Origin of the sequence: Robertmurraya mesotrionivorans (genome assembly GCF_050971805.1) — a bacterium.
Taxonomy (GTDB): Bacteria; Bacillota; Bacilli; order Bacillales; family Cytobacillaceae; genus Robertmurraya_A.
The window spans coordinates 1-115,343 of sequence record NZ_JBPCCH010000010.1 but is presented as its reverse complement, the minus strand read 5'-3'; the positions used below and the strand labels follow the sequence as shown (position 1 = coordinate 115,343).

The window sequence follows — 115,343 nt, the reverse complement described above, 5'->3', positions numbered from 1 at the left end:
AGAAGCTGTGGTCCAGTCATTAATTGGCCGAACCAAGGTTCTTTAAAGGCTGCCCCCTCAGTAGTGATTATTTCCTTTAATTTTGCTTCATCAAAGAATTCATAAAGAACCGAACTTCTATCCGTCATAATCTCTCCAAGCATCTGCTGTACTGCTTTTGTATACTTAGGATTATGTGTTTTCGGATACGGACTTTTCTTTCGATACAATACTTCCTCTGGGAGAATTCCCTCTAATGCTTTTCGTAGCAATCCTTTTTCACGATTTTGATAATTCTTCATCTCCCAAGGGATATTCCAGACATATTCAACTAGTCGATGATCTGCAAAAGGAACCCTTACTTCAAGACTTGCTCCCATACTCATTCGATCCTTGCGATCAAGTAAGGTGGTCATAAACCAAATCATATTCAGATAAAATAACTCTCGTCTTTTTGCTTCTTCCCTCGTCTCCCCCTCTAATACAGGAGTCTCTTGAACAGTCTTATTGAACTGTTGAAGCATGTAGTCCTTTAGCTGTAACTTTTCCCGCCATTCTGTTCGAAGCAAACCTTGTCTTTCTTCAATCGATCTCATCCACGGAAAACCTTCACGTGATAAGTCAGCTTCACGTCGGAACCAAGGATATCCGCCAAAAATCTCATCTGCACATTCCCCGGATAAACTAACAACAAAATCTTTTTTAATTTCACGGCAGAACCATAGAAGAGATGAATCTACATCAGCCATTCCTGGTAAATCTCTCACATGAACGGCTTCAATTAAATGTTCAGCAAGGAGCTCTTGAGAAATAATGCTATTGTGATGAGTGGTCTGAAATTCATCAGACATTTTTTGTATATAGATTCCATCCGAATTCGGCTGAAATTCATTCGCCTTAAAGAATTGGTCATTTCCTTCATAATCAATTGAATACGTATGAAGGCTCCCTTTTCCTTCTTTTTGATATTCCATCGCAGCAATGGCTGTAATGGCACTAGAATCTACTCCGCCTGATAAAAATGTACAGAGAGGAACATCTGAAACCAACTGGCGTTTAACCGCATCCGTAAATAGGAAGCGAACTTTATCAACGGTATCATTCAAGCTGTCCGTATGCTTTTCACTTTTTACATTCCAGTATCGCCAAATTTTTAATCCTTTGCTTTTGGAGAGAGTAAGTGCATGAGCAGGCCTTAGCTCTGATATCCCTTTAAATACCCCATTTCCTGGTGATCTTGAGGGACCTAGAGCAAAAACTTCTGCTAACCCTTCTCGGTCAATTTCTGTTTTCACTTCTGGATGAGCAAGAATCGCTTTTAATTCAGAGCCAAACATAATTCCTTTTTCTGTTGATAAATAAAAAAGCGGCTTAACGCCAAGTCGATCCCGTCCTATAAAAAGCTGTTCCTTCTTCTCATCCCAAATGGCGAAAGCAAATATGCCATTTAAATGTTCAACACAATTTTCTTCCCATTCTATATATGCAGTTAATAGAACTTCTGTATCAGAATGACCGTTAAAGGAATATCCTTTTACTAACAGTTCTTTTCGAATATCTTCGGTATTATATAGTTCACCATTATAACAAATCGTATATTTGTGATTATTTTTTGATTTTGACATTGGTTGTTTTCCACCCTCAGGGTCAACAACAATTAAGCGTTTATGTCCGAATCCTGCATGAATATCCGTCCATACATTTGTATCATCTGGACCGCGCTTTGCCAAGGTTTCAGCCATTTTCGTAATAGAGTCACGTTCTTTTCTCATATCTCTTTGGAAGTCAATCCAGCCTGTTATGCCACACATATTTTTTTCATCCTTTCAAAGTAGTGCGTTTGTTTGGTCAGTCCGAACATATACCCATACTATGCTGGGCGCGAAAAATGGTTAATTGTCCAATTTTTAAGTGCGGGCGTTTAAAATATAAACAAGATGTCTAGAAAGAATGAAGATAGATCTAAAAAACTTTTATACCCTTTAGCCTTTAACGGAGGTCTTATCATGAATAGACAGCAACGACTAAAACTTTTTGAGTATCAAACGAGAGCATTTATTGAAGGTACGGTAGAACATATAAACAACCAGTGGATCTTTTTCGATGAGGAAACAGATGAAGCCTCCATTTTGGATGATTTTTTACACCAAGAAATTGAGGTATTTCGATTCAATCGATGGAAAAAGGGAATTTTATTTGAGGATGGGAAAGTAACATTTGGAAGTGAAACTCTTCATTTAAAAAATCAAGATGTAGTTAGAATCCGCAAACACTTAATGTATTCCCTTGAACGGTTGCTAGAAGAGATTAACGATGATTCGTTTTATCAGTTTATTTCTCATTTAAATTCGCTTGGTTTTTCAATCTTTGATTGTATTTATTGCTACAATCATCTAACTTTTTTAAAGGATGCGGAAAGAAAAAGTGGTGTGAATTTTATTATCTTTGATAATCAAGAGGATATTTGTAATGTTCAACATCATTTCTGTTATTATAAAAAGCAAACCGACCGTTTTGAATTTACACTTAATGCTGGTAAGAGAACGGTGATTGAAAAATTTGTATAATAAAACCTGCTCCGAGAGTAAGGAGCAGGTTTTATTTAAAATAGTTGAAATCCAAGTGGTAAGCGAAGTCCTAATAAGATTACTAGAACAACCGCAACATAAAATTGTATCCAAAGCGACTTTGTTTCTTTTCCTTTTACCGTACGAACGAGAACCATCTCCATCGCTGCAATAACCCAAAGTCCAATTAAAACTTTAGCTATATACTCAACTGGCTGCATTGAGAATAACGTATGTACGAGCATTCCACCTGTTGCAAACACAATGATATACAAAACTCTCAAAATCATATGAACGATTTTCGCAGCCTTTGCTTTTCCACTCTTATGTAATGAGTTTGCTACAAAAAATAGGACTAGTGCAAGAACCCATGCGGTAATATGGGCATGTGTGTTAATGGACATAAATTAGCCTCCCTATTAAATATCGACTTTATCATACCACAACAGTGTTAAAAAAACTAAAAAGAACGTCTCTATTGAATTTCTTGATTCATCATTTGTTCACAAAGTTTTCAAATTTCCTCACTGACATTATTCGTTAGAGTTCCAATACCCTCAATCGTAATTTCAATTTGATCGCCTGGCTTTAGAAAGCGCGGTGGGTGAAATCCTTTTCCTACACCTGCTGGAGTCCCTGTAGCAATCACATCTCCTGGTTCAAGTGTCATCCCCAATGAAAGTGTCGAAATCATTTCTTCCACTGAAAAGATAAAGTGCTTTGTATTGGAGCTTTGGCGAATCTCTCCACTTACTTTCGTTTCAATATGTAATTGATTGGGATTTGAAAGGCTCTCTTTATAAACAAGAAATGGTCCCATCGGGCAACTGGTATCTAGGCTTTTTCCAAGAAAGAACTGCTTATGCTTTGCCTGAAGATCACGTGCTGTTATATCGTTTACAATCGTATAACCAAACACAAAGTCAAGGGCATCTTCTTTTTGTATATTCCTTCCCTTCTTTCCAATCACGATCGCTAACTCTCCTTCATAGTCTAACTGCTTCGTAATGGAAAGATGATTCTCAATTTGGTCATTTGGACCAATAATCGTAGTTGGAGCTTTTGTAAAAACCATCATATGCTCAGGAATGTCATCCTTACTTCCCATCTCAATCGCATGGTCCACGTAATTTTTCCCAACACACAAAATGTTTTTCGGAGGCTTTGTAATGGGCGAAAGCAAGGTAACCTCTTCTAATAGGAAATACTCCTCCTCGCTTGCTGCTTGGATTTTTTCATTTATCTCCTGAAGAAATTCATCTCCCTTTGCAATACATTCGACCATTGAATCCGTTTCGTTAACAGAAAGAACCTTTGTTTCTGTTGAATCTAAAACACCAATAAAAACTTTGTTTTCTCTTTTTCCGGTAAGAAGCTTCATAAGTTTTCTCCTTTTTTCATTAAGCTCTGCCATTTCCAGTACGAAACTGTTCTCCAAACCCACTCAAAGGGGCCTATATAAAAATACTTTATCCATATATGACTAAAAATTAATTGAAATAGAAATATCATTAAAGCTAGTACCGTTCCTTCGACAACTGATACTTGACCATACAGACCAAGACCGTAGGAATAAAATATCATCGTCGATACGATGGATTGAACTAAGTAATTTGTGAAACTAAGCTTCCCAACAGGTCCAAAGAATTTTAACACCTGTAAGCCTCGTTGATGATTCGTACCAATTGCGATTAGTAGAATGTATGATATAGATAAAAGAGGACCACCAAGCATATCTTGAGAATATTCTGTTGCCCAGTTTCTTGTTAACCAATAAGGAGCGCTCTTAATAAACAATCCAATGAGTAATGTTACCCCTACTGCTACTAGAAACGGTCTCTTTAATTCTTTTACTCTTCTTAACCAGTTCTCTTTCGCCGCTCCTCCCCCGATTAAAAACATCGGAAAGATTGAAAAGAGCATAAAGAATAGATTACCTGGATTATTGACTAAATACCAATCAATAAATCTTTGCTCCCGTACTTCCTCATAAGTACCATTTTGATAAGCTTTATACGACGCTAGAGAACTTGTCTCATCTGCAACCGTAAATTCCCCATTACCAGCAACCATTGAGGCTAAAATCATCATTACCGTAATGATCACATTAGGTACAAAATATAAAATCATCCCCAGTAACATAAGTACTTTTCCTCTAAGTCTGATAAAGAGTAGCAGGAGGACACCAAACACAGAGTAGGTAAAAAGAATATCTCCATGCCAAATATAGTTGGCATGTACCCAACCGATGAAGAACAAAAAAAGTAATCTCCTTATTGCTATGGCGGAAAATGTTCCACCCTTTGCAATGGTTCTCTCTCTTAAAATAACAAAACCATATCCAAAGAGAAAAGAGAATAAAGGATATATACTTCCTTGGATGAACAAATCAATCCACGAGTAAAACAAGCGGTCACTAGTTGTCGTCCATGTAACAAATGGGTCAATATAAAGGATTGGAGTATGAAAAGACAGCATGTTTACTAAGAAAATCCCCAATATGGATAAACCTCTCATTATATCAATGGAAACAATTCTCTCCTGATTATTCATTTCTTATATATATCCCTCCCAATTTCTACACTCCTCGAAACCTATTATACTTGAAACATTCCCAATAAACACCAAAACCGTTCCCTAAATGGGGAACGGCTACTACTTAATTAACAAATTTACCTGCTTTTCCATGAGACTCCCAATAATCATTTCTAAGATGCACTTTTTGAATCTTTCCTGATGCGGTTTTCGGTAATTCTTTAACAAAAGTAACACCGGTAACTGCTTTAAAATGAGCAAGCTTTTCACGAGAGAAAGAGATAAGATCCTTTTCTTCCACCGAATGACCAGATCTAACTACTACGAAAGCATGAGGTGTTTCTCCCCACTTCTCATGTGGAACAGCAATAACTGCTGCTTCTAATACACTCGGGTGCTCATAAAGTACTCCTTCAACTTCAATAGAAGAAATATTCTCCCCACCACTTATAATGATATCCTTTTTCCGATCAACAATATCAATATTTCCGTACGAGTCTACTGTTGCCATATCACCCGTATGAAGCCATCCATCCCTAATGGTCTCCATCGTAGCCTCTGGATTTTTCCAATACCCCTTCATGACGCCATTGCTTCGCGTGACCACTTCACCAATTTCCTTCCCGTTCTTTTCCACTTCCCGTCCCTTTTCATTAATAACACGCACTTCACATCCAATCATGCTCACCCCAGCCATAGCCTTCATACGGTATTGGTCCTTTAATGGAAGATCAGCCAGATGAGAACGAATAGTTGAGATTGTACTTAAAGGAGAGGATTCGGTCATTCCGTACACTTGAATAAACTCCCACCCGAGCTCTCTTTCGACCCTTGTCACAAATGCTGGAGGTGGAGCAGAGCCTGCTATGACCACCCTTACCTTATGATCAATTTGCGGGATGTTTTGCTCATAGAATTGAAGCAGGCTATTTAATACAGTTGGTGCCATATGCATGACGCTTACTTTATATTTTTCTATCGCCTTAAAAATAGCCTCTGGAGTAGCTTTTCGCAAGCATATTTGGGTAGATCCATTAGCTGTATAATAAAAAGGGGACCCCCAACCATTCACATGGAACATTGGGAGAATATGGAGCAGAACATCTTGATCACTTACCCGTAAATGGTGCATCGTCGTAAGAGCATGTATATAATTATTACGGTGTGTAAGCATCACTCCTTTTGGATGGCCTGTTGTACCACTTGTATATAACAAACTACAAACATCATCCTCATGTAGCTCAGCTCTAGGAAACGCTTTCTTTTCTTTGGTCGCTAACCATTCGTCGTACCCTATCTCTTGTGTCACCTCATTTTTGTAATGAACAATGATGGTCTCAACTGTGTCTAATTTTTCCTTAATAGGGAGAATTAGATCAAAAAGCTCTTGATCTACAAATAATACCTTTGATTCACTATGATTTAATATAAACATATAATCTTCTGGCTTTAACCGAATATTTAGTGGCACCATCACTCCACCCAACAAGAATACTCCATAAAAACCTTCTAGCATTTCAACACTGTTAGGAGCTAAATAGGCTACCCGATCACCTTTGTTCACTCCTAGTTCCTTTAATCCATGTGCTAACTGATTTACTCTTTCTCCCAATTGACCATATGTAAAGCTCCGATCTCCACAATATACTGCTTCTTTTTCACTATAAAGAGATACCGCACGGTCCAAAAACTGAGTTAACACCAAAGGTACATTCATTTCAACATCCCCTTTTGTCAAAATATTACTAATTATATAAATATTTTAACATAACACACACTAACATTGAAGAATTCTGTTATAGTACAAAACACATAATTCAACTTTTTTCATAAATAAATCACATCTAGTTTCTAGGCACATACAATGTAAGGAATCTTAAACAAAGGGTGTAGTGTATGCCAGCAATAGTCGGTGTAGCTCAAGTAATCTCGATTGGAAGTAGTTCCATTTTTCATATTGGAGATGTATATAAAATCATGCCTATTTCTACTGCCAAGACATACTCAGGGGCAGGTTCCTTTAATACAGGGGATGGGTTACGTGTTTATAACAAATTTAGTTCTACGAACACATATGACCATGACGGCATTGACCAAGGAAATATTTTAAATGCTTAATAAGCAGGTGATGATATGAATTTCTATATTCAACAAAATATATCTATTAATCTTCTACGTATTGATGCAATTACGAATTCATCCGTATTACAGATTGGCAGTGCTGGAGTTATTCGCCCAACCTCCCATCTATATAATACTGGAGGTTTCACAGGACCTGCACCTGAACCTATTCATCCCGGCGGCACAATCGTAACTACTCAGGATTCGGCTGAACTAACAGGAAGTGATACTGGATCGTATATAGATTCTCCAGCTGTTCCGTTATCCATTTCATAAAAGGAGGGAAGGTGTCAGTATGAATAATGAATTCTACGAATACTTAAGACAGCTTCACCAACTTGTTGAAAGCCAAGAACACCGGATTCGAGCTCTTGAACGAAGTGTATTACAAATGCAAAAAGAAATATCTCAACTCAAAGAAAGACCACCTGTTCATGTGGATCGAATTGAGTACAAATTTGATCAACTCAAGGTAGAATCCCTTGATGGTACTTTAAATATTGGACTAAATCCATCTGATCTACAAGGAATCGATGAGTTCTCTGTTCCAAATCAATCCATCAAGACTCCTTCCCCTCCAAAGCAAATGTTCCAAAGAACAATGGAACTCGAGGATATAGTATATGAATATATGGGGAATCATCTACCAGCTATATTTGAGAAAACCCAAGCAAAACTGCAAACAAATCTCGATGATTCGTACTATCACTTTATCGAGGAAGATATCAAAAAACAAATACCCAAAAGAGTAGAACATTATATACGCGAGTTTTCCGCAGGAGTTCGAGAAACCGAGGACCGTTCACGGTTAGAAAAAACGATAACTGACCAGTTTCACAAGGAAATGGAGCATGGAGTTGAGGCTTTTATTAAGAATTTACCGGAGAATGTGAAAGGGATGAAACAGGAATGATAAATTTTCAAGTATACAATCGGGATATACATGTGGGAGATATTCGAGTGGTCGGTGTATCGAGTTCTTCTATATTAATGGTAGGAGACGCGGAAACCATCCAACTAGCATCAGCGTTCGATACTCCTGCTGAATCTCTAATCATCGGCCCCTTTGTACCTTTAGCCGTGGAAGGTAGATAGCATGCTTCAACGATCAAGTTCTGTTAAACATATTCACATTACAAATGCAGCTCTATCATCCGTCATTCAACTTGGGGATTCAAAAATTATTAATGGTCTAAATAGAGCGATTGCTGTGCAACGGGAAAAGCAGTTGTTTATTGGTGATGAGGAGGATTTCTCAAAATATCCCATCTTTCAACGCCCCATTATTTTTCCTCAAGACAACGAAGAAGTGATGATAACTTCCTTTCATCAAAATCCGGTGATTCATGTGAATTGCATTAATGTGATTGCCTTTTCCTCCTCCTCAATTCTTCATGTTGGAAATACAGATTCAATCAATATGGAAGCAAGAATAAAGCATATTCGTCAGCTTTTACCAAGACATAATAGAAGCTGACTTCTTGAAAATATTATGCAAAGGATGTTTTTTGATGCCAGCTATTATCGGTCCTGTTCAAATTACAACGGTGAGTGGGGGAATTGTCCAATTTGGCGATGCACTCTACATCTCACCCAAAAGCAACGCTAAATCTGTCACTGGTGCTGGTGCTGTAAATACTGGCGGCATTATTATTACTAATAACGGATTGTCAGCTAGCAATGTGTTAGATACTAACTTAATTGACCAGCCAACATTAGGAAATAACTAGGTGGAACGCTGTTTCACCTAGTTATTTGCCTTCTCCCCATTTCCTTCCCTCCTAAAAAAATAGCCAGCAAGAGTAATGTCTCCTGCTGACTAACCATTTAGTCCATTTTCATGATATGTGCACCATCGAAGAAGAATAAATACGATTCATTTACTTTCTTCTTCCATATTTGCTCTAGTGCTCTTCTATATAACTCAATTTGCACTTTGTAACGATCTTCAAGAATCAATTTCGCTTCTTCATATCCACCCTTGTAACGATCATGAATTCCATCCGTTTTAAAATCAAGTAGGACAAGTCCCTTCTCATCTTCAAATACACAATCAATGATACCTTGAAGGAGAACGGTCTCCTCCTCTCCCTTCCAATCTGCATACACAACGCTAGCAGAAAGAGATAAACTGAAAGGAATTTCACGTAAGACCGTGTTTGCATTTAGTAATCTAACACCGAGCTCCGATTCAAGAAATTGTACCACCTGGTCAACATCTATTACCTCGAGCTGCTCAAGCGTTAACAGTTCACGTTGAACCATTTCATTCAATTGGCTCGTAATACTATCAAAGGTGATTGGTTTATTTAAATCAATCTGCTGCATCACCGCATGCATAGCCGTTCCTCGCTCTGCTGGTGTTAAGGATTTTTCCTGCATAAAACGTGGACGATTAATTAGTGGTTTCCTGAATTTTTTTTGCAATTCTATTCCACTTTCTTCATCCTGCAATTCTCTTTGCCTTTTCACTTCAGAGACAGACTGCTTGGAACGATGAGTGGAAGGTGCGAAGTATTCATACTTGAACTCTAATTGTGAAAGCACCTGTTCGTTCCGTTCTGATTTAACCGGAAGTTCTTTTCCCTCTATTACAAGCTCTAATAAATGATCCTTTTCTTCTAAAACCGTTTCCTTCATAGAAGCCAACTGTACTCCATCGATTACTTCTATCTTCCAGCACGATGAATGGTTCGAAATCTCTTCTGGGACTAGGTGTCCGATTTCCTTTCCATTTCGCAACTCCTGACAATCTTGATGTCTAATTAAGGATGGCCCAATCCAGTCTAGGTAGCCCTTCGCTGATTGACGGTCGTACTCTTTTAGCATCCATTCCGAATGGGTTGAGAACTGCTCCCAATCCTCAAGTTTCTTTTCTACATTCTTTACGGTTCCTAGTAAATATAAGTACTCTTTTGCGCGGGTTAATGCAACATACAAAACACGCATTTCTTCGGCCAGCATCTCAAGTTTCTTTTTGCGTTTAAAAGCAAGCTGGGGCAACGATGGATAAGATATTCTCTTTTTAGGGTCGACATACTTTGCAGAAAAGCCGAGTTCCTTGTCCAGCATATAGGATTTCCTGATATCCATCATATTGAACTGACGGCCCAATCCAGCCACAAACACGACTGGAAATTCTAATCCTTTGCTGCTGTGAATCGTCATGATTCGAACAACATCTTCACTTTCCCCGAGTGCGCGAGCAGCACCTAGGTCGTCCCCACGTTCTCTCATGCGCTCGATAAATCGAAGAAATCGGAACAACCCACGGAACGATGTTTCCTCATATTGTCGAGCACGGTCATACAGAGCACGTAAATTCGCTTGCCTCTGCTTCCCGCCTGGCAAACCGCCCACAAAGTCAAAGAATCCCGTTTCGCGAAATAACTGCCAAAGTAACTCTGATAAAGCACCTTGTCTAGCAGACGTCCGCCATTTTGATAAATTATCCATAAAAGGAACGATTTTCTCATGCGCCTCTTCATTCATTTCCGTTGGCGCTTTTCTATAAAAGGAACTTAGAGCTTCGTAAAAAGAACCTCTTCGATCCTCCATGCGAATTCGCGCAAGGTCTTCTTCTGTTAATCCCACAATCGGAGAACGAAGAACAGAAGCAAGTGGGATATCCTGATATGGGTTATCAATGACATGTAACAAAGACATCATAATAACGACTTCTGTTGCTTCAAAATAACCTGTTGATAGGTTCGCATAAACCGGAATTCCCTGATCTTTTAACTCCTCCATAATCTGCGGAGCCCACGTCATAGATCGAAGCAAAATGACAATATCTTTATATGAAGCCGGCTTAGAGCTTTTTGTTTTAGGATTGTAAACAGGCTTTCGCCCTTGAATCAGATCGTTTATTTTACTCGCAATAAGCTTAGCTTCAAGCTGAGATTGTGCCAGTTCTTCTTCATCAAAGGAGTCACCTTGGATCTCATTATCTCCTTCTTCACTCGAAATTTCCTCTTTACCATCATTATTAATAATCAACAACTCAACTGGAACAGGTTCCTCTGGGTAGGACGCACCAGTAATTAACTCAGCCGCTTCATCATAGTTGATTTCTCCGACTAATACACCCATGATCTGCTTGAATAGATAGTTGGTTCCATGAAGAACTTCCTTTCGGCTCCGGAAATTCCGAGCTAAATCAATTCGAAGCCCAGATTCTTCACCGTGTGAGGTAAATCGGTTATATTTACCCAAAAATAAATTCGGTTCTGCTAAGCGGAAGCGATAAATCGATTGCTTTACATCTCCCACCATAAACAAATTCCCTGTATTCTCTTCGTCTTTAGTTACTAAATTTAAAATCGCTTCCTGTACCATATTCGTGTCTTGGTATTCATCCACAAGAACTTCTTTAAACTGACGGCGATAGGACATTGCTTCCTCAGAAGGTTTGAAATCATGTTCCGTACTTTCTTCTGGATCTGATAAAATCTGGAGACAATAATGCTCTAAATCAGCAAAGTCGACGAGTCCTTTTTCCCTCTTTATAAAATCGAATCGTATAGAAAATTCCTCGACAAGTCTAACCAATGTTTGAATATACGACTTCATTTGTTTCATATCATGAATGAAACTTTGCGGTTTTCTCGAAAAAAGCTCAGCTTGTAAGGCTTGAACCATTTTCTTTCCTTTGTCTCGAAGTTTTTGAGATTTTTCTAGTAGAACCTCATCATACTCCGTTTTTTTACATGGTTTAAGCTTTGAAAAAGATTCACTTAGCAATGTGTTATATAACTCATCCCACGAGTGGTTACTAGCTTCAAGTAGTCGGTCAATTATTCTTATATCATCAGTAAAAGTTTCCGCTCGAGGACTTGGTCCTTCTGGAAGCTTCGTTATTTCAAGAGCTGCTTCAAATAAGCCCCTTGCTCCTTGAAGCTGGAGTTGAATATCGAAAAGAAGTGTCTGATAAAAGGGCAATGATTCGATCATTGTTTGTTCATCTACATCATACATATCAATAATTGATTGTAGATAGCTCTTGGGCGATGGATTTGAACGTGCAAAATCATAAAGCTCCCGGATAATCACCTGAAGGGCCGCATCACTCCGGTCATTTGAAAACATATCAACTAAATCAAAAAATTCAGTATTAGCTTCCTTCCCGTACTCTTCTTCGAATAAAGTATCTAAAACCTCATCTCTTAGAAGCTGTGCTTCCGTTTCGTCAGCGATTCTAAAACCGGGATCAACTTCAATTTTATAATAAAACTTCCGAATCACCTCTAAGCAAAAGGAATGAAGAGTTGATATGCTCGCCTTATTTAGTAAACTTAGTTGCTTTCGAAGATGTCTCGATGTGGGATTTTCATCAATCGCCTTCTCAAGTGCCTCTCCCATACGGTGCTTCATTTCTGCCGCGGAAGCATTTGTGAAGGTAACGACTAGCATCTCATCGACGTCCATCGGATGATCTTCCGAAACAATTTTCTTGATCATTCTCTCAACAAGAACGGCCGTTTTTCCTGACCCTGCTGCGGCAGCAACCAATATATCTTGTCCGTTCGCAACAATTGCTTTCCACTGGTCATCTGTCCAAGTCACATCACTCGGCTTCGGTGGAAGTTTCATGCTCGCCATTTTCAACACTCTCCTTTCGCATTTTTTCTATTACATTCTCCTTATCTTCAACCTTCAGCATCCTATATTTATTATCCTGTAATGACTCATCGAATTGACAAACAGACTTGAAAGAACAAAAAGTACAAGGTGTTTTCTCCTTCATTTTATAAGGAGAGATTTGAACGGCACCGTCGACTATACTATTTCCCGTTTTCACGTACATACCTCTAACATACGACCGCAACTGATTAAATTCTTCCTTACTAGCCACTTTTGATCTTTTCGTTAGCGACCCGTCTTTTTTAATTCCTGCAGAGATAATCGTCGATTCACCAGACTCCAATGTTTGATCCATGAGTTTGATCACATTTTCTTCGCCTAACAATAAACCATTCATCTTAAATTTTTTGAAAAGCTCTGCTTCAATCTCATCCAACGTAAGCATTTTGCTCGTACTTATCATCGGATTATGCACATGGAAGTACACAACACCTGCTGGGCTAGCCTTAGTACCAATCAAAGATTCAGAGTTTGAAATAATGATATCTAAATACGTAAGCATTTGCAGGGCCAAACCATAATAAATTTCGTTTACATTTACGTCTTTTGCACTGGATTTATAGTCGAGTATTCGCAGGAACACTTCACCGTTATGAGCGGCTTTGTCTACTCGGTCAATACGACCCACTAGCTCCATCTTTGTTCCATTTTTCAAGGTAAATGGTGCAGGCTTTATTTGTTCCATTGGTCCAAATGGTAATTCAAGCCCTACCGGTGCAAACCCACTTGCCTTCGCATGGTCACGTAAAATAAGCGAAGCCCGTTGAATAATTTGTTCTAGCTTTCGTTTAATATAATGGTGGCGATTCGAGCTTAATAGAATTTCATTTTGTAGTTTTGGTGCAAGTAAATCCACTGCTTGTTTTGCCAAATTTTCCATTTCATCCTTTGACACATCAGACCATGACAACTTGCTCGCCACAATTGTTTCGGTAATATATTTTAATGCCGCGTGAAAGAGCTCTCCAATATCCGGTGCTTCCAGCTTAAATACTTGTCGTTCTCTAAGCTTTAACCCATGCTGGGAGAAATGTGAAAAAGGGCAGCTATGGAACATTTCCATTCGGCTGACACTCGATTGGATTTCTTCTCCATACAAATCCTTGCTTGTCTCCTCGGACAGCTTAGATGTTCGATTTTCATAGGTTAAGCTGGAAAGTACTTTCCTTACATCCCTTTGAAAATGCGGTTTTGACTGGTAATAGTTATACACATCCCACCATAAGTCGTAGATAGGGTAATTTCTTTTCTTTAGCTGAAGCTGTGAAGTTAAATAAGCAAGAGCCGTATTTTCATGTGCAACAAATTTTAATTGTTCCAATTCACCAAGCTCCGAAGGCTCAGTCATGAACGATAGAGCTTCACCATCTGGGAACATATCAACCATTCTCTTAATATATGGTGAGGCTATTAATGCCTTTCCTTCAGAATTTGCTAGTGGATAAGAAACATACAATCGCTCAGACGGAGTGGTGAAAGCCTTGTAGGCGATAAACTCCTCATCCAATAAACGGGTTTTACTGCTCGCGGAAATCTTTAAACCATTTAGTAATAACTGCTCCCGGTCCTCATCGGCAAATATTCCATCCTCCGAAAATTTAGCAGGTAGAACCCCTTCTGTTATTCCAATAATAAAAGCTACTTTCACATCGGTTAGACGGGATTTTTCCAAATCTGCACCCAGCACTTGGTCCATTGCCGGGGGCACTAAAGAGAACTGCAGTGCTTCTAATCCTGCATCCAAAACATTTGAAAACTGCTTTGGAGAAACTTTTTCATCCCCTAACATTTCAACAAACTGATCCAAAAGCTCAATCACACCGTTCCATGCTTGATCATGCTCTCTTGCTTTTGTTAATTCTCCCTTTTCCTCTTCAGCAATTTTCCATCGCTCAAGCTTTGCAGGGATTTCTAATTCCTCCAGATAAAGAAAGAGTGCCTCCGCTAATTTGCTGCCATTCTCAGCTTTTTTCAATCTTCTTGATAAGCGAAGGATCGGTGCTGAGATCATCAGTCGAAGCTCGTTTAACATTTGTTCGAGGTCTTTTTCCTTATTCGTTTGGGCAACCGATTCTAATTCAAGTCCTCTCATTCGGCGATATACCCAACGATCACGTCTTGTCCACTTATCGCCTTGAATTCCAAACGCGAGGACAAAATTTTCAAGCTGGTCCATTTGCTCTCGCATTTTATTGGAATCGACATGAAGCGGATAAAGTAGCTCTGTTTTCACCGCTCGAAATACAGGTTCATACCGCCAGTATCCGTTGATCACTTCAAGCGTGGAGCGAATAAGTTCGATAACAGGATGATGAAGCATCGTACGTTTTTGATCCACAAAGAAAGGAATTTCGTAATCATCGAAGACCGTTTCAATTAAATCCTTGTATTCATGACCATTTCTCATCATAATGGCAATGTCTTTGTATCTATAATTATTTGTTCGAACGAGTGATAGAATTTCGCGTGCAATTCCTTCAATTTCCGCTCGACGATTAACTGCTTGTCCAATCGTAACAGCAGTTTCCCCTTTAAATACAGTTGTAGGACGCGTATCAAAAAATGTTTCCAAATGCTTGAGTGATGGATGCTGCCATCTCTTTTGCTCAGATAAAATGGTTTCTCTTATTTCTAATTTTTCTACTCTAGCAATCTCATAAAGACTTTGGCAAGTCTCAGCATTCATACGGAATAAATGCAATTCATCTGGATATTTTTCATTGTACGGCTCATCTAAAGTAAGAGTGATCGTTACTTTTTTACAATGCTTCATGAGCTGACTTATGATGAAATACTCTTGTGGTGTAAAACTATAAAATCCGTCAATATATATTTCTGCATCCTTAAGATAATGAGATAACGGAATTTTTTCAGCTAATAGTTTGAAATAATCCTCAGAGTCCACGTAAGAACCAAAAAGGGCATCTTCAAAATGTTTATAAATCAACTCTAAATCATGTAATTTATCACGAAGGACTTTATTCATTTGCTCAGATTGCTGCTGAATGAGCAACTCCTCTGGTCTGACTAAATATCTTTTAAATTCAACCAGCATTTGTTCGAGCTGCTGGATAAACCCATTTTTGTCAGCTGATAGATTAAAGAGCTTTAATTCTGCTTTTCTCTCCTCAACAATCTTACGAATCAACATATTAATACCAACACTATTTAAATGGTACCTAGTATTCCCACCAGTTTCCTGCAAGACTCGCCATGCTAGTCTTGAAAAACTAAAAACCTGAGTTCGAATCATTCCCCCAAGCCCAGGTGTTGTAATTAATTTATATTCAGAAGAAAATGTCATTTGGTCAGGTACTAAGTAAACAATTGGATCTCCCACTGGACGTTGCAGCATTTCTTCTCTTATCTCATCTAAACAAAATTGCGTTTTTCCAGTTCCAGATCTCCCGATAACTAAGTGTACTGCCATAAGAAAACCTCCCTCGTACGTTCCTTCTCTATCCTATTATCTTACCATAGGTACTCCTGAAAATAGGGTAATAACCTATTATCCGTGAAACGCTTTTTCTTTCCATTTTTAAAATTGAAATTAAGAAATGAAATAGGCCAACCGATATGGTTGACCTTTTATATCTTGGTTGTCACGCCTTGCGATCAAGTTACGCCAACCATGGATACCTATTTTTTTAGAAGACGATAGATAAAATGAGCAACTCCATGTTCATGATTTTCAAGAGTTACCTCATGTGCTTTTTCTTTTACTGCATCATCAGCATTTCCCATGGCAGCACTTCTTCCTACCATCGTTAACATGGATATATCATTGTAATTATCTCCCACTGCTGCCATTTTTAGAAGTGGAATTTGTATGATTTCTCCTAATTTTTCTAAAGCCTTTCCTTTTGAGGAGTTTTCATGTATAAATTCAAAATTATGTTTACCCGACGAAACAATATTCAATCCTTTTAATCCTCGGAAGTTTTCTTTTCCTCTATTTAATTTTTCATCATGAAAGGAAAAGGCAAGAATATTATAAATATCTGCATCGTTACTAATGATGTCTTGATAGGAGGGGACAAATTCAAATCCCGTTTGACTGTACTGAGTCGCTAATGCCCGCTGTATATCTTCTTCTTTGACAGAAGGATTTTCCGTTCTCAGTTTTTCTGCTTCCATTGCTAGTAGTTCTCTCCCATGCTGTGGTGTAAGCAATGAATTGTCGGCAAACACTTCATAATAGAAGCCTTCATCCTCTAGCCATTTCAAGATTGGTTCTGCTGCATCTTTATCAATGGGAACCGAGTGAACTTTCTCACCGTTCGGATGATGAATGGTTGATCCATTCGCTGAAATGATCCATGGAGTAATGGGAAAGTTATATTCATTAAGTATGTTTTTGACATCATGATAAGAACGTCCTGTTGCAATTACGACCATTACTCCTTGATTATGGGCAAAAGTCAACGCCTCCATGTTTTCAGCACTGATGGTATTTTCGTGGCTCAACAATGTACCATCTAAGTCAATTGCGATTAGATTAGTCATTTTCTTCTTCCTCCCCCTCGCCAGCTATGACTAACTCAACACCTTTCTCTTGTAAGAGTTGCATAAAGTCACCACTAGGCATACGATCTGTGATTAGTACATCTATATCTGTAAAACTTCCAAATTGAAAGAAACCATTGACTCCAAATTTTGTATGATCTGCTAATACAATCACTTGTCTAGCCTGCTGCATCATTTTTTTCTTTAACATTCCATCCTCTTCATGAGCACTTGTCAATCCCATTTCGGATATACCCACTGCTCCAATAAAAGCTTTATCAACAGAATACTGTGCCAATTTCTCAATTGCCTGCGATCCAAACAAATAACGATGCTTTTTGTGAAGCTCTCCTCCAACAAGATGAATGGAGATGAGTGGATGCTTTGATAAAATTTCTGCAGAGTTAATGGAATTGGTAATAATCGTACATTCCATATTTTCTACATGCTCGGCACATGCTTGAACTGTAGTCGAAGCATCTAAAATGATGGCATCTCCTGTTTTTAGGAATGTTGCGGCTTTTCCCCCAATCACCTGCTTTTCACTAGAAACCACCTTTAAGCGATGGTTATAGTCCATAACCATCTGATGTTCGGTTGGAAGCAATGCCCCTCCCCTCGTCCGGATAATTCGCCCTTCCTCTTCAAGGCGAACCAAGTCTCTTCTAGCGGTATCTCTTGAAACCTCTAATTCTGAACAAATTTCTTCAACAGTAATTCGTTTATGTTCTTTTAAATAACTAAGAATAGCTACTAAACGTTCTTCTTGATACATGGTTTTTTCATCTCTCATTAATTATTTATAAGTAATTATAAGTAATTACACGAATTTTTTCAATAAATTTAAGTATTTTTAATTACAATTAAGTAGTTAGGCAGTTTTTATATTTTTATCGACTGGTATTTTATTCCTACTTTGAACACCACTCATTTTTCACATACTATTCATAAAGAAACATGGATAGGAGATACTGCATGAAGAGCATCGTAAGTAATGATGAACGTATCTATTATGAAGATATCGGTGAAGGAATTCCTATTATTTTCCTTCATCCTCCAGGCATGGGAAGGAAAGTTTTTTACGAGCAAAAAGCTTTATCCAAGCATTTCCGCATTATTTTGCCTGATTTACCTGGACATGGGGACAGCTCATACAATGTGGAAAGAGAAGTGTCCGTTGAACGATTTGGCGAGGATATCATTGAGTTTATGAATCAGTTAAATATTACAGCGGCTGTTATTTTTGGTTATTCCTCTGGTGGAGCAATTGCTCAATATTTGGCTATACATCATCCAAGCAGAGTCCATACTCTCATCTTATCCGGTGGTTATCCTATTGTTGATCATTGGATGATAAAAAATGAGCATCGTTTAGGAGTATTTGCTGCAACAAAAGGTAAAAAGTTTTTAGCTAACGTTCTTGCCATTTCCCATACAAAGGATCGACAATTTCGAAAAGTTTTATCAGAGCATATGTACAAAGCAAACCATCATGTCTGGGCAAAATACTATTATGACGTTATGCATTTTAACTGCAAAGATGATTTAGCAAAAATCACTGCACCTGTTCTGCTAATGTACGGAAGCAGATCCGATTCGTTTAATACGTACATTAAAACGTATAAAAAAGTACTGGCTGATGTCGAGATCTTTGTTATAAAAGGAGAATCGCACCAGTTGCCAACCAGACAGCCTAGTTATGTTAATCAGATTATTACGGGGTATTTGTTGAATAGGCAGTAGGTGAGGAATGGGAAGGAGGTTGGCTGGCGGTTCTATTTGACCGTTCATGGGGAATTACCGTCCTAGTGGGCAATTAGAACTCTTCTATTTGACCGTTCATGGGGAATTACCGTCCTAGCGGGCAATTAGAACTGTTCTATTTGACCGTTCATGGGTAGTTGTCGTCCTAGCGGGCAGTTAGGGGCAACCTCGCTTCCCATCCAAGCACAGTTTCCCCAACTACCGGCACTGATCACACCCCTCACACAAAAAAGGAGAAAATCTCTATAAGAGATTCCTCCTCACCATCAAGCTTTAATCTTTTCACCGATCAATCTCAATTGTTGTTTGTCTATTTTTCCTACATGTGTTTTTGGGAGTTCGGATACGAAGAAGATATATTTTGGTATTTTATAAGAGCCCAAATTTCCTTTGCAGTAGTCATAGATGTTCTCTTTTGCCATTGTAGAATCCTTTTTTAAATAAAGGCTGTTACTACCTCTCCCCATTTAGGATCGGGTAACCCTACAACTGCGACTTCTTCTACCTCACTTAAGGAAGAAATCCAGTGCTCTATCTCTAGCGGATATACATTTTCTCCACCTGTGATGATAATATCTTTTTTCCGGCCAACAATATAATAATATCCTTCCTCGTCAACTCTTCCTAAATCCCCTGTATACAACCATTCACCCTTTTTTGCTTGGTCCGTTGCCTCTATGTTGTTCCAATAGTGGGAAAATGTGTGTTTACCAACGATCACAATCTCACCGACTTCTCCCTCCGACACTTCCTTTCCATCCTGACCCAACAGCTTCACATCGTTAAATAACTTTGGTTTTCCCACTGACCCCTTTTTCCTTCTTGCTTCTAATGGATGAATATAAAAGTTATTTGGTCCCGCCTCCGTTAAACCGTATCCTTCTTTAAAAAATAAATTCTTTTTTTGAAATGGCTCGTAAAGTTCTAACGGACACGGTGCACCACCAGATAAAAAAGTTTTCATACTTGGAAAATGGCTCGCTTGGAACTCTGGGGTTTGAACCATTAAGTGATACATCGTGGGGACAAACAGAGCAATCGTACAGCAGTATTCATTTAAAAACAAAACAGCTTCAACAGGATCAAAGTCTGAAGCAAGAACCACCTTTCCCCCTGCCATAAGGATGGGAATTGCCAGAGCATTAAGGCCACCTGTATGAAACAACGGTAGATAGTTTAAAGTGATATCTTCACTCGTTAATCCCCAGCTAGCCACTGTATTTATGCTATTCCAGAGAATGGACTTATGAGTTAAAACTACACCCTTAGGTTTGCCTGTTGTGCCACCAGTATAAATAATCGCCAACGGATCACTACCTTTTACTTCCTCTGACCAGTCAATGAATTCTTTCTTATTAAAAATACTACAATCTATCGTCATGCTCTTATTTTGTATGGGGGGTTAGTTCTCTTATGCAGTTAGTGTATTTACCATGAAACAGGATGACTTTAGGCGAGCAATCCTCGAGTATATATTCTATTTCACGTGAAGTAAGCCTCCAATTGATTGGTACGAATATGGCACCTAGTTTGCTGCATGCGAACAGGAGCTCAAAATACATTACACTATTCGGAGCAAGAAGTGCCACTCGATCTCCTTTTTGAATGCCTTTCGCTTTTAACCAACAGGCTAGTTTTCTACCATTTGATACTAATTCTCCATATGTTAACGAATAGTTGCCTTCTGCTTCTACAAGCGCGATCCTGTCTGGTGTTAATCTTGCCCGATTCTCAAGCCAGTCAACTTCCCACCTCACCATAAATCTCTCCCTCTATTATGATGATTTTATTTTAATGAGAAGAAGTTACACGGAAAAGATCGCAAAAAAACTAGCCCATATATTTGGACTAGCCCCTTAGTTACATCATGATTCCCCCATCAACATGCAGCACTGTTCCATTCACATAGTTTGATTCATCCGATGCTAAGAATAGGTAAGCATTCGCAATATCTTCCGGATTTCCCAGTCGACCAAGTGGGACCATTATCTTCATTTGCTCTAATACTTTTTCCGGTACTTTGGCTGTCATTCCTGTAGCGATAAAGCCTGGGGCCACTGCGTTTACATTGATTCCTTTACGTCCAAGCTCCTTGGCCCATGTTTTTGTCATACCAACCACGCCTGCTTTGGTGGCAGCATAATTGGTTTGACCAACATTGCCGTATACTCCAGAGACAGATGACGTGTTAATGATTCTCCCTTTTCCGTTAGAAACTAAAATAGGAAGCACTGCTTGTGTACAATGAAATACCCCAGTTAAATTTACATCAAGCACTTGCTGAAAATCTTCAATCGCTAGCTTCGACAGCATCGCATCACGAGTAATTCCAGCATTATTTACTAGAATATCAATTCCGCCAAAACGACCAACTACTCCCTCCACCATTGCATTTACACTATCACGATCAGCCACATTTACTTGAAAAAAAGCCACTTGATACCCCTGTGCCTTTAATTCTTCTGTCTTTGTTTCTCCTAAGCTGGTATTGTAATCCGCTAAAGCCACCTTTGCTCCTTCTTTCGCAAACAAACTCGCTGCGGCAAAGCCAATTCCATTTGCTGCCCCCGTAATGATTGCTACTTTCCCTTGTAATCTCATACTTTTCCTCCTCAGTTTAAAAACTCTATTATTTTGGCACCGCTTTCATTTTATTCGTGAGCTTTGCCCACCGAATTAGCCCTTCCTTTACTGTAGGGGGAAGTAGTTTTGTTTGTATAACAGGGGCAAACCTTTTCATCTTCATCCCTCCTTTTTGTTGATTATCGGTCCTTTATTTTGATCTTTTCCGGTTCACTTACTCTCGTTTCAACACGGTTGAGACGGGCCTCAATCCTTTTTCCTATAAACCAAAGCAATATAATAACAAAACCAACGATCGCTGTTCGAACGGGTTGAGTAATCAATGAATGTATATCGTAGCCAACAAAGCTAATCGTAAAGATCATCACCATTTTCCCGGTCAAAACAGCTAGCATATATTGAGCAATACTTATTTTAGATAGACCAGCTACAATGTTCACAACAGCTGATGGTGTAAAAGGAAAGCATAAAAGTAAAAACAGTGGTCCAAATCCATGGTTCTCCACCCAAACCATGAGTTTTTGTACTTGGGGATGCTTTTTTAAAAAGTTTAATATTCTCTTTTGACCAAACTTCCTAACTAAGAGAAAAACAATTAATGCTCCACCAGATGCACCTATCCAAGAAAATAAAAATCCAAACCATAATCCAAATGCACTTGCATTTGCCATCACAAAAAGGAAAAGTGGTAAAAACGGAAGGAACGCTTCTAGTAATGGAAGTAATATTCCCGGTAGTGGACCAAAGGAACGGTATTTTTCTATTAAGTCCATAATATTTTCAAGAGTAAACCAAGCTTTGATTAATTCTACATCCATTACTTAATCTCCTCACGTAAATAAGCTGCATATTATTCTAACATGGTCCTTTTTTTCATATTGTACACCTCCTAATTGAAAAAGAGAACGAATTCGTCCATTTTATGACAAATATACCCACAGGACTCGTTTCCCGTGGGTACTTACTAGATTATTGAATATACTCTTTAAACCATCCAAGAATATGGTTTAGTCTCTCGATTCGTAAATTAGGCTTCCCTCTTCTTGATAACTCATGATTCGATTCAGGGAAACGCACGAATTTTGTTTCTTTTTTTCGATGCTTTAACGCAATGTATAACTGCTCAGCCTGCTCGATTGGACAACGATAATCCTTTTCACTATGCAGAATAAGGAGAGGTGTTTCTATGCTTTTTACATAGGCGAGTGGGGAATGCTTCCACAATGTATCTAAGTCCTCAAGCTCCGCTTTTATTTGCCATGCGTTAAAATAATACCCAATATCACTTACTCCGTAAAAGCTAATCCAGTTCGAAATGGAGCGCTGAGTAACTGCCGCCTTAAATCGGTCCGTGTGTCCAACAATCCAGTTTGTCATAAAGCCGCCATAGCTTCCGCCAGTAACCCCTAATTTATTTTCATCTATAAAGTCAAACTTTTTCAATGTATAATCGACTGCATCCATTAAATCTGCATAATCTCTTCCACCATAATCTCCACGGACTGCATCAACAAATGACTGTCCGTACCCGTGACTGCCTCTTGGATTAATAAATAAAACAGCATACCCAGCAGCAGCTAACATTTGAAATTCATGAAAATACGTATTGGCATACATGGCGTGAGGTCCACCGTGTATTTCTAAAATACAAGGATACTTTTCACCCTCATTAAATGTAGCCGGCTTCATGATCCAACCATGTAACTGCCAGTCATCGGTGGATGTAAATTCAATTTCTTCCACTTCAGCGAGGACGACCTCCTCAAGAAATTCTTTATTTACATTTGTCAGTTGCTTAAGCTCTCCCGTTGGTACATCCAGTAGGTAAAGATCTCCTGGCTCCGTTGGTTTACTGATTGCAACGACTGCTCGATTCACTTGTCCACCCGTAGTTGCATCGTATACATGCTGCTTATCAAGCAATGCTGGATACAGCTCGCCTTCTACCGAACCGTAGTATAGAACTGTATTTCCATGATCAGTTGCCAAGAAATAAAAACTCGTACTGTTTTCTCCCCAAAGCAGGCCTGGAGTGACTACCCCTTGATGAAAATCCCCGATTGCAAAGTCTCCGACAAGCAAGTCTGTTCCTTCCGTTAAGCAAGATAATGTTTCTCCCTCAACATCATAAATCCAAAGCTTGGTCAAAGTCGCATTCTCAAATTCTCTTTCGTGACCAAACAGTCCGATATATTTTCCATCCGGAGAAAAGCTTGCACTGCCAAAATAACCTGTCCCTTCTGTTACTTTTCTTAGCTCTTTTGTTTTTATATCTAATAAAAAGAAGTCACTTATGAACGAAAAATCTGTATCTTCGCTTAGATCAGCTGATACTGCAAGTGTATTCCCATCTAGTGACCAGCTTTGTAAATGGATATCCGTATCGCCCGAAGTAATCAGCTGTACTTCTCCAGTTTCGACGTTCACGATAGCAATCTGTTTTACTTTCTCATCTAGGAATCCGGCTGCATCCGATTTATACTTCATCTTCTCTACTACTAATGGTTTTAGCAGTTTTGGATTTTCCTCACTTTTCTCTTCTTTCTCACTAAGCTCTTCCCCTGGTTTTAACCCGGTAGTAAAAGCGATTTGTTTTCCATCAGGTGACCAAACCAGATCGCTAACCCCATTAGCGATGTTTGTAAGCTGCCTTGCTTCCCCACCCTTTTTATGCAGTATGTATATTTGTCCCTTTCCGCTTCTCGTTGAAACGAACGCTACCTTCTCTCCACATGGTGACCATCTTGGAGAAAAATTTCGCTCCGTACCAAAAGTCCATTGAACAGGTTCCGATTTCTCCTCTACATTCATGTAATAAATATTGGAGACATACTCATTTTTCTTTTCATCGATTGACGTTTGAATATACACAAGGTCTTGTCCATTGCTAGCTAGCTGCGGGTCTGCTACTGATTTTAGTAGATATAAATCTTCTGCCACTAACGTTCTTTTATTCACCCATATCATCTCCTTCATATTTACTTATGTATTTCGATAACAGAAATATGATTCCTTCTAAAAAACTTATTTTTTCTTTTTTCTTTTCGCAAACTAACGCACAACAACATTCCAATAAATCGTTAAAGGTAGCATCTTGCCTTTCCCTCTTGAATCGTATAAAATGAAAGAGAACAAATGTTCCTATTTTAGTCTGAAAGGTTCGATAAATATGACTAGAATTCCACCGGAAGAAAGAAATATGATTGAGCAGGCCATCTACTTACCAATGGTACTTACCGTTCTAAATCGTGACATTCAAAGTGTTAACACAAGTACGATTAAGTTAAAGGAACCATATCTTCATTTAATTGAAGAAACCATGAAAGTCGTCCAAAAGGAGCTTAGTGAGATTAAGCGCTATATGAGTAAAAATAAAATGAAAGTATACCAGTCCAATCACGACGAAGCATTTACAATGTTCACCTTTCTTTATAAAGGATACGAAGAGCATCATAATTATTTTAATCCAAGAATTCGAAACAAAGTCCAAGAACTGCTTGAGTATTATTTATATAAGCGACAAAATAACAAAACAGAAGCATAGAGCTGCTCCTGTTCATGTTAACTTAATGGCCGTAATTTCCATAATCCAGTTGGTTTTCTGACGCCCTCATCTTTTTCCCAAAATTCACATACATGGTCCTTGTATCCTCTAGACGCTTTCCTAACTTGGATCGTACTAGCAAGGTTCTTGAGATTTGGTTGTGAAAAGAGTTGTAGGAAATTGGAATATTCATGACTTCCTTGTTCGTGAACATGACCGTCGTCTCACTCTTATCACCCTTTTTATAATCGACGATATGCTCATGAGCAAGCCAAATACATTCCGAATTATCGGGGGAAGTGGTTGGAAAAAAATAGATGAAATTTGTAGGGGAAACAGGAATGGGGACCTTATGTGTAATTCCAGTTAGCTGTCTTACTCCGTCCTTTCTACCTTCATAACTTGATCCAAAAAACTGACAGCTTTTTTTTATGATTTCAATGGGCTTAAAAGGGGAAAGGCAGGTATCTTCTGTTTCATATACCTTTGAATATGTTTTGCACCCATACGTAGTAGGCATAATCACCATCGTAAATGGGTTAATTTCGTACTCCTCTACCAGATTTCTTTGATGCTGCATTCTCATTCTTTCATCTCCTTATCACAATTTTGATTCACCTCCTATCATATCAGCTTGAATAAAAACAATATTAGATTTTGTAAAAAATTCGGAATTAGTTCACAATTGAAACTCAAACTTTCTAAATTTTTTAAAAATTCTGTTGATATTTTCTATATTGTTAAATATAATATGAAAAAGACATCAGAGGTGATTTCAATGAAAGAAAAATCTTATACAGAGCTAATGAAATCCAGTGCCATGAATCGTAAAAAAGCGAAGGAATCATTTGTGTTAGATTTGTACGTTGAGATGCTGCTGTCAGAATCATTGTTAAAAGTGGAAAAAGAAAAACTAACAAAACGAATTGATCAAGCCATTGACGAAAGAAACAGACAAGAGTTTTTTAAGCTATCAAATGAATACAAGCTGTTGACGAAACGATTTGGAACATAATAAAAAAATGGGGCTCCTTATAAAGGGCCCCATTTTCTTATTGCTGATTTCTTTGCTCAAGTTCATATTCTTCAATTCTTGTAATACGCTCAAGCATGGTTGGATGACCATAACGGAAGATTTTTACAAGTAGAGGTGGATTTACCTGACTAAGCCCCGCTTTCGTAAGCTCCTGGAATGTTCCAATCGCTGCCTCAGAATTCTGTGTCATTTCAATTGCATAGTGATCTGCACGCATCTCTTGGTATCGTGACACCGTATTTGAAAATGGACTTGATACATACATCAGCAGCGATAACAGCAAAAGAAACAGTGGGAGCGATCCAATATCGTTAACCGCAGAAATTTTTAATGCCTCTCCCCATCTGCTCACAATCACTCTCATTAACCTCGAGATGATAAAAAGTCCTAGCAAGGAGAACACCAAATACCCAGCAATTCCAATATACAAATGCTTTTCCACATAATGTGCCATTTCATGAGCCATGATAAATAGAATTTGGTCTTCGGTTAATCGATTAAGAGTCGTATCCCATAAAACAATTCTAGAATTAGATCCAATCCCTGTTACATACGCATTGAGGGCATTCGTCTTTTCTGCCATATTCACTTCGAATACATGCTCCGCAGGAATTCCAGCTGAGTCCGCTATATCAAGGATTTTAGACTCAAGCTCCTTATTTTTAAGAGGATAGAAATCATTGTACAATGGATCAATCACTACTGGCTGTAAAAACATCATAAATAAAGTGAACGGTATGGAAATTAACCACGCATAAAACCACCACTTCTTACCGCTCTTTCTCATCAGCCAATACAGAACAGTCACAATGAGAAACAAAGTACCATAATTAATCCAAAAATCGATCAACTCATCCTTCATCCAAGACGAAAAGGATTGGGTTGAAATATTGTATTTCTTTGAGAGTGAATAGCTAACATAGCTTAATGGAGTCGTAGCTATAAAGGCAGCTACCGACAACCAAATTAAATAAATTGCCTGCTGGAGAATCCGATATTTAGCCGATTGTTCCGACCATCGCTTAAACGCCTTAGATAGACCAAACAATAGAATAAGCAAATAAAATAACCATTCAATTGGGGTCGAGATAAAAAACAAGAAGTTGCGAATTTTCGAGTATTCTTCTGTTAACATTAACTCTCTTTCATTTAAAAAAGTAGCAGGATCTGCCTTCGTTCCCTGGTATTCAAAAGGCAAGCTTGATTGAGAAAAATAAAATAAATACCAGTAAAAAAAGAGTACATATAAACAAAAGGCAAGCACACCGTACAAGCCAATTTTCTTAGCCAAAAAATATCTCCCCTTTCCACCTTGTCCAATCCTTTTGTACTTATTTTAGTTATAAAAATAGGATTTAGAACCAGTAATTACTATATCCCAAAAGATATTAAAAAAACTGTTCCTCCAGGAGAAACAGCTTAGAAAAAATAAGAATACACCGTAAGTACCGTGATTGAGCCAATAACGACTATTATTACATTAGCACCGAGAAAAGCAGCGATAAACGCGGCTGCAGCCCCAAGAACGCCATACCAAAGATCATCTTGAATAAATAATATGCCAGGGAATATTAGTGCCCCAAGCGTTGCATATGGTACATTTTTCAGAATTCCTTGCAAAAATGAGGGTAATTCTTTTCCTTTAAAAAGGACGAACGGAAGCATCCTTGGAATATAAGTGACTAATCCCATTCCGATAATCATCCATAGAATCTCACTTTTCATGTACCTGCTCTCCCTCCCGCCCCCTTAGAGTTTGAACAACTTCCACTATAATAGCTGATAGCAAAGTGGAAGCGACAATGGACCAGCCAGTAGAAATGACTTCTGTCATCGTAAATATCGTATTAAAACTCGCGGCTATTACCGCTAAAAAGACCACCTTCACGCTCTTTTTCATCGAAGGAACCAAAAGTCCGATAAACATCGCATAAAGAGCAACCGACATACTTTCTTGAAGAGTCTGTGGTAGAGAAGCACCAATAATATGGCCTAAACCCGAATTAATTACCCAGCTCGAATATGAAACGGTAATGACTCCAAACAGAAATCCAGTCGAAACCTTTCCATCTTTTAATGCGGCAACAGAAAACGTCTCGTCTGTTATTCCAAATGAATAGAGCATTTTAAGTGAAGTCCCTTCCTTTTCAACTTTTTCATTCAAGGAAGCTGACATGAGAAAATGTCTGATGTTTACAATAAATGTTGTTAATACAATCTCAAATACTCCTGTACCAAGCGTGAGCAAGCTAAGTGAAATATATTGAGAAGCACCAGCGAATACAATGATACTCATTAGTACGGTTTCAGTAACAGTAAGTCCTGTTGTTTTTGCTAGCAATCCAAATGTTAACGCAATCGGAAAATAGCCAATGCCAATCGACAACCCTGCTTGTATTCCCTTTCGAAACTCACTGTTACTTCTAACAGAAACTACTTCTTCCAAAAAAATTCACCACCATGTTGTCTATCCTCTACGAATCTAACAAAATACATAAAACTGGAAACTCAATATCGAATATTATACCTGGACAGATAATATCCAGCAAGAGACACAAAAAAAGAAAACACACAGAGAGTCTCTCTGATGTGTTCTCTATACAAGTACCGAACGGTCACTACTCATTTTAGAACCACGAATACGCTGGAATTCCTCTAGAAGCTTTTCGACAGTTAGCTTTGATTTTTCCTCTTCATTTGCTTCAAAAATGATTTGCCCACTATCCATCATAATCAGTCGGTTACCAAGATCAAGTGCCTGTTGCATATTATGGGTGACCATTAAAGTAGTTAAATTCGTTTCATTCACGATATCTCTAGTTAAGTTTGTAATAAGCTCCGCTCGTGATGGATCAAGAGCAGCTGTATGCTCATCTAAAAGAAGGATTTTTGGATCAGTAAAGGTTGCCATCAATAAGGATAATGCTTGGCGCTCCCCTCCTGATAAAAGTCCAACCTTCGCCTGAAGACGATTTTCAAGTCCAAGATGAAGTGACTCTAATTTTTCGATAAAAAACTCACGGCGTTTTTTGGTTACTCCTCTGCTCAACCCTCGTGAGGATGCTCTTGAGTAGGCGATTGCTAAATTTTCTTCTATCGTCATAGAAGGAGCTGTTCCTGCCATTGGATCCTGAAACACCCGACCAATGAGACGGGAACGTTTATGCTCTTTCATTGTAGTAACATCCTGGCCATCTACCTTCACCTGACCAATATCAGGAAACATTTTCCCAGAGATAAGGTTCATAAGAGTTGATTTCCCAGCTCCGTTACTTCCAATCACAGTGACAAAGTCTCCCTTATTCAAAGACAAATTGACATGATTAATGGCAATCTTTTCATCCGGTGTGCCTTCATTGAACACTTTATAAATCTGATTTAGCTGCAGCAAGCTGTTCACCACTCTTCTCTAAGGAGTTATTTTCTCTTAATGCTGATTCAAGCAGGCGTTTTTTCTTACGTTGTCTTTCTTTTTGCTGATTAACCAGCTTAGGAACAACAAGGGCAGAAACAACAATAATCGCAGTAATTAACTTCATATCTCCCGTTTCTAAAAACTCTACTCGTAACGCCAACGTAACAATAATTCGATACACGATCGCACCACCGATTACAGCGAAGGTCGCACGAACAATATTTTTCGCCCCAAAGATTGCTTCCCCGATAATTACCGATGCCAAACCAATGATAATCATACCAATACCCATTCCAACATCACTAAATCCATTGTACTGAGCAATCAGTGCCCCAGCAAAGGCAACGAGGGCATTTGATAGACCTAAACCGATTACCTTTAACGTATCTGTGTTAGCAGAAAAGCTTCGAATCATCGTTTCATTGTCACCTGTCGCGCGCAACGCAAGGCCGATATCTGTCTTTAAAAAGGCATCGATCAATCCTTTAATAATAAATGCAAGGATGATCATAAAAAGCAAAATTCCCCATGTTTTTGGAGTATAGTCAGCTAACCCTATGGAAGCAAACAACGAGCCGATTGTCTGATCAATATTTAAATTCGTCCAAAAATCCGAAATCTTTGTAATAACCGTTTCCTCTGATAAAAGTGGAACGTTCGATTTCCCCATAATTCGTAGGTTGATCGAATAAAGAGCAATCATCATTAATATCCCAGACAATAAGGGATTGATTCCTCCTTTGGTGTGAAGAAGCCCCGTCATGCAACCGGCAATAAACCCTGCGACAAGTGCCGCTATGGTTGCGATAAAAGGATTGGTACCTGACACAATTAATATAGCAGCAACTGATGCTCCGGTTACAAAGCTACCATCCACCGTTAAATCGGGGAAGTCTAGTATTCTAAAAGACAAGTACACGCCAAGCGCCATAAGGGCGTAAATGGCACCTGCCTCCACTGATGAAAAAATCGCTGTAAACATAGATGCTTCTCCTTTCTTACATACGGAAGGGCTTCAAGGAATAAATCCAGAAGCCCAAACCAATATTCATTAGTCTACAAGTTCCGCAAGTTCTTTCCATTCATCCTTTATTTCAATACCCATTTCCTTTGCAGCTGTTTGGTTGATTAATAGCTTTAGGTTTTGTGGATACTGAACAGGTAAGTCTGATGCCTTCTTTTCACCTTTTAGGATTTGTGCAGCCATAACTCCTGCTTCATAACCGATATCACCGTAGTCAAAGCCAAATCCTGCAAAACCACCGCGTTTTACTGAATCTAGCTCTCCTACAAACAACGGTAAATCTTCATCATTAGCTACTTGAATAACAGACTCTAAAGCTGAAACAACTGTGTTATCAGTAATGATATAGAACATATCAGCCTTACCGATTAATGATTCAGCTGCTTGCTTTACTTCAGAAGAAGTAGAAACCGTAGCTTCAGCAAGCTTCAAGTCTGTCCCTTTTATCGCTTCCTTCACAAGATCAATTTGGGCAACTGAATTTTGTTCACCTGAATTATAAATAACTCCAACCGTACTACCACTAAAGTTCTCGTTCATAAAATTAACCATATTCGGAATCGCATCTGGATGTGTATCTGTTGTACCTGTAATATTTTCTCCTGGCTGATCCATAGCCGTTACAAGAGCAGCACCTACAGGATCAGTAACAGATGTAAACACAATTGGAATTTCCTTCGTTGCGTTTAACGCACTCAATGCACTTGGTGTTGAGTTAGCAAAAATCAGGTCCACTTTATCACCAACAAAGTTGTTAGCAATCGATTGGTTATTATTTTGGTCTCCTTGTGCAATTTGCACATCATATTCCACTTCAAGCCCTTCCTCTTCAAGCGCTTTTTGGAAGCCTTCAAGAGCAGCATCTAACGACGGATGCTCCACAATCTGAGTTACACCGACTTTAAGTGTCTTTACTTCTGAGTCTCCGTTTGCATTATCTGTTTCTGAGCTGCCACAGCCACTTAAGAATAATGCTCCTGCAACCGAAATGGCAGCGAGTGATTTCATTTTTCTTAGCATAATATTTCCCCCTCTTACTCTCTCTCTATCACTTTTTTACTTTTATGCTTTTATGCACTAAAATATCTACCTATAATTATATAAGGAGCCGTTCTTTTCTACAAGTCTTTTTTATAAATTTTCTAAATATTTATTATACTACAAAAAAGAACCAATCGATTCCGACTGGTCCTTTTATCTACTTTCCCTGAAAATTCGGTTTTCTCTTTTCACTAAAGGCTTGTAACGCTTCTTTACGATCCTCAGTTGGTATCGTTACCTCATAAGCTTTCCTTTCAATTTTTAATGCCGTATTCAAATCTACACACATCCCTTGACGAACAGCAAATTTCGCTTGCTGAAGGGCAACAGGTGCATTAGCCAGCATTTCCTTAGCCAGCTCTAAGGACTCATTCATAAGAGCATCCGATTCAGTTACTTTGTTCACGAGCCCTAATTGTTCTGCTTGTTCAGCTGTTATTTTTCTAGCAGTTAAAATAAGCTCCAATGCTTTTGTTTCACCTATTAAACGTGGCAAACGCTGTGTACCACCTGCACCAGGTATGATTCCAAGACTCGTTTCGGTCAACCCCATTTTAGTGCCTTTTACCGCAAGACGGAAATCACAAGCTAGAGCCAGCTCCATTCCACCACCAAATGCGTATCCATTAATTGCTGCTATCGTTGGTTGAGGAAGCTCACTTATTTCTGAAAATACTTCTCCGATTTTGTGTACATTTCTCATCACATCATCTGAAGAGAGATGTTTCCGTTCTTTTAAATCAGCACCTACACTAAAGGCTTTATCACCTGAACCGGTGATTAGGACAGCACGCACTTCCCGGTCATGACGAACTTTTTGCACAATTTCCTGAAGTTGCTGCAAGGAATCATAATTGAAAGCGTTCATGACATCCGGACGATGCAAGGTAACAAAACCGATGAAGTCCTTTTTTTCAAAAAGAATAAGGCTCACAGATCATTCCTCCTTCAATCAAAAAGCAGACATATTTCAGCCTGTTTTTTTTCTAATCCTATGCTTGAATGATTTGTTGTTTTAACGCTCTTCGTAAAATTTTCCCGGTTGTATTCTTTGGAAGCTCTTCAAGAAAATCTACAGAACTAGGAATCTTGTATTTTGCTAACCGCTCACGACAATAAGCAAGAACGTCCTCTTCTGTTAGCTCTGTATTCTTTGTTACAATATAGCTTTTCACCGCTTCCCCTTGTTCCGGATCAGGAACTCCAAGCACTGCCACCTCGATAATATCTGGATGACTATAAAGCACTTCCTCTACTTCTCTCGGATACACATTGTAGCCACCGACAAGAATAAGATCCTTTTTCCGGTCAACAATATAAAAATAACCTTCCTCATCCTTTCTAGCTAAATCACCGGTGTATAACCAACCATTACGAATGGCCGCCTGTGTTTCCTCGGGCATTTTATAATATCCCTTCATCACATTCGGACCGGAAACGATAAGCTCCCCAACCTGCCCGACAGGAACCTCTTCTCCTAACTCATTCACAATCTTGTTTTCCACATGAATAATGGACTGACCAATCGAACCTGCCTTTCGTGGACGATCGAGCGGATTAAAGCAAGTAACCGGTGAAGCTTCTGAAAGCCCGTACCCTTCAGAAATAAGCACGTTGAACTTCCTCTCAAAGTTTTCCAGCAAGGAAACCGGCATCGAGGCACCACCGGAAATACATAATCGTAATGATTGTAAGTCCTTTGGATCTCCTGCTTCGTATTGGTAAAGGAAGTTATACATTGTAGGTACACCAGCAAAAACAGTCGGTTGATATTTTTTTGATAAGCGGAAAATTTCAGCCGGACTAAATTTTGGATCAATTAAAATGGTTGCCCCACTCAATAAAGGTGCATTGAGCGCCACCGTTAAGCAAAACACATGAAACATTGGAAGAGTGGTAATGACACGGTCATCCTCGTTCATTTTCAGATAATCGCCTGTATCTTTTGCATTGCTGTATAAATTTTTGTGTGTGAGCATGGCACCCTTTGGCTTTCCAGTTGTACCTGATGTGTACAAAATCACTGCCATATCATCTTCATTAAGCTCAGGTCCCTGATAACTTAAGTCACCGGATGCGAGTATGCTTGTAAATGTATGTAGCTTATCTCCAACCGTTAAGTTGTTATTATTGAGCCCCCGTTCCTTACCTTGAGGTGTTTCACAGATGATATAATTTTCAACCTCAGGCAGTAAATGATGCATTTTTTCTGCAAGTGGAAGTAATAGATCCAGTGCAACAACTGTTTTAACATCCCCATTTTTAATAATATAGCCAATTTCATCCGGAGTATAAATCGGATTGACCGGAATCACTGTAGCCCCTAATCGCAGTGCTCCGTACAAACTAACAACAAAATATGGTGAATTCCCCAAAAGTAACGCAATATGATCCCCTTTTTTGACCCCAAGTGACTCTAGCCCTGACGCAAACTTCGTAATTGCCCCATCCAATTCAGCATACGTGCTAGCCTCGTCATTAAAATAATACGCTGTTTTTTGAGGCAATGCTTTTGCCGTCTCGTGTAACTGAGCAGATAAATTCATCGCTCCATCCCCTTTATTTGGTTGTTTTGGTTTGTTCGTATGGTGGTCTGAGTTGTTGTGTTTGTTGTGTGATTTGTTCATGAATTTGTTCAAGTACTCTTTATGAATGAGTGTTCATTCATAAAGAGTGATAAACCCCTACTTCCATTATATTGGTTGCTAATTAGGCTTACAAGTGTAAACGCATACATTTATGAATTTTTAGACAAATCATTTGAGAAGATATACACTGAAAAGGAAAGGATGTGGAAGATGTTACTTAAACCGAGAAAAGAGTCAGAAAACCTATTGTTATATCGCAGTTTATTTTTACGTATGAGCCTATGTGAAAAAGATGTAACGCATTACCAACATCTTGAAAAAGGCTACGCTGGCGAATTGTTGTTTGATCGATATGTTAGTACATTGACGAATGAGTTTCTACTGTTAAATGACGTTCTGCTTGATTTCGGTAATAACCTTTTTCAAATGGATTCCCTAGCAATTTTTCAAGAATCCGTTTTGTTGTTTGAGATAAAAAATTTTGAAGGGGATTTCTGTGTTAGAGGAGATCGTTGGTATACTTTATCAGATAAGGAAATTAAAAACCCCCTGGAACAGTTGCAAAGAAGCGAATCCTTGCTGCGACGCTTTTTACAGGAACATGGCTGTATGCTTCCTATCGAACCATTTTTAGTGTTTGTAAACCCTGAGTTCACCCTCTATCAAGCCCCCATGAAAACACCAATTATCCACCCTACTCAAATCCAGCGTCTACTAAGAAAACTTGCCAACAAACCCACCAAAGCCACTCATCTACATGAGAAAATAGCAAATAAACTTCTCTCTCATCATTTGACGACATCTCCTATAAAAAGAAAACCTGATTATTCTTATGAGATGCTGCAAAAGGGAATTTATTGTTCCCACTGCTATACATTTTTCAAAGAAGCTACAGAAACGAGATTAGTCTGTGCATGCGGAACAATTGAAAGTACTGACGATGCAATCGTTAGAATCGTTCATGAGTTTATGCTGCTGTTTCCGGATCGGTTAGTAACAACGAATGCTATTTATGAGTGGTGCGGGGGTGTGGTGAAGTCGAAGAAGACTGTGAGGCGGGTGTTGTCATCCCACTTTGTATTAAAGGGCCATAGTAGAAGAGCACATTTTGTTCTAAAAAGTTAAATTGTAAAAAATTCAGTTCCATAAAGCCTTTATTGATGAATTTGAAACTACACTTATGCTTTGCTTACTGCTTTAGGATTTACCCGTACTCATGGGAACCTAACTCCTACTTTTATTACAGCTACGCTCTTTTTTCTTTGTTCACGGGAACCTAACTCACACTTTGGTTACCCCTACGCTCTTTTTTCCGTACTCATGGGAACCTTACTCCATTTTGATTACCGCTAAGCTCTTTTTTCTATGCGCACGAGAACCTTACTCACACTTTGATTACCGTTACGCTCTTTTTTCTTTGCTCACGGGAACCTTACTCACACTTTGATTACCGTTACGCTCTTTTTTCTTTGCTCACGGGAACCTAACTCACACTTTGGTTACCCCTACGCTCTTTTTTCTTTGCTCACGGGAACCTAACTCACACTTTGGTTACCCCTACGCTCTTTTTTCTTTGCTCACGGGAACCTAACTCACACTTTGGTTACCCCTACGCTCTTTTTTCTTTGCTCACGGGAACCTAACTCACACTTTGGTTACCCCTACGCTCTTTTTTCTTTGCTCACGGGAACCTAACTCACACTTTGGTTACCCCTACGCTCTTTTTTCCGTACTCATGGGAACCTAACTCCATTTTGATTACCGCTAAGCTCTTTTTTCTCGGCTCATGGAACCTAATTCCTACTTTGATTACCGCTACGCTCTTTTTTCCATACTCACGGGGACCTAACTCCATTTTGGTTCCCACTTAGCTCATTTTTAAGCTTCTAGGATAACCTAACTACCATTTTTCCCAAATTTTCACCCCGTATGCTCGCCCGCATCTTTCACCATAATAGACACGTACGGTATTTAGCTGTACAAATCCGAAAGTGGGGGTTGAGACGGATGATAACACAACAACAGCAAAACAATATGCAAACTGCTTCTACAAATAATATGATGGCTTCACCGAATATGGCAAGAACAGTGAATCACGGGGCACATGAGATTCTTGATGTGCATGAGGTGATTTCGGGAACTCTTGGTACGATTGATCAGTATTTAATGTTCGAACAACAGATTAAGGATCCAGAGTTAAAGGATATTGTCGTTCGACAACGTCAATTTATTACGGATCAATATAATGTGTTGGTCGAGTGTTTTAAAACTGGACAAGATCCAAGTCACCCAACTTCTAGCTATATGATGAAGCAATCCAATGATGTTGTTTATGGTATGAAATCCTCCCAACCGACTAAACCGAAACAATCTGCAGCTGAAATTGATGATAAGTGTTTATCTTCTCTCATGCTTGGCTGCATGAAGTCATCTGCACAAACGATGACGATGGCTGCTGGTGAAGCAACGAATCCGATTGTTCGACGCGTGCTTCAGGATAGTATCCCTAACTATTTGGAAATGGCGTACGAAATCTTCTTATATCAAAACAAAAAGGAATATTATCAAGTTCCTCAGCTAAAAGAAGAAGATACACAACAGCTGCTTAATTCGTTCGCTACAGGTGGTACACAAGGTACGCAAGGCATGCAAAATATGCAAGGCATGCAGAGCAATCAGCAAAACCGCATCCTTCAATAACACACAAAAGGGGCTCCATCCCACGGAGCCCCTCACCTACATACTATTTCTCATAACCACCAGGATTGTTCTGATGCCAGTTCCATGCTGTTTCAATTATTGTTTCTAACTGGTTATACTTTGGCTTCCAGCCTAATGTTTGCTGGGCTTTTTCAGATGATGCAATTAATACAGCTGGATCTCCCGCTCGACGTGGACTAACTATAGCTGGAATTTCATGCTTTGTAACTGTTCTTGCTGTTTCGATTACCTCTTTTACAGAAAAGCCTCGTCCATTTCCTAAGTTGAACACATCACTTACTTCATTTTTACGCAAATATTCTAAAGCTAACCAGTGAGCGTTAGCAAGGTCCATGACATGAATATAATCGCGGATACATGTTCCGTCCTCAGTCGGATAATCGTCACCATAGATACCAATATGCTCTCTCTGCCCTAATGCTACCTGCAAAATAATAGGGATCAAATGAGTTTCAGGTGTGTGGTCCTCTCCAATAATTCCCTCCGGGTGAGCGCCAGCTGCATTAAAATAGCGCAGTGAAATCGACTTTAAGCCGTAAGCCCCATCACACCAACGGAACAGCTTTTCCATAGCAAGCTTTGTTTCTCCATATGGATTCGTTGGAGACGTTTCTGACTCCTCTGAAATCGGAACCTCTTTCGGTTCCCCATATGTTGCGGCTGTTGATGAAAATACAATTTTCTTCACATTATGCTCCACCATAACAGAGACTAATGAGTGTGAAGCAATAAGATTATTTTCGTAATACATGAGCGGCTTCTCTACACTTTCTCCTACTAGAGAACTCGCCGCAAAATGAATCACCGCTTCAATGGAGTGCTTTGATAATACATCACTTAATGCTTTCGAATCGCGTAAATCCACTTGATAGTAAGTTGCCCCCTTTACCGCTGGGAGATGACCGGTTTGTAAATTGTCTACAACCACTACTTCTTCTCCATGATTCAAAAGCTCTACCACTGTGTGGCTCCCAATATAGCCGGCTCCACCTGTTACTAAAATTGCCATTCATAGTCCCCCAACATGTTAATAAATTAATTGTAAGAAATCTTCTTTTGTCACATTACCAAAATAATGTTTAATATTTACATCGTCCAACGCTAATTGTATCACAGCTTTATCGTAACGAATTCCCGTTAGTTTTTCTTCTATATCGGTGACATCTCCAACTCCAAAGAAATCACCATAAATTTTGCAGCTTTCAATAACCCCTTTATTCACTTCTAACCTGACATCAATATGTCCCACTGGGAAACGGTGCGAATGCTGGAGGTTAAACTTCGGAGATCTCCCGTAATTCCAATCCCAATTTTGATAGCGTTCTTTTGAAAGCTCGTGTATATTCTTCCAGTCTTCTTCTGTTAACATATACTCATTTACATTCTCTGTACCACCAAAGATCTTCTCAAGAAGCAAGGAACGAAACTCTTCCATTGAAACCTTTTCTGTTAAAAATTCCGAAATATTGGCGACTCGGCTTCGAATCGACTTGATTCCTTTTGACTCAATTTTATCCTTACGCACCTTTAATGCTGATACAACATGGTCGATTTCTGAATCAAGCATAAGCGTTCCATGACTGAACATTCGTCCCTTTGTGGAAAACTGTGCATTCCCAGAAATTTTTCTACCTTCAACCACAATGTCGTTTCTCCCACTTAATTCCGCCTGTACTCCTAGCTCACGCAAAGCTTCAACGACCGGATCCGTAAACTTTTTAAAATTATGAAAGCTTTCTCCATCGTCCTTGGTAATAAAGCTAAAATTTAAATTTCCTAAGTCATGATAAACAGCTCCACCACCTGAAAGCCTACGGACTACATGAATCCCGTTTTCCTCTACGTAATCCGTATTTATTTCTTCAATCGTATTTTGATTTTTGCCAATGATAATGGATGGTTCATTTATGTAGAAAAGTAGATACGTTTCATCTATGTTTAAATTTTTCAAGCAATATTCTTCAATCGCTAAATTTACTCTTGGATCTGTGATCCCTTTATTATCAATAAATAACATACTTCTCTCTCCTTATAATTCAATCACTTGTCCGGTGTGGGCCAAGCCTGTTGGGCCATTATAATGTTGCTTTGCTTCGTCAACTAATTGCTCTAGATCTCCATAGTGAGGAAGATGCGTTAACACGAGCTGCTTAACATTTGCTCTAGCTGCAAGCTTTCCAGCATCAATGCTGTTCATATGCCCTGCTCCACTTCCGTCCTGATTTCCATAGAAATTACATTCACACAAAAGAACGTCCGCTCCCTCACTAAATGAAACAAACTCCTCAATAAACGAAGTATCTGCTGTGTATACAAGCGCGTTGCCATCAGCCTCAAATCTCATCGCATAGCAAGGAACCGGATGCTTTGTTAATAAAAATCGAATAGTAAATGGACCTACTTTCAATTCAGCATTGGCATCATATGCAATCCCTTTTGTTATGGTTTTGTACGTTAACTTAGAAAATTCATGGGCATCCGCTTCATGGGCATAAATCGGTAATGTATTCATCTGACCCCCTAAAAACCCTTGAATCAATCGAGCATGCTGCAAGGCACCAATGTCTGCGATATGATCGGCATGATAATGAGATAATACAACCGCATCTAGTTCTTCAGGCTGGTAATAATTTTGTAACTTAGACAAAACCGCGCTTCCACAATCTATCAATAATTGAAAACCGTTATGTTCTAACACATAACCTGAGCTAGCTTCATTTGCTTTGGGATAACCACCCCAAAAACCTATCGTTGTGAGCTTCATTGAACGATTCCCTCCGCTTTTTATTATATCTATCGTTTATTATAGCTTTTTTATTTATTTATGAAAAATAGGTAAAACAACGATTGACACACTTTAACTGTTATAATACAATTTAATTAATAATTAATCTGTTTCAAACACCATAATAGGGGGAACTTATATGTTTGAGAGCATTGTTGAATTTTTCAGAAACTTACCACCAAAGGAATGTGTACAATGTGGGAATAAAATTGAAGAACAACATGAATGTTATGGCAATAAGTGCGAGCATTGCATGGATGTAACAAACATATAGATTCGTAGTTTACAATAAAGGCCCCAGTCAGCTGACTGGGGCTATTTTTTATTCTGCCATTACATGGAACTGGCGCTTATGCATTTTTGAAAAATAAAGAATGGTACCAACCGCACATACAACAGCGAACGACAATAGGATATATGCGTTATGCCACATAAATGAGTAATCACCACTTGAAATAACCGCTTTAAATCCTTGAACCGAATAAGTCATTGGCAATAATGAATTAAACGGCTGTAATGCGCTTGGAATAAGCTCTAATGGAAATGTTCCTGCACTTGTTGTTAATTGCAAAATGAGAATGATAATGGCGACAAAACGACCTGGATCTCCAAGTGTTGTGACCAATAATTGAATTAATGCCACAAACGTGATACTAGTGATGATGGTGAAGAGATAAAAGTAAACGGTACTTTCAACCTGTAATCCTAGACCTAGTAGTAACACGGTGGCTGCTACGATCCCCTGTAATACACCAACTACACCAATAATTGAAAATTTGCTTATGAACCAGTTCATTCCACTCTTAGGAATAGATGCTGGCTCCTTTAAAGGAAACACAATTGAGAGAAGTAAAGCACCTACGAACAATCCTAATGACAGGAAGTATGGAGCGAACCCTGTACCGTAGTTTGATACTTCATTCACTTTCTTTTCCTTCACTTCGACTGGCTGTGCCATCATATCAAATGTTTTATTCGTAGCATCAACGCTGGATGCTTTGTCTGCTCCTTCAGCTAGCTTAGTTGACAGTTCATTGCTACCGTCTAGTAGCTTATTGTTTCCATCGACAATTTTATCGCTACCTTCTTCTAACAGACTTGCACTTGACGCAATGGTTTTTGATGCCTCCGATAGCTCTGTAACCCCGGAAACTAACCCATTTGTACCCTCGCTAATTTTTTGGGCACCATTTGAGGCTTCAGAAAGCTTTTGTTGAAATAATTCCATGCCAGACTCGAACGTTGTTTGTCCCGCAGAAAGTTCTGAAGATCCTGTTACTAAAGCATTCGTACCTTCTTCTAATTGATGTAATCCACCTTGAAGTTCTTTTTGTCCTTCTAGTAAGGATCCCATGCCATTTTCAAGATTGCTTGCACCCGCGGACAAAAGAGCAGATTTTTCTGCGAGTATTTGGGTGTTTGAATCTAAAGAGGCGAGTGTTTGTTCAAGAACCGCTCTCTCCTGGCCTTCAGGCATTTGTGAGATCACGGCTTGTAAGGATTGAGTGAGCGCCTTTACGCCACCATTAACCGCCTCGGCACCCTTTTGCCATTCAGCAAGTGAGGTTTCAAGTGTTGCCGCCCCTTTCATTAACTCACTTGTTCCACCGATTAACGCCGGAACCTTATCATTCACCGTTTCTAATCCTGTGTTTACATTTGTAATTCCTTCATTTAAACTTCCTAGTCCCGATTGAATTCTCTTGGAGGCTGTAACAAGCTCGGTTTGGCCATTGGTTAATTGTCCTAAACCTGTTGATAAATCGGACGCACCTTTATTAAGGGCAATTGTCCCATTTGTGGCACTTATCATTCCTTCCGAAAACTTCTCTGTTCCAGTTGAAAATTGGGTCAGCTTTTCATGAAAGTTTGAAGTCCCTGCCAAAAGATCAGATGTTCCAGTGCTCAAATCATTTGCACCTTCACTTGCTTTCGTCATTCCATCCGCAAGTTCTCCTACTTTGTCAAACATACTTTCCGCATATGTTTCTGTTACTTTTGCTGAAAGAGACGCTTTAATCTTTTCAATTGCAGTACCGCCGATTTGTGCAGCTAAGAAGTTATAGCCTTCATTTGGTATATACGTAAGTGAAAGCTTCTCTGGGTTTTCATCTAAAAGTGTCGTCGCATTTTCAGAAAAATTATCAGGTATCTCGACGATCATATAATATTTTTGGTTTTCTAGGTCATCGTTTGCCACTGTACGATCAACAAACTCAAAATGAAAATCTTGACTTTCTTTTAACTTGGCGACTAAGTCATCACCTAGATGAAGTTCTTTTCCTTCATAAGTTGCACCATCATCTTCATTTACAATCGCTACTGGAAGGTCCTTCAAGTGATCATATGGATCCCAAAATGCCCATAAAAACATCCCACTATATAAAATAGGAATAAAAAGTACGGCGATAAGTGGGATCAATAGTTTCCGATTTCGAAACACCGCTGCGATCTCTTCTTTTAGAAGATTATTTTTCAATTGTTATTCTCCCCTTTATCAACATATTGACTAAAATGTTCATTTGGTCATTTTTTAACAAAAAAGAAGGGCTTATTTGGCTAAACCCTTAAATATATATTGTTCGAATAGCTTGGCTATCTCGTCTTTTTCAAGTGGTGGATTACTTTTTTCCCAATCGAAAATTAAAGCAATATAAAGCTTTAACATAACAAACGCTGTTACCTTTGGGTCACAAGATTGTATACTTCCTGTTTCAATGGCTTTGGCGACTCGTTCTTCAATATTTCTCAATATATTATTTTCCATCCTATTAATCACATCTACTACTGCAGGTGTACCAATTTCTCTTGCTTCCTGAAAAAGCTTAATTGAAAGCTGGTGGCTCATCCGAAATTCGAGGATTTGATACAATGCTTGATGCAGCTTTTCATGAAATGGTAAATCGCCTAAAAATGCCTCATCTGCTGTTACTTTTAACTCCTTAATCAAGCTAGATATAATCTCATCAAACAGCTCTTCCTTGTTTTTAAAAAAGGTATAGATCGTTCCTTTACCAACATTTGCAATTTTGGCCACTTGGTCTATGGTCGTAGCTTTATAGCCAAACTGTGAAAAAGACTTTGTCGCAGCCTCAACAATTAGCTTTTTTCGATCAATCCCCATATCTTCACCTCAATAACTGACCAAATGAACAAAATGGTCATTTTGTATAACCAGTAATTTAACACCTTATAGAGTTTATGTCAATAGTGAAAAAGAGACTCCTGGTTAAGAGTCCCTTTAAAAATTTTATTAAAGAAATTGTAATACCTTTTTTACTGCTGCCTCACCTTGATCAATACAATCAGGAATCCCTAAGCCTTCAAAAGAAGCTCCTGCTAAAAATACACCCGGCAATTCTTGAGCAACATGCTCATTGACCGTTTGAATTCTTTGTTTATGTCCAACAGTGTATTGAGGCATTGAGTCCTTCCACCTTGAAACAACAACAAAATCAGGATCCATCGTGATATTCATGGTCTTATTCAAGTCTTCTAGGACAATTCTAGTTAACTCATCATCAGATAAATCTACTATCGCCTCATCGCCAGGACGACCAACATAACAACGAAGCAGAACACTACCTTCTGGGCATGCATGTGGCCATTTTTTATGTGTCCACGTACAGGCAGTTATCGAATAATCGCTATTTCGTGACACGACAAATCCGGTCCCATTGATATCCTTTTCTACTGCTTCTTTTGGAAAAGCCAATGCAACGGTTGCCACTGAAGTCGATGGCATATATTCAAAAGAATCGAAGAAATCATACTGCTGAAACATCGCATGTGTCACATGATGTGGTACGGCTGAGACAATAGCATCAGCGGCAAGTTTGTCTCCATTGTTTAACTCAAGCTTGTAACCTTTGTCCACCTTTTTTATTCGATCAACACGGATTCCCTTCAACACCGACCCAGCCTCAAGTTTTACTTCAATTCCGTCCACTAAAGACTGCAATCCGGAAGTCAGTGTTAAGAAAATACCTTTACTCTTTGTTTCAGGCGATTTTTTCGGAGCTTGGGGTGTTGCTTTTTTCATTCCAAGAACTAAACTGCCATATTTTTGTTCTACCTGATAAAATTGTGGAAAGGTTGCCATGAGGCTCATTTGGTCAATATCCCCTGCGTAGATACCCGAAAGAAGTGGCTCAATTAAGTTTTCAACCACTTCATCTCCTAGTCTTCTTCTAAAGAAGGTACCTAATGATTGATCGTCAACTGGATTTGACTTTGGTAGTACAAAATCAGCAGCGGCTCTTAACTTTCCTTGAATAGAAAATAATCCAGTCGTAACAAATGGGGCCAGTTGTGTTGGGATACCCATAACAGAACCACCTGGCATCGGATGCAGCCTCTCTTGAACCAATACATACGATTTCCCAGCTGTATTGTTCACAAGCTTTGACTCCATTCCTGCTTCTTTTACAAGACGTGTCGCACTTTGCTTTCTCTCTAGGTAGGAGTCTGGACCTCTTTCAATGACAAAACCGTCACGAACAACAGTCTGTATTTTTCCACCTAGACGATGCGTTGCTTCAACAAGGCATACGTCAATCGGTAAGCCCTTTTCACGAGCTTCCTTTTGTAAGTAGTAAGCAGCTGTTATACCTGTTATGCCTCCCCCAATTATGACAACCTTCTTTTTTTCTTCCAACACGGTTAATCGCCTTCTTTTCTAAAAGTTGTTTACGTTATCTCATGTTTAACTTGTCCAGTACAACCGTTGCCATCGCATCAATAAATAATGGTTGTGAATTCGGCATTTCTGGTCGGTAATACGACACACCTAATTCTTCCGTAATAATCTTACACTCATAATCATTATCATAGAGAACCTCTAAATGGTCTGCTACAAAGCCAACTGGTGTGTATACGAATGCTTTATAACCATTCTTTTCGTATAACTCTCTCGTTAAATCCTGAACATCAGGTCCCAGCCATGGCTCTGGTGTATTCCCAGCACTTTGCCAGCCAACTGCATAGTTTTTTACACCGGCACTCTCAGCAATGTAATCAGCTGTTTTTTGAAGCTGATCCGGATATGGATCCCCCGATTGAAGGATTTTCTCAGGTAAGCTGTGCGCAGAAACAATTAAAACCGAATGATTCTTTTCTTCTACTGGCATAGAATCAAAAGTTGCCTTTACTTTCTCAGACCAATACTGAATAAACTTCGGCTCATCAAACCAGCTTTCAACTGATGTAATTTTAAGATTTCCAAGCTTCTCTGCTTCCTCATGAGCTCGTCCGTTGTATGATTTTACGCTAAAGGTAGAGAAATGCGGCGCAAGCACGATACTCACTGCTTCTTGAATGCCATCTTCATACATTTGTTTCACAGCATCTTCAACGAACGGTTCGATATGCTTTAAACCTAAGTAAAGCTTAAATTCCACTTGATCCTGAACTCTATTTAAATGCTCCTGTAATTTCTCTCCTTGTTCTTGCGTTATTTTTGCAAGTGGAGAAATACCACCGATTGCTTCATAGCGATTTTTTAAATCCTCTAGCATTTCAGGAGATGGCTTACGGCCATGGCGAATATGCGTATAATAACGTTCAATATCCTCCTCCTTGTAAGGAGTTCCATAGGCCATTACTAAAAGCCCCATTACTTTCTTTGTCATAATATCCCTCACATCCTGTTTATTCACGATTTTTCAGCAATTTTTCACTCATTCATTTATTTTGCCAAAAAAAACGTGAAAGTGCTAGTAATAATACTTAAAATATAATAATTATTATTACTTAAGAATTATTAACGCTTGTTTGCTGCTGTATATTCATGAACAAAAGTTGTTAGTCGCTTTAATGTTTCAGGATTAACGGAAGGAAACACACCATGTCCTAAGTTAAAAATATGCCCTGGATGTGCAAGTCCTTGATCAAGGATCGCTTTTGCACGCTCCTCTATTACTTCCCATGGAGCCAATAAAATAGCCGGATCTAAGTTTCCTTGAACCGTTTTATGTACTCCCATTTGGCGTGCTTCTTCAATTTGTAGACGCCAATCTAACCCAACAACATCTAGAGGAAGATCATTCCACTCTAGTGCCAAATGGCTTGCACCGACACCAAACATAATTAATGGGACGTTTTCTTCTCTAAGTGCACTAAAAATTTGGTTCATCACAGGCTTAATAAAATAGCGATAGTCCTGAACATTTAAGGCACCGACCCAAGAATCAAAGATCTGAATGGCACGTGCGCCAGCTTTTATTTGTGATTTCACATATGTAATAGTCATCTCTGCCAATTTATCCATTAGCGCAAACCATGCCTTTGGTTCTGAGTACATAAATGATTTGGTTTTATTATAGTTTTTTGATGGTCCACCTTCGATCATATAGCTAGCAAGTGTAAAAGGTGCACCAGCAAATCCGATGAGGGGCACGTTAAGTTGTTCCTCAGTTAGAAGCTTAATCGTATCCAGCACATATGGAACATCCTCTTCTGGATGAATCTCGCCTAATTTCTCTACATCAGCTAACGATTTTATAGGATTTGAAATGACCGGCCCGATTCCTGATTTTATTTCTACATCTACTCCAATAGCAGGTAGCGGCGACATAATATCTTTATATAAAATGGCTGCATCGACATCGTATTGCTCCACTGGAAGTCTTGTTACATAAGCACAAAGCTCAGGCTGATGAGTGATTTCAAATAAAGAATATTTTTCTTTAATTTCACGATATTCAGGTTGTGACCTTCCTGCCTGTCTCATATACCAAACAGGGGTATAATCTGTTTGTTCTCCTCTTGCTGCCTTTAAAAATGTTTCATTAATTTGTCTTACCATTATGTTGACCCCTTTCAAAAAAACAAGCTATCTCCCATTTTAATATACTTTACTCATAATTTAAAAATACTGCGCTTACATACACATCTTCTAATATAGCTTTTTCTACTATAGATGTATAGATAACCGCCTCATCTGTCAAAAAATCTTCTTTTTTTATAAAATGGTTTTTCTTTTATAACAAGTTAAAAATAGGATTAGCTAGCTCTTCTCGTTATAATAAGTCTATACATTGTAAGGGGTGAAAGAGTATGAATATCTTTATGACGAATGGGACGTATGAGTTTATGCACTCACTAAAGGAAAAGCATTTTCAGGAAAAGATGCTGCTTATGCAGGATAATGAAACAACACTTCTCATCCATGAAACAGATGGCAGTACAGTCTTCGCCTCCCCAAGGAAGTATGAAGCGATTGATCAATCAGGGGAATTGGCAAATGGAGCTTTTTTTGTGTTTAACAATATTCCTGTTAGCGAAGAAGGTAGGCCTGTGTTCGAGTATCGCTTCAAAAATCGGGCTAGGCTCATTGAACAGGAACCTGGATTTGCAGCAATTCGAGTGCTACGTCCCCTTTCTAACGATACATACATCATTTTGACTGCATGGAAAGAAGAAAAAGACTTTATAAATTGGCAGGAGTCTAAGGCTTATGAAAAGGCTCATGAGAAAAGAAGAACCGAGAAGGGGATTGATCAACAGCAACCACAAATCTTCGCTAGACCTTCGTTTGTGACAAAATACCACCTTGTCCTAGAGAAGGAGTAAGGAAAAGCCGGGAATGCTATCCATCCCGGCCCTCTTTTAATTTCATTAGTCCATTTCGATTTGCATATACCGCCGCCTGAGTTCGATCAGCCACTTGTAATTTACTCAAAATATTGCTCACATGAGTTTTCACCGTCTTCACACCGATGTATAGCTCATTACTAATTTCCTGATTCGTTTTTCCATCACCGATGCATATTAATACTTCCATCTCTCTATCAGTGAGCTCATCATGGGGTTTCTTTTCCTTTACTCTCAAACGACTCATCATCCGATTGGCTACTTTCGGTTCGATCACTGATTCACCTCGAGCAGCTTTCCTAATCGCTTGAACGATTTCATCAGCAGTTGCTGTTTTTAGCATATAGCTAAATACCCCAGCCTCAATCGCTGGAAATACTTGTTCATCATCATAAAAGCTAGTTATGATAATAATTTTACAATTGGGGTTAAAGGATAAAATTTCCTTGGTTGCATCAATTCCTGTGCCATCTTCCATAAGTAAATCCATCAGAACAACATCAGGTTTTTTATCAGCAACTAATATCACTGCATCTTTTCCACAATTGGCTTCTCCTACAATCTTGATATCTGGTTCTGTCTGTAAATATGAAATAATTCCTTTTCGTACAACTTCATGGTCATCAACGACAGCTAGTTTAATCATACAGTCCCCCTCCCTGTCACAGGTATTCTAATATCAATATATGTACCTTCCTTCTTTTTGGAGCGAATCGTAAAAATGCCACCGATCTCTTCACATCGTTCTCTCATTGTTTTCATTCCATAAGACGTCATACGAACAACCTCTGGGTCGAAGCCTTTTCCGTTATCCCCTATAAACAAATAAATATACGATTCTTTTTCTGTTAATGTAATGGTTATTTTTGTAGCTTCTGCATGTTTTAAAATATTGGACAGTGCTTCTTGAATAATTCGAAACAAATGCTCTTCCGTTGCTTTTGAAACACAATCAAGCTCATCAATGCTCGCTTGAAATTCAATTCCTGTTTTCCCTTTTAGCTCTTGAATTAACTTAATTACACCATCGCATAGGCTATCATCTTTTAACTGAACAGGTCGAAGATGAAGTAATAATGCTCTCATTTCACCTTGTGCTTTAACTGCAATGTCTGATATCTGTTCTAATTGTTCCTTCGCTTTTAACGGGTTATTGTCAAATGTCCGGATGGTAGCTGAGCTCATCATACTGAGCGCAAACAGCTGCTGACTAACCACATCATGAAGATCTCTTGCCAATCGTTGTCGCTCTTCCATGACCGCTGCAGCATGTGCAGTCTGTGCGAGTGCAGTCTTTTCATCAGCTAATCTTCTCGTGGAATATACTTGTTCCTGAATGTATTCAGCCAAATGATTTAATTCTTCTGTGATAAGGCCAATTTCATCCTTCTCGAATTCTGGTATTCTCTCAGAAAACTTCCCACTTCTTAGCGTAGAAATAAATAAGTAGATATCTGACAATCTTCCTTTAATTAAATAACTACCCTTTATCCCAAAGTACCCCCCAATAAGCAAAAGAATCAAAAAAACATAGAGGGTAAGCCAAAAGGTTGTATATATGGATAAGCTAGATGATTGCACATTAAATACATAGATTTGTAATCCCAGAAAGAAACAAAGAGAACTAATGAATGCCATCATAATAAAACTTTGTAAAAACCAGAAACGAATACCGACTCTCTTCTTCATAAGCTTCACCTATACCTTATCAATACGAACGGATCCAATTTTTAACTCAATCGATATCTTTAACTTTCGAACAGCTTCCTCGTAGCCTGGTGATTGATACGTTAACCCACGATTGATTGCATCGGTTTCCTTATCAAAGATACGAATATCTCCTACCTTTATATAAGATTGGACAAAAACAGGGACATCTTCTGGTATGATCATCTTGACATCTCCAATCCATCCTTGAACGATAATCGGAGTTTCTTTTTCCGGAATGTATGCTTGGCTAAAATCAATGAAATAGTCTCCAATTGTGTTATAGAGCTCCATCGGTTCTACTGACCAATTGGCTTGTTTGAAACTAACATCACCAATCGAAAAGCCTCTAGCTCTTTTTCTCTTTTTCTTCCCTTTTTCATCAATCGTTTTAAACGCATCTTTAGGCATATCCTCATTAAAATGAAACTTAATTTTATTTTTTCTAGTCAGTATGCTAACAGCAATATAAATAATCATATATGGCCAAAGCTTCCAAAACTCCCAAAATCCAAAATCTAATTTTTCAAACCGATCAAATATTAATATAGAAGAAAAAAGAAATAAGAATAAAGAAAAAAACAAATTTCCCCTTTCAACTAAGGCTTTTACACAGAGAATCGTCGCAATGACAAATAGCAGAAATGGATAAGAAACGACAAATAACTCTGTTATTTCCATGGAAATGACACCTATATTAACAAGGAGGAGCACACCTCCCACAAGTAAGAGCATTATTGCAAACAGCACTTGGTTTATAGTTTGATATCTCAAATCATTCGCCCACTTTCAATCAATAGCTTAATAATTCGATATTTTTCTATATTCTCCTTCATTCATTTTACCTCTTCTTTTGAAAACTTGAACCAAACTCTAGTTGTTCTTTTTCTCCGTCTAGAGACGGAAAGATTTTCTTTTCCCTCTCACATCTTTGCCCATTTTACATATTCTGTAGCAACCAACCATATTAGGGCAAAAGCCTAAAAAGGCATATCCCTCTTATAGGAGAAAGGAGTTTGTTCGATGGGTATTGAGTTAACAGCATTACATTGGATTTACCTTTCCTTTATCATTTTAATTATAGGCTTTATGGTCATGAGAAGAGATACTTCACTTGTATGTATTACGGGAATTTTTTTAATAGCGATTACCGCTACCGGTTCACTTAGCGCTTCTATTAGTGATATATTTTCTAGTTTTATATATGCTATTACTGAGCTGCTCCCAACTATTCTAGTCATTTCTATTATCGTAGCTATGAGTAGAAGTTTAACTACAACCGGTATTAATGATGTGATGATTTCTCCTTTTGCTAAAATCATACGTACACCAGCACTCGCATACTGGACGATCGGTATTTTGATGATGGTTATTTCTTGGTTTTTTTGGCCGTCTCCTGCCGTTGCACTCCTAGGTGCCGTATTACTACCTGTCGCAATCCGAGTCGGTTTACCTGCATTAGGTGTGGCAATGGCTATGAACTTATTTGGTCACGGAATTGCGCTATCTGGTGATTTTATTATTCAAGCTGCACCAAAATTAACTGCCGATGCTGCTGGATTACCAGTTAGTGAGGTCATTAGTGCTAGTGTTCCTCTTGTTATCGTCATGGGCGTTGTTACCACCATAACTGCTTTCTTCTTTTTAAAAAGAGATATGAAACTCGGCAAGCTAACCACAACTTCTTATATTCAATCTAAGTCTTCGAATGATAGTACAGAGAAAAACTTATTATCTCTTAAACAGAAAAGGTTTTTCTCGCTGCTAATCCCCGTTTTGTTTTTATTAGATGTTGTCGCTATGTTCTTACTCGATTTACAAGGTGGGGACGCAACGGCATTAGTTGGAGGAACATCGATCGTTATCCTCATACTAATCACAATCGTTGGGCATAAAAACAAAGGACTGGAAAAAACAACGAGCTATTTAATAGAAGGATTTCAATTTGGGTTTAAAGTCTTTGGGCCTGTTATTCCGATTGCCGCCTTCTTCTATCTTGGCGATGCTGGCTTTTCAGTCATCATTGGAGAATATTTACCGGAAGCATCACAAGGAATCGTCAATGACCTTAGTGTCTCCTTAGCTGGTATTGTTCCGTTAAGCAATGAGATTGCAGCGGTAACTCTTACAACAGTCGGAGCTATTACAGGGTTAGATGGGTCAGGTTTTTCAGGCATTTCACTGGCCGGTTCTGTTGCCAACCTGTTTGCTGAGGGAATTGGTGCAGGTGCTGCTACATTAACGGCTCTCGGCCAAATTTCGGCCATATGGGTTGGTGGTGGAACATTAGTTCCTTGGGCTCTTATTCCTGCTGCTGCCATTTGTAATGTCGATCCGTTTGAATTAGCCCGACGAAACCTGCTTCCTGTTTGTATTGGTCTCGTCGTTACCACGATTGTAGCCATCTTTTTAATATAGAAAAAAACCATCGTCAGATTCCTTTCTGACGATGGTTTTTCACTTCAGCAGCCCTACCAATTCTAATCCGTACGCAATGCCATCTTCATCCACATGCTTTGTTACGTATTTAGCAGCACTCTTCGCTTTTTCGTGTGCATTTCCCATAGCTACACTATTCTTAACAAATGAAAGCATCTCAATATCATTTAATCCATCTCCAAATGCATACACATGCTCAGGTGCAATGCCAAAATGATTCATAGCCGCTTGAATTCCTACCGCTTTTGATCCTCCAGCAGGTAACACATCAACCGCATATTCATGCCAGCGGATAAAATCTAATTGAGGAAATGCTGATTTATAATCCACTTGATCTTCATCTCTATATATTAAAAAGGATTGATATATTTCTCGTTCTCGGTGGTATAGAGGATCAAATCCAACCTTGCCACTAACATTTAAAGAACCAACAGCTTCTTCTAACAATGTATGCGATTCTACATTTCCTTTCATATCCTCGTGATCAAGATACACGATCGGGTGTTGATTTTTAGTTGAATAATTTGTAAGCTCATCTAAAACGGAGAGGTTGATTGGATTTTTGTATATCACTTGTCCATTTAATACAACATACTGACCATTAAAGCTTACATAATTATCTATTTCTAACTCTTTACGAATCTCGGTTATATTAAAAGGAGATCTCCCTGTCGCAATAGCAACCTCATGACCTTGATCCTTTAACTGCTGAATAGATTCCTTTGCCGATTGTGGTAATTTTTTTTCTTCATTATATAGTGTTCCATCAATATCAAAAAAGACCATTTTTTTGGACATGTAACTTCTCTCCCAATTAGAAACCCCATCCAAAAATTGAATGGGGCTCCTCGATTTTATTCAGCAAGTCCTTCTTTAGCTAATACATCAGTAAGACCTTTTAACGCTTCCTCTTCATCTGCACCCTCAGTTGTAATTGTAATTGATGCTCCTTTAGGAATTCCTAAAGACATTACACCCATAATGGACTTGAGGTTAACTTCTTTTTCCTTGTAAGCTAGCTTCACATCTGAGTTGTATTTACTTGCCGTGCTTACAAGAAGTGTCGCTGGTCTTGCGTGAATACCTGTTTCATCAATTACTGTAAAAGTTTTCTTTGCCATAATTAAAACCTCCTAATATGCTTATAGCTTCTCACCGTTTGACTCAATCACGGATTTGTACCATTCAAAGCTTTTTTTCTTGATCCGACGAAGGTCGTGTTCACCTTCTTCATGTTGATTCACATAAACGAATCCGTAACGTTTTTGGAATCCATTCAACCAGCTTAAAAGATCGGTAAATGACCATACGCAATATCCAAGCATCTCAACACCATCCGAAATGGCTTCCTGAATGGCTACTAGATGTGTTCGAATATAATCAATACGATAACCATCGTTTACCACATCATTTGCTTCAAGCTTATCATACTCCCCTAACCCGTTTTCACTGATTAAGATTGGCAGGCCGTATCTGCTTTGTATGCGACGAAGTCCAATTCGAAGTCCAACCGGATCTATATTCCAATCCCAGTTTGTTCTTTCTAAATTGTCATTCTTGACCGTTTTAAATACACCTGGAATTCCTCTGTCTTTCGTTGTTCCTTTTTTCCCAGATGTATTAAAATGACCCTCTGTTACTCCATCAAGCGGGTTTTCTTCGTATGTGGTTGTTTGGTAATAGTTTACACCCATGAAATCAGGTTTTCCAGCTTTTAATAATTCAAAATCGCCTTCTTCTACTTGAGGAGCCAATCCGTTCTTTTCTAGATAGTTCCAAGTTGCCTCCGGATATTTCCCCCACGCGTATACATCCATCCACCAATGGCTCGTAAATTCCTCTGCATTTTCGGCTGCTAAAATATCTGTTGGTTTTGATGTGGCAGCATAGGCAGGCGAATAAGCAAAGCTAGGACCGATTTTCCCATCTGGAACATATTTACGGAACTCTTTAATAACGCTTGCATTTGCTAAATTAGCATGGTGATTGACTTGGTAAAAGAGCTTATCATCCTTAACTCCTGGTGGATGAGCTGCCCACTGATATCCAAGCATCGTAAAAATATTTTGTTCATTTAAACTCACCCAATACTTAACACGATCACCAAATCGCTTGAATAAAATGGTACTGTAATTAGTAAAGTCTTCTATAATCTTTCTTGATTCCCAACCACCATATTCATCTTGTAACGCTTGAGGCAGATCCCAATGATATAGCGTAAGAACAGGTTCAATATTATGCTTTACGAGCTCATCTATAAGATTATCGTAAAACTCTAGACCTTTCTCATTAACTTCCCCTTTTCCTTGTGGAAGAATTCTTGTCCAAGCTACAGAAAAACGATATGCCTTCATTCCCATTTCTGCCATTAACTGCACATCTTCTTTATATCGATGGTAATGATCGACTGCTACATCTCCAGTTGTCCCTTTAAATGTTTTTCCTGGTATGCGAACGAATAAATCCCAGTTTGATGGTCCTTTTCCATCCTCATTCCATGCACCTTCTACTTGATAAGCTGCAGAAGCTGCCCCCCAGAGGAATTTTTCTGGAAACGGCTTTAATTGCTTATGTATCATTTCTATCTCTCCTTCACTTTTTCCCTTATTCCAAAAGTAATGAATATGGTCCTGATGCTTTCACACCAGAACCAATTCTTTGTTATTATGCTTCTTTCTCCAGCAATTACTGTACCAAGTTGTTAGCTAGAAACTTTCTCTAACTTAATCGTTTCGTACAGATCCACAAATTCTGTTGCTAAATCCTTTAGTGTGATTGCATTCATTAAGTGATCTTGCGCATGAACCATTAATAGAGAAATTTCTACCTTTTCTCCTCTAATTTCGCCTTGAATTAATGAAGTTTGAACATGATGTGCCTCGTTCAAAGCATCTGCTGCTTCTTGTAGTTTTGCTCGAGCTTCTGTGAAATCCCCTTGCTTCGCAGCCGCAATGGCTTCCATTGATGAGCTCTTTCCATTTCCACCATGTAAAATAATCTGAAATACTGTTTCTTCCATTGTTGCCATTGTAAGTCCCTCCGTATAAAAAGCATTCTCACATAAACTCCATGTGAGAATACTCCTTCTAATTTTGTTTAACGTTTAATTAGCTCACTTTTGATGAATTATTTACTCCGCCTTCTTCTTGTTGCTTCAACTTATCCCACATTCTAAAGAACGGGAAGTAGATAACTAATGCGATGACGATGTTAACAGCCTGCATGATTGCTCCTGAAATTTTACCTCCAGTTGCTAGGTATCCACCGATAATTGGCGGCGTTGTCCATGGAATCGCGATACCTGCTGGCTTCGCAACTAAACCTAACTTCATTGAGTAGTACGTAACAATGATTAAAACAACCGGTGTTAAGAAGAATGGTACAATTAGTAGTGGATTCATTACGATTGGTGTACCGAAAATGATTGGTTCATTGATCATGAATGTTCCAGGACCAGCCGATAACTTACCAAGCGCCTTCATTTGTTGGCTTCGTGCCCAGAAAAGCATGAGCATTGCAAGTCCAAATGTAGCACCTGTACCACCGATATTGATGAATATTTCAAAGAATTGTGCTGTGAAAATGTTAGGTAATTCCTCACCTGCACGAAATGCAATTTGGTTTTCTTCTGTTGCCATTAGCCAGACTGGGTTTAGAACCCCTCCAACAATGTTTGTCCCGTGAAGTCCTGCTGACCAAAGCATCATAATGAGCATATAGGCAAAAATAGATCCGATTAAGCTTCCACCTAATAATCCAAGTGGTTTACCAAGTACTAATTGAACCACATCATGTATACTGTTGATTCCAAAGTATTCAATCACTAATCGAATAAGGAAGATAGTAGTAATAACGATAAAACCAGGAACAAGTGCAACAAACGATTTACTTACTGCCGGTGGAACGCTATCTGGCATTTTAATAACAATATTTTTCTTAAGAATAAGGTTATACACTTCTGTTGAGAATAAAGCGATTAAGATCGCTACGAAAAGTCCTTTACTTCCCATTAATGCGACAGGAATTGCTCCTCCAACTGCGATTGCTTCCGTTGCTCCGTCTGGAGTAAACGGTACATTGAATGGTGTAGCTAGTAAGAACGCACACAGTGAGATAACCCCTGCTGTAATCGCATCGATGCCATACCGCTCAGCTAGACGATACGCAATACCGAATGCGGCAATTAGCCCCATCATGTTAAACGTTGCATCCGTAGGATACATCAGTTTTGCTAACCATTGATCTCCGAACACGCTTGCCATGAAATCAGCATAACCCGGGATCGGCAGGAAACCTAAGATTAGGAATACAGAACCGATAATAATCATTGGCATCGCTAGGATAATTCCATCCTTTAAGGCACCTAAGTGTCTTTGCGCGGCTAGTTTCCCAGCAAAAGGCATAAACTTTGATTCAAGGAAACCTAAAAACTTATTCATCACGTTTCATTCCCTTCTCTAAACAGCGATATTTAGTTTTTTAGTGCAACAGCTGTTTTTAACACTTCTGCCCCATTACACATTCCGTAGTGGATTGGGTTAATAGAATCAACCGGGATATTCTTTTCTTTTCCTAGTTGTTGCATTTGAGGTAATAGATAACGTACTTGTGGTCCAAGAAGCAGTACATCCGCTTGATCGATATTCGCTTTTACTTGGTCTGCACTTACTGCCCAAATTTTTGACTCAAGGCCTTGTTCCTTTGCAGCCGCTTCCATTTTTGTTACTAGTAAACTTGTAGACATACCTGCCGCACAGCATAATAAGATGTTCATCATAAATTCCTCCTAATATTCTGAGTTACTCTCTTAACAATTGAGAGCGTATAATTGAATGATTGAATTATATCAAGAAGTCTTGCTTTGTTATTGTTTCGCTTTGTTGTCTCTTCTTGATGTCTTTATTGTAATTGTAAAACGCTTTCACTTACATCTATCGTTTTTCCGTTTCTCAAAGGAAATGGCTATTGAAGAAAATGAACGGTTTTGACAAAAAAAAACAGGGGACTCTCTCCCTGTTTTTCACTTTATTTATTTTTTAATAGTTTTGCATATTTTAAAACTTCAACACCATTACAAGTTCCATAATGAACAGTGTTGATTACATCTACTGGAATTCCTTTTTCTTCTCCAAGCTTTTTAAGTTCAGGAAGTAAATGACGAACTTGTGGGCCTAGTAGGATAACGTCTGCGTCTTTAATATGTTTATAAACAACGTCCCCGGGTACTGCCCAGATTTTATTGTTTTCACCCTGATCCATTGAAGTTTGATTCATTTTTCTTACTAGTAAGCTTGTTGACATTCCAGCTGCACAGCATAATAAAATATTCATTACAAATCCTCCTTTACTAACACGTGAAAGTATCCGCTTACAATCAGGTTCCTCTATTAAAAGAAAAGACACCACCTTCTACAGCTTTAAGAAGGTGTCTTTAAATTCATGGTAGGACTTTGCCTTTATTAATTGTTGTACCAACTCACGATCATCAATCACTTTACCCAGCATATCGTACATTCTTTGTAAATCTCCACTACTATCCTTTTCAACACTAAGCAAACAAACAAATTGTACAAGTTTATCGTCCCACTCTATCGGCTTTTGTAATGTACAAATTGACCAAAATGTCTCGTCTGTTAATGGATTTAATGGATGTGGAATAGCAACAAAATTTCCAAAGGAGGTGGAAGAAAGAGATTCTCTCTCCTTCACTGATTCAATGAAAACATCATCTATCAAACCCATTTCTTTCAAATTCGAAAACATATAAGATAACACTTCTTCTTTTGTTAAAAGTGCTTGTTGTAAGAAAACTAGTTCTTCCCTCGTATACTCAAGGGTTGTCGTTTGCTCTGACACAGCCGACCTAATTTTATTTAAATCTTGATCACCTAAAAATGTGTTCACATGGATGACAGGAATGGACATTTTCTGCTGAATAGGTACTGTACTAATAATGAAATCAATATCATGTAGATCCATCTGCTGAAGCTTATAAAATTCGGTTGTATCGACAATATCAAGCTTTGGTCCAAAGGTTGACTGAAGCTTATAGTAAAGCAATCTCGCACTACCTACTCCTGATGCACATACAATTAAGCATCTTTTCGGACCATGGTGGATTTGCTTCCGCTCCATGGCTACTCCTATATGGAGGGCTAGGTAGCCAATTTCATTCTCATCTATATCTATGCTAAGCTGTTTTTTCAACTCTTTACCAGCAATGAGCCCTGCTTGGAACGCTACTGGATAATTGGCCTTGATTTCATCAATCATTGGATTTCTCAAGTTCATTCCATAACGGTAACGATTGATTGCTGGCTTAATATGTAGACACATTTGCTCAAAGAGTTCTTTATCTTCGCTAATTCCTAATGACAGCTTTTCATCGATTTTTGCAAGAATGTCAGATACTAACTGAGCAATTTTTTTATCAATCACTTTCTCCACTTGCTCACCAGGTGATTTTTCAATCATTTTCGTACCTAAAAGATGAATGGCTATATAGGCGATCTCATTTTGTGGAAAATCAACCATGAGGGTTTCACTTAGGTTTTTTACAATTTTTTCTGCAACAGAATATTCTTTTTGCCCAATGATTTCATTTAACTCATCTGAATACAATAAAACATGATTCCCTTCACGGATACGCTTACAAGCTATTGCTACATGGATAATCAAATTATTTAATCCCACATCAGAAAGGGTAATATGATGTTCCCTAATAAGCGCTAATATAACGTTTCGAATCACTAGAATTTCTTCCTTGGTTAGGATATTCAGTTGTTCATTAACAATATCAAGTTCGTCCCTTTTTTTATTAAAAATATAATCCGACATACAAAAGCGGACCTTGACTTCATCACCTTTAATCCTTAAACCATAATTAGGTTTCTTTTCTAAACTTAATCCATACCGTGAGAGGATTTTCTTAATATCCTTTACGTCATTTAAGATCGTTGAGCGACTAACAAATATTTCATCAGCTAAATGATCAAGCTTTACAAATTTATTCGTTAGAAGTAGCCTCGTAATAATATACCTTATCCGTTCTTCAGGTGAGTCGGGTCTACCAACGCTCGTTTCAGCCGTATCTTGAAACACTTCATTTATAAAGGTGATGAACTGTTGATTGCTATTTACGACTAGTTCATATCCCGTTCCTCTTACTGATTTAATATCTGCACCGTTCTTTTCAAGGATTGCCTGAAGGTCTTTCATATCATTACGAATGGTTCTTGATGTTACTTTAATAACACTGGCTAAATACTCGCTCGTAATAGGCACCTTCGCTCCCATTAGTTCTCCGAGTATCATCGTGAGACGAGAAATAATCATTTCGAACCTACTCCCCTGGAATCTATTTCTTTCTAAATATGTTTGGTTTCGTTCTACGGACTTTTCTGAAAAGTTAACATTTCTCTCTATTTCTTGTCAAGTTGATAATTAAAATAAGACTTCCTTCTTGATTTTCAATGACTGTAAGAATAGGATAACATTGTATATTAATTTATTGGAGGGAATGCCTTGAGTAGCGCTGATAAAGTAATTGGATATGTAGGTACGTACACAAAAGGTGATAGTGAAGGGATTTATCGCTTTGTTTTAGACACCAAAGCTGGAAAAATTGAAGAGGTTGAACTTGCAGGTAAGGTAGAAAACCCTACCTATGTTTCTATTACAGGAGATAACAAGTTTCTTTATTCCGTTTCAAAAAACGGTGATCTTGGTGGGGTAACTTCTTTTTCGATTGAAGAAGGTACGGGAAAGCTTCAAAAAATTAATGATCAAGGGTCGGCTGGTTCTCCTCCTTGTCATTTAGAAATAAACCCTAGCAATACGGCACTATTCACCGCGAACTACCATAAAGGAACGGTTGAAGTGCATAAAGTAAACCCAGAAACGGGTGAAATCCAACCTGCTTCTTCAAGCGTTACCCACACTGGAAGCGGTCCAGATCCTAGACAAGAGAAGGCTCATACTCACTACTCTGGCCTAACTCCTGATGGAAAATACGTGGTGGCAGTTGAACTTGGAATTGATAAAATCTTTACATATGAACTGAAAGAAGATCAATTATCCCTAGTTTATGAACTTTCTGTGAAACCTGGAAGTGGCCCAAGACATATTGTGTTTCATCCAACAAAACCACTCGCTTATGTGATGACAGAATTTAGTGGAGAAGTACTCGTCCTTCAATACGATTCAACTAACGGTAGCTTAAAACAAATTCAAGCCATTTCTACACTTCCTTCAAGTTTTACCGAAAACAACCAAGGAAGCGCGATTCACATCAGCTCCGATGGGCGTTATGTGTACGCTGGAAATCGAGGACATAATAGTATTGCAAGCTTTGTTGCCGACGAAAATGGCTCCCTTTCATTTTTAGAACATACACCAACAGAAGGTGATTGGCCACGTGACTTTGCACTAGACCCTACAGAATCGTATATTGTTGCATCTAATCAAGAGTCAGGCAACCTTGTCCTTTTTGCTAGAGACAAGGAGTCAGGAAAGTTAAGTCTCCTTCAATCCGACATTACAGTACCTTATGCAGTTTGCGTTAAGTTTTTATCTATTTAACGAACGAAAGACTACCTTCAGGTAGTCTTTCGTTTTTTCATATCAAAGATAACCATTTTTTAGTGAAAAAGATGTTATAATTATCTGAAATTAGTAAAAGGAGTGGGGATTAATTTGCTTACGACACTGTTTACAAAGCTAGAAGATTATTATCCTGAAATGGTTGATATCCGAAGATACTTGCATCAGCATCCAGAGCTTTCTTTTCAGGAAGTGAACACAGCTAACTTTATCGCATCTTATTATGAAAAACTCGGTGTGGAAGTACAAAGAGGTGTCGGTGGCAATGGGGTAGTAGCAAAGATACAAGGAAACTATCCTGGAAAAACAATTGCCTTACGTGCAGACTTTGATGCACTTCCTATTCAGGATGAAAAGGATGTTCCGTACAAATCAACTGTTCCTGGTGTTATGCATGCTTGTGGGCACGATGGTCATACTGCGTCCCTACTTGTCCTAGCTAAAGTACTCCATGAATTGAAAGATGGACTTCACGGTACATATATTATGATTCATCAACATGCAGAAGAGTATGCTCCTGGAGGCGCGGCGTCCATGATTGAAGCGGGTTGCCTTAAAGGAGTAGATGCTATTTTTGGTACGCATTTATGGGCAAGCGAGCCTACAGGGAAAATTCAATACCGAACAGGACCTATTATGGCAGCAGCAGATCGATTTGTAATTACCATCCAAGGTAAGGGAGGACATGGAGCACAGCCACATAAAACAAAGGATTCCATTGTTGTTGGTGCCCAACTCGTATCCAATTTACAACAAATCGTAAGCAGACGTGTCAGCCCAGTAGAGTCCGCTGTCGTAACCGTTGGATCCTTTGTCGCAGAAAATGCCTTCAACGTAATTGCAGATAAAGCAAAATTAATCGGAACCGTCCGCACATTTAACGAAGACCTTCGTGATTTTATTGCAGACGAAATCGAGCGCATTGTGAAAGGTACCTGCATTGCCTCTGATTGCTCGTATTCCTATGAGTATGTAAAAGGATATCCGGCTGTTGTTAACCATAAAGAGGAAACTGAGTATCTTGTTCAACTTGCAAATGATATGGAAGACATCAAAGTAGTGGAAGAAGCAGAGCTGCAAATGGGTGGAGAGGATTTCGCTTATTATCTACAGCATGTGAAAGGAACCTTCTTCTTTACTGGAGCGAAGCCTGTTGGTGTGGAAGTAGCTTACCCGCATCATCACCCGAAATTTGACATTGATGAACAAGCCCTACTTGTAGCTGCTAAAACGCTCGGGTCAGCTGCCATTAACTATAAATAATGCTTATCGGCCCCTACTACTCAGGCAGTGGGGGCCATTTTAAGTAAACGAAGTCGATAACAGTTCATTGCCACTTCTCCTAAAGAGTCTAGAAGATTATAGTTCGCATATGCTCCTACGACGGCTCCAATTCCAGGGACAAGCTGAAGCATTTTTATAAAGTCAATATGATCTCGGTACTCTTGTTGAAAAGATTGCCAGTCCACATCCTCATAATCTTGTTTTCTTTCCTCCCAATTTTCAATTACCTCAAATGTTTCCAGTCTTTTTTCATCACTTGAGAAGGCTAGTGAGAACACATGTAAAATAAATATTCGTTCCTCAAGCTTTTCGGGATTAAAACCGTATATCGTAGCCGTTTCACTTAAGTACTTCATTTTAATGGACAATAGTAGCGGAAAGTCAGCTAAACCTAAAAAAATTCCTCCCGCTCCTGTACCCGCCCCTTCTAATGTAGCTGTTTTTCGGTAAAAGGAAAGTTTTTCAGCAGCCATTTTATCTTTTTCCATTAAAGATGAACCTGCCCGATTTTCTTTTTTTGTAGTGACATACGACCCTACTAGTAGAGCTTTAACCATTTGTTTAATACTATCAGTAATGATTTGATGCGCCTTAGCAGGGATCAACTCGTTTATTTTCCCTTGTGCTTTTTTAGATACACGCTGAAGGAAAGGTGATTTTTTTAATAATTTCCGTTTCCATAAAACGATTTCATGATAAATCTTTAATTCGTATTCATTCATTAAAATTCCCCCCTCCTTTCCTTTATACGTTTGAACAAGACACTTTGTTTCAAAAAAAGAAGAAGGCTGTCGCCTTCTTCAACTTAATGCTGCTTATTCGGAAGCCTTTTCTCTGGGTGATTATTTCCACTCTTCTTATTTTTTAGTTCCTTTTTTTTATCTTCTGCCAGTTTTTCAACAAATTGACTTGTATTTTCCATCATGACTCCCCTTTCTTTTCTGGGTAGTCATAGTGTAACCAGCTTTGTAAAAATTACGTCAGCTTTTTATGACTATACTGATATACGAACAAATAACTGAATGCAATCCCTGTGAGCAATGCAAGAGCACTGATAACCAAGTCACCCTTCAAGACGATTGGTATGGATAGTAACAAGGATTGAATGCTTAATAAGACAAAAAGAAGCTTCTGAAATGATATTTTTTTCGTTATTTCTTTTACTGGATATAATTGTATCCATAGCTTATTTTGATGGTGATTCCATAATGGAAGCAATTGAAAGCCTGTTAAGTAAATAAACAAGACAACGAAAAGTATTTGTCCATATCCAAAAGTGACAAAATATAGGACAAGTCCTCCAATAACGGTTAGACGTATCCACAAGCCTAGATAATCTCCACCTCGGATAAAAGTTTGAAGAAATAAATGTAAAAATGTAGCATCCTGTTGATATGGCAAACTTGAGGTAATCCAATCCAGCCACCTGCGTCTCTTTACCTCATCCTTTAATTTCGGAACATCTGTAAACAAATTGGCTAAGCGATAAAATGACATCATTCTTCTTTCTTCCAGCTGAATAAGACGCTCCCATTTTAATCCCTTTTTCTTTGTTTGATTATAGTATGTAAAGACAAGAAGAAGTAATAAAAAAGCGACAACCCCAATTAACCAAATAGCTGCTTGCTTAAACAAAAGATATAAAAATACTCCGTTCACCACAAATCGAATAACCGTATCTAGTCTTTGAGTGGACTCCTCCACATAATATTGTACTCTCCATCTAATATACAGATTTAACAGTTTTAACCCAGCTAGTACGACAAGAAACGGAAGGAAATGTTGAAAACCACTTCCTGTTACTTGAGCGTATATTGGCATTAGGACACCTAGAAAAAGTACTAATAAATATAAGCCGATAAAAAAACTCAAAAGAATGCTGCGATTAAAATATGATTCAAGTCTCTCCTCAAGGGCAAGAAGAAATACTTTATCCGGATCAACTACAAAAGTAAAAATGGGACTAATGGTAACCACTAGGGATAAAATGATTGCCATTAACAGGGCAACGGGAAAATCGCCTGATAATGTCATTACCCATTCTTGATAGTAGAAAGCAGCAGTTCCTAATAAAAAAACAAGGACAATGACGATATGCCCGTTAAAAATGTATCGAGAATAACGACCAATTTCTTTACTTGCTGTTCCGAGTCGCTCCCTCCACAGCTTATGTGCATCAAACATAGTCTTCTTCCTTTGTGAGTTGAATATAAAGATCATCAAGTGTAGCATCCTGCATAGAAAATTGCTCCCTTAATTCTGCTAACGTGCCCTTCGCACGAACCTTACCTTCATGAAGAATAACAAACCGATCACAATATCTTTCCGCCGTTGCAAGTATGTGGGTAGACATTAATATCCCTGCACCGCTTTCCTTCATCTTCTTCATAAGATCTAACAAAGATTGAATTCCAAGGGGATCTAGTCCTACAAAGGGTTCATCCACAATGTAAAGGGAGGGCTGTACTAAAAAAGCACACATAATCATCACCTTTTGTTTCATTCCTTTTGAGAAATGGGCAGGAAACCATTTTAGCCTCTTACTCATTCGAAATTCCTTCAACAGGGTTTCTTTTCTCTCCTGAAAGGTCTTTTCGTCTAAACCGTATGCCATAGCTGTTAAACGTAAATGCTCATCTAATGTTAACTCATCATAAAGAATTGGTGTTTCTGGTACAAACGTAAATTCTCTTCTATATTCCTCTTTGTTTGTATGTATCGCTTTTCCATTAATCGTAATTTCACCCGATTGTGGCTCCATCAAGCCAATAATATGTTTAATGGTTGTGCTTTTGCCTGCCCCGTTAAGTCCAATTAGACCAACAATTTCATTCGCTTTCACATCAAAAGAAATGTCTTTTAAAACAGGGTTTCTAGTATATCCACCGGTTATATTTGAAAGCTGCAAAAGTGTCATTTATCTTCCTCCATTAGTTGTTAGCACCATTTTAACAAAATGTCATCCTAAAAAATAGAAATAGGCATTTTAAAAAAAAATCATTCTTTTTTGTATAGAACCTCTTAATGCGGGCATGATAATATTCGAAGGGGAACAACAGTAGATGTTCAATCATCGAAATGAGGTGTCAGTGGGCGATAATAATCAATCACGATACGTTTAACGTTCCTATATGCTTTGATCTAACCACATTTTTATAAATGAGGTGTTCGCAAAAGACCAATCTGCTATGCTTTATAAGTTGTAAAACATATAAAGATAAGGGGATGGTTCGCTTGAACAAAGGATCGAAATCTCTATAGACAAATCATTTTTAAATGAGGTGTTTATCAAAGAGAATTTATTGCTATAGAACGATTAAAAAGCTTTCCCCTTCAAGAACGGGCGGGATTCCTTGCGAATCCTGCCCTCTTATTTGTTTAAATAATATGGTAAAATATACATATATATGAATTGGAGGGACAAATAATGAGCGATTGTATTTTTTGCAAAATTGTGAATGGAGATATTCCCGCAGCGAAAGTATTTGAAAATGACCATGTGGTAGCGTTTTTAGATATTAGCCAAGTAACAAAGGGGCATACATTGATCATTCCAAAGGTACATAAGGAAAATCTATACGAATTGACTCCCGAGATTTCTAGCGAATTATTCAAAGTGGCTCCGAAAATTGCCAATGCCATTAAAGATGCGTATCACCCAGTTGGTCTAAATCTTGTTAATAATAATGGTGAAAAAGCTGGACAATCAGTGTTCCACTTCCATATGCATCTAATTCCTCGATACGGTGAAGGAGATGGATTTGGAGCAGTTTGGAAGTCAAATCAAAGCAACTACACGCCAGACGATCTTCGTAAAATCGCGGATTCTATCAGCAGCGTATTGTAAGACTGTTCTTTTAGGACAGTCTTTTTTCTATTCCTTTTTAAAATTTTCATAATGTTCAAATTCTCATCTTTACATAGTACGATTTTCTGTTAGGATAAATATATCTTTTTTCTTTGCTGCTTTAAACCGTAAACATCTAATTGGAGGTATGTATTGTATGAATCGTGCACTAAATTTTAATGCAGGACCAGCTGCTCTTCCAGCGGAGGTTCTAATCGAAGCTCAAAAGCATTTGCTTAATTTTAACGGTACCGGCATGTCGGTAATGGAGTTAAGCCATAGAAGTAAGCCCTATGAGGAGGTTCACGATGGTGCCATCTCGAAGCTTAGAAAGCTGATGAACATTCCTGACGATTATGAAGTCCTTTTCTTACAAGGTGGTGCTAGCACTCAGTTTTCTATGATCCCGATGAACTTACTCCAGGAAGGTAAAACAGCTTCCTACATCCTTTCTGGTGCTTGGTCTGAAAAAGCGTTAAAGGAAGCAAAAAAAGTTGGACAAACGAGCATTCTCGCTTCAAGTAAAGATAGCAATTATAACTCTATTCCAGAGTTTGCGCTCTCAGATCTTTCACCTGAAACTGCCTACCTTCATATTACTAGTAACAACACGATTTTCGGTACGCAATGGCAAAGCTTCCCAGATTCACCTGTTCCTTTAATTGCAGATATGTCTAGTGATATTTTAAGCAAAAATTTACAAGTTGAAAAATTTGATTTGATTTATGCTGGAGCACAGAAAAATCTAGGACCATCAGGAGTTACTGTTGTTATTATGAAGAAAAGCTTGTTAGAACGCTCTACAGATGCGTTACCAACCATGCTTAATTACAAAACTTATGCAGAGAACAATTCCTTATATAACACACCTCCTACAATCGCTATTTATTTATTGAAGCTTGTACTTGATTGGGTTGAAAATCAAGGCGGTGTGACAGCAATTGAAAAAATAAACGATCAAAAGGCTAAGCTTCTATACGATGCCATCGATGAGAGTGAAGGTTTTTATAACGGGCATGCCACACCTAATAGCCGTTCAAAGATGAATGTGACTTTCACTTTACAAAGTGAAGAAGCAACAAAAGCTTTCCTTCAACAGGCAAAAGAAGAAGGCTTTGTTGGATTAAATGGTCACCGTTCAGTCGGTGGTTGCCGTGCATCCATTTATAATGCTGTTCCTCTTGAGAATGTTGAGAAGCTAGCTGAGTTCATGAAGAAATTTTCGCAAAAATAAATACCATAATAGTCAACTTTTTTAATAATTAGTAGTGTGATATAATAAGAGCAAGTTTTTTCGCTATAGGCAAAGAGTGCACTATAGGAGGAACGAAAATGAGAGTAGAACAGACGAGGAGAGATGAGAAATGAATACGAAAAATCTTGTTGCACTATCATTACTAGTGGGTATGGGTGCGGTATTACATGCAGTTGTTCCACCAATTCTTTTTGGAATGAAGCCTGACATGATGTTAACGATGATGTTTTTAGGAATTATGCTATTCCCAGAAAAGAAAAATGTGCTGCTTGTTTCATTAGTTACAGGCATTATTTCTGGCTTAACTACGAGCTTTCCTGGAGGACTATTCCCGAATATTATCGATAAGCCAATCACTGCTTTTGTTTTCTTTGGTCTATTTCTAGCTCTTAAGAAATTTAGAAACAATATGATCAGTGTTGGCGTATTAACTGCTGTTGGTACAGTTGTGTCCGGACTTGTATTCTTAGGTGCAGCTAGTGTAATTGCTGGGTTACCAGGCCCATTTGCAGCATTATTTGCTGGTGTGGTCTTACCTGCTACTGTGGTTAACACAATTGCTATGATTGTGCTTTACCCAATTGCCTATGTAATTGTTAAAAGAACAAAACTTAACCAGCAAGTTATTTCTGGTTAATAGAAAAGAACCCTTCAAGGGTTCTTTTCTATTTTATGCTGGATAAAAGAATGGCAGCTAACAAAAGGACGATCCCAGTCCCTAAAAATGCGCTTGCTCTTTTTTTCAACAGCTTTTTTGGAGGATAAAAACCCGGTTTCATTAGGGATAAGATATAGAAAACTGCGGCTACAAAACAAATAATGCTTATTAGAAATAATAAGCTAACCACTCATACCACCTTCTTGTTCGTGAAATATTTATATATATGCTTGGATAAGAGAATCTATGTGAGACAACATGTTTACCCATGATGAATCATGTTAATATAAGTCCTATAAACGTTTATTTAGGGGTGAGTTTATGAATGCAAAGAAAGTCTTTCTTGGAATGGTAGTTGGAGGAATTGCTAGTGGTGTTGCTACATTACTAACAACTCCTCGATCTGGCGAAACACTTTGGAAAAATTTAGTACGTTCTGAAGAGGAATGGAGACAAAATCTGACCACTCTAAGCACTTCTATACGAGATGTGAGCAATGAGATCGCTTCAGTTACTAAAGAAGGGAAAGTTGTCCTTTCAAGCTTGATTAAGGATATAAAAATTAGTGTACAAGCCTGGAAGGAGTCTACGGCCGACAACCAAAATGCGATAAAAATGGAGCTTGATTCAATTCAAGAAGCGTTAAGAAAACTTGAAAATGATTTACAAAAAAAATAGTCACTATTGAAACAAAAGCTTTTGTTGGTCCTTTTTTTCAAAAGAAAAGAAGGATTTCTTTCATTTGAGAAGAAATATTCAACTTAATCATTTACGTTTGTTGCCATTAATCCAATAATTCTGTCGGTATCATTCTTAATTGGAAATAAATTTTTATCTAATTTCTAAAAATTTTGTAAATTACATCTTTATTAATTTTTGTTTTATTGGCATAATGAAAATAATAGACAAAAAAAAAAGTGGGTGACTAATAGGGATGACGGGAAAAGATTATACGATGAAAGAAGCAATGCTATTTAGTCAGAGAATTGCGCAACTAAGCAAAGCTCTCTGGAAAGCCATTGAAAAGGATTGGCAGCAGTGGATTAAGCCACATGATCTGAACATTAATGAACATCATATTTTATGGATTGCTTACCATCTAAATGGTGCATCCATCTCTGATGTGGCGAAATTTGGGGTCATGCATGTTTCAACAGCTTTTAACTTTTCAAAGAAACTAGAGGAGCGAGGACTTTTACAATTCTCTAAAAAGGAAAATGATAAGCGAAACACGTATGTGCAAATTACGGAAAAAGGAGAAAGCATACTTCTAGACTTAATGGAACATTATGAGCCATCAGGAAATGCAGCTTTCTCAGGTGCTTTGCCATTAAAGGAACTATACGGCAAGTTTCCAGATATCATTGAGGTAATGGCCATTGTCCGAAATATTTATGGGGACGACTTTATGGAGATTTTCGAAACATCATTTAGAAACATTGAACAGGATTTTGAAGAAAAAGAAGGAAAGCTTACAAAGAAAAAATCATCGTCTGAGTATGTATAATCATAAGTACCTTTTAAGCTCATCCATTAGTGGTAGAAACAGTCTTTGAAGGATACACGCATGAATTACTTCTTCTACTTGTAAGCGTGGGTGTAATTCTTCTTTAAACTTTTTAAAAAGCGGATGAAAATAGACAAACCCTTCCGCTTTCTGTTCTTCCAATTCTATGCTCATTCGTTCACAATTCGTACAAAATACCTGTACGTCACTTTCAGATAAACCTCTTTCAATTACTAACATATCAAATTTTGCTTTATTGCTACCAATCATCTTTAAAAGCAAGGATTGATGGTACTCTAAGCGCTTTATTCTCTCTAATAATTCCTTGTCAAACATCCCTCTACCTCTTTTCTATTCTTCATAAATTCTATTGTATAAAATGTAAAATGATATGACAAAAAATTTATCGAAAATTGTTTGCTGTTTTCCTATTGATTTTTTCATCTGTTCATCGTAAAGTATCTAAAGTAAGTGGAACATATGAAGCTTACAAAATACTTATATCTCCATTTGGAGGCTGATTCGCTTGAATTGCTGGAAAACAATAAACTTTACGAGACAATATGGATCGCAGCGACTTTTTATACTGTCTGCCTTAACTATGTTATTTACTTTTATTCTACTTTATATTCCGGCAACATACTTATTTGTTGCAACAACCTTTTATGACAATCATTTTATTTATTTTATTTTAGCATTATTTTTACTGTATCCAGCTCATAAACTTCTACATTTTTTACCAATTGCTCATTTGAATGAGAAGGTCAGAAAAAATGTAGATATAAAATTTGGTTTTTTACCAACAATCAAAATTCAAATTACAGAACCTATTAAAAAGTATCAGTTTTTAATCGCTCTACTATCGCCATTTGTCATTATTAATTCAGTATTGTTGGCAGCTTGCTTCATATTTCCGCATTACGCACACTATTTTACGATTTTAATAGCTTACCATATTGGAATGTCTGTTTCTGATCTTATTTGCGGGAAAGATGTAATTAGCGCTCCTAAGAATGCATTTATTGAAGAAAACGAAGATGGTTATGAAATTTTAATTATCAATAAGGAAGGGACATCTTACTGATGTCCTCTTTCTCTAATAGTTGCTAAATCAATTTTTCTTTTAACTTAAAAATTGATTATGATACAATACAAGAAAACACCTTCCCATAGGAGGGATTTATCGATGATTTATCTTTTTATAGTACTTTCCGTTTTCATTTTATTCCAAATTAACAAACTTACAAACTCTCTCTGCTTACAGAAAGAGATTCCTGAAGAAAGACAGCCACAAATTTTCAGGACAATTAATATATTAATAACGATCCTTCTAATATCTTCCTATGTAGAAATCCTATTTACATAGAACAATAAGGAGCGGTGGACATTCATCCACCGCTCTTTTTTCTTTAATCATTTATTCGCTTATAGCCAAGCAGCACCAACGATGATTAAAAGGATGAACAATACTACAATTAGCGCGAAACCTCCACCATATGAGTGACCCATTCTAACACCTCCTCTCAAGGAAAGTTAATATATCCTATTCAAGTACAGCTACATCCGTTAAAAGGATTCGTGTTATTTCATATGGAGCTTAACAATAAGCTGCCCCCACAATAATCAATAAGATGAATAATACAACAAGTAGCGCAAAGCCATTGTATCCCATCATTAAAACCTCCCTTTCTCTCTAATTTTAATGGTGGCATTCCAATAAACTTGAAGGATGCCCGATTTTTTTGTTGAACTAATTGCTAGTTCCCTTTATATTATGTAACCCATTCCATAATGGGATGGGCTATTTACTTATTTTTGAAGATTTACCATTGTGGAACAGATATTTTTTTTTGCTCTTCCCATAAGGTATGGTATAGTAATGTTTGTGACCGAATGATACGAAATAATTTTGTAGGAGTGTTCAAGATGAAAAAATGGATGTTATCCCTATCAGTCATTGCTGGCATCGTTACGTTAACTGCCTGTAACAATGCCAATGATTCTGCATCGGTTGTAGAAACGTCTGCAGGGGATATTACGAAGGACGAGCTTTACGAGGCAATGAAAGAAAAATACGGAGAAGCTACTTTACGTGAGCTTGTTTATGAAAAAGTTCTTTCTGACAACTATGAAGTAAGCGATGAAGAGTTAGATGAAAAAATTGCCGAATTAAAAGAGCAACTAGGGGACAATTTTGAAGTTGCTTTAGCTCAATATGGATACGATAGCGAAGATGATCTTCGTGAAACGTTTAGAATTGGTATGCTACAAGAAAAAGCTGCTGTGAAGGATATTGAGGCTACAGAAGAAGAAATGAAGGAATACTACGAAAACTATAAGCCACAAATCAAAGCTCGTCACATTTTAGTTGAAGATGAAGCAAAAGCAAAAGAAGTAAAAGGCAAGCTTGATGCTGGAGAAAAATTTGAAGATGTAGCAAAAGAATTCTCAACAGATACAGCTTCTGCAGCAAACGGTGGAGACCTTGGCTGGTTTGGAGCTGGACAAATGGTTGCTGAGTTTGAAGAGGCTGCCTATGCACTTGAAGTCAACAAAATCAGTGATCCTGTAAAAACAGAACATGGCTACCATATTATCCAGGTAACTGAGAAGAAAGAAAAGCAATCATATGAAGATATGAAAGCTGAAATTGAACATCAAGTAAAAGTGTCCAAGCTAGACGAAGCATCGATTACTGAAGCAATGGAACGTGAACTTAAGGATGCAAAAGTAGAAATCAAAGATAAAGATTTAGAAAAAGCATTGGACAGTGAAGAAACAACAACACAAGGCTAATAGTAGCCTTCTAAGTAAAAAGGGTTCCAGAGTATCTGGAACCTTTTTTATTGAGCTGAGCGGCCTTCTCTGGCTCTCTCAACCCTCTTCATATAAATTTCTCCTTCTCGTTCGATACTTTGCATTTCTTCCTCTCTCTCTTTCCTCCCAGTACGAAGTGCCATCATTGCACTTATAAAAATACCAGCAACTACAAAGTAAACCCAAATCGGTATCATAGAACGTCCTCCTTTTTCTTTAATGGTTGTCCAAGTCTTTATAAACCATATGAGATAAAAAACAAAAAAATGCCCATTAAGAGCATTTTTCGCAAGGTATTATTTATGAAAAGTTGGCTTATAAAATGACCTTTGCTCTAGAGGGAAAATTCTTTCGGTAAACTCACCAGGTTTCACTCTCTCTAATGCACGGTCTAGCATATTCATTTTTGCATCTAAATTATCAATATAATGAAGTATTTCTGCTTCTTTAATTAATGGTGGTTTTGGACTCCCCCACTCAGCCTTCCCATGATGGCTCAATACAAGATGCTGGAGGATAACGACTTCTTCACCAGCAATATGAAGCTCATCTGCCGCTTTACCAATTTCGTTCACCATAATAGAGATATGACCTAAAAGATTTCCTTCGACGGTATATGAAGTCGAAATCGGTCCAGATAGTTCCGTTACTTTACCTAGGTCATGAAGAATGATTCCAGCGTATAATAAATCTTTATCCAAGCTAGGGTATAGCTCAGCTATTGCCTTAGCTAAGTCAAGCATACTAACTACATGGTAAGCTAGTCCTGAAACAAACTCATGGTGGTTCTTTGTTGCAGCTGGATACTCCAAAAACTCATTTAAATGTTTCTTTAATAAATGCCTTGTAATTCTCTGGATATTAGGGTTTTTCATTTCAAAAATATATTGTGTAATTTTACTAGACATTTCATCCTTACTAACAGGTGCTGTTTCCAGGAAGTCAGCTAACTTCACAGAATCTGTGGGAGCTGCAGGCCGGATTTGTCTTAGCTTTAATTGATTACGTCCACGGTAGTTCTGTATTTCCCCAACGATTCTCACGATTTTTTGTGCTGCATATATTTTCTCATCTTCATCAGATGCATCCCAAAGTTTCGCTTCTATTTCACCACTTTGATCTTGGAAAATAATCGTTAAAAAGGGCTTACCATTACTAGCGATCCCTTTTACAGAATTTTTTATTAGTAGAAACTGTTCTATAGCTTCTCCTACTTCATAATCAAGGATACCTTTTGACATCAAATACGCCCCTTTCTATGATTCTAGTATAGCATATTTAATCAGCATAGAAGTCAATATTCATAGACGGTGATTATGGTAATTCTTTCGGCTGTAAAAGAAATCCCGTCCTCACTTCAACTGAGGAACGGGATTTTCTTCGAGACGGATGATATGGCTATTTTGTAAATCCTTCAATAAATGACGGTGGCAAGTGAAGAATAAAACTTGGTTATTTGTTATTTCCTTTAATAATTGAAGAACACGGCTCGTTCGAACGTGATCAAAGTTGACAAAGCTATCATCAATCATAATAGGGAAGGGTCTTTTTTTATAAATGGTCGTCACAAGGGCAAGTCTTATCGCAACATACACCTGCTCCATTGTCGCTTGACTTAGTTCATTAGCTTCGAATACGGAATAATCTTTGCGATGAATATGAAACCCACTTTCATTTTCCTTCGGAACGATGCGCTGATAGTAGCCATCCGTTAAAAATGATAAGTATTCCTCGGCTTTTCCTAAAACGGCCGGCAGCTTTTCTTCATTAAATACCCTCATGGTTTTGTTCAATAGCTCTTTAGCTAGAGCAATGCGTGCCCAGTCTTTTGCCTCATCCTCTAGCTCAGCTTTCAATTGCGTATACTTATGAAGGAGTTCTGAATATTTTCCTCCTTCTTCTAGAATTGAAATTTGATGATTTGTTTCAGAAAGAGTCTTTAGAGCTTCCTCACGTCTTTTATGATTATCCTCAATGTCCGCACTCTTTTCTTTTATTACTTGTTCAATATCAGTAATCTTAATCAATTTTCCGATTACTTCCTTTGTTAATGATGAAAAAGCGATTTGCTTTTGAAGTTCTTCTACTTTATTTCTTTCCTCAGTTTGTTTGTCCATTTCAAGCCCTGCACTACGGTACTCTTCTTCATTTTTTACTTCAGCTAAAACAAATAGTTCTTTCATTTCAGTAACAAACTGTTTCAGCTCACTTTTGACCCTCTCCAGCTCATCTGTACTTTCTTCGAGTTTCTCGTTTTTTCCACTGAATATTATATACTTTTGCTTTTCTTCTCTTAATCGATTTCTTAGTTCCATTGCAAGTTGTGGCACTGGTATATGTTTCTCAATAAATAACCTTCCGAGCTCTTCGATACGATTTGAAATCCTTTGAATAGCGTCCATCTTTTTATCTATTTGTAATTGAAGGGCGTTCTGCTCATGGATTATGCGTTTGATACGTTCTAAGAGGTCAAATGCGTCTATTAAATATGACTTTGTGACTTCTTCTGATAAACATAGTTTTTGGGCAATTGATTTCAGTTCTGATTCCATTCCTGCAGACTCAGTTTCCCATTTTTCAAACTCTGAAATAATTCGTTCATAATGGTTATTTTGTTGCTCCCATTTAACGTGAAGGATTTTGAACTCTTCCGCTTTTTGTTTCTCCTTTTCCAACCGACCGCTATTCTCGTGAAATTTCTCAGTATTTAATGCTTGAATTTGTACATCTAGTTCTTTTTTCTTTTTTATTAATTCTTCTAACTGCGTTCGAACATTTTTCTTTGTTTTCTTCGTTTTCGTAAAAAGTGAAGAAAACAACACAATAAGAAAAAGACTGATACTAAAAAGAATTAATAAAGATTCTGATTTTAGAAGACCAAACACACCAAGGAATATACATACAAATGTAAATGTAAGTAATTGAAAGGAGCGATTCCTCGATTCCTTGTTTGCCTCCTCTTCATATCCCATTAACATATCGATTGTTTGTTTCACTTGTAACAGCTCACTTTTTAAGCTAGATGGACTTGAGTGCTTTACCTTTTCCTCAAGCTCACGAAATTCCTTCTCCGAAAGTAACTCACTCTTACAAGATGCTATTCTTTTCTCGAGTAACTCTAAGTCCAACTTTTCTTGCTCAAATAACGCATCAAGTTCTTCCTTTTTTTCATTGAGCTTCCATTGTTTTTTCTGCGCTACGTTCACACGTTCCTTCATAAACATACTCGTATCAATATTCAAGAGTGTATCATTGTTTAGAGGAATATGTAATTTGCTTAGGCACTCTCTTTTCTGCCCCTGTAGATGTTCAAGCTGAATGCGCAAACTTTTTTCTTCCTCACTGAGTGTTTCAAGTAAAGGAAGTCTGTCCAATGCTTCTTGAATGTCTACTTCCTTTTCTAGAAGTTCGAGATTGGGTTGAGAATTTCTTATCTCCTCATTTAGCTCTAGAATTTTCCTATCTAGCCTTTCTTTTTGGGCTTCCAACGGCTTCATCCATTGAATGATTTGATCTAGTCTTTTTATTCCATCTACAGGAAACTTAATAGGAGGTTTTTCCTTTATTTTCTCTTTTACATATTCAAACTCTTTTACAACTGGTTCAAGCTTTTTCCATTCATGTAGCTGGTGTAGCTCTTGCATTAAGTCTTCTTCTATTCGAGCTAGTTGGGAGATTTCCTCCACTAGCTCATTGCGTTGCCGTACCAACTGCCAATAGCCTTCATTTTTATTTTCTGAACTCTTTAACTGACTATAAACTTCTTTTAGCTTTTTTAATTTTTCATTAATAACAGGTTTTTTTCCACTTGGTTTAAACCTTTCATCCAACTCTTTCTGAAGGGTCGAGTTTATCGACACCAAACGGTCTGTACCGACAGCACCCGTAGAAAATAAAAACCTGCCCAAATCCTCTTTTTTCAGTTGATGGATATTTTGAAGCCCCTGCAGATTAAATGAAAAGATAGATTGGTAAAGAGATTTATCCATTCGGGATAAAAGCTCTTTAAGGAGATCCTCTCCCCCCCTTGTACCATCTTCTAAAGTAACGGTAACATCACCTGTGGCTTTACCTTTCGTTCGTTCAATAACGATGCATTCTTTATCACTTGTTTCAAGAAGGAGCTTCCCTCCATACCTTATTCCTGATTTCGGCTCATACCTCTGCTCTGCCTGGACTTTTGTTGGAAACCCAAACAACATACTATGAATAAAGGACATGATCGTTGATTTGCCCGCTTCGTTTTCTCCATAAAAAACGGAAAAGGAATTTAGATTAGAAATCGTAACATTTTCTAATTTACCATAACCATAAATTTGTATTTCTTTAATTATCATGTCTTTCACCTCCTACTCCTTTAACAATTGTTCCACTAGAAAACTCTCCGCATATCGTATCATTTCTTTTTTTTCCTCTTCGGTTAACGGGTTCAAAAATTTTCTTGCTTGCGGATGCTGATATAGTAAGTGTAAACCACTTTCAAGTTCCCCTGGTTCCTCTGATAGGCGAAATAACTCCCCATAGAAATCCGTTTGGTTTGCCAATGTCTCCCTATCCCAGATGCATTGTTCTTCAGCAATAACAGCATATGGCCAAACAAAGGAAGCTTCTTCTCTTTCATCTTCTTGAAGGGCTTCCAATAAATCATTTAAAATGTCTCTTTCATTTGGATTATTTTCCTTTAAAAGCTTGGTTAGATGGAGTTTAAGCAGAATTCCTATCTTATTTTCCCTCTCAGCATCAATCACGCTTTTACAAGTTAAGTAAAGTTGTTCAAACCCATTTACTTCACTTACATTGATCTCCTTTTCTATCCACACACAATCTGAGGTAGGAAAGAACTCAAAACTCTTCTTCCCTTCCTCTAACACAATCAGATAACCTCCTTTTATCCCTGTTTCCTTTCTATTTCGCCCTTGCGTATTGCCCGGATAAATGACTGGAGGATCTTGTGAGAGGATCATGCGCTTATGAATATGTCCAAGTGCCCAATAATCAAAATCCTTGTCTTGTAATTCCTTTAATGAAAAAGGGGCATAATTTCCATGATCATGGTTTCCTTCCATGTTTCCATGTAAAATCCCAATATGAAAATCTGCATCTCCCTCTTTCTGATAATCAACTATTTTTCTTTCAAAAACATGCCGGCTAGGGTAACTAAAACCGTATAAGTGAATATGGCTCCCACTTGCCGTTTTATATAATTTTCTTTCAACATCTGTGGAAAAGATATGTACATTCTCAGGCATATCAAGATGAGCCCAACTCCCATCTAGGTGATCATGGTTTCCATGAATAGCAAATACAGGTATTCCATGGGTTTGAAGCCGCTTCATTTCATTACGAAGTCTTGTTTGGGCTTTAATACTTCTATCCTCACTATCAAATAGGTCGCCAGCTAAAATAACAAAATCGACCTTTTCCTCAATCGCCATATTCACGATTCTTTCAAGTGCGACAAATGTACTTTCCTTTAGGCGTGAGAAAATGGATGGAGGCAAAGACTTCAGACCCACCATCGGACTATCTAAATGCAAATCAGCAGCATGAATAAATTTTACTCGCTTCATAATGGTTCCTCATTTGGTTTTCTATTTTTCTATATTTTAGCATCTTAAAAATACGAATGCACGTTCTTATACTAAATGAAAAAAAACAAGCTTCAAAATCGAAGCTTGCTTATTCATTTTTTGTTAGTTGGAGGGCTTTTTTAATGTCTTTAAAAGAAGTTGATCGTCCATACATTAATACGCCACCTCTATATACTCTTGCGCCGAAGATTGCTAGAAGAATAATAGTGACGATAAGAATCGCAATCGCTAGAATTGGCTCCCAAATTGGTAACGATAACATACCAACCCTCATAAACATTAGCATTGGAGCAAAGAACGGTATATATGACGAGATAGTGATGAAAGGTGTTTCTGGTTGACTTAATCCAAACATAGCAATCATAAAACCAGCAACAATCAACATCGTCATTGGTGTAATCATCTGCTGAATGTCTTCAATTCTACTAACAAGTGACCCTAGAAAGGCAGCAAGAGTTGAATAAAGGAAATATCCCAAAATAAAGAATACAACGGCATATACAATGGTGGCTAACGGTATATCTCCAAAACCAAAGAAGCTAAAAAATCCCCCTTGCATCGTATCAAGATTTTGCTTAATGGAAGCATAACCTACACCAAGTAAAACAGCCATTTGTGTAATACTTAACAAACCGATACCAAGAATCTTAGCAAACATCTGCTTAATTGGGGATACACTTGAAATAAGTATCTCCATAACACGAGAAGATTTTTCCGTCGCAACCTCCATTGCAATCATGTTTGCATATAGAATCACAGAGAAATAGATGACAAATAAAAGTACATAAACAAGGCCTCTAGCTTGGTTTAGTTCTTCCTCTGTTTTTGCGTTTTTTTCTAAGGCTAGTTGTTCGAAGTCAACAGGCTCATACAGTTTAGCTAGCTCCTCTGATGAGAGTTCCATCTGTGTGGCGGCTAACTGTGTTTTCAATTGCTGAAGGCTATTTTTTACCTCATTTGCAATGGTTGTATCAGCAATAGTCATTGCATGATAGGTTGCTTCAGGTAAGTTCACGTTGTTCAAACGTACAAGAAGTAGTCCATCATATTCACCTTCTCTAATCGCATCCTTTGCTGCTTTCTCGTCCCCGGTAAATTCGATTAGTTTAATATCTTTATTGACTGCTTCAACTTGCTGCTTTAATGGAGAAAAAAGTGCTCCACTCTCATCAACAACTGCAATTTCCTCTCCTGATTCTCCTTTATTAAAATACTCCATCACGTTTGAGAGATTCGTAAGACCTAAAATAAGCAATAAAGTAACAGCTGTTGTAATAATAAATGATTTCGATTTCACTTTACTCATGTAAGTATGAGCCAGGATGATCCAAAACTTATTCATACGAGGCACCTACCTTCTCGATAAAAATATCATTTAAACTCGGCTCCTCAAGGGCAAACTTTCGTATAAACCCATAAGGTACAATTTCCTTAAGTATGTTTGCCGCTACTTCTTCCCCCGTTATTTGAAGATGAATTCCTTCTGCGGTCTTTTTATGCTTTATTACTCCAGGAAATTCTTTTAAAAAGTCGAGTGAAAAATCAGCATGAATCACGACATTTTTCTTACCAAAGCTTTTCTTTATATCCCTAAGAGAGCCATGTACAACAGGGCTTCCTTTATGCATGATACATAAATGTTCACACATCTCTTCTACATGCTCCATTCGGTGACTTGAAAAGACAATCGTTGTTCCATTTTTCTTTAAGTCCAGTACGGCCTCTTTTAACAGCTCGACATTTACAGGGTCAAGTCCACTAAAAGGTTCATCAAGAATAAGCAATTCTGGCTTGTGTAGAACGGCTGCGATAAACTGAATTTTTTGCTGATTTCCCTTAGAAAGCTCTTCCACCTTTTTGTTTGCATATTCAGGAACTTTAAATCGTTCGAGCCAATTTTCTAATTCCTTTTGTGCCTCTCCCTTTTCCATTCCTCTTAGCCTTGCCAAGTACACAATTTGTTCCTTTACCTTTAGTTTAGGATACAGTCCACGTTCTTCTGGTAAGTAGCCAATATATCTGCTCGTTGAATAATTAATGGGTTTTCCGTTCCATGTGATTTGTCCGTCACTACTATCCATTAAGCCTAAGACCATCCGAAAAGTCGTTGTCTTCCCTGCTCCATTTGCCCCAAGAAAACCAAACATCTCTCTCTCTGGTATGGTTATAGAAAGATTGTTCACTGCCGTAAACGTTCCAAAACGTTTCGTGATATTTTCGATTTTTAACACCATGTCCTTCCCTCCTCTTCCATAAGGTAGTACGTACGAAAATGGAAAAGGTTACATTTTTTTGTATTTCTATTTTGCAAGAACCTCCTTATCTATGTAAAAATAAAACTAAGTATAATTAAAAGGGGGAAAAGGGATGAAGGTCTACAAATTAACTTGCTTTGAAGCTACTGGAGAAAAAATTATTGACGAAGCTATCGAGGCGAAGAATGATATGGCCGCAAAAGATAAGGCTGAGGTTCTCTTAAAAGAAAAGGAGCTAAACAAAAAAACATATCGTCTCGTATCCCCTGATGGAAATCTAATCCTTTTTAAAGCCTAAGAAACTCAGCCAGTAACTATTGGCTGAGTTTCTCTTTACTTCCCTTTAAACTGAGGTTTTCGTTTTTCTACAAAGGCACGGATTCCTTCTTTGTGGTCTTCCGTTTGTCTCATTTTATGCTGTGCATATTTCTCAAGCTCAAGAATTTTTAATAATTGTGGACGGTTCTTTTCAACCAATATTTTCTTTGTTTTAATCATAGCTTGAACTGGTTTCTTTAAATACTCCTCCAGCTTATGATTTAATGCATCCAAATAATTGGGAGTTACCTGATGAATGAGGCCTTTTTGTAATGCCTCATTTGCAGTCATTACTTTTCCTTCCCAAATTAGCTGTTTTGCTTGATCCTCACCCAACTTTTTCTCAAGGAAGAAGTGAGCTCCGCCATCAGGTACGAGACCAATTCCAATAAAATTCATGGCAAGCTTGCTTTTTTCATCAGCTAGAATATAGTCTGTCGCTAAAGCTATACTTAGACCTAGACCAGCAGCAGAACCTGATACAGCACTAATAGTTAGCTTTGGTAACGAATAAAGAGTCATGACCAATTCGCTAATGCTGTCCATCACATTAAAGAAATCGCTTTCATTTGTTTCCTGTAACATCATTTTTATATCGCCACCTGAAGAAAAGGCACGTTCGTTTCCAGTTAAAACCACAACATCAATATCATCTGTAATACTTATTTCCTTTAATTTTGTCGTCAATCCTTTGATTAGCTCAATATTTAGTGAATTTAAGCTTTCTGGTCGATTCAATTGTATCGTTGCCACTCGGCCATTCACATTTACTAACACTATATTGGACTCAGTATTCGTTTTCATCCTTCTCCCCTCCCAATGACTTCTCTTCTATTATTATATCGGTATTCCATCGGATAAAAAACTAATTATTTTAAATTATTCCAAAAATCGGTATAGTTAAGAAGGAAAGGAGTGTTCTTCTTGAAATCAATCTACTCATATAATCAATTTTTTATTACAACTAACAAAGATCTTTTAAATCTCGATGTAATTGAACAATTTATCTGTCACGAATCCTATTGGGGAAAGGGAATGACTCGCGATTTAGTAGTAAAATCAATAGAGAACTCTAATGTATGTTTTGGACTGTTTGATGGTAATCCACAAGAAAACTCTTCAGCCAAGCAAATTGGCTTTGCTCGTGTAATAACTGATTTTGTTAGATTTGCTTATTTAGCAGATGTGTTTGTGATAAAAGAATACCGTGGCCAGGGATTAAGCAAATGGTTAATCGAGACGATTGTTAGTGAGCCAACGTTAAAGGGAGCTGCCTTTCATTTAACCACCAGGGATGCACACAGCCTGTATGAAAAATTCGGATTTCGTCCAATCGATCAACCAGAAAACCGAATGCTGCGACCGTTAAATATAGAACAAATATACGAAGCATACAAAAAAGCCACGGATAACTAAATATCCGTGGCTTTTTGTCAATTTTTTGATATGTATAGTAGGAAGAAAGGCTGATTTCCGCTCCAGGCGCTTGCTTTCCGGGGGGCATTCGCCGAGCCTCCTCGTCGCGAGCTCCTGCGGGGTCTCGCCTGTAATGCTAATCCCCAGGAGTCAAGCGCCTTCCGCTCCAATCAACTAGTATACTTTAATAATTAATAGTCGTCAGGAACCAATTGATCGATATCCAGCATTTTCATGGACGGTCGCTTAGTAGTTTAATACTAAGTTCATCGATTGCTTATTAATAGATTGGAGCGGAGGGTGGCGACTCCTGCGGGAAAAGCGGCTCGGCCCCGCCCGCGGAAAGCGCCACCCGCAGCGCAAATCAAACCAAACTGTTTTTACTATCTTCTAAAATTAAGTACTTTCCTTACTTTATAGAGGAGCCTGGGGTTGAGAATAAGCTAGTGAGTATTTCCAGTTTATCATTTGTATATTTCTCATATGAGTCATTGTATGTCTTTGGGTCTTTAGGATTTGAAAATTGCGTAATCTTTCCTGTTGAAGGATCAATAAATTTACTTGCAGCGCCACAGCCTAAACCAATGATCGTCTGCTGTTCTTCCATAATCATAATATTATAAATGCTCTCTTGATTAGGAAGCGCGTATCCTACATTCTCCAGATTTCCTAGAATATTCTTTTGGCGATACAAGTAATAAGGGGCATAATTATGTTCTTTCGTCCAGTTTTCGGCAAGCCCCATCATTTCTTCGATTTCACTTCTTTCCGCAACCTTGTATTTTTCTTTGTTTTTCGTCATCTCGGAAGCACGTTTAAAGGAAAGGGTATGAACGGTTAACGATTCTGGCATAAGCTTCTCAGTCTCTTGAAGAGTATAAGAAAACTCCTCAACACCTTCTCCAGGCAGACCAATAATTAAGTCCATATTAATATTATTCATGTCCATTTTTCGTGCAAGCTTAAATTTCTCAATCGTTTCCTCTACCGTGTGATGACGGCCTATCGCTTTTAATGTTTCTTGAATATATGATTGTGGATTAATACTAATTCGATCAATATTCCACTTTTTTAATACTTCTAGCTTTTCAGGTGTGATGGTATCAGGACGACCTGCTTCTACCGTTACTTCACGAATATTTGCCACATCAGGAAAAGACTCGTACATTTCTTCATAGAGCATGTCCATTTCTTCGGCAGTAATACTTGTTGGAGTTCCGCCACCATAATATACAGTGGTGATTTTCACGTTATTTTCTTTCAACCACTGTCCGATCTTTTTCATTTCAAAATGAAGGCCACCTAAAAATGAATTCACAGATCCTTGTCTACCATTAATAGCATAGGCAGGGAACGTACAATACGCACATTTCGTTGGACAAAATGGAATACCAATATAAATGCTCACTTCGTTTTGCAGTTGATACAAGTCCGGAACAACGGATAATTGACGATCAATGATGTTCTGCATTAATTGAATCTTTTCATCAGAAATCATATACTCCGTTTGAAGCTTTTGGTGAGCTTTCTCTTTCGACATCCCTTCATGTAGCATCTTGTGGAGAAGTTTCGTTGGTCTTATCCCTGTTAAAATCCCCCACTTCTGTGTCATTCCTGTATAAGTTTGTAGGACAGATAAATATACATAAGAAATCGCATGTTTAATCATTCTCTCTTTTTCTTTTTGATAAAGATCATCTGGGAGAGCTTTTTCATAATTTGCATGTAGTGGTTCAGAACCTGGTATTTCAGCTTGGACATGAAGCCAATCCGATACTCGCAAATCAAAAATTACCGTTAACTCAGCGTGTTCCGAATGGTTTTCCATGAATACTTTCGTTTCTTCAAAAAATAGGTTAGCTATATTTGTAAGTGGGCGGTGGAATTTCTCTTCCTTTAATCCATGTATATTAATCTGCAAAACAATCACCTTTTAGTTAAATTTATATCATTGCCTTAAAAGTGTACAAAAATGAAAGGTATGGGTCAACTTTCAATCGTTGATCCATACCTTCCAATTACTTGATAATATTCATTTTCTTTAAGAACTCAATCGGCTGTTGCTTACGAAAGTGTTCCTTTACTACATATCCGACTCCATTTTCATTATTTGATCGAGTGACCCAATCTGCTGCCTTTTTTACCTCAACGGGTGCATTCCCCATGGCAACACCTAACCCAACCTTTTCAATCATATCAATATCATCTATCGCATCGGCAATAACAACCATTTCTGAACGCTTCACACCGAGTCTTTCTCCTAGGTATAAAAGACCCGTTAACTTTGATACACCCTTTGGTACAATTTCTAATCGAAGATCATCAAGCTGCAATGTATCCACTTCATCATACATCGTGTAGATAGCTTTCTTTGCGTCCTGAAGGTCTTCCTTTCTCTCAAAATAAATTTCAATTTTTGGTGGACTACATGGTTCGTCTGAAATTGCATCGCTTAGTGTATCAACATATTGTTGTGAGTAAAAGACAGGATCCCCTGAGGAAAACACTGTTTTTGCTAGTAAATTATTGCTAACTCTTGAGCGATTGGCCAGTGAATACCGATCATCTACTAAACGAATTTGACAGTGAAAGGCTTCTAATAAACGAACCAGCTCAAAGGTGACATCCTCCGAAATTCTTCTTACTAATACCGGTTGATCCATCGAGCTTGCGATATAAGCCCCTCGGTGTGTGACTAAATAGGAATCGAGCTTTAATGCCTTTGCCACTTTCTTTGCTGATGCAAAGCTTCTAGATGTCACTAACGTAACATAAATCCCCTTTCCCTGGACATATTCAACGGCTTCCTTGGTTGACCTTTGGATTCGCCCGTTTGATTGAAGAAGTGTTCCGTCTATATTTATAGCAAGCAGACGATAAATCATAGTTAGTGCCCCCCACCTTCATCATTTCCCTTTATATCACATGTATGAAAACAGCGAGGTAATTAGAACAATTAGAAGGCAGAGTTTGCAGTTCAAAAAGAAAAAACACTTTATCAAAATAGATAAAGTGCCAGCTTGTCGACAAAAGGATTGGCGAGAGAAAATGCTTATTTCCACTCCAGGCGCTTGCTTTCCGGGGGGCAGGCGGTGAGCCTCCTCGTCGCTAACCGCTCCTGTGGGGTCTCACCTGTCCTGCTAATCCCCCAGGAGTCAAGCACCTTCCGCTCCAATCAGCAAGTATACTCCTTTGAAAATTGACTTTAAAAACCTGTAAAAAACATTTGAGTCATCTTTAAACAATTAGCCAATTCTAAGTGTTCAATTTTTTCAAATTCATGGAAAAAATGTTGATAATGATAAGAATAGTATGCGAGGTACAACCTTAGGAGTTCTTAATATATTGACCATACAGGCGATGCTTATTTATAGATTTTTAGTTTATTGGAGCGGAGGGTGGCGACTCCTGCGGGAAAAGCGGGAAAGTCGAGACCCTGGACTGAGCGAAGCGAGGGAAGCGGCTCGGCCCCGCCCGCGGAAAGCGTCCACCCGCAGCGGAAATACACTTTATTAAGTATCTATTTCAATTTTAAAAGAAAAAACACTTTATCAAAATAGATAAAGTGCTTTAGATGCTATTGTCCCATAGCTCCATAGAGTTCTTCTAGTGGCTTCATAATAATTTGATTTAATTCACCAATAATCATGCTCATTCTTTGTTCAGCTTCCATTAGCTGAGCAATTTTTTCATGTTGTTGAACAAGTGCTACTGTTTTTTGTGCCTGCTCAACTTCCTCTTGAGTAATTTCTTGGCCCATCATTTGCTTTTGCTGTAATTCAAGCTGTAAGTTACGAAAATTCTCAAACATTTGTTTTGCAGATGGGTCAGCGTTTACTTCATCATAGATTCTTTTTAAACTCGCATATTCATTACTTGAGCGAATCGCCTTTTCTAATTCATAAGCTGCATCATGTAAATTAACCGCCATATTTATACACTCCTTTTCAAGAAATCCTTCCAACTATACCAAACAATTCAATAAAAAGCGAATAATCCCTATCCAATGAATAGAACAACAATGCCTTGGAATAGTCCGATAACTCCTCCTAACAATGCTCCTAAGTACGTGATCATCTTTAATTCACTTCTTGAAATGGATAATACCATTTCCTCAAGCCGTTCTACTGAAAATGTTTCGACTTGCTCTCTTACAATCTCTGCTAAGTGTAATCGTTCAAGGATTGTCTCCATACGGCCAGTGATCCAGTCGAAGACTAAGCGTAAGCCAGCAGGAACAAAATCGTTAATGATGTCCGCACGATTATTTTCAAGTAGTTCTGAAATAGGTTTTTGTATAAGTTGATCCATCTTCACAAGTTTTTTTACTGTTTGATTGATCAGCTGTAGTAATTGCTCTTTTCCTAATTGCTCCTCAAATTCTTCCGTTTTCTTATTTAATAGTTTTTCCCATTCATTTGAAAGGAGTGTCGTTATCAGGTCCTTTGTACCCTCATTTTCAAGAAACTTTAAAATCTCTGGGCGAATCTTTTCTGTGAGGTTTACATTTCCAAGGAACATCTGTAGCATATTCCCTAACATCCCACTTCGTTCACGGACAAAATCATTAATCATTCTTTCCACTCTAAGCTGACCTTCAGCACTATTAAAGTAGTCCTTACCCCTTAATAGAATATATTCACTAATTACAGGGATCTTTTCACTTAATTTTTCTTGAAGCTCCTCCGGAAGCACAACCTTTATTGGTTTCTCCCTAAAGCAAGGCATCACTTCTTCGTATTTCTTATGAATAAATAAGGACATTTTTTCAGATGCACTTGTTTCTAAATGCTTAAAGCCTAGCCGCTCGAAGACTTGTGCCAAAGTAAGCTCGCTTCTTAACAGTTGATCAAGCTCCGTTTGAGCAACTCTTATCATATCCTTCTGGAATTGCTCATTTAAGAATTTCTTTTGGATACTTTCAGGAGTTAGTAGGTGATTAACCACCATTTTCCCCATTTGTTCAGCTAATTCATCTCTTCGTTTTGGAATTAATCCAGGAGTAAACGGCACTCTCCATTTTCCTATATAAAGCGCTCGATATGGGCGGAACAGCATTTTAATGGCAAGCGAGTTAGTAAATCCTCCAATCACTGCTCCAATGACAACCATAAAGGCTATGGTTATTGCTACATTCATACAACATCTACCTTCCATAAAAATTTTCACAAATGTTTTTGTTTTTTCATACGATACCGTATCAGCTTTTGCCCATATACATGGTCAATAGAAAGAGGTATCGTGATGGCTACTTCTTACTTACCTATTACGGTGATTCCTACCGAAACGTTTCAAACAAAAGAAAATTGTATTCAGATAAGCCGAGCATTAGCAAGTTATTTTCACATTTTAGCACGTCCTACCATATTTCTAAAGATTGGTAGGGTGTGTATAGAAGTTTATGTGGAAATTACTGATTTACCAAAAAACGAAGTACACCTGCCTTCATTCCTACTCTCACATTTTAAAATACCTAATAAGGCAACAAAGTATTTAGCAAAATTTATTGAAGAGTCTAACACCTTAATAGTGGGTCCTATTGTAGCCCTCATGACAGACAGCACGGAAACGAATCATGAGCCGAATTTTCGGTCCGTTCATACATTTTGCGAGGAACTTCATTACCATACACAGCAAACAGGTGGACTTTTTTACGTATTTAAAAGTGATGATTTTTCAATAGATGAAATTAGTGGCTATTACTATAATGACGGATGGAAAAAACATACATTCCCTCCACCTGATGTAGTTTATAACCGAATTCACTCAAGAAGAAAGGAGCGAAGTGACTATTTTAATAAAATAAAAAACGAAATGACAAGATTGAATATTCCATTCTTTAATGACCGTTTCTTATCTAAATGGGATGTTCATGAACTGTTAATTCAAGAGGACCATTTGCAACCACATCTCCCAGAAACATTACTATTTACGGAAACCAATTTCCTTGAATTATTAACTAAACATTCGAGCCTATTTATTAAACCCATTCATGGGAGTCAAGGCCGAAAAATCTTACATTTATATAAAGAAAGTCATTCATTTATCGTAAAGGTATCAACTGGAACACAAAGTGATGATTTCATGTCCTTTTCTAAAGTTGAGCACTTTTTCAATTGGTTTTCACGCTTTCGTAAAAATTCAACTTATATTATTCAGCAGGGTATCCCCTTGCTTTTATATAAAAATCGCCACATTGATTTTAGAGTATTATGTCACAAAAATCTTTATAATGCATGGAAAGTCACCTCTGTAGTAGCTAGGATATCAGGTGAAAAACAATTTGTAGCCAATATCGCTAGAGGTGGCGAAACATATAAACCCATTAAAGCGTTAACTGAACTCTTTGAAAGAGATGTGGCGATCCAGCAACTCGTGCTTATGAAAGAGTTAGCCAAGGAAATTGCAGCTGTTATTAGTGAAAATACGGATGGTTTAACCGGTGAACTGGGTTTAGATATAGGCATTGATCAGGATGGAAAGCTTTGGCTAATTGAGGTAAACTCAAAGCCCTCAAAAAACTTCGAAGAGCAGGAAGTTAAAATCCGTCCTTCCACAAGAGCAATTATGGAATTATGTACAGCACTCGCTTTCGAGTACAAAAGCAAGGAATTGGAGGAGAACACTCATGCTGACCTTTGGATTCATGACATTAAACCTGAGGAATGAAAATTCTTATTTCAGTGGAATTGCACAGGCTGCCAGCAACTATGGAATCAGTTGCTTTAGATTTGTCCCATCGAATATTATACCAACTTCAGAACTTATCGTTGGCGAGGAATATAATCCGAGCGAAGCCCGCTGGATCGAAGCGGAATTCCCACTTCCTAATATTTTGTACGACCGATGCTTTTATGGTGATGATACACATTCCCAAAGTTGTCTTTCCATTGTACGTTGGTTAAAAACACGAAGGGATGTAACCTTTTTAGGTTATGGTCTTCCAAACAAAATGGAACTTTATGATGTCTTGAATCATTCAAAGCTCCATCCTTATCTACTTCACTCAGCACTAGTTGCTCACGCAGATCAAGTTATTCACTCGCTTTCACATATCAATCCAGCCATTATTAAACCCATCAATGGTTCTCAAGGGAAGGGCATTTACTTTATAAAAAAAGAAAAAGATCAATATATTGTTGAAACTGATAAAAAAGAGAAACATGTGAGCCGCATTTTTGAATCAAAAGAACTTTTTTCAGCTTGGCTTCAATCTCTTTTAAAGAAGAAAACATTTCTCATTCAACCATATAAACATTTAACCAATAAGGATGGGCATCCTTTTGACCTTCGGATATTGCTGCAAAAGAATCAACATGGGAAGTGGATTGTTCGTGGCAAAGGTATTCGTGAAGGTTCTGTTGGATCTATCGTCTCTAATGTTAGTGCTGGGGGGAAAATTCATACCTTTGAGGACTGGTCAAAAGAAAATTCTCCATCTTCTTTTCTTCTAAAAGAAGTTCAATATATCTTGTCCCTCCTTCCAACTGTTTTAGAAAGTACCTTCCGTCCTTTATTTGAAATCGGTGTAGATATCGGCATCGCGAAGGATGGATCACTATGGATACTTGACGTAAATTCAAAGCCGGGAAGAAAAGTAGTTGTTTCCACCACACCTGAAGTAAAAGCTGTGTTAGAGTTAGCTCCCATCCTTTATGCAAAACACCTGATGGAGCAAAAAAGGAGTTTGATGAATCATGAAAAAACAATATCGAATTGACATTAGCGACCATCTTGAAAGAGGTACTGTATACTTTCCGGCTGAGCTTTCTAATCATCATGCTCCAACTCGTATCTCTTTCGGAACATTTGCGATACAAGTAACATGCTATCCACACCCAGATGGAAAAAACACTCTTGTTCTTAGCCCTGACATTGCAGAAGCTATTAAATTCCCATCTTTAGACATTCCCTTTCATCTATTTATTGCAGAAAAGACCATTCATATTGGTCCTCTTATTGGAATTTTTACCTCTGGTTTTACTCCATTTGCCATGCGGCCGATTGGGGAAAGGTCCATGTTCTTTTCCAAGTTATTATCTGTTAAAAAGTTTGTTGGAGCTCTCCCCTTTGTTTTTGGTGAACAGCATATCAATTGGGAAGAAGGAACGATAGAGGGACTTATCTATCACAAGAATGGTTGGGAATCCATCATTTTGCCGTTCCCAAATGTCATCTATGATCGACTCCCAAACCGACGGAGCGAGAAAAAGGCGGCATTACGAAAAGTGAAAGATCGATTGCAATCTGAGTATTTAATTCCTTGGTATAATCCAGGCTTTTTTAATAAATTAGATGTCTTTGAGAGGCTAGAATCGGTTGACGCTGTTTCTTCTCTACTTCCAGAAACACATCCTTTTACTTCTTTTTCAATGATTGAAAGAATGCTTTCTTTATATGGTCATGTATATGTAAAACCGATGAACGGAAGCTTGGGTCTTGGAATCTATCAAGTCCTTTATGATCGAGAACAAAATCATTATTATTGTCGGTTCCGAGATACCGATGGAATCAATCGTCTTAGAAAGTTTGAAACATTAGAATCTTTAATGAAGCATTCGTTTCCGAATAACAAGCTAAATCATCTTATTGTTCAACAAGGGATACACTTACTACGCCATGAGCGCTGTCCAGTCGATTTCCGAGTTCACACCAATAAAGATGAAAATGGCCGTTGGAAGGTTACCGCCGTTGCAGCAAAAGTAGCTGGACCTGGAAGTGTGACTACACATGTAAAAAGTGGTGGTTGTATAAAAACAATTGAAGAAGTGATTGATGATAAAGAGGAGCAAAAGAAGCTACTGCAAAAATTATCTGAAGCTAGTCTTCTACTAAGTCATGTATTAGAAAATCATATGGAAGGCATTGTTGGAGAAATAGGGTTTGATTTAGGAGTCGACCGAGAAGGAAAAGTTTGGCTTTTTGAGGCGAATTCAAAACCAGGTCGTTCGATCTTTAAGCACCCCGATATGAAGGAGTTTGACCTATTAACTCGTAAACTTTCACTAGCATTTGGTGTTTTTTTATCAGAGCAAGCGATTAAGCAGCCAGGAGAGGTCTTTAAATGACTTCTCTTGTTCTTAGGAATATGAATCCTTTTATCGGTATTCTAACCAGTAAAAAAGGTGAAAAGAATCTAGTTGGAAATATTCCGTTGTTCCGATCCATTCAACAGGAGTTATGGAAGATCGGCGGAACATCTATCGTATTCTCTCCTGATGATATCTTAAGTAATGGAATAAAAGCAGCAAAATATGATCCTAGTAACAATAAATGGGAGACTGTAATGGCTCCCTTTCCACAGCTAGTATACAACCGCGTTCCGTTTCGAAAACATGAAGACACCAGTACTTTTAAAGAGGCTGTAAATCTCTTTAAAGAACAATCAATACCCTTTTTCAACCCAGGTTTTTTAAACAAATACGATTGTTACTTACAGTTCAAGGAGCATATGGGTCTTAAACAGTATTTCTTACCGACAATAAAAATCGAAGACAAAACAGAACTAGAAGAATTTCTTTTAGCTCATCGCTCTCTTTATATAAAACAAGCAAATTCTTCAATGGGAAGAGGCATTCATATTATTAAATTGCAGAGAGATGGTAAACTTTTGCTCATAGACCATAGGCAGCAAGTTATTTACCATGACTTTCATGATTATTGGGGAAAATGGTCTAATAAATTTCTTAAAATATTATATATTGCACAGCAAGCAGCAAGTCCTCAACTTTATCAAGGGAAACGGTATGATTTTAGAATATTGGCTGTTTTGCAAGGTGAGAAGCATGTTCCTGTAGGTGTAGGTGTTAGACAATCAGGCAATCAACAAGTAACTACACATATTCCTAATGGAGGAAAACTACTTCCTTATTCACAATTTCAAACGCAGGAACAAGACCTCTTAATCCAAAAATTCGTAGAGCTTTGTGGGAAAGAATTAACTAGGAAATACGGTTTCTTTGCTGAGTTCTCCATCGATCTGGGGTTAACTTCAGATGGGAGATTTGTTATTTATGAAATTAATTCAAAGCCAATGAGCTTCGATGAAAAAACGATCGAGGAAAAACGGGTGAAGATGCTTTGCGAGCTATTCCGCTCCACAATAGAAAAGAAGTAAAAAGACACACTATTCATCACATAGCGTGTCTTTTTACTTGTCTATCGACTTTTTACTATCATATTTACAGCCTCTTGAATCGCATCCTCGGCGTTTTTCCCCTCGTCATTTGCTTCACGAATACATGCCTCTAGATTTTTTGCTACAATATATCCCATTGCACGGTCAACAGCCGAGCGCACAGCTGATAGCTGAGTTACCACATCTTTGCAATGTTTTTCCTCTTCCATCATACGTATTACACCACGAACCTGACCCTCAAGACGTTTTAACCGGTTTTTCATTTCTTGTGAGTATTCCAATATATTCACCTCTCAACTATCAATACGGTATCCCCTATTGAATAGATTATATCGTATTCTTTTCTTAAATAGAAATTATAAGCCAAATTATTGATACTATACGTTACCTGTTATAATGAAGATATACAATGATTTGGGAGCAACCATATGCTAAAAAAAATTCTACAATTATTCAAAGACAGTAAATATACAAATCAAAAGCCTACACTTGAAGATACAAAAGAGTATGACTGGTTTTATGAAGAAAACGAAGACGGTTGGGTTGGAATTAGAAAAAACATGTTAGACCCAAAAGAAAAACAGCTACTGGATGCCCTTTTCCATTCTTTTGAACCACCAGTCATAGAATTTCAATCTCAGGGATGGTACAATTTTTTATTTTCAGATGGGCAGGTCCCTTTACAAAAACAAGAGCGTCGGGTTCGAATCATTCACCTTCATTGTTCAGGTGAGGACTGGGAGCAAAAAGATTTAGAACTTGCCTTAAAAGGCTTTTTATCTGAAGAAATTATTATTTTTTGGGAAAGTCCAAATCATGCTGTACTTATTGAACACGAATCTCACAGCTTTTTAATGGCTGAAAATTTCTTGGAAATCTCTGAGACATTTGAAAATGATCTTTACTTACGTGTCAGTTTCTTCATTGGGAAGTTTCACTCTGCCACTGAGGAATTAAAGGAATTATTCCATCAAGACCGTCTATTTTTCAAACAATCTTTAGAATGGAAGCGGAAGGAAAGAGTTTTTACATTTGAGAACATTTTCCCAACTTTGCTTTCGCATAGTCTCCCAGCTGAGCTTTTAAAAGCCATAGAAATACAACTTCTTCAGCCTTTAATGGACGATCCAGAAACGCTCGCAACAATTCAAGTATATTTAGAAAATAATTTAAACGCGAGTGTCACAGCAAAAAAGTTATACATTCACCGAAACACCTTACAATACCGGATAGACAAGTTTACAGAAAAAGCTGGTGTCAATTTAAAAGATTATCCTAGTGCCATTACCCTTTATATCGCTTGCTTACTTGAATCACAAAAGCAAAGATAGCACATTGCCCAATTTCCTTCTACTTATTTTTGTGCACTATTCACATAGTACAAGAACCTTCCAATCATGTAATCTATACATAAGAAAACGATTACAGATCACTGGGAGGAATTAATTATGGCTGAGTTAGTTTTAGATCATATTTTCAAAATTTACGACAATAAAGTAACTGCTGTTGAAGACTTTAACCTTCATATTCAAGATAAAGAGTTTATCGTATTCGTTGGACCATCTGGTTGCGGAAAATCAACAACTTTACGTATGATTGCTGGTCTTGAAGAAATCTCTAAAGGTGATTTTTCTATTGATGGTAAACGTGTAAATGATGTTGCACCAAAAGATCGTGATATTGCCATGGTATTCCAAAACTATGCTCTTTACCCACATATGAGTGTATATGACAATATGGCTTTTGGATTAAAGCTTCGTAAGTTTCCTAAGGATGAAATTGATCGCCGTGTTCAGGAAGCTGCAAAAATCCTTGGTTTAGAACCTTACCTTGATCGTAAACCAAAAGCACTTTCTGGTGGTCAACGTCAGCGTGTGGCATTAGGTCGTGCGATTGTCCGTGATGCAAAAGTATTCTTAATGGATGAGCCATTATCGAACCTTGATGCTAAACTTCGTGTTCAAATGCGTGCTGAAATTGCAAAGCTTCATCAACGCTTACAAACAACAACTATCTACGTAACGCATGACCAAACAGAAGCAATGACAATGGCTACTCGTCTTGTTGTTATGAAGGACGGAGTTATCCAGCAAGTTGGAGCACCAAAAGAAGTATACGAAAAGCCTGAAAATGTATTTGTTGGTGGATTTATTGGATCACCAGCAATGAACTTCCTAAGAGGAAAAATCGAGGAAGGTAAATTTGTTGCAGGCAAAACTTCAATCGCTATCCCAGAAGGAAAAATGAAAGTACTTCGTGAACAAGGGTATGTTGGTAAAGAAATTATTCTCGGTATCCGTCCGGAAGATATTCATGATGAGCCTGTATTCATCGAAGCTTCTCAAGGTACAAAAATTCATGTAAAAATTGATGTATCAGAATTAACTGGTGCTGAAACAATGCTTTATTCAAGCATTGAGGGTCAGGATTTTGTAGCGAGAGTAGACTCTCGTTCAGATATTAAACCTGGTCAATCAATCGATTTAGCATTTGATTTGAACAAAGCTCACTTCTTCGATGTAACTACAGAATCAAGAATACGTTAATCACCTAGGATGCAGCACGAGCGCGCTGCATCCTTTTTTCTATTCTTGTATGAATTGGACCACATCGCTATAACAAGATGGACACTTATATAGATGCGGACAGAGTCCCTTAGCATAATCCTCGGGATATCCATCTTCAAGCTTCATTAAGTCAATTGGCATATAGGCACTATAGTCATCAAAAAAATCCATTAACCTTCCTGCTTCCTCTAATTCACTTCCGCATGTACTGCAAGTAAAGTATTTTTCTTCAAGCCCGTTACAAACTGGACATATTCCCATTTCTCTTCCCTACTTTGTTTTTTTATTAGTTTGAGAAGCATATCACCTGTTCATGTAAGGCAAAAAGAAATTATGAACAGGAAAACATTACCTGCAGTTTATTTCGAATAGGATCAAAAAAATCATCCATAATATTGAGTAAACACAGCGACAACAAGTCGCAAACAACAAAAACTTTTATAACGGACTATGCTGAAAGCTTGATTTACTAATCAATTTGGTTCAATCCAAAATAGTCCACCAAAAAAACTGAAGGAGAGTGTTCAACATGGCAAACAACAATTCTTCAAACCAACTATTAGTACCAGGAGCAGAGCAAGCATTAGAGCAAATGAAGTACGAAATCGCTAGCGAATTTGGTGTAAACCTTGGTGGCGAAACTACTTCACGTGCTAACGGATCTGTAGGTGGAGAAATCACTAAGCGTTTAGTATCTATGGCTCAACAATCTATGAGCGGTTCTTTCCAACGCTAATTTAACTTAAGATAGTACACAATTGAATAAGGTATGGCTTAGCCCTCTTCCATTCTGGAAGAGGGCTTTCATATTATGCCCAAATAAAAAACAGCCTTTCGTAATAAAAGGCTGTTTTTATGATTCTTTTATGATTGTAAATCCAATAAAGTAACCTAAAACCATAATACTTGCAATAACTAATGTCACTGAAAGCTCTTCCATATTCAAATCCCCCTTCGTGCCTTTGTTTGCTTTAACATTAACACGAATTCGGGGACCGACTGGACGTAAATTAAGAAAATTGTATGTCTAAATTTCGAAAGTTCTTTGAACATCAACCAGCTAAGATGCTTCCTTGTTGAAGCTGATACATTTGATAATACTTTCCTTTTTGTTCCATTAATTCATCATGCGTCCCTTTTTCGACGATACACCCTTTATCTAATACAAGTATTTGATCAGCATTTCGAATGGTCGATAATCTGTGAGCTATAATGAATGTGGTTCTTCCCTTTTTCAATACATCCATTGCCTCTTGAATGATCATTTCTGTCTCTGTATCAATACTAGATGTTGCTTCATCCAAGATAAGAATGGCCGGGTCGAATGCTAATGCTCTTGCAAAAGATATAAGCTGTCTCTGACCACTTGATAACGTGCTGCCCTTTTCAATAACCGGTTCATCAAAGCCTTTTTCCAAATGTTTAAATACTCTATCAGCTCCTACATCACGAAGTGCCTGTTCAACCTTTTCTCGAGTAATTGCTGGATTATCGAGACTAACGTTTGAAGCAATCGTACCAGTGAATAGAAAAGGATCCTGCAATACGATTCCCATATGCTGTCGTAGTGTTTGATGGGGAATATTTGTTATATCGGTTCCATCAACTAAAATACTTCCCTTTTGACAATCGTAAAACCTGAAAAGCAGATTGATAATTGAGCTTTTTCCTGAACCGGTATGTCCGACAAGCGCCACAGTTTCCCCGTGCTCCGCAGTAAAATGAATATCCTTTAAAACAAATTCATTCTCTTTATAACCAAAGGAAACATGCTCAAAAGTTACATTCCCCTTATAGCGTTCCATCCGATGATCATTAACATCGATTCCCTCTTCGGTTAATAACTCAAACACACGGTCTGCTGCAACTAGCGCTTGTTCAAGATTGGCTAGCTGATTCACAATCCCTTGAATAGGGTTAAAAAGGCGATTAATATAATCAACAAACGCATACAGCATTCCTAGCGAGACTACTGCACTTGGCTTTAGTGCTTCTCCCCCAAAATACCAAATAAAAGCTACAAATATCACATTCCTTAGTACGTTTACTAAATTATGTGAAGTTAATGAATTGAGACTTAAAAGTTTGTTTTGAAATTTAAAGTGATCTTCATTTAGTTTTTCAAATTCTTTCTGAGTCTGCTTTTCTCGATTAAATGCTTGAATCACGTTCATCCCTTGAATGGATTCATTAACAATTGCGTTAATATCACTATTTCTCGAACGTATTTTATGATTATACTTTGATGCGTATTTTCGATATACAAGTGTCCACACAAAGAGAATTGGCAATAGTAATAAACAAATTAAAGCTAGCTTTACATTGAGAATGAATAAAGCAATATAAATTCCCGTAATGTAAATCGCACTGGTGAAAAAGGTTGATAGCACAGTAACATATAATTCTCGAATTGCTTCTGTATCATTTGTTATTCTCGCAACAACCTTACCGGCTGGCAAATTATCAAAGTATCGAATAGGAAGCTTTTGAATCTGTCCAAATACATCCTCACGCATTTTTTGGATGACCCGGTTTGCAGACATCTGCAAATAAAAACGCTGTCCGTATTCAAAAATAGCTGCAATAACGATCAATCCTAAGTACAGTGATAATAAACCAATAATTCTTGAGGTTTCCGGCTGATAAAATGCTACCAGCTCCTCGGTTGTAAGCTTTGTTCCTTCGAAGGTTTCAATCTCGTCTCCCTTTGTAATAGTTAGTACACCATTATTAAAGCTTCTTTCCCCGTCAAAGGGAGTAGCCTCCTCAACAAAGACGAATGAACGATTAACTTGTAGAATGGTTGCTTCTTCTACCTTCACCTCATCATCCTCAATATATTTCTCACGTTTATAATAATTTCCTTTGTATTCGACTGAGTCCTTCGTTCCATTCGTTTGATACCAAGTCGACTCAATCCCTAATATGTGTTGATCAATCATTCGCTTGGCTATGAATGGTCCCGCAAGGTCAGCGGTAACCGCAACAGAAAGCATCATAAGTGCTGCGATTATGATTTTTTTATAATGCAAAGCGTATTGTACGAGGCGTTTACCAGTCGTCATACACTCACCTCCACTTCAGATGAGGTTTGAACCTGCTGTCTATCATATTGCTCTCGATACCAGCCGTTCCGTTCCATAAGTTGTTCATGGGTTCCTTCCTCAACAATGATCCCTTCATCTAACACGAGAATACGGTCAGCGTGCTGGACTGCAGACATTCGATGGGTCGTTATAATTGTTGTCTTTCCACTTCGTTCACTTCGTATATTTTCGATGATTTTCTTTTCTGTTTTTGCATCAACGGCTGAAAGAGAATCGTCTAAAATAAGAATTTCAGGATTCTTAATTAATGCTCTCGCTATCGAAATTCTTTGTTTTTGTCCCCCAGATAAAGCAACACCTTTTTCCCCAACAAGTGTTTCTAGACCTTCGGGAAGCATCTCAATATCCTTCTTGAAATCCGCTAATTCGATAGCTTTAACCAAATCAGCATCAGTAGCGTCCAGTCGTCCAAAAAGAATATTTTCTTTTACCGTCTTTGAAAACAGGACGTGATCTTGTGGAACGTACCCAATCCATCCTCTAGTTGTCTCTAATGTATGCTCATTTAACTCTACATTAGAAATAGTTAATGCTCCTATCCCTAACGGATATTCTCTTAATAGCTGTTTGATAAAGGTTGTTTTTCCACTCCCTGTTTTACCAACAATCCCCAATGTCTCCCCTCGCTTCAAATCTACATTGATTTTACTTAGGTTATCTACATTAGAGGATGGGTATCGAAAGGAAAATTCCTTGAACGTAATCTGCTCCGGATTATTATCCGATTTTGGATTCAATGGATCCGTTACATCAGGCTGATAGGATAATGTTTCTTGTACTCGGTCTAGTGAAGCATTTCCTCTTTGCATAATATTGATAAGCTCTCCAATCGCAAACATTGGCCAAACAAGCATACCTAAATATACATTAAACGAAACAAGTTCCCCTAGCGTGAGTCGATTATGGAACACTAAGTATGAACCAAAGCCTAATCCAATAACATAACTTAGTCCAACCAAAACCTTGATCGTTGGATTAAACAAAGAATCTATTTTTGCAACAGCCACATTCTTTTTATAAACATCCTCTGTCATATCGTGAAATCGTTCTTGATCTTCACGTTCTTGTACATAGGCGCGAATCACTCTTACTCCTGAAACCGACTCGAGAACTCGATCATTAAGTTCACCAAATGCATCCTGTGCTGACATAAACTTTTTATGAATGGTATTGCCGTAATAATTGATGAGAACAGCCATGATTGGCAACGGTAGGACTGCTGCAAGAGTAAGTTCCCAACTAATAAAGATCGTCATCATCGCAACGATTGTAAGCATAAAGGCTGTGGAATCTACTAGTGTTAAAATACCAAAACCAGCAGTTGTAGAAATAGCCTTTAGATCATTAGTTGCACGGGCCATTAAATCTCCCGTTCGATTTTTTTCAAAGAACGTTGGTGTCATTTTAAAAAGATGCCTCATAAATTGTGAGCGCAGTTTTCTTTCAATAAGAAAAGCCCCACCAAACAGCTGGTACATCCAAATATATGTGACTCCATAGGATACAACTGTAAGGACAAAAAAAGCTAATAAATACTGCACAATTTTTTCCTTACTTATTACTCCCATATGAATATCATCAATAACCATTCCAACAAGTTTTGGTGGAATAACATCAACAAATCCAATAAAAATAAGAAGTGTTATCGCAACAGTATAGCGTTTCCAATTTTCTTTAAAGAACCAACTTAATTTTCGTAAAATAGAGAACATCTTGGTAGTCTCCTCTCTTTTCTTTCCGTCATGTATAACTAGCCACTCTCAAGCTCCACGGGTGATACCAATAATCTTTCTACACGTAATGTTTGCATTGTTACTTCCTCCTAGAATTTTTTTATAGTAATGGGGTATTCCCAATGCTACCTCTTTTACAAGACAAAAAAGACATACCGCATCCTATGCGATATGTCAAAAGGCGACAAAAAAGCACAAGCTACTCATACGTAACCCGTGCTATTCGTTAATAGTAAACTGTGCTCATTTAAGGACAAGGATTATAAATGGTTACGCTCTCATATTCAGTTAAGTGAATGTGTAAATCTCTTACTCTCATGATCGTAACCTCCTATCCTTTCATTATTTTCCATATTTGTTACATTATCATCAAAACCCACTAAAGTCAATTGAATTTTCTCAATATTTGTATGCTTTTACCATTACTAAGAAACAGGCAATGGCTTGGATTGCGGCTGGAGATTCCGACTGTATTTAGGAAGAGCGATTGCATAAAATACTCCCACTAACATCAAGCATCCTCCGACGATCCAATAAAGCATATCCACTTTTAATAATGCTGGAAAACTATAAGCAATAAATCCCAAAGTTAGCGATTGTGAAAGCATCATTAATGGTGAAATCCACCCTTGAACTCTCCCCATCATTTTAGGGTCCACAATACTTGGCATCCAACCTCCGATTCCAATATTAACAAGTGGCAGACCTAGAGCCGCAATAAACACTAAAACAAAGAATAAGACAAGGGACGTAACTAGTGATGAAAGGATGACAAAACTACCCGTAATAATAAGCCCCATAATAATAAGCTGATGAAGTTTTAGTTTTTCACTTATAACCGACGCAACGACACTTCCTAGTAAAGCTCCTGTTCCAAACATGATTCCGATAATAATTGAAAATTGTTCGTAGTTCTCCGGTGCAAGCTTATATTTTAAGATAAAAACAGGCATTACACTAAAACCACCGTTTACAACACCAAACACAATAAATCCAATTAACAGTGTTCGCAGAAGGCCGTGCTGTAGTATATATTTCATTGAATCCTTGAAATCAACAAATACAGTAGAAATACTTAAATCTTTTAATCGATGCTTTCCATTTGGCATTCTTACACTCTCTTGAATCTGGCAAGAACGGATAAGAAGAGCACTTATCATGAACGTAATGGTATCGATAAGGATTGCCCCGTAAATCCCTACCGTCCAATAGGCTAATACCCCTAACCCATTACCAAATAACATAAATAAACTCATGACCAATTGATTTAAACCAGCAGCAGTTGTGTAATCATCCTGCTTAAGAATTCCTTGAACCATCGCATGCTCGGCGGGAAAAAAGAATTTTTGAACGGCACTTCTTAAAAAGAGAACAAAGAAGATAAGAGGCATCGAACCAATTATTAATGTCCCTAAAAATATTATGGAAAGTACAGCACTTATCCAGTCACAGCTAAAAGCAATCTTTTGTCTATCCATTCGATCTGCAAATACGCCGACTAGGAAAAAAACAGCTAGTGTAGGGAGTGAATACATTAACTCTGTTATAGATGCGTACATAGGCTGGTCGGAAAAACGATCCAATAAGAAAAACATAAAAGCAGTAAGTCCAATCGTACTACCCATTTGTGACGTGAAGTTCGCTAAAAAAAGCTTGGTGAAATTTTTGTTTTGAAAAACAACAATAAATTTTTTCATTTATTCTACCCCTAACTCCCTTTGATACCTTTAGTTTACTTTGCATTGCTTTTACTCAAAACAGACCTTTGATGGGATTTTCCTCCGCCTCTAGACGGAAGAGATTGAATTCTCAGTATATTTCCTTACAAACATGTTTCATTTAGGGGGAGAAAGGGTAATAATTTATAAAAATAACTCGATAAAGGAGTGCTGTCCATGAATGAAACATCGTCTGTAACGGTTTGTTATACGCACCGAATAATGATGAAAGAGATAATGGAACTATACACATTAGCAAAGAAATTCAATGGCATGGTCACTTTTTATCATAATCATCATTCAGTTTCAGGCATACACATAACAAAACTAGTGACATTCTTTTTAACAATAAAAAAGGGGAGTAAGTTGCTAGTAGTTGTTGATGGACAAAGGAATCATTTATTTCTAAATAAGATCAAATCTATTTTTGAGAACGACCATTCGCTCAATCATGTCTCCAAATCAATTTCTTTTCAGCACCCGCTACAACTTAAATGATGACAGTGACAACTACCTATTTGCCAAATATCTCATGAAAAAAAGCTACTAAGTATCCCTTATTGGACACCCGGTAGCTTTTGTTCTTACGTTCTTACTCCTTTATTTCATTCACAAGCTCTTCAAAACGCTCTCTGGACGCACGTTCTTCGAAGCTGCTGAAAATGCGGAAGTACTCATCATCAAGAATACGATAGTGTTGACTTAAGACATTCTGCTGTAGAATAATCCCCTTTTTTCTGTCAATTTCACGCCACCATAGCTTTCCACCCAATGTTTTTTCTTTTCGGTAATCAATCCCATCTCTCGCCACAGTCTCAAGCACTTCTAATGGGTCACTACCAAATAAATATTGAATGGTTTCTGTTTCACGAAATAGAGCACAAATGGTAACAACGGTCTGCCAGTTTGCATCCATCCTACCTTTTTCAATTTGTACGAGCGTCTTTTTCGAAAGACCGATGACTTCACCCATTTTATCCTGTGTGTATCCTGCTTCCGTCCGGATTAACCTCATTTTCTCCGATACCTTCGATATTATCTCGTCTCTAGTCAAATCCATTCAGTCCTTTAAAATGAATTGGTGTAATTTTACACATCCTCCTATTATTATAAAACAACAATGGAAAATATTCCAATAAAAAACTGCTATCCTGTTGAACAGCAGTTTATACATTTATTTTTTATCAGTAACTTGACTAGTACATACGGCTTCACTTTTACAAGCATTCTTGACCGCACACGCGGCACATTTCCCTTGTTTTGATTTTTGAATATGCTTATAAAAAGCAAAGCCTGCATAACCAAAAATAATGCTACCTAATAGAATATTCGCCAACATGATCCCACCTCATTTTTCATGAGAATCCCAATAGTTTTCCAGCTTGGTAGACAAGTAAACATAAAACATAGGCTACGACAAAGGAATATACAATTGAAATAATTGTCCATTTTCTTGAAGCAGTTTCTTTTCTTATTGTTGCTACAGTTGCCAAGCAAGGGATATACAATAAAATAAACAACATAAAACTATAGGCAGCTAACGGAGAATAAGATGTTGCTAGTAAACCTTGTAGACTAGATTCATCAGGAACGAAGTAAATGATATTCATCGTTGATATAATGGCTTCCTTTGCTAAAAAGCCCGTTAACAAGGATGCTCCCGCTTGCCAAGAACCAAAGCCAATTGGAGTAAATAGGGGGGCAAATAACCCTCCGATCATTGCTAAAAAACTATCATCCATATTTACATTTACTCCTGCTGGACCAGCATACGATAAAAGCCAAATAAGGACAGAACCTGCGAATATAAAAGTACCAGCCTTACGGATAAAACCTTTTCCTTTATCCCATGTACTTCTCCATAGTGTCTGGAATTGAGGGACGCGATATGGAGGAAGCTCAATGACGAATAGTGAGGTCTCTCCATTTAATAGTGTTTTAGAAAAAACCTTTGCGACAACCAGAGCAACGACAATCCCGATAACATATAGAGAAAGGACAATAAAAGCTTTATGCTCTACAAAGAAAGCTCCTACAAATAAGGCATATACAGGAAGCCGAGCCGAACATGACATAAGAGGAGTTAACAATATGGTAAGCAATCTTTCCTTCGGAGTTTCTATCGTACGGGCTGCCATGACTCCAGGAACATTACAACCAAAGCCAATCATCATTGGGATAAACGCCTTTCCATTTAAACCAACTAACTCCATCATCCGATCCATGACTAAAGCTACTCTAGCCATATAGCCTGAATCCTCCAGTAAGGAAATAAAGAAAAACAGGATGAATATTTGTGGTACAAAAACAAGAACCCCACCCACTCCTGCAACAATACCGTCAAGAACAATAGCATGTATAAATTTAGATGCCCCAACTAATCCAAGTAATCCTTCAATTAAATTTGTTAGAGGACCAGTAATAAACCCATCAAGTAAATCAGATAGTGGAAAGCCAAGCCAGTCAAACGTAAGCATAAACATCACATACATCATGCCAAGGAAAATAGGAATTCCTAACCACTTATTAGTAACCAAAGCATCCATCTTCTCTGAAAATGGTGGGTGTGTGTCTTTTCTTTTCACGGTAACCTTTTCGGCTATAGATGTGATGCCTTCTCTTCTAGTTTGATATATAAATGTATCTACCGTTTTAGCAGTAACTTGAAAAATATTTTGTTCAACTTTTTCAATGATCTGATTAATTTTTTCTTCTCCAACAAGATCATTCAAATACTTCTTTACATACTCATTTCCTTCTAACAGCTGAAGTGTAAGCCAGCGTGAGGATATTTTTGTTTTCTCTCCAACTAATTGTGAGATATGTAGTATCGTATCTTCAATTTCCTTCCCATAGTTTATGAGGCTTTTATTTGAACCTACATTGGAAGAAGCGGTTACCATCTCTGCAAGCACATCACAGCCTTTGCCACTTCGTGCGATTACAGAAGTTACGGGGATACCTAATATCTTTTCAAGCTTCTCAGTATCTACTTCAATTCCTCGTTTGCTAGCTACATCAACCATATTCACCCCAATAACAATAGGCTTACCTAGCTCTAATAATTGGAGAGTAAGATGTAAGTTCCTTTCAATTTGTGAAGCATCAATAATATTTAGGATTTTATCGTATGATTCATGAAGAACAAATTGGGTAACAACACCTTCATCCTTAGATAGAGGGTTTAAGGAGTAGATACCTGGTAAATCAATTAACTTTGCTGCTTTTTGCTTAAAGGCACCAATCTTTTTCTCAACTGTCACTCCACTCCAGTTTCCTATATACTCATACGAACCTGTTAAGCTGTTGAAAAGTGACGTCTTTCCAGTATTCGGATTTCCAAATAGAGCAATTTCCATTATCCTTTTTCCACCTCAATGCAACTTGCCTCGTTTCTCCTAATTCCTACGCACTGTCCGCATGATTCGAGCATGACAGGTCCCCCAAACGGCATAATGCACTTTATACAGACAATCGAGCCCTCTGTTATACCTAAATCTAATAATCTGCGCCTGACTAAAGCATTGGCGCCAGATATATCCTTAATAACGGCTTTTTCCCCCGCTTTTAATGCTACTAACATAGTTATCACCCAAATACTTATTGTTTTTCTTACAATGAATCTAATTGAGAATGATTATCTTTATTTATAGCACGTTTCCTTTTGGGTCGCTGTGTGAAATGTCACAATAACTTACTCATGCTCATAGACGTTTTAAGAAATGTAATTTTCTTACAATTTATAAGACTTACGTATGATTTCTATATTTCTCATTTTTCGAAAGAGGATTCCACCTAAAATCCTCGAATATATCCTTATTAACTAATAAAGAGAGAGAAAGAATATAAGGGTGAGTGACAATCCATGCTACAAGCAACCAGGGAGAAATTAATTGATTATCTCTCCAAATCGAAGAGTTTATTAGTCTCTTTATGGGAAAAAGAAATCCTCATATCAACAGAAGATCCATATAAATTTGATATTAATACGAATGATTTTTCATTATTTCAAATGATTCTAGATGGTCTTGATATAGAAGGTCTAGACTTTGAAAAATTCATTGAAGAATTTTCGTTAAAAATTGCTGAACAACGAGTAAATGATTCTATCAACATTGGGACATTTGTTTATAATGTCAACATCGGTCGTTCGATTATCTATCACCATTTACTTGAAACTGATTTTACAAAAGAAGAAATCCAAGAATCCATAAAGAGCATCGATTCATTCTTCGATAAGTTTCTACTATACTCCGTTTCTTACTTTACAGAGGAGAAAAATAAAATTATTGAAGAAAAGACGCAATTTATCGATTCTACACACAAGGATAGGCTAACACTACTTGGACAGATGACCTCAAGTTTTATTCATGAATTTCGAAACCCCTTAACTTCGGTTCAAGGTTTTATTCAATTATTAAAAGCTGAAGATCCATCTATTAAATACTTAGATATTATTTCAAGTGAATTAGAGCAGCTAAACTTCCGTATTTCTCAATTCTTACTTCTCTCGAAGAAAGAGCTAATTGGTAAAGAAAAAAGTTCATTTTCATTAAATGAACTTATTGATGAAGTACTCATATTCTTATATCCAAGCATACTCGACTCAAAAGTAAAGGTTATAAGAGAAACTTTTGACCATGTTCATTTATTCGGATATGTGGATGAAATTAGACAGGTGCTAATCAACATTATATTTAATGCAATTGATGTACTAACACAATACCGTGAAGACCCAATAATAGAGATCATTTGTTCTCTCTCACACAATAAGCATGTCGTTATCGAAATATCAAATAACGGACCAATGATTCCAGACCAGATGTTAAAATCAATTTTCGAGCCATTTGTCACTACTAAAACACTCGGAACTGGCCTTGGACTTTTCGTATGTAGAGAAATCATTGAAAAACATAAAGGTCGTCTTATGTGTGAATCAAGTACAGAAAAAACCATTTTTAGAATGACGATGCCTATTCCTTCTCTTACAGAAGCCTCTGAGTAAAGAGGTTTTTTTTCATTTTTCTAACAATACCCCCAAGAACCTTCATATTACATTAAATTCATCATAAAATATGGATAATACCATTTTTTATCTAACCGTAACGTTTGACTGTACAGTTTTTCCTTTCGTATAATTATAATTATTTATATTGAACAATTCATAAGCAGAGGTGGTACAATGGGGCATTTTACCGAATTGGGGAGCTAGCTTCAATCGCAAAAGTTTCAAGAAGAACGATTGACTATTACACAAATTTAGGGTTACTGCATGCCGATCGTTCAAAGGGAAATTACAGACTTTACAATGATGAAGCTTTAGAAGCTCTACACTTCATTGAAGAATGTAAAGAAATGCATATCCCTTTAGAAGAGATTAAAAGAAAACTAGAAATGAAAAAGCAAAAAGACGTGAAACAGGGAGAAATGGAAAGGCATATTCACTCCATTGGTCAACAAATGAAGCAGCTACAGCACGATATTTCTGTACTCATCCCATTAATTGAAAATCTAGATGGTCAGCAAACGAAAGTGCTCTCTGAAGAGTTAACAATGGAGAGTGAATGGCTGATGAAGTTTTTACCCGAGTTTCATAGGTTAGTAAAATTTTCGAATTAACTGGGAGGTGACTCCTTACTCGTTTATTAAGCGAGATAAGGAAACTTATTGGACATATTAAACTTGGTTTTAATAGCCATTTTAATTGCTTTGACGGCATTTTTTGTGGTTTCGGAATATGCTATTGTAAAGGTGCGAGTCGCACGGCTCGACCAGCTCATTGAGGAAGGCAAAAAAGGTGCTATTTCTGCAAAAAGGGTTAATGCTAACCTAGACAATTACTTGTCTGCATGCCAACTTGGTATCACTATGACAACTCTAGGACTAGGCTGGTTAGCAATTGAACCCATTGAAATCGTATTGCGTCCTATTTTCCAGCAAATGAACGGAACAGAGACAATAGTATCCTTCCTTTCTTTCGGAATAGGTTTCTTAGCTATTACATTCCTTCATGTGTTATTTGGAAAAATAGCTCCAAAAACGATGGCACTGCAAAAAGCAGAGAAAATGACGCTCTTTACCGCGCGTCCACTCATCTGGTTTTACCGACTAATGTTCCCTTTCATTTTTGTACTAAATGGAACAACGAAAATATTAACAAAAATATTTGGGCTAAAACCTGCTTCCATAAATGACTTAGCACATTCTGAAGAAGAGCTGCGATTAATACTTTCTGAGAGCTATAAAAGTGGTGAGATAAACCAATCAGAGTTTAAATATGTAAACAAAATATTTGAATTCGATAACCGAATTGCCAAGGAAATTATGGTTCCTAGACGCGAAATCGTTACCCTATCAAAGGACAATACGTTAGAGGAATTTCTTCAAGTTGTTAACGAAGAAAAGTTTACTCGTTACCCTATCATAGACGGTGACAAGGACCATATTATAGGAATGGTAAATATAAAAGAAATCATGACTGAGCTCATACAAAACCGAACACTCTTAACGAAGACACTTGAAATTTATACAAGACCTATTATCCGCGTCATAGATACGGTTCCTATCCATGACTTATTAGTTAAAATGCAAAAGGAACGAATCCATATGGCCATTCTTATGGATGAATATGGCGGTACTTCTGGTCTAGTTACAGTGGAAGACATCATAGAAGAAATAGTTGGTGAAATTCGTGATGAGTTTGATATGGATGAAATTCCAATGATACGAAAGCTTCAGGAAGATCACTATATTATTGATGCAAAAATGCTTGTTAGCGAAGTAAATGATCTATTAGGATTAAATATTGATGATGAAGATGTGGACACGATTGGTGGTTGGATCTTAACTGAGAATTATGAGGCAAGAGAAGGTGACGAAATTACACTTGAAAACTACACCTTCAAAATTATTGAGATGGAAGAACATCATATGAAATATGTAGAAGTTTCAAAGAATATAACAAAGCATTCTTTAATTGATACCCCACTTCCAGCTGTCCCAAACTCATCCGAAGAAATGATTTCTAAACAGTCAGTTAGTTTCTAATATGAAAAACCCTCGATTGAACAATCAATCGAGGTTTTTACTATGCTTCTAGATAGTTAGTAATTTCATACTCTTCTTTAAGCTCTTCTAACCATACTGTATATTCTGTAGACATCTTATCATTCATTAAGGTATCTGTAATCTCTTCTTTACTATCTTCGAAATTAGCTTCCTTCGCTTCCTGATGATCGACAACTTTAATTATATGGTAACCATACTCCGTTTTTACAGGAGCACTAATTTCATCTACACCAAGCGCAAATGCAACCTCTTCAAACTCTGCTACCATATCACCACTGCTAAAGTATCCTAAGTCCCCACCAGATTCTGCTGTTGTAGTGTCTGTTGAATATTCTTTAGCTAATTCGCTAAAGTCTTCCCCTGCATCTAGTTTACTTTTGACTTCGTTAGCAGTTGCTTCATCAGCTACTAAAATATGGCTTGCTTGTACTTGTTCAGCTGTAGCAAAAGTATCCTTATTTTCATCAAAATACGTTTGTAACTCTTCATCTGTAATTTCAATTCTTGGCTCAAGCAATTTCTCTGTTTTAATATAATTGATAATATCGTCTCGAACATCGTCCATTGTCGATCCACTCGCTACAACTGCCTCTTCAAGAGCAGTTTCACCGCCATATGATTCAGCCAATGTGGCAAGTTCCTCTTCAACTTCCTCATCTGATACCGTAATCTTTTGTTTATCCGCTTCAAGCTCAATTAATTTGTTTGTAATTAACACATCAAGCGCATCTGCTCCATACTGATCTAACAAAGACTGTTGGAGTTCATCTTCTGAAATGGACGTTTCTCCTACCTTTGCTACTACACTATCTTTTGTTGATAAAAGAATACCGGCGATAATAGCTAGTCCGACTAATGCTGTTACTATTGTTATTACTAACTTCTTCCTAAGTAATTTTTCCTTCATTTTGTAATTGTCCTCTCCTTTGTTTTCTCTTCCTCTATACTAACCTGTAAATGTGACAAAACTATTAACAAGCAATGAAAGAGATATGAAAAAGAAAAAGAGACGATGAGCTCGTCTCCCTCTCCCAAATTATACAGTTTCTAGTCTTGAAGATTTTAGCTTCTCCAATTCCTTCTCTACATCTTCATGTGAATACGTTCCTAGAACACTTTCAATTCTTCCGGCATTCGCTTTTGTGAAATATTGATTTGCTTGTGACTTTGCTTCAAGTTTAAGTATCTCTTCCTCTACTCTTATGAACCCCTTTACTGCTCGGTCCGGATTAATGGAAGCAAGAACTTGTGAAATATCATTTGATACCTTTGCCGCTGTCATTCTAGAAACGAGCAGCAGTTTTCGATCCTGTAATTCGTCGTATTTTTCTTTAAGTTTATCGAGTTCGTCGTACAATAAATTCGTTTGATTTTTAATTGTGTGGTACTGTCCTTCATACAATCTTAGTTTTTTCTCTTGTTGAAGCTTGTCCTCTATCGCTAGTCTAGCAATCTGATCTTCTCCTCTTTCGACTGCTAACTCAGCTTGCCTTGCTCTTTTTTGGACTCTATCAATCGTTGATTCGATGACTGCTTCAAACTTCTTTTCAATATACAGCTGCTGAGCGAGAGCCTTTTGTGCCTTTCCAATCTCTCCCTCAAGCTCTCTTAAATATTGTTTGAGCATACTAATTGGATCCTCTAATCGATCCAAAGCGTCATTAAAATCCGCTGTTGCGATATCTTTTATTCGTTTGAAAATCCCCATTTTTACTTTTCCTCCCTACGTACTTTGTTTTCCCACTCATCAAGGAAATCTCTATTTGTATAGGACGGTACAACTAAATCTTCTCCCGTCATTAATTCCTGAACATTTGTGTCTTTCTTCACTGCACTCTTATAAAGTAAGTAACCTAATAGAATAAGTAGCGGAATGGCTAGAATAGTAGGTAATAGAGCAAGTATTCCTAGTGCAAGTAAGATTCCACCAGTAAGTTTCATTCCATTGCTCTTTCCTCGAACCCACAGCATCCAACCAGCTATCACTAGGCCAACCTTTGCCAAAACACCTAGTAAGAATGGTAATAAGAAGAAGGACTGGTTCACCATCATACCTCTTTCATGAAAACCATGAACGCCTCCACCTTTCATTCCATGAAACCCCTGAGCTTGAACGGTCATGGTTGGTATACTAAACATGCTAACAATGACAATCGCTAGAACCACGATCGGTGCTACGATCATCGTCCACTTTACCGCCTTGTTCAAATGAATTCACCTCCCTTCAAGTAAAACTGGATGCACTGTTTATTTAAAATCTTGTTTTTAACGTCCATTTTTAATCCCTCCAAAGATTTGATTAACTTGTCGCTTGCTGATCTGTTAAAGTCATCGTGACCGTTTTTTCTTGTCCTTTGCTATATACCTTTAAGGTTATTTCATCACCCACAGTTAAATCATTGTATAAATACTTACGTAAATCATTTGAATTGGTAACCTTCACGTCATCGATACTTACGATTACATCACCTACTGCTAGACCTGCTTTTGCGGCAGCTGAGCTAGAATCAATTTGCATCACCATTGCACCTTCTGTTACTGTTTCTGGCACTTCCTGCAGATACATTTGGGGAAGTTCCTCTAGACCTGCTAAGCTCACTCCCATATAAGGACGTGTGATTTCGCCAGATTCAATGAGTTGGTTTACGATTGGTACGACGTCATTACTTGGAATCGCGAATCCTAATCCCTCAACTCCATCCTCTGAGATCTTAAGTGAGTTAATTCCAATTACCTGCCCAGTTGAATTCAGTAAAGCTCCACCACTATTTCCAGGATTAATGGCTGCATCCGTCTGGATTACATTCAGCTCCCATTCTCCTGCAGAAGTCGTCACAGCAATCGTCCGATCCGTTGCACTTACAATCCCTTGAGTTACCGTACGTGAAAATTCAAGGCCGAGTGGATTTCCTATGGCAAGTACCTCTTCTCCAGCACGTAATGTGGATGAATCTCCGAATTCAAGTGTGCCTTCAACATCTTTGGAATCAATTTTTAATACAGCTAAATCCGTTAGGGCATCTGCCCCAATTAGTTGTGCACTGGCTTTCTCCCCGTTATAAAGAGAAACCTCAATTTCACTTGCCCCTTCGATTACATGATTGTTTGTTACAATATAAGCCTCATTACCTGTCACTTTAAAAATGACACCTGACCCTGATCCGGCCTCAACAGCCGATGTGTCAGTAGAATAACGACTAGTTTGCTGCTGTAAGTTGACAATCCCTACAATCGCTTTTGAGGATGCCTCAACCATATCCGCAACTACAATATCATCAGAATTTTTAGTTGAAGTTGTAGCAGTTGTCACTACAGCTGCTGCCTCATTATTCTCATTTGAGCTAGACACAGAAGAATTTTGCTCTCCAGTAACTCCACTTATCTTCTCAGAGAGGTTTTGAAGTGTGTCTATATTAGGAATAGCTACGATAGTAAGCATAGATCCTACGACCCCAGCAGTCACCATTGATAAAAAGCTTTGCACCTTCCTTCCTTTCTTTTTTTTCTTAACAGGTTCTGTATGATATTCTTTCGAAGTTTCTAATTGTGATGGGAATTGATTAAAATCACTCATCCTAAGCTCCTCCTTTATGTCTTGCTTCATAGTTACATCATAGACCCCATTTATGAACAAATAATTAACAAACCTTTAATAGATTTAGAAATAATAGGGAAAGATTATCTTTATTTAGCAAAAAAAAATAAGCCGCTCATGCGGCTTATAATTTTGCTAGAATCATTCAGAGGGAAAACGAATCGTAAATATTGTTCCTTTTCCTTTTTCACTTGTTACTTCGATTTTTCCATTATGAAGCTGTACGAGCTGTTTGACAATCGACAAGCCTAACCCAAACTCTCCAAATGGATTTGATGTCCGAGAGATTTCAGCTTTATAAAAACGATGCCATATTTTTTCAATCTCCATTGGATCAATTCCAATTCCCGTATCTTCAATCTCAATAATGGTTTCCCTTATTCCATTCTTCCCTCGCAAATAGATACTTCCATTTGAAGTAAACTGTATACTATTTTTGGTTATATTAATGAGAATTTGCACAAGTCGGTCATAATCCGCATAAATGGACATACCTTCCTCTACCTCTATGTGAATAGAGTTCCCTTTTTCTTCTGCTTGAAGAGATAATTGCTCTTGGATGATTTCAAATAACTCATCCAACGGAATCTCTTCTTTAGTAAGCTTGATCTGATTTGAGCGGATTTTATCATAATCTAGATTTTCATTTACAAGCCGAATTAGGCGTTTGGTCTCTTTGCTTACTAGCTGAATCCCTTTCTCTTTTTCGTCTTCTGCAATCATATTATTTTTTAGTCCTTCAATTACTCCGCTGATTGTTGTAAGCGGTGTTCGAAGTTCATGCGATACATCTGACATAAAATTACGACGGCGATTTTCCAAGCTTTCGATTTCTTCCTTCGAGGCATTTAATCGCATCACCATTGAATTAAAGTCCTCGGCAAGTTCCCCTATTTCATCAAAAGTTGAAGAAGGTAGCTTTACTGTGTAATTCCCAGCAGCAACGGATGATGTTGCCGCTTGAATTCGTTTAATTCGATGAACATGAATTCTTGATAAAATCAAGCTAAGTAAAACAGCAACCACTAAAGCGATGAGAACTGTATAAAATAAATATTGATTAATTTGACTGATCATCTCTCTTGAACCGCTAATTGGGGCAGTGAGCAAGATTCCTCCTGCTAATTGTCCATTTACTATATAAGGAATAGCAACAAGTGTTACTTCCTGATCCGAGCGTTTCGTCCTATTTTTAACAATTAGAGTCTCTCCGCTCGAAATTTGTTCAAGTACTTCATCCACTAACCTTAAATCTCCCCCGTGCTTATCGGCAGGAAATATGACTGATCCTTTCTCATCAAAGATAGAAAAGCTAATATTCCGTCCACCTAATACGGTCATATACTCATTTACAATTCGGTCGGAGGAAAGATTCCCCTCTGTAATGTCACGCAAGATATTTTCACCGTATGATTCAAGTTCATCCACCTTATTTTTATACACCAGCCCCTCTACGTAATGAGAGAACACTAAGCTTAATATTAAAAAAGCAACTACTAGCACACTTATGTGACTGATAAGCTGCTGGTACAAATATTTAATTTTCATTTCCTTGCACCACTTCATCAAACTTGTAGCCTACACCCCAAACAGTATGGAAGAATGGCTGTGAATCGGTTCCTATCTTCTTTCTTAATCTTTTAATATGAACATCTACTGTTCGCTCATCACCGTAAAATTGGTAGCCCCATACTCGCTCAAGAAGCTGTTCCCTTGTAAAGACCTGCTTTGGATGCTGCGCGAAGTAGTAAAGAAGTTCAAATTCCTTCGGTGTTAAATTTAACACTGGCTGATCATCTAAAAATACTTCTCTTGTATCTTTACTGATTTTAAAATGTTTTGTTTGTAGCATCCCTTTATCTACTTTTACTAGGTCATTACTTTGAATACGGCGACTAATTGCCTTGATTCTTGCCATTAAAGCAAGTGGACTGAACGGTTTTGTTACATAATCATCAGCTCCCATTTCAAGTCCTAGCACTTGGTCTGACTCTGTATCCTTTGCTGTTAACATTATAATGGGAACCGAATAGCCTTCTTCTCGGATTTTTCGGCATATCATAACTCCATCCATACTCGGAAGCATCCAGTCAATAATAACCAAGTCCCATTCACCTGATTTAAACGTGTTAAGACCTTCTAAACCATCGTGGATATACGTCCCTTTGATTCCCTCTTTAGAAAAAAACATATCAATCATTGAGCATACACTCTCATTATCTTCTATCACTAATACGTTCATATATCTCATCTCCCCCTACATCTCTCGACCTTAATTTAAATGTATTTACAACTTTTTTTCAACTAAAAATGAGATTCTTCCTATTTTATTAATAGCTAAGTAATAGTTTGGTCATATTTTATTCATAACATGATAAGGGAAAGAAATTAATAATTTCTTTATTCTTACCCCCATAAAGAAGTACTTCGCATCGAAAAGTTTAGTAGACCAGGAAATAGGGTATGGTTAATAACATACATAAACGAGAGGAGTAAATAACTATGCGATTAATAAAAGCTGATATCGATGAATTGCTAGAATCCACTCGCGACCTTACTGAAGATGAAGGATTTTCATTCATCACAACAATTGAAATCGATCATTTACTTGAAAATACACAAGATTGGTAAAAGGATAGGTGCTATGCACCTATCCTTTCTTTATGATAACAACTTCTTAAAAAATTAAAAAACACTAGGGCTGCTTCATTTTTTGAAACAACTCTAGTGTTGGAAACAAGGTTATATGTATTTATGGAGCGGGTGATGAGAATCGAACTCACGACATCAGCTTGGAAGGCTGAGGTTTTACCATTAAACTACACACGCATAACGTATTATTGTCTAGCTCCGAAAGCTAGCCTCTCGGGGTCATAAGCCAAATACCTCCAGAAGGCAGGCCTTCCTGCGGCATTCGACTTATGCCTGTCAAGGCTGATCAAGCTTTCTCCGCTTTTCATACTGGGCTAGCTGGATTCGAACCAACGCATGACGGAGTCAAAGTCCGTTGCCTTACCGCTTGGCTATAGCCCATTGATTAAACTTCATGCAAGTCTTCCTCGAATTATCTACAAGAATCCGCACCGCAAGAGGATATTTTGGAAATTTCGCTTCAGGAAATTCACGAAATATCGTCGACTACAAGGTATACAACAAATACAAATTTTATTAAAATGGGGCGACTGATGGGAATCGAACCCACGAATGTCGGAACCACAATCCGATGCGTTAACCACTTCGCCACAATCGCCATGATGACAGGGGTAGTAGGAATCGAACCCACACCGAAGGTTTTGGAGACCTTTGTTCTACCTTTAAACTATACCCCTTCAAAAAAAGAAAGATGGCTCAGGACGGAATCGAACCGCCGACACAAGGATTTTCAGTCCTTTGCTCTACCAACTGAGCTACTGAGCCATAGATTGCTATTCAATTATGTATAGATGGCGGTCCCGACCGGGATCGAACCGGCGATCTCCTGCGTGACAGGCAGGCATGTTAACCGCTACACCACGGGACCAGAGTTTTTTTCAAGTGTTTACTTAAAAATAACTTACATTGTATCTTAAAAATAATATCATTTTAAGATGGAGGAGGTAGAGGGATTCGAACCCCCGCGCGGTTTGACCCGCCTGTCGGTTTTCAAGACCGATCCCTTCAGCCGGACTTGGGTATACCTCCGTATCTTTGGTAGCGGCGGAGGGGATCGAACCCCCGACCTCACGGGTATGAACCGTACGCTCTAGCCAGCTGAGCTACACCGCCAAAGTTAATTTAATGAAGATTATTTTCACTACACTACGTTCCGTGAAAAAATCTTGGTGGAGCCTAGCGGGATCGAACCGCTGACCTCCTGCGTGCAAGGCAGGCGCTCTCCCAGCTGAGCTAAGGCCCCAAACAAATATTAATAGAAATGGCGCGCCCGAAAGGAGTCGAACCCATAACCTTCTGATCCGTAGTCAGACGCTCTATCCAATTGAGCTACGGGCGCATATAAGAAAATTTGCTTTCATAATATCAAAAGCTATTTTACTTCATAATTTTAGGATGAATATTTTACTTCGTAAAAAACGAAACCTATTTTGCTTTGCAAAAAGCTTTGGTGCCGAGGACCGGAATCGAACCGGTACGGTAGTCACCTACCGCAGGATTTTAAGTCCTGTGCGTCTGCCAGTTCCGCCACCCCGGCAAAAGAAGTTCTGGAGCGGAAGACGGGATTCGAACCCGCGACCCCAACCTTGGCAAGGTTGTATTCTACCACTGAACTACTTCCGCAT

Annotated in this window: 117 protein-coding genes and 12 tRNA genes (1 of these 129 running past the window's edge); 39 read left to right on the top strand and 90 right to left on the bottom strand. The window is 37.9% G+C overall.

The genetic code is table 11. The features are described from left to right. On the bottom strand, positions 1-1,790 hold the 5' portion of the coding sequence (gene asnB, locus ACRX5O_RS16380; RefSeq protein ID WP_433906903.1) for an asparagine synthase (glutamine-hydrolyzing). Its footprint begins 64 nt before the window's first position; only the first 1,790 of its 1,854 coding nucleotides appear in the window; it begins with the start codon at positions 1,788-1,790; its stop codon lies beyond the left edge, outside the window. Between the two features lie 195 nt (positions 1,791-1,985). Here asnB and ACRX5O_RS16375 point away from each other — a divergent pair, with 195 nt between their 5' ends. Next, positions 1,986-2,546 carry a DUF2777 domain-containing protein gene (locus ACRX5O_RS16375; RefSeq protein ID WP_433906902.1) on the top strand — a complete coding sequence of 187 codons (561 nt, stop codon included), beginning with the start codon at positions 1,986-1,988 and terminating at the stop codon, positions 2,544-2,546. 35 nt (positions 2,547-2,581) lie between these two features. Here ACRX5O_RS16375 and ACRX5O_RS16370 read toward each other — a convergent pair whose 3' ends face one another. The 4 genes from ACRX5O_RS16370 to ACRX5O_RS16355 form a co-directional block, all read right to left on the bottom strand. Then, positions 2,582-2,950: a YisL family protein gene (locus tag ACRX5O_RS16370; protein ID WP_119707183.1), complete on the bottom strand. Its 369-nt coding sequence runs from the start codon at positions 2,948-2,950 to the stop codon at positions 2,582-2,584. A gap of 110 nt (positions 2,951-3,060) precedes the next feature. Next, positions 3,061-3,927, bottom strand: a complete 867-nt coding sequence (locus ACRX5O_RS16365) for a fumarylacetoacetate hydrolase family protein (RefSeq protein ID WP_433906901.1) — start codon at positions 3,925-3,927, stop codon at positions 3,061-3,063. Then, entirely contained in the window at positions 3,924-5,099 is a 1,176-nt protein-coding gene (locus tag ACRX5O_RS16360; protein WP_433906900.1) for a DUF418 domain-containing protein, read from the bottom strand. Before ACRX5O_RS16360 ends, ACRX5O_RS16365 begins: the two co-directional genes overlap by 4 nt. Before the next feature lie 106 nt (positions 5,100-5,205). Further along, a complete protein-coding gene (locus ACRX5O_RS16355) occupies positions 5,206-6,798 on the bottom strand; it encodes a long-chain-fatty-acid--CoA ligase (RefSeq protein ID WP_433906899.1) in 1,593 nt (530 codons plus the stop codon). 179 nt (positions 6,799-6,977) lie between these two features. Here ACRX5O_RS16355 and ACRX5O_RS16350 point away from each other — a divergent pair, with 179 nt between their 5' ends. Genes ACRX5O_RS16350 through ACRX5O_RS16325 form a run of 6 tightly spaced genes read left to right on the top strand, consistent with a single transcriptional unit; the run spans position 6,978 to position 8,932 of the window. Further along, positions 6,978-7,199, top strand: coding sequence for a spore germination protein (locus ACRX5O_RS16350; protein WP_433906898.1), 222 nt, complete (start codon positions 6,978-6,980; stop codon positions 7,197-7,199). A 15-nt stretch (positions 7,200-7,214) separates the two neighbouring features. Next, positions 7,215-7,478, top strand: coding sequence for a spore germination protein GerPB (locus ACRX5O_RS16345; protein WP_433906897.1), 264 nt, complete (start codon positions 7,215-7,217; stop codon positions 7,476-7,478). Between the two features lie 19 nt (positions 7,479-7,497). Next, positions 7,498-8,115 carry a spore germination protein GerPC gene (gerPC, locus tag ACRX5O_RS16340; protein WP_433906896.1) on the top strand — a complete coding sequence of 206 codons (618 nt, stop codon included), beginning with the start codon at positions 7,498-7,500 and terminating at the stop codon, positions 8,113-8,115. After that, positions 8,115-8,297 (top strand): spore gernimation protein GerPD, encoded by a 183-nt coding sequence (locus ACRX5O_RS16335; protein ID WP_119710507.1) that lies wholly within the window; start codon positions 8,115-8,117, stop codon positions 8,295-8,297. Before gerPC ends, ACRX5O_RS16335 begins: the two co-directional genes overlap by 1 nt. Position 8,298: 1 nt before the next feature. After that, the gene (locus ACRX5O_RS16330; protein ID WP_433906895.1) at positions 8,299-8,679 is read left to right on the top strand and encodes a spore germination protein GerPE; all 381 of its coding nucleotides are present in this window, start codon (positions 8,299-8,301) and stop codon (positions 8,677-8,679) included. Positions 8,680-8,713: 34 nt separating this feature from the next. Next, the gene (locus ACRX5O_RS16325; protein WP_433906894.1) at positions 8,714-8,932 is read left to right on the top strand and encodes a spore germination protein; all 219 of its coding nucleotides are present in this window, start codon (positions 8,714-8,716) and stop codon (positions 8,930-8,932) included. A gap of 97 nt (positions 8,933-9,029) precedes the next feature. On the opposite strand, the gene addA is transcribed toward ACRX5O_RS16325, so the two are convergent. From addA to ACRX5O_RS16305, 4 genes are all read right to left on the bottom strand, one after another. Next, positions 9,030-12,803, bottom strand: coding sequence for a helicase-exonuclease AddAB subunit AddA (addA, locus tag ACRX5O_RS16320; RefSeq protein WP_433906893.1), 3,774 nt, complete (start codon positions 12,801-12,803; stop codon positions 9,030-9,032). Beyond that, positions 12,769-16,275: a helicase-exonuclease AddAB subunit AddB gene (gene addB / locus ACRX5O_RS16315; RefSeq protein ID WP_433906892.1), complete on the bottom strand. Its 3,507-nt coding sequence runs from the start codon at positions 16,273-16,275 to the stop codon at positions 12,769-12,771. The genes addA and addB overlap by 35 nt, the downstream gene beginning before the upstream one ends. 209 nt (positions 16,276-16,484) lie before the next feature. Continuing rightward, a complete protein-coding gene (locus tag ACRX5O_RS16310) occupies positions 16,485-17,351 on the bottom strand; it encodes a Cof-type HAD-IIB family hydrolase (RefSeq protein WP_433906891.1) in 867 nt (288 codons plus the stop codon). Further along, positions 17,344-18,126 (bottom strand): DeoR/GlpR family DNA-binding transcription regulator, encoded by a 783-nt coding sequence (locus ACRX5O_RS16305; protein ID WP_433906890.1) that lies wholly within the window; start codon positions 18,124-18,126, stop codon positions 17,344-17,346. Before ACRX5O_RS16305 ends, ACRX5O_RS16310 begins: the two co-directional genes overlap by 8 nt. Positions 18,127-18,326: 200 nt before the next feature. Between ACRX5O_RS16305 and ACRX5O_RS16300 the strand changes: the two genes are divergently transcribed. Then, a complete protein-coding gene (locus ACRX5O_RS16300) occupies positions 18,327-19,094 on the top strand; it encodes an alpha/beta fold hydrolase (RefSeq protein ID WP_433906889.1) in 768 nt (255 codons plus the stop codon). 287 nt (positions 19,095-19,381) lie between these two features. Here ACRX5O_RS16300 and ACRX5O_RS16295 read toward each other — a convergent pair whose 3' ends face one another. The 6 genes from ACRX5O_RS16295 to ACRX5O_RS16270 form a co-directional block, all read right to left on the bottom strand. Then, positions 19,382-19,582, bottom strand: a complete 201-nt coding sequence (locus ACRX5O_RS16295) for an AMP-binding enzyme (RefSeq protein ID WP_433906888.1) — start codon at positions 19,580-19,582, stop codon at positions 19,382-19,384. Then, entirely contained in the window at positions 19,552-20,496 is a 945-nt protein-coding gene (locus ACRX5O_RS16290; RefSeq protein ID WP_433906887.1) for an AMP-binding protein, read from the bottom strand. Before ACRX5O_RS16290 ends, ACRX5O_RS16295 begins: the two co-directional genes overlap by 31 nt. Positions 20,497-20,500: 4 nt before the next feature. Then, complete coding sequence (locus tag ACRX5O_RS16285) at positions 20,501-20,875, bottom strand: AMP-binding protein (RefSeq protein ID WP_433906886.1); 375 nt, start codon at positions 20,873-20,875, stop codon at positions 20,501-20,503. A gap of 100 nt (positions 20,876-20,975) precedes the next feature. Further along, entirely contained in the window at positions 20,976-21,716 is a 741-nt protein-coding gene (fabG, locus tag ACRX5O_RS16280; protein WP_433906885.1) for a 3-oxoacyl-ACP reductase FabG, read from the bottom strand. 161 nt (positions 21,717-21,877) lie between these two features. Next, entirely contained in the window at positions 21,878-22,516 is a 639-nt protein-coding gene (locus ACRX5O_RS16275) for a TVP38/TMEM64 family protein (protein WP_433906884.1), read from the bottom strand. A 151-nt stretch (positions 22,517-22,667) separates the two neighbouring features. Beyond that, positions 22,668-24,665 (bottom strand): S9 family peptidase, encoded by a 1,998-nt coding sequence (locus ACRX5O_RS16270; protein WP_433906935.1) that lies wholly within the window; start codon positions 24,663-24,665, stop codon positions 22,668-22,670. A 202-nt stretch (positions 24,666-24,867) separates the two neighbouring features. Here ACRX5O_RS16270 and ACRX5O_RS16265 point away from each other — a divergent pair, with 202 nt between their 5' ends. Next, a complete protein-coding gene (locus tag ACRX5O_RS16265) occupies positions 24,868-25,242 on the top strand; it encodes a YhjD family protein (protein ID WP_119707167.1) in 375 nt (124 codons plus the stop codon). Positions 25,243-25,264: 22 nt separating this feature from the next. On the opposite strand, the gene ACRX5O_RS16260 is transcribed toward ACRX5O_RS16265, so the two are convergent. Continuing rightward, entirely contained in the window at positions 25,265-25,828 is a 564-nt protein-coding gene (locus ACRX5O_RS16260; protein WP_251521200.1) for a competence protein ComK, read from the bottom strand. 192 nt (positions 25,829-26,020) lie between these two features. On the opposite strand from ACRX5O_RS16260, the gene ACRX5O_RS16255 reads away from it, so the two are divergent. Next, positions 26,021-26,257: an IDEAL domain-containing protein gene (locus ACRX5O_RS16255; RefSeq protein WP_433906883.1), complete on the top strand. Its 237-nt coding sequence runs from the start codon at positions 26,021-26,023 to the stop codon at positions 26,255-26,257. Positions 26,258-26,294: 37 nt separating this feature from the next. On the opposite strand, the gene ACRX5O_RS16250 is transcribed toward ACRX5O_RS16255, so the two are convergent. From ACRX5O_RS16250 to ACRX5O_RS16215, 8 genes are all read right to left on the bottom strand, one after another. After that, positions 26,295-27,569 (bottom strand): M48 family metallopeptidase, encoded by a 1,275-nt coding sequence (locus ACRX5O_RS16250; RefSeq protein ID WP_433906882.1) that lies wholly within the window; start codon positions 27,567-27,569, stop codon positions 26,295-26,297. Positions 27,570-27,697: 128 nt separating this feature from the next. Continuing rightward, positions 27,698-28,003 (bottom strand): AzlD domain-containing protein, encoded by a 306-nt coding sequence (locus ACRX5O_RS16245; protein ID WP_430776595.1) that lies wholly within the window; start codon positions 28,001-28,003, stop codon positions 27,698-27,700. Further along, complete coding sequence (locus ACRX5O_RS16240) at positions 27,993-28,724, bottom strand: AzlC family ABC transporter permease (RefSeq protein WP_433906881.1); 732 nt, start codon at positions 28,722-28,724, stop codon at positions 27,993-27,995. Before ACRX5O_RS16240 ends, ACRX5O_RS16245 begins: the two co-directional genes overlap by 11 nt. Before the next feature lie 150 nt (positions 28,725-28,874). After that, positions 28,875-29,669, bottom strand: a complete 795-nt coding sequence (locus ACRX5O_RS16235) for an ABC transporter ATP-binding protein (RefSeq protein WP_391557775.1) — start codon at positions 29,667-29,669, stop codon at positions 28,875-28,877. Continuing rightward, the gene (locus tag ACRX5O_RS16230; protein ID WP_433906880.1) at positions 29,644-30,675 is read right to left on the bottom strand and encodes an ABC transporter permease; all 1,032 of its coding nucleotides are present in this window, start codon (positions 30,673-30,675) and stop codon (positions 29,644-29,646) included. Before ACRX5O_RS16230 ends, ACRX5O_RS16235 begins: the two co-directional genes overlap by 26 nt. 69 nt (positions 30,676-30,744) lie before the next feature. Next, positions 30,745-31,737, bottom strand: coding sequence for an ABC transporter substrate-binding protein (locus tag ACRX5O_RS16225; protein ID WP_433906879.1), 993 nt, complete (start codon positions 31,735-31,737; stop codon positions 30,745-30,747). Between the two features lie 178 nt (positions 31,738-31,915). Continuing rightward, the gene (locus ACRX5O_RS16220) at positions 31,916-32,692 is read right to left on the bottom strand and encodes an enoyl-CoA hydratase-related protein (RefSeq protein ID WP_433906878.1); all 777 of its coding nucleotides are present in this window, start codon (positions 32,690-32,692) and stop codon (positions 31,916-31,918) included. Positions 32,693-32,750: 58 nt separating this feature from the next. Further along, positions 32,751-34,304 (bottom strand): fatty acid--CoA ligase family protein, encoded by a 1,554-nt coding sequence (locus ACRX5O_RS16215; protein ID WP_433906877.1) that lies wholly within the window; start codon positions 34,302-34,304, stop codon positions 32,751-32,753. Between the two features lie 252 nt (positions 34,305-34,556). Between ACRX5O_RS16215 and ACRX5O_RS16210 the strand changes: the two genes are divergently transcribed. Beyond that, entirely contained in the window at positions 34,557-35,471 is a 915-nt protein-coding gene (locus tag ACRX5O_RS16210; RefSeq protein ID WP_433906876.1) for a nuclease-related domain-containing protein, read from the top strand. 571 nt (positions 35,472-36,042) lie between these two features. Here the strand turns inward: ACRX5O_RS16210 and ACRX5O_RS16205 are convergent. Next, on the bottom strand, positions 36,043-36,201 hold the full coding sequence (locus ACRX5O_RS16205) for a hypothetical protein (RefSeq protein WP_433906875.1): 159 nt from the start codon (positions 36,199-36,201) through the stop codon (positions 36,043-36,045). 152 nt (positions 36,202-36,353) lie between these two features. On the opposite strand from ACRX5O_RS16205, the gene ACRX5O_RS16200 reads away from it, so the two are divergent. After that, the gene (locus ACRX5O_RS16200; protein ID WP_433906874.1) at positions 36,354-37,046 is read left to right on the top strand and encodes a spore coat protein; all 693 of its coding nucleotides are present in this window, start codon (positions 36,354-36,356) and stop codon (positions 37,044-37,046) included. Positions 37,047-37,089: 43 nt separating this feature from the next. Here the strand turns inward: ACRX5O_RS16200 and galE are convergent, their stop codons facing one another. The 3 genes from galE to ACRX5O_RS16185 are packed head-to-tail and all read right to left on the bottom strand — an operon-like array spanning position 37,090 to position 39,831. Then, positions 37,090-38,076 carry a UDP-glucose 4-epimerase GalE gene (galE, locus tag ACRX5O_RS16195; protein ID WP_433906873.1) on the bottom strand — a complete coding sequence of 329 codons (987 nt, stop codon included), beginning with the start codon at positions 38,074-38,076 and terminating at the stop codon, positions 37,090-37,092. An 18-nt stretch (positions 38,077-38,094) separates the two neighbouring features. After that, entirely contained in the window at positions 38,095-39,084 is a 990-nt protein-coding gene (lplA, locus tag ACRX5O_RS16190; protein WP_433906872.1) for a lipoate--protein ligase, read from the bottom strand. 12 nt (positions 39,085-39,096) lie between these two features. Next, positions 39,097-39,831 carry an MBL fold metallo-hydrolase gene (locus ACRX5O_RS16185; RefSeq protein WP_433906871.1) on the bottom strand — a complete coding sequence of 245 codons (735 nt, stop codon included), beginning with the start codon at positions 39,829-39,831 and terminating at the stop codon, positions 39,097-39,099. Between the two features lie 160 nt (positions 39,832-39,991). Between ACRX5O_RS16185 and yhfH the strand changes: the two genes are divergently transcribed. Next, the gene (gene yhfH / locus ACRX5O_RS16180; protein ID WP_084362072.1) at positions 39,992-40,126 is read left to right on the top strand and encodes a protein YhfH; all 135 of its coding nucleotides are present in this window, start codon (positions 39,992-39,994) and stop codon (positions 40,124-40,126) included. 48 nt (positions 40,127-40,174) lie between these two features. Here yhfH and ACRX5O_RS16175 read toward each other — a convergent pair whose 3' ends face one another. The 5 genes from ACRX5O_RS16175 to hemE form a co-directional block, all read right to left on the bottom strand. Continuing rightward, on the bottom strand, positions 40,175-42,331 hold the full coding sequence (locus ACRX5O_RS16175; protein ID WP_433906870.1) for a YhgE/Pip family protein: 2,157 nt from the start codon (positions 42,329-42,331) through the stop codon (positions 40,175-40,177). A 72-nt stretch (positions 42,332-42,403) separates the two neighbouring features. Continuing rightward, on the bottom strand, positions 42,404-42,976 hold the full coding sequence (locus ACRX5O_RS16170) for a TetR/AcrR family transcriptional regulator (RefSeq protein WP_433906869.1): 573 nt from the start codon (positions 42,974-42,976) through the stop codon (positions 42,404-42,406). Between the two features lie 129 nt (positions 42,977-43,105). Then, positions 43,106-44,512, bottom strand: a complete 1,407-nt coding sequence (gene hemY / locus ACRX5O_RS16165) for a protoporphyrinogen oxidase (protein ID WP_433906868.1) — start codon at positions 44,510-44,512, stop codon at positions 43,106-43,108. A gap of 34 nt (positions 44,513-44,546) precedes the next feature. After that, positions 44,547-45,482, bottom strand: a complete 936-nt coding sequence (gene hemH, locus ACRX5O_RS16160; RefSeq protein WP_433906867.1) for a ferrochelatase — start codon at positions 45,480-45,482, stop codon at positions 44,547-44,549. A gap of 131 nt (positions 45,483-45,613) precedes the next feature. Next, positions 45,614-46,657 (bottom strand): uroporphyrinogen decarboxylase, encoded by a 1,044-nt coding sequence (hemE, locus tag ACRX5O_RS16155; protein ID WP_433906866.1) that lies wholly within the window; start codon positions 46,655-46,657, stop codon positions 45,614-45,616. A 251-nt stretch (positions 46,658-46,908) separates the two neighbouring features. Here hemE and ACRX5O_RS16150 point away from each other — a divergent pair, with 251 nt between their 5' ends. Continuing rightward, positions 46,909-47,424, top strand: coding sequence for an antibiotic biosynthesis monooxygenase family protein (locus ACRX5O_RS16150; protein WP_433906865.1), 516 nt, complete (start codon positions 46,909-46,911; stop codon positions 47,422-47,424). 16 nt (positions 47,425-47,440) lie between these two features. Here the strand turns inward: ACRX5O_RS16150 and ACRX5O_RS16145 are convergent, their stop codons facing one another. From ACRX5O_RS16145 to liaF, 3 genes are read right to left on the bottom strand one after another with little or no spacing between them, the layout of a single operon-like run. After that, complete coding sequence (locus ACRX5O_RS16145; protein ID WP_433906864.1) at positions 47,441-48,091, bottom strand: response regulator; 651 nt, start codon at positions 48,089-48,091, stop codon at positions 47,441-47,443. Next, positions 48,088-49,134, bottom strand: coding sequence for a sensor histidine kinase (locus tag ACRX5O_RS16140; protein ID WP_433906863.1), 1,047 nt, complete (start codon positions 49,132-49,134; stop codon positions 48,088-48,090). The genes ACRX5O_RS16145 and ACRX5O_RS16140 overlap by 4 nt, the downstream gene beginning before the upstream one ends. Before the next feature lie 9 nt (positions 49,135-49,143). After that, positions 49,144-49,887, bottom strand: coding sequence for a cell wall-active antibiotics response protein LiaF (gene liaF / locus ACRX5O_RS16135; protein ID WP_433906934.1), 744 nt, complete (start codon positions 49,885-49,887; stop codon positions 49,144-49,146). A gap of 288 nt (positions 49,888-50,175) precedes the next feature. On the opposite strand from liaF, the gene ACRX5O_RS16130 reads away from it, so the two are divergent. Beyond that, the gene (locus tag ACRX5O_RS16130; protein ID WP_433906862.1) at positions 50,176-51,570 is read left to right on the top strand and encodes a hypothetical protein; all 1,395 of its coding nucleotides are present in this window, start codon (positions 50,176-50,178) and stop codon (positions 51,568-51,570) included. 39 nt (positions 51,571-51,609) lie between these two features. Here the strand turns inward: ACRX5O_RS16130 and ACRX5O_RS16125 are convergent, their stop codons facing one another. The 8 genes from ACRX5O_RS16125 to ACRX5O_RS16090 all read right to left on the bottom strand — a co-directional run bounded on the left by ACRX5O_RS16125 (position 51,610) and on the right by ACRX5O_RS16090 (position 58,926). Continuing rightward, complete coding sequence (locus tag ACRX5O_RS16125) at positions 51,610-52,389, bottom strand: Cof-type HAD-IIB family hydrolase (protein ID WP_433906861.1); 780 nt, start codon at positions 52,387-52,389, stop codon at positions 51,610-51,612. A 56-nt stretch (positions 52,390-52,445) separates the two neighbouring features. Continuing rightward, the gene (locus tag ACRX5O_RS16120) at positions 52,446-52,712 is read right to left on the bottom strand and encodes a phosphocarrier protein HPr (protein WP_433906860.1); all 267 of its coding nucleotides are present in this window, start codon (positions 52,710-52,712) and stop codon (positions 52,446-52,448) included. Positions 52,713-52,733: 21 nt separating this feature from the next. Continuing rightward, the gene (locus ACRX5O_RS16115) at positions 52,734-54,170 is read right to left on the bottom strand and encodes a glycoside hydrolase family 1 protein (protein ID WP_433906859.1); all 1,437 of its coding nucleotides are present in this window, start codon (positions 54,168-54,170) and stop codon (positions 52,734-52,736) included. 122 nt (positions 54,171-54,292) lie between these two features. After that, positions 54,293-54,619: a PTS lactose/cellobiose transporter subunit IIA gene (locus ACRX5O_RS16110; protein ID WP_433906858.1), complete on the bottom strand. Its 327-nt coding sequence runs from the start codon at positions 54,617-54,619 to the stop codon at positions 54,293-54,295. Positions 54,620-54,698: 79 nt separating this feature from the next. Beyond that, a complete protein-coding gene (gene celB, locus ACRX5O_RS16105) occupies positions 54,699-56,030 on the bottom strand; it encodes a PTS cellobiose transporter subunit IIC (protein ID WP_433906933.1) in 1,332 nt (443 codons plus the stop codon). Positions 56,031-56,062: 32 nt separating this feature from the next. Then, on the bottom strand, positions 56,063-56,365 hold the full coding sequence (locus tag ACRX5O_RS16100; protein WP_160548206.1) for a PTS sugar transporter subunit IIB: 303 nt from the start codon (positions 56,363-56,365) through the stop codon (positions 56,063-56,065). A gap of 251 nt (positions 56,366-56,616) precedes the next feature. Further along, on the bottom strand, positions 56,617-56,922 hold the full coding sequence (locus ACRX5O_RS16095; RefSeq protein WP_119707138.1) for a PTS sugar transporter subunit IIB: 306 nt from the start codon (positions 56,920-56,922) through the stop codon (positions 56,617-56,619). A 78-nt stretch (positions 56,923-57,000) separates the two neighbouring features. Continuing rightward, positions 57,001-58,926, bottom strand: a complete 1,926-nt coding sequence (locus ACRX5O_RS16090) for a BglG family transcription antiterminator (RefSeq protein ID WP_433906857.1) — start codon at positions 58,924-58,926, stop codon at positions 57,001-57,003. 189 nt (positions 58,927-59,115) lie between these two features. On the opposite strand from ACRX5O_RS16090, the gene ACRX5O_RS16085 reads away from it, so the two are divergent. Both ACRX5O_RS16085 and ACRX5O_RS16080 read left to right on the top strand, forming a co-directional pair. Next, a complete protein-coding gene (locus ACRX5O_RS16085; protein ID WP_433906856.1) occupies positions 59,116-60,171 on the top strand; it encodes a lactonase family protein in 1,056 nt (351 codons plus the stop codon). A 114-nt stretch (positions 60,172-60,285) separates the two neighbouring features. Beyond that, positions 60,286-61,455: a M20 family metallopeptidase gene (locus tag ACRX5O_RS16080; RefSeq protein ID WP_433906855.1), complete on the top strand. Its 1,170-nt coding sequence runs from the start codon at positions 60,286-60,288 to the stop codon at positions 61,453-61,455. A 20-nt stretch (positions 61,456-61,475) separates the two neighbouring features. Here the strand turns inward: ACRX5O_RS16080 and ACRX5O_RS16075 are convergent, their stop codons facing one another. The 4 genes from ACRX5O_RS16075 to ACRX5O_RS16060 all read right to left on the bottom strand — a co-directional run bounded on the left by ACRX5O_RS16075 (position 61,476) and on the right by ACRX5O_RS16060 (position 64,393). Continuing rightward, on the bottom strand, positions 61,476-62,198 hold the full coding sequence (locus ACRX5O_RS16075) for an EcsC family protein (RefSeq protein ID WP_433906854.1): 723 nt from the start codon (positions 62,196-62,198) through the stop codon (positions 61,476-61,478). A gap of 83 nt (positions 62,199-62,281) precedes the next feature. Then, on the bottom strand, positions 62,282-62,398 hold the full coding sequence (locus ACRX5O_RS16070; protein WP_433906853.1) for a DUF4023 family protein: 117 nt from the start codon (positions 62,396-62,398) through the stop codon (positions 62,282-62,284). 53 nt (positions 62,399-62,451) lie between these two features. Beyond that, positions 62,452-63,660, bottom strand: a complete 1,209-nt coding sequence (locus tag ACRX5O_RS16065; protein WP_433906852.1) for an ABC transporter permease — start codon at positions 63,658-63,660, stop codon at positions 62,452-62,454. Next, complete coding sequence (locus tag ACRX5O_RS16060) at positions 63,653-64,393, bottom strand: ABC transporter ATP-binding protein (RefSeq protein ID WP_433906851.1); 741 nt, start codon at positions 64,391-64,393, stop codon at positions 63,653-63,655. Before ACRX5O_RS16060 ends, ACRX5O_RS16065 begins: the two co-directional genes overlap by 8 nt. A gap of 510 nt (positions 64,394-64,903) precedes the next feature. On the opposite strand from ACRX5O_RS16060, the gene ACRX5O_RS16055 reads away from it, so the two are divergent. The 3 genes from ACRX5O_RS16055 (at position 64,904) to ACRX5O_RS16045 (ending at position 67,215) form a co-directional block, all read left to right on the top strand. Next, a complete protein-coding gene (locus ACRX5O_RS16055; RefSeq protein ID WP_433906850.1) occupies positions 64,904-65,323 on the top strand; it encodes an HIT family protein in 420 nt (139 codons plus the stop codon). A 157-nt stretch (positions 65,324-65,480) separates the two neighbouring features. Beyond that, positions 65,481-66,557 (top strand): 3-phosphoserine/phosphohydroxythreonine transaminase, encoded by a 1,077-nt coding sequence (serC, locus tag ACRX5O_RS16050; RefSeq protein ID WP_433906849.1) that lies wholly within the window; start codon positions 65,481-65,483, stop codon positions 66,555-66,557. 130 nt (positions 66,558-66,687) lie between these two features. Then, positions 66,688-67,215 (top strand): tryptophan transporter, encoded by a 528-nt coding sequence (locus tag ACRX5O_RS16045; protein ID WP_433906848.1) that lies wholly within the window; start codon positions 66,688-66,690, stop codon positions 67,213-67,215. A 28-nt stretch (positions 67,216-67,243) separates the two neighbouring features. Here the strand turns inward: ACRX5O_RS16045 and yhzF are convergent, their stop codons facing one another. Then, positions 67,244-67,426 (bottom strand): membrane protein YhzF, encoded by a 183-nt coding sequence (yhzF, locus tag ACRX5O_RS25340; RefSeq protein ID WP_490885385.1) that lies wholly within the window; start codon positions 67,424-67,426, stop codon positions 67,244-67,246. A gap of 131 nt (positions 67,427-67,557) precedes the next feature. Here yhzF and ACRX5O_RS16040 point away from each other — a divergent pair, with 131 nt between their 5' ends. Continuing rightward, the gene (locus ACRX5O_RS16040) at positions 67,558-67,914 is read left to right on the top strand and encodes a YtxH domain-containing protein (protein WP_433906847.1); all 357 of its coding nucleotides are present in this window, start codon (positions 67,558-67,560) and stop codon (positions 67,912-67,914) included. A 256-nt stretch (positions 67,915-68,170) separates the two neighbouring features. Then, entirely contained in the window at positions 68,171-68,743 is a 573-nt protein-coding gene (locus ACRX5O_RS16035) for an HTH-type transcriptional regulator Hpr (protein ID WP_430776544.1), read from the top strand. On the opposite strand, the gene ACRX5O_RS16030 is transcribed toward ACRX5O_RS16035, so the two are convergent. Beyond that, positions 68,744-69,079, bottom strand: coding sequence for a DUF1878 family protein (locus ACRX5O_RS16030; RefSeq protein ID WP_433906846.1), 336 nt, complete (start codon positions 69,077-69,079; stop codon positions 68,744-68,746). A 190-nt stretch (positions 69,080-69,269) separates the two neighbouring features. On the opposite strand from ACRX5O_RS16030, the gene ACRX5O_RS16025 reads away from it, so the two are divergent. Both ACRX5O_RS16025 and ACRX5O_RS16020 read left to right on the top strand, forming a co-directional pair. Further along, the gene (locus tag ACRX5O_RS16025) at positions 69,270-69,827 is read left to right on the top strand and encodes a DUF3267 domain-containing protein (RefSeq protein ID WP_433906845.1); all 558 of its coding nucleotides are present in this window, start codon (positions 69,270-69,272) and stop codon (positions 69,825-69,827) included. Positions 69,828-69,929: 102 nt separating this feature from the next. Continuing rightward, on the top strand, positions 69,930-70,109 hold the full coding sequence (locus tag ACRX5O_RS16020) for a hypothetical protein (protein ID WP_433906844.1): 180 nt from the start codon (positions 69,930-69,932) through the stop codon (positions 70,107-70,109). Positions 70,110-70,168: 59 nt separating this feature from the next. On the opposite strand, the gene ACRX5O_RS16015 is transcribed toward ACRX5O_RS16020, so the two are convergent. Beyond that, on the bottom strand, positions 70,169-70,252 hold the full coding sequence (locus ACRX5O_RS16015; protein ID WP_119707122.1) for a YjcZ family sporulation protein: 84 nt from the start codon (positions 70,250-70,252) through the stop codon (positions 70,169-70,171). A gap of 88 nt (positions 70,253-70,340) precedes the next feature. Next, on the bottom strand, positions 70,341-70,418 hold the full coding sequence (locus ACRX5O_RS16010) for a YjcZ family sporulation protein (RefSeq protein WP_433906932.1): 78 nt from the start codon (positions 70,416-70,418) through the stop codon (positions 70,341-70,343). Positions 70,419-70,669: 251 nt separating this feature from the next. Between ACRX5O_RS16010 and ACRX5O_RS16005 the strand changes: the two genes are divergently transcribed. Further along, the gene (locus ACRX5O_RS16005; RefSeq protein ID WP_433906843.1) at positions 70,670-71,539 is read left to right on the top strand and encodes a peptidylprolyl isomerase; all 870 of its coding nucleotides are present in this window, start codon (positions 70,670-70,672) and stop codon (positions 71,537-71,539) included. Between the two features lie 47 nt (positions 71,540-71,586). Here the strand turns inward: ACRX5O_RS16005 and ACRX5O_RS16000 are convergent, their stop codons facing one another. The 6 genes from ACRX5O_RS16000 to ACRX5O_RS15975 all read right to left on the bottom strand — a co-directional run bounded on the left by ACRX5O_RS16000 (position 71,587) and on the right by ACRX5O_RS15975 (position 79,385). Beyond that, on the bottom strand, positions 71,587-71,757 hold the full coding sequence (locus ACRX5O_RS16000; RefSeq protein ID WP_119707120.1) for a sporulation YhaL family protein: 171 nt from the start codon (positions 71,755-71,757) through the stop codon (positions 71,587-71,589). A 99-nt stretch (positions 71,758-71,856) separates the two neighbouring features. Then, positions 71,857-72,801, bottom strand: a complete 945-nt coding sequence (gene yhaM, locus ACRX5O_RS15995) for a 3'-5' exoribonuclease YhaM (protein ID WP_119707119.1) — start codon at positions 72,799-72,801, stop codon at positions 71,857-71,859. 111 nt (positions 72,802-72,912) lie between these two features. Next, a complete protein-coding gene (locus ACRX5O_RS15990) occupies positions 72,913-75,897 on the bottom strand; it encodes an AAA family ATPase (RefSeq protein ID WP_433906842.1) in 2,985 nt (994 codons plus the stop codon). Between the two features lie 12 nt (positions 75,898-75,909). After that, on the bottom strand, positions 75,910-77,130 hold the full coding sequence (locus ACRX5O_RS15985; RefSeq protein WP_433906841.1) for a metallophosphoesterase family protein: 1,221 nt from the start codon (positions 77,128-77,130) through the stop codon (positions 75,910-75,912). A 109-nt stretch (positions 77,131-77,239) separates the two neighbouring features. Continuing rightward, complete coding sequence (locus ACRX5O_RS15980) at positions 77,240-78,493, bottom strand: ABC transporter permease (RefSeq protein ID WP_433906840.1); 1,254 nt, start codon at positions 78,491-78,493, stop codon at positions 77,240-77,242. Further along, positions 78,486-79,385, bottom strand: coding sequence for an ABC transporter ATP-binding protein (locus ACRX5O_RS15975; protein WP_433906839.1), 900 nt, complete (start codon positions 79,383-79,385; stop codon positions 78,486-78,488). Before ACRX5O_RS15975 ends, ACRX5O_RS15980 begins: the two co-directional genes overlap by 8 nt. Positions 79,386-79,518: 133 nt before the next feature. Here ACRX5O_RS15975 and ACRX5O_RS15970 point away from each other — a divergent pair, with 133 nt between their 5' ends. Further along, a complete protein-coding gene (locus ACRX5O_RS15970; protein WP_433906838.1) occupies positions 79,519-79,704 on the top strand; it encodes a YhzD family protein in 186 nt (61 codons plus the stop codon). A gap of 35 nt (positions 79,705-79,739) precedes the next feature. Here the strand turns inward: ACRX5O_RS15970 and ACRX5O_RS15965 are convergent, their stop codons facing one another. Beyond that, the gene (locus tag ACRX5O_RS15965; RefSeq protein WP_433906837.1) at positions 79,740-80,528 is read right to left on the bottom strand and encodes an enoyl-CoA hydratase; all 789 of its coding nucleotides are present in this window, start codon (positions 80,526-80,528) and stop codon (positions 79,740-79,742) included. 120 nt (positions 80,529-80,648) lie between these two features. Between ACRX5O_RS15965 and ACRX5O_RS15960 the strand changes: the two genes are divergently transcribed. After that, positions 80,649-81,140 carry a GNAT family N-acetyltransferase gene (locus ACRX5O_RS15960; RefSeq protein ID WP_433906836.1) on the top strand — a complete coding sequence of 164 codons (492 nt, stop codon included), beginning with the start codon at positions 80,649-80,651 and terminating at the stop codon, positions 81,138-81,140. 409 nt (positions 81,141-81,549) lie between these two features. Here ACRX5O_RS15960 and ACRX5O_RS15955 read toward each other — a convergent pair whose 3' ends face one another. The 4 genes from ACRX5O_RS15955 to ACRX5O_RS15940 all read right to left on the bottom strand — a co-directional run bounded on the left by ACRX5O_RS15955 (position 81,550) and on the right by ACRX5O_RS15940 (position 86,279). Further along, positions 81,550-83,061, bottom strand: coding sequence for a coproporphyrinogen III oxidase (locus ACRX5O_RS15955; protein WP_433906835.1), 1,512 nt, complete (start codon positions 83,059-83,061; stop codon positions 81,550-81,552). A 97-nt stretch (positions 83,062-83,158) separates the two neighbouring features. Further along, a complete protein-coding gene (locus ACRX5O_RS15950; protein ID WP_433906834.1) occupies positions 83,159-84,025 on the bottom strand; it encodes a Cof-type HAD-IIB family hydrolase in 867 nt (288 codons plus the stop codon). Positions 84,026-84,717: 692 nt separating this feature from the next. After that, a complete protein-coding gene (locus ACRX5O_RS15945) occupies positions 84,718-85,071 on the bottom strand; it encodes a YlbF/YmcA family competence regulator (protein ID WP_119707111.1) in 354 nt (117 codons plus the stop codon). Between the two features lie 68 nt (positions 85,072-85,139). Further along, the gene (locus tag ACRX5O_RS15940) at positions 85,140-86,279 is read right to left on the bottom strand and encodes a DUF445 domain-containing protein (RefSeq protein WP_240390684.1); all 1,140 of its coding nucleotides are present in this window, start codon (positions 86,277-86,279) and stop codon (positions 85,140-85,142) included. A 105-nt stretch (positions 86,280-86,384) separates the two neighbouring features. On the opposite strand from ACRX5O_RS15940, the gene ACRX5O_RS15935 reads away from it, so the two are divergent. From ACRX5O_RS15935 to ACRX5O_RS15920, 4 genes are read left to right on the top strand one after another with little or no spacing between them, the layout of a single operon-like run. Continuing rightward, a complete protein-coding gene (locus tag ACRX5O_RS15935; protein ID WP_119707110.1) occupies positions 86,385-87,809 on the top strand; it encodes a YheC/YheD family endospore coat-associated protein in 1,425 nt (474 codons plus the stop codon). Next, positions 87,769-88,860, top strand: coding sequence for a YheC/YheD family endospore coat-associated protein (locus tag ACRX5O_RS15930; RefSeq protein WP_119707109.1), 1,092 nt, complete (start codon positions 87,769-87,771; stop codon positions 88,858-88,860). Before ACRX5O_RS15935 ends, ACRX5O_RS15930 begins: the two co-directional genes overlap by 41 nt. Continuing rightward, the gene (locus ACRX5O_RS15925; RefSeq protein WP_119707108.1) at positions 88,838-90,208 is read left to right on the top strand and encodes a YheC/YheD family endospore coat-associated protein; all 1,371 of its coding nucleotides are present in this window, start codon (positions 88,838-88,840) and stop codon (positions 90,206-90,208) included. The genes ACRX5O_RS15930 and ACRX5O_RS15925 overlap by 23 nt, the downstream gene beginning before the upstream one ends. Further along, positions 90,205-91,257, top strand: coding sequence for a YheC/YheD family protein (locus ACRX5O_RS15920; RefSeq protein WP_119707107.1), 1,053 nt, complete (start codon positions 90,205-90,207; stop codon positions 91,255-91,257). Before ACRX5O_RS15925 ends, ACRX5O_RS15920 begins: the two co-directional genes overlap by 4 nt. Before the next feature lie 41 nt (positions 91,258-91,298). On the opposite strand, the gene ACRX5O_RS15915 is transcribed toward ACRX5O_RS15920, so the two are convergent. Then, on the bottom strand, positions 91,299-91,559 hold the full coding sequence (locus tag ACRX5O_RS15915) for a metal-sensitive transcriptional regulator (protein WP_119707106.1): 261 nt from the start codon (positions 91,557-91,559) through the stop codon (positions 91,299-91,301). Between the two features lie 147 nt (positions 91,560-91,706). On the opposite strand from ACRX5O_RS15915, the gene ACRX5O_RS15910 reads away from it, so the two are divergent. Both ACRX5O_RS15910 and ACRX5O_RS15905 read left to right on the top strand, forming a co-directional pair. After that, positions 91,707-92,609: a PucR family transcriptional regulator gene (locus tag ACRX5O_RS15910; RefSeq protein ID WP_433906833.1), complete on the top strand. Its 903-nt coding sequence runs from the start codon at positions 91,707-91,709 to the stop codon at positions 92,607-92,609. A 117-nt stretch (positions 92,610-92,726) separates the two neighbouring features. Continuing rightward, entirely contained in the window at positions 92,727-93,824 is a 1,098-nt protein-coding gene (locus ACRX5O_RS15905) for an ABC transporter ATP-binding protein (RefSeq protein WP_119707104.1), read from the top strand. A gap of 39 nt (positions 93,825-93,863) precedes the next feature. Here the strand turns inward: ACRX5O_RS15905 and ACRX5O_RS15900 are convergent, their stop codons facing one another. After that, positions 93,864-94,106: a hypothetical protein gene (locus ACRX5O_RS15900; RefSeq protein ID WP_119707103.1), complete on the bottom strand. Its 243-nt coding sequence runs from the start codon at positions 94,104-94,106 to the stop codon at positions 93,864-93,866. Between the two features lie 268 nt (positions 94,107-94,374). Between ACRX5O_RS15900 and ACRX5O_RS15895 the strand changes: the two genes are divergently transcribed. After that, positions 94,375-94,581: an alpha/beta-type small acid-soluble spore protein gene (locus tag ACRX5O_RS15895; protein WP_066058898.1), complete on the top strand. Its 207-nt coding sequence runs from the start codon at positions 94,375-94,377 to the stop codon at positions 94,579-94,581. 316 nt (positions 94,582-94,897) lie between these two features. Here ACRX5O_RS15895 and ACRX5O_RS15890 read toward each other — a convergent pair whose 3' ends face one another. The 3 genes from ACRX5O_RS15890 to ACRX5O_RS15880 form a co-directional block, all read right to left on the bottom strand. Beyond that, the gene (locus tag ACRX5O_RS15890; protein WP_433906832.1) at positions 94,898-96,910 is read right to left on the bottom strand and encodes an ABC transporter ATP-binding protein; all 2,013 of its coding nucleotides are present in this window, start codon (positions 96,908-96,910) and stop codon (positions 94,898-94,900) included. Then, complete coding sequence (locus tag ACRX5O_RS15885; protein ID WP_433906831.1) at positions 96,907-98,664, bottom strand: ABC transporter ATP-binding protein; 1,758 nt, start codon at positions 98,662-98,664, stop codon at positions 96,907-96,909. Before ACRX5O_RS15885 ends, ACRX5O_RS15890 begins: the two co-directional genes overlap by 4 nt. Before the next feature lie 446 nt (positions 98,665-99,110). Then, positions 99,111-100,382 carry an MFS transporter gene (locus ACRX5O_RS15880; RefSeq protein WP_433906830.1) on the bottom strand — a complete coding sequence of 424 codons (1,272 nt, stop codon included), beginning with the start codon at positions 100,380-100,382 and terminating at the stop codon, positions 99,111-99,113. A gap of 198 nt (positions 100,383-100,580) precedes the next feature. Between ACRX5O_RS15880 and ACRX5O_RS15875 the strand changes: the two genes are divergently transcribed. Then, on the top strand, positions 100,581-100,901 hold the full coding sequence (locus ACRX5O_RS15875) for a hypothetical protein (protein WP_433906829.1): 321 nt from the start codon (positions 100,581-100,583) through the stop codon (positions 100,899-100,901). 94 nt (positions 100,902-100,995) lie between these two features. On the opposite strand, the gene ACRX5O_RS15870 is transcribed toward ACRX5O_RS15875, so the two are convergent. From ACRX5O_RS15870 to ACRX5O_RS15855, 4 genes are all read right to left on the bottom strand, one after another. Beyond that, entirely contained in the window at positions 100,996-101,457 is a 462-nt protein-coding gene (locus ACRX5O_RS15870) for a helix-turn-helix transcriptional regulator (RefSeq protein WP_433906828.1), read from the bottom strand. Between the two features lie 120 nt (positions 101,458-101,577). After that, entirely contained in the window at positions 101,578-101,742 is a 165-nt protein-coding gene (locus ACRX5O_RS15865) for a FeoB-associated Cys-rich membrane protein (protein WP_433906827.1), read from the bottom strand. A 16-nt stretch (positions 101,743-101,758) separates the two neighbouring features. After that, positions 101,759-103,762, bottom strand: a complete 2,004-nt coding sequence (feoB, locus tag ACRX5O_RS15860; RefSeq protein WP_433906826.1) for a ferrous iron transport protein B — start codon at positions 103,760-103,762, stop codon at positions 101,759-101,761. Then, a complete protein-coding gene (locus ACRX5O_RS15855; protein WP_391558421.1) occupies positions 103,762-103,986 on the bottom strand; it encodes a FeoA family protein in 225 nt (74 codons plus the stop codon). The genes feoB and ACRX5O_RS15855 overlap by 1 nt, the downstream gene beginning before the upstream one ends. A 282-nt stretch (positions 103,987-104,268) precedes the next feature. On the opposite strand from ACRX5O_RS15855, the gene ACRX5O_RS15850 reads away from it, so the two are divergent. From ACRX5O_RS15850 to ACRX5O_RS15840, 3 genes are all read left to right on the top strand, one after another. Then, positions 104,269-105,408, top strand: coding sequence for a histidine kinase N-terminal domain-containing protein (locus ACRX5O_RS15850; RefSeq protein ID WP_433906825.1), 1,140 nt, complete (start codon positions 104,269-104,271; stop codon positions 105,406-105,408). Between the two features lie 155 nt (positions 105,409-105,563). Further along, positions 105,564-106,022, top strand: a complete 459-nt coding sequence (locus ACRX5O_RS15845) for a MerR family transcriptional regulator (protein ID WP_433906931.1) — start codon at positions 105,564-105,566, stop codon at positions 106,020-106,022. Between the two features lie 48 nt (positions 106,023-106,070). Then, positions 106,071-107,450, top strand: a complete 1,380-nt coding sequence (locus tag ACRX5O_RS15840; RefSeq protein WP_433906824.1) for a hemolysin family protein — start codon at positions 106,071-106,073, stop codon at positions 107,448-107,450. 40 nt (positions 107,451-107,490) lie between these two features. Here the strand turns inward: ACRX5O_RS15840 and ACRX5O_RS15835 are convergent, their stop codons facing one another. The 6 genes from ACRX5O_RS15835 to ACRX5O_RS15810 form a co-directional block, all read right to left on the bottom strand. Further along, entirely contained in the window at positions 107,491-108,378 is an 888-nt protein-coding gene (locus ACRX5O_RS15835; RefSeq protein WP_433906823.1) for a peptidylprolyl isomerase, read from the bottom strand. Positions 108,379-108,507: 129 nt separating this feature from the next. Beyond that, on the bottom strand, positions 108,508-109,179 hold the full coding sequence (locus tag ACRX5O_RS15830) for a PspA/IM30 family protein (RefSeq protein ID WP_433906822.1): 672 nt from the start codon (positions 109,177-109,179) through the stop codon (positions 108,508-108,510). Positions 109,180-109,181: 2 nt separating this feature from the next. Next, a complete protein-coding gene (locus tag ACRX5O_RS15825; protein WP_433906821.1) occupies positions 109,182-109,679 on the bottom strand; it encodes a hypothetical protein in 498 nt (165 codons plus the stop codon). 91 nt (positions 109,680-109,770) lie between these two features. Continuing rightward, on the bottom strand, positions 109,771-111,045 hold the full coding sequence (locus ACRX5O_RS15820; protein ID WP_433906820.1) for a S1C family serine protease: 1,275 nt from the start codon (positions 111,043-111,045) through the stop codon (positions 109,771-109,773). 162 nt (positions 111,046-111,207) lie between these two features. Then, a complete protein-coding gene (locus tag ACRX5O_RS15815) occupies positions 111,208-112,614 on the bottom strand; it encodes a sensor histidine kinase (RefSeq protein WP_433906819.1) in 1,407 nt (468 codons plus the stop codon). Continuing rightward, complete coding sequence (locus tag ACRX5O_RS15810) at positions 112,604-113,308, bottom strand: winged helix-turn-helix domain-containing protein (protein WP_433906818.1); 705 nt, start codon at positions 113,306-113,308, stop codon at positions 112,604-112,606. Before ACRX5O_RS15810 ends, ACRX5O_RS15815 begins: the two co-directional genes overlap by 11 nt. A gap of 260 nt (positions 113,309-113,568) precedes the next feature. Between ACRX5O_RS15810 and ACRX5O_RS15805 the strand changes: the two genes are divergently transcribed. Continuing rightward, positions 113,569-113,697, top strand: a complete 129-nt coding sequence (locus ACRX5O_RS15805; protein WP_276131190.1) for a hypothetical protein — start codon at positions 113,569-113,571, stop codon at positions 113,695-113,697. A gap of 124 nt (positions 113,698-113,821) precedes the next feature. Here ACRX5O_RS15805 and ACRX5O_RS15800 read toward each other — a convergent pair. The 12 genes from ACRX5O_RS15800 to ACRX5O_RS15745 all read right to left on the bottom strand — a co-directional run bounded on the left by ACRX5O_RS15800 (position 113,822) and on the right by ACRX5O_RS15745 (position 115,341). Further along, positions 113,822-113,895 (bottom strand) — tRNA-Gly (locus tag ACRX5O_RS15800). A 132-nt stretch (positions 113,896-114,027) separates the two neighbouring features. After that, positions 114,028-114,099 (bottom strand) — tRNA-Gln (locus ACRX5O_RS15795). 141 nt (positions 114,100-114,240) lie between these two features. Beyond that, positions 114,241-114,316, bottom strand: a tRNA-His gene (locus ACRX5O_RS15790). An 8-nt stretch (positions 114,317-114,324) separates the two neighbouring features. After that, positions 114,325-114,395, bottom strand: a tRNA-Trp gene (locus ACRX5O_RS15785). A gap of 15 nt (positions 114,396-114,410) precedes the next feature. After that, positions 114,411-114,483, bottom strand: a tRNA-Phe gene (locus ACRX5O_RS15780). Between the two features lie 27 nt (positions 114,484-114,510). Continuing rightward, positions 114,511-114,586, bottom strand: a tRNA-Asp gene (locus tag ACRX5O_RS15775). 68 nt (positions 114,587-114,654) lie between these two features. Beyond that, positions 114,655-114,747, bottom strand: a tRNA-Ser gene (locus tag ACRX5O_RS15770). Positions 114,748-114,754: 7 nt separating this feature from the next. Then, positions 114,755-114,831: transfer RNA gene (locus ACRX5O_RS15765), tRNA-Met, on the bottom strand. 54 nt (positions 114,832-114,885) lie between these two features. After that, positions 114,886-114,961: transfer RNA gene (locus tag ACRX5O_RS15760), tRNA-Ala, on the bottom strand. 19 nt (positions 114,962-114,980) lie between these two features. Then, positions 114,981-115,057, bottom strand: a tRNA-Arg gene (locus tag ACRX5O_RS15755). Between the two features lie 109 nt (positions 115,058-115,166). Then, positions 115,167-115,255 (bottom strand) — tRNA-Leu (locus ACRX5O_RS15750). 11 nt (positions 115,256-115,266) lie between these two features. Continuing rightward, positions 115,267-115,341, bottom strand: a tRNA-Gly gene (locus ACRX5O_RS15745). Between the last annotated feature and the right edge of the window lie 2 nt (positions 115,342-115,343).

Coding starts and splice junctions, on each gene's coding strand:
- ACRX5O_RS16065 (WP_433906852.1), bottom strand. CDS start 63,660: ATGTTTGATGCACATAAGCTGTGGAGGGAGCGACTCGGAACAGCAAGT.
- ACRX5O_RS16170 (WP_433906869.1), bottom strand. CDS start 42,976: ATGGGGATTGATCGAAAAAAGCTAATTGTTGAGGCTGCGACAAAGTCT.
- ACRX5O_RS16205 (WP_433906875.1), bottom strand. CDS start 36,201: ATGGAGTTAGGTCCCCGTGAGTATGGAAAAAAGAGCGTAGCGGTAATC.
- ACRX5O_RS16270 (WP_433906935.1), bottom strand. CDS start 24,665: ATGATATGGGTGAATAAAAGAACGTTAGTGGCAGAAGATTTATATCTA.
- ACRX5O_RS16310 (WP_433906891.1), bottom strand. CDS start 17,351: ATGACTAATCTAATCGCAATTGACTTAGATGGTACATTGTTGAGCCAC.
- ACRX5O_RS16210 (WP_433906876.1), top strand. CDS start 34,557: ATGTTACTTAAACCGAGAAAAGAGTCAGAAAACCTATTGTTATATCGC.
- yhfH (WP_084362072.1), top strand. CDS start 39,992: ATGTTTGAGAGCATTGTTGAATTTTTCAGAAACTTACCACCAAAGGAA.
- ACRX5O_RS15935 (WP_119707110.1), top strand. CDS start 86,385: ATGGCTACTTCTTACTTACCTATTACGGTGATTCCTACCGAAACGTTT.
- hemH (WP_433906867.1), bottom strand. CDS start 45,482: ATGACAAAGAAAGTAATGGGGCTTTTAGTAATGGCCTATGGAACTCCT.
- ACRX5O_RS16090 (WP_433906857.1), bottom strand. CDS start 58,926: ATGATTATTTCTCGTCTCACGATGATACTCGGAGAACTAATGGGAGCG.
- ACRX5O_RS16365 (WP_433906901.1), bottom strand. CDS start 3,927: ATGAAGCTTCTTACCGGAAAAAGAGAAAACAAAGTTTTTATTGGTGTT.
- ACRX5O_RS16035 (WP_430776544.1), top strand. CDS start 68,171: ATGACGGGAAAAGATTATACGATGAAAGAAGCAATGCTATTTAGTCAG.
- ACRX5O_RS16375 (WP_433906902.1), top strand. CDS start 1,986: ATGAATAGACAGCAACGACTAAAACTTTTTGAGTATCAAACGAGAGCA.
- ACRX5O_RS16130 (WP_433906862.1), top strand. CDS start 50,176: ATGGGTATTGAGTTAACAGCATTACATTGGATTTACCTTTCCTTTATC.
- ACRX5O_RS16215 (WP_433906877.1), bottom strand. CDS start 34,304: ATGAATTTATCTGCTCAGTTACACGAGACGGCAAAAGCATTGCCTCAA.
- celB (WP_433906933.1), bottom strand. CDS start 56,030: ATGAATAAGTTTTTAGGTTTCCTTGAATCAAAGTTTATGCCTTTTGCT.
- lplA (WP_433906872.1), bottom strand. CDS start 39,084: ATGTTATTTATTGATAATAAAGGGATCACAGATCCAAGAGTAAATTTA.
- ACRX5O_RS16115 (WP_433906859.1), bottom strand. CDS start 54,170: ATGATACATAAGCAATTAAAGCCGTTTCCAGAAAAATTCCTCTGGGGG.
- ACRX5O_RS16370 (WP_119707183.1), bottom strand. CDS start 2,950: ATGTCCATTAACACACATGCCCATATTACCGCATGGGTTCTTGCACTA.
- ACRX5O_RS15865 (WP_433906827.1), bottom strand. CDS start 101,742: ATGTTGGCGAATATTCTATTAGGTAGCATTATTTTTGGTTATGCAGGC.
- ACRX5O_RS16260 (WP_251521200.1), bottom strand. CDS start 25,828: ATGAGAATGCAGCATCAAAGAAATCTGGTAGAGGAGTACGAAATTAAC.
- addB (WP_433906892.1), bottom strand. CDS start 16,275: ATGGCAGTACACTTAGTTATCGGGAGATCTGGAACTGGAAAAACGCAA.
- ACRX5O_RS15820 (WP_433906820.1), bottom strand. CDS start 111,045: ATGAGTGATTTTAATCAATTCCCATCACAATTAGAAACTTCGAAAGAA.
- ACRX5O_RS16060 (WP_433906851.1), bottom strand. CDS start 64,393: ATGACACTTTTGCAGCTTTCAAATATAACCGGTGGATATACTAGAAAC.
- ACRX5O_RS16145 (WP_433906864.1), bottom strand. CDS start 48,091: ATGATTAAACTAGCTGTCGTTGATGACCATGAAGTTGTACGAAAAGGA.
- ACRX5O_RS15980 (WP_433906840.1), bottom strand. CDS start 78,493: ATGAATAAGTTTTGGATCATCCTGGCTCATACTTACATGAGTAAAGTG.
- ACRX5O_RS16350 (WP_433906898.1), top strand. CDS start 6,978: ATGCCAGCAATAGTCGGTGTAGCTCAAGTAATCTCGATTGGAAGTAGT.
- ACRX5O_RS15835 (WP_433906823.1), bottom strand. CDS start 108,378: ATGAAGGAAAAATTACTTAGGAAGAAGTTAGTAATAACAATAGTAACA.
- ACRX5O_RS16015 (WP_119707122.1), bottom strand. CDS start 70,252: ATGGGTCACTCATATGGTGGAGGTTTCGCGCTAATTGTAGTATTGTTC.
- ACRX5O_RS16355 (WP_433906899.1), bottom strand. CDS start 6,798: ATGAATGTACCTTTGGTGTTAACTCAGTTTTTGGACCGTGCGGTATCT.
- ACRX5O_RS16275 (WP_433906884.1), bottom strand. CDS start 22,516: ATGGATGTAGAATTAATCAAAGCTTGGTTTACTCTTGAAAATATTATG.
- ACRX5O_RS15815 (WP_433906819.1), bottom strand. CDS start 112,614: ATGAAAATTAAATATTTGTACCAGCAGCTTATCAGTCACATAAGTGTG.
- hemE (WP_433906866.1), bottom strand. CDS start 46,657: ATGGTAAGACAAATTAATGAAACATTTTTAAAGGCAGCAAGAGGAGAA.
- galE (WP_433906873.1), bottom strand. CDS start 38,076: ATGGCAATTTTAGTAACAGGTGGAGCCGGCTATATTGGGAGCCACACA.
- ACRX5O_RS16030 (WP_433906846.1), bottom strand. CDS start 69,079: ATGTTTGACAAGGAATTATTAGAGAGAATAAAGCGCTTAGAGTACCAT.
- ACRX5O_RS16325 (WP_433906894.1), top strand. CDS start 8,714: ATGCCAGCTATTATCGGTCCTGTTCAAATTACAACGGTGAGTGGGGGA.
- ACRX5O_RS16040 (WP_433906847.1), top strand. CDS start 67,558: ATGAATGCAAAGAAAGTCTTTCTTGGAATGGTAGTTGGAGGAATTGCT.
- ACRX5O_RS16255 (WP_433906883.1), top strand. CDS start 26,021: ATGAAAGAAAAATCTTATACAGAGCTAATGAAATCCAGTGCCATGAAT.
- ACRX5O_RS16305 (WP_433906890.1), bottom strand. CDS start 18,126: ATGTATCAAGAAGAACGTTTAGTAGCTATTCTTAGTTATTTAAAAGAA.
- ACRX5O_RS16140 (WP_433906863.1), bottom strand. CDS start 49,134: ATGAAGAAGAGAGTCGGTATTCGTTTCTGGTTTTTACAAAGTTTTATT.
- ACRX5O_RS15885 (WP_433906831.1), bottom strand. CDS start 98,664: ATGTTCTCTATTTTACGAAAATTAAGTTGGTTCTTTAAAGAAAATTGG.
- addA (WP_433906893.1), bottom strand. CDS start 12,803: ATGGCGAGCATGAAACTTCCACCGAAGCCGAGTGATGTGACTTGGACA.
- ACRX5O_RS16100 (WP_160548206.1), bottom strand. CDS start 56,365: ATGAACATCTTATTATGCTGTGCGGCAGGTATGTCTACAAGTTTACTA.
- ACRX5O_RS16285 (WP_433906886.1), bottom strand. CDS start 20,875: ATGGTGAGGTGGGAAGTTGACTGGCTTGAGAATCGGGCAAGATTAACA.
- ACRX5O_RS15950 (WP_433906834.1), bottom strand. CDS start 84,025: ATGATTTATCGTCTGCTTGCTATAAATATAGACGGAACACTTCTTCAA.
- ACRX5O_RS16110 (WP_433906858.1), bottom strand. CDS start 54,619: ATGGCAACAATGGAAGAAACAGTATTTCAGATTATTTTACATGGTGGA.
- ACRX5O_RS15880 (WP_433906830.1), bottom strand. CDS start 100,382: ATGAAAAAATTTATTGTTGTTTTTCAAAACAAAAATTTCACCAAGCTT.
- ACRX5O_RS15855 (WP_391558421.1), bottom strand. CDS start 103,986: ATGTTAGTAGCATTAAAAGCGGGGGAAAAAGCCGTTATTAAGGATATA.
- yhaM (WP_119707119.1), bottom strand. CDS start 72,801: ATGTCAAAAGGTATCCTTGATTATGAAGTAGGAGAAGCTATAGAACAG.
- serC (WP_433906849.1), top strand. CDS start 65,481: ATGAATCGTGCACTAAATTTTAATGCAGGACCAGCTGCTCTTCCAGCG.
- ACRX5O_RS15940 (WP_240390684.1), bottom strand. CDS start 86,279: ATGAATGTAGCAATAACCATAGCCTTTATGGTTGTCATTGGAGCAGTG.
- ACRX5O_RS16010 (WP_433906932.1), bottom strand. CDS start 70,418: ATGATGGGATACAATGGCTTTGCGCTACTTGTTGTATTATTCATCTTA.
- ACRX5O_RS15925 (WP_119707108.1), top strand. CDS start 88,838: ATGAAAAAACAATATCGAATTGACATTAGCGACCATCTTGAAAGAGGT.
- ACRX5O_RS16005 (WP_433906843.1), top strand. CDS start 70,670: ATGAAAAAATGGATGTTATCCCTATCAGTCATTGCTGGCATCGTTACG.
- ACRX5O_RS15830 (WP_433906822.1), bottom strand. CDS start 109,179: ATGGGGATTTTCAAACGAATAAAAGATATCGCAACAGCGGATTTTAAT.
- ACRX5O_RS15975 (WP_433906839.1), bottom strand. CDS start 79,385: ATGGTGTTAAAAATCGAAAATATCACGAAACGTTTTGGAACGTTTACG.
- ACRX5O_RS15890 (WP_433906832.1), bottom strand. CDS start 96,910: ATGACGACTGGTAAACGCCTCGTACAATACGCTTTGCATTATAAAAAA.
- ACRX5O_RS15990 (WP_433906842.1), bottom strand. CDS start 75,897: ATGATAATTAAAGAAATACAAATTTATGGTTATGGTAAATTAGAAAAT.
- ACRX5O_RS15930 (WP_119707109.1), top strand. CDS start 87,769: ATGCTGACCTTTGGATTCATGACATTAAACCTGAGGAATGAAAATTCT.
- feoB (WP_433906826.1), bottom strand. CDS start 103,762: ATGGAAATTGCTCTATTTGGAAATCCGAATACTGGAAAGACGTCACTT.
- ACRX5O_RS16070 (WP_433906853.1), bottom strand. CDS start 62,398: ATGGAAAATACAAGTCAATTTGTTGAAAAACTGGCAGAAGATAAAAAA.
- ACRX5O_RS16150 (WP_433906865.1), top strand. CDS start 46,909: ATGAATATCTTTATGACGAATGGGACGTATGAGTTTATGCACTCACTA.
- ACRX5O_RS15965 (WP_433906837.1), bottom strand. CDS start 80,528: ATGAAAACGAATACTGAGTCCAATATAGTGTTAGTAAATGTGAATGGC.
- ACRX5O_RS16345 (WP_433906897.1), top strand. CDS start 7,215: ATGAATTTCTATATTCAACAAAATATATCTATTAATCTTCTACGTATT.
- liaF (WP_433906934.1), bottom strand. CDS start 49,887: ATGCTCTTACTTGTGGGAGGTGTGCTCCTCCTTGTTAATATAGGTGTC.
- ACRX5O_RS16075 (WP_433906854.1), bottom strand. CDS start 62,198: ATGAATGAATACGAATTAAAGATTTATCATGAAATCGTTTTATGGAAA.
- ACRX5O_RS16330 (WP_433906895.1), top strand. CDS start 8,299: ATGCTTCAACGATCAAGTTCTGTTAAACATATTCACATTACAAATGCA.
- ACRX5O_RS15805 (WP_276131190.1), top strand. CDS start 113,569: ATGCGATTAATAAAAGCTGATATCGATGAATTGCTAGAATCCACTCGC.
- ACRX5O_RS15875 (WP_433906829.1), top strand. CDS start 100,581: ATGAATGAAACATCGTCTGTAACGGTTTGTTATACGCACCGAATAATG.
- ACRX5O_RS15850 (WP_433906825.1), top strand. CDS start 104,269: ATGCTACAAGCAACCAGGGAGAAATTAATTGATTATCTCTCCAAATCG.
- ACRX5O_RS16045 (WP_433906848.1), top strand. CDS start 66,688: ATGAATACGAAAAATCTTGTTGCACTATCATTACTAGTGGGTATGGGT.
- gerPC (WP_433906896.1), top strand. CDS start 7,498: ATGAATAATGAATTCTACGAATACTTAAGACAGCTTCACCAACTTGTT.
- ACRX5O_RS15945 (WP_119707111.1), bottom strand. CDS start 85,071: ATGGCGGTTAATTTACATGATGCAGCTTATGAATTAGAAAAGGCGATT.
- ACRX5O_RS16245 (WP_430776595.1), bottom strand. CDS start 28,003: ATGAAAAGTGAGATTCTATGGATGATTATCGGAATGGGATTAGTCACT.
- ACRX5O_RS16360 (WP_433906900.1), bottom strand. CDS start 5,099: ATGAATAATCAGGAGAGAATTGTTTCCATTGATATAATGAGAGGTTTA.
- ACRX5O_RS15895 (WP_066058898.1), top strand. CDS start 94,375: ATGGCAAACAACAATTCTTCAAACCAACTATTAGTACCAGGAGCAGAG.
- ACRX5O_RS16225 (WP_433906879.1), bottom strand. CDS start 31,737: ATGCTAAGAAAAATGAAATCACTCGCTGCCATTTCGGTTGCAGGAGCA.
- ACRX5O_RS16230 (WP_433906880.1), bottom strand. CDS start 30,675: ATGTTTACAGCGATTTTTTCATCAGTGGAGGCAGGTGCCATTTACGCC.
- ACRX5O_RS16125 (WP_433906861.1), bottom strand. CDS start 52,389: ATGTCCAAAAAAATGGTCTTTTTTGATATTGATGGAACACTATATAAT.
- ACRX5O_RS16095 (WP_119707138.1), bottom strand. CDS start 56,922: ATGAATATTTTATTATGCTGTGCAGCTGGAATGTCAACAAGCTTACTA.
- ACRX5O_RS16020 (WP_433906844.1), top strand. CDS start 69,930: ATGATTTATCTTTTTATAGTACTTTCCGTTTTCATTTTATTCCAAATT.
- ACRX5O_RS16000 (WP_119707120.1), bottom strand. CDS start 71,757: ATGATACCGATTTGGGTTTACTTTGTAGTTGCTGGTATTTTTATAAGT.
- ACRX5O_RS15900 (WP_119707103.1), bottom strand. CDS start 94,106: ATGGGAATATGTCCAGTTTGTAACGGGCTTGAAGAAAAATACTTTACT.
- ACRX5O_RS16300 (WP_433906889.1), top strand. CDS start 18,327: ATGAAGAGCATCGTAAGTAATGATGAACGTATCTATTATGAAGATATC.
- ACRX5O_RS16200 (WP_433906874.1), top strand. CDS start 36,354: ATGATAACACAACAACAGCAAAACAATATGCAAACTGCTTCTACAAAT.
- ACRX5O_RS16295 (WP_433906888.1), bottom strand. CDS start 19,582: ATGGGGAGAGGTAGTAACAGCCTTTATTTAAAAAAGGATTCTACAATG.
- ACRX5O_RS15920 (WP_119707107.1), top strand. CDS start 90,205: ATGACTTCTCTTGTTCTTAGGAATATGAATCCTTTTATCGGTATTCTA.
- ACRX5O_RS15905 (WP_119707104.1), top strand. CDS start 92,727: ATGGCTGAGTTAGTTTTAGATCATATTTTCAAAATTTACGACAATAAA.
- ACRX5O_RS16265 (WP_119707167.1), top strand. CDS start 24,868: ATGACTAGAATTCCACCGGAAGAAAGAAATATGATTGAGCAGGCCATC.
- ACRX5O_RS15810 (WP_433906818.1), bottom strand. CDS start 113,308: ATGAACGTATTAGTGATAGAAGATAATGAGAGTGTATGCTCAATGATT.
- fabG (WP_433906885.1), bottom strand. CDS start 21,716: ATGAGATTACAAGGGAAAGTAGCAATCATTACGGGGGCAGCAAATGGA.
- ACRX5O_RS16120 (WP_433906860.1), bottom strand. CDS start 52,712: ATGGCAAAGAAAACTTTTACAGTAATTGATGAAACAGGTATTCACGCA.
- ACRX5O_RS16055 (WP_433906850.1), top strand. CDS start 64,904: ATGAGCGATTGTATTTTTTGCAAAATTGTGAATGGAGATATTCCCGCA.
- ACRX5O_RS16290 (WP_433906887.1), bottom strand. CDS start 20,496: ATGACGATAGATTGTAGTATTTTTAATAAGAAAGAATTCATTGACTGG.
- ACRX5O_RS15910 (WP_433906833.1), top strand. CDS start 91,707: ATGCTAAAAAAAATTCTACAATTATTCAAAGACAGTAAATATACAAAT.
- ACRX5O_RS15985 (WP_433906841.1), bottom strand. CDS start 77,130: ATGAAGCGAGTAAAATTTATTCATGCTGCTGATTTGCATTTAGATAGT.
- ACRX5O_RS16185 (WP_433906871.1), bottom strand. CDS start 39,831: ATGAAGCTCACAACGATAGGTTTTTGGGGTGGTTATCCCAAAGCAAAT.
- ACRX5O_RS15970 (WP_433906838.1), top strand. CDS start 79,519: ATGAAGGTCTACAAATTAACTTGCTTTGAAGCTACTGGAGAAAAAATT.